This window comes from Chryseobacterium viscerum (assembly GCF_025949665.1).
GTDB classification, from domain to species: Bacteria; Bacteroidota; Bacteroidia; order Flavobacteriales; family Weeksellaceae; genus Chryseobacterium; species Chryseobacterium viscerum_A.
In genome coordinates this window covers 1,211,102-1,326,444 of sequence record NZ_JAPDFT010000001.1, presented here as the reverse complement: position 1 = coordinate 1,326,444, position 115,343 = coordinate 1,211,102, and the positions used below count along the sequence as shown (strand labels likewise).

The window sequence follows — 115,343 nt, the reverse complement described above, 5'->3', positions numbered from 1 at the left end:
AATCTTTTGGTTTTACTTTAATAAATTTAAAATATTTTTCTTATAATTCAATTTTTCTTTTATTCATCGATATTTTTATCTCTCAAATTATCGCCAAATTATTCATTACTTATTAATCATTGCTTATTTTTTTAAGGAAGCTTTTTCCCGCTATCCGCTCATACTCCTCACACCAAACGATCCCACGCTCTTACCCTCCGACGCTCCCACTCATGTTCCGGGGTAACCGCTGCTATCGGGGCTAAAATGATAAATAACAAATGAAATATTGATGAATGATAAAAACCTTTTTATCCATTCTCAATTTCTAACTTCATCTTAGATTCCTACGGAATAACACAATTGTAATGATAGTTTATCCATACAGCTTGTCATTCCGTAGGAATCTAAACACCTAGTCATAATAACAAAAAAAAGAAACGGAAGACCTTAGCCCTCCGTTTCCACATTATAAAATTATTAGTTACTTATTAAAATTTTCTGCAAAGAATCCTAACATGGATTTATAAAGTTCAATTCTGTTCGGTTCTTTTCCAAATCCGTGCCCTTCATCATATTTTACCAGATAAGGAACTTCAAAACCTTTAGCACGCATTGCTTTTACAATCTGATCAGATTCATTGATGTTTACTCTTGGATCATTAGCTCCCTGCACCACAAATAATGGTTTCTTGATTTTATCAATCTGGAACACGGGAGAAACTTCCTTAGCAATTTTAGCTTCTTCTGGATTATCCAGATCATACCAGATTTGTTTTACCATTTCTTTATAAGGTTTCCAGTATTCCGGGAAAGAAGCAAAGAAGGTAAAAATATTGGATACTCCTACGTAATCCACTCCACAGGTATACAAATCCGGAGTTTTGATCAATCCCATTAATGTTGCATACCCTCCATGGCTTCCTCCGTAAATAGCTACTTTATCTTTATCTACCCATCCCTGTTCAATGGCGTATTTTACACCATCTTCCACATCATCCATGGCTTTTCTTCCGATTTGTTTGTATCCGGCTTTCTGGAATGATTTTCCATATCCTCCTGAAATTCTGAAGTTCACCTGAAGAGTAGCATATCCTCTGCTTGCAAACAATTGTGTTTCCGGATTGAATCCCCAGCTGTCTCTGATTCCCTGCGGGCCGCCATGAGGATTTACAATCAAAGGAACTTTTTTACCTTCCAGTGCTGCTTTAGGCAATGTAATATATCCATGAATGGTCATTCCATCTCTGCTTTTAAATTCGATAGGTCTCATTTCAGCCATATCTTCTTCCTTCAGCTGAGGCATCAGGTTGTAGAGAAGTTTGGTCTGCTTGGTTTTGGTGTCATATTCATAATAGGTTCCGTAGAGCTTATCACTTCCTACCACAACCAGAAGTTTATCATTATTATCATCTGAAGAAGCAATCCCAAATTCCTTATCTCCAAACTGAGCTTTTAATTTGTCATGTATTTCTTTATAAAATTTACTTACCGGAACTGTTTCTCCTTTAGTTCCTTCATAGCTTATAAAATCAAGTTCGTAATTTCTGTTTTTACCGGCAGTGCTTATGGAGCTTACATCATATACAGGATTAGAATAAATCTCTTTTATCACAGCATTTTTTTTCAGATCATACAGCACAATTCTCGCTTTATCGCTATCCAGATTCGTTACTACATACGCTTCATCTTTATTTTTAGAATTTTCATTAAATTCTATAATGCTGAAAGTATCAGACCAATCTGCAGATTTAATCAGATTGAATTTTCCTGTCTGCAGATCTTTATAATAGGTTTTTGTGGTTAATCCGTTTTCAAGAACACTATAACCTCTCAAATTTCCATCTTTATCAAAAAGATAGTCGTCAATAGGACTGTTGACATCTTTATTTTCATATAGCTGGGTCATTTCTCCGGTAACGAAATTGATTTTAAAAGGCTCAAAAATCTGTTTATTATTTTTATTGAGGGTAACTACAACAAAATCCGTATCTTTTATAGGAATAATTGATTGTACTTTTACTCCGTCAAATGGTGTCAAGTCCTTCTGATTTCCACCATCTGCATCTGCAGCATACAAATGAATGTTCTCATTTCCTCCTCTATCCTGAGTGTAGTAAAGGCGTTTTTTGTTCAGCCAGCCATAGCCTCTGATCAGATCATCTTTTTCCACGATGGCTTTGGTAATTTTTCCTGAACTCAGGTCTTTTACATACACGTGGTTCTTTTTATCCTGGTCTTTTTCTTTATAGGAAAGGTATTTTCCGTCAGGAGAAATTTTAAATGCTGAAGCTTTTGGTCTTGCAAAATAGTCTTCCACTTTGTATTTAAAGTTTCCTTTGTCATAAGAAATCAGCTTCTCAAGATTGGCTTTGGAAGATGGCAAAGTAGGATCTCCCGGCAGTTTGGCAGTAGAGCTCTGTGCGTTGGTCATAATGGTAGATAGTACAATAAGGGCTGTACCGAAAATGTTGTGATTTAGGTTCATAACTTCTGTTTTAAAGGTTAAAGTTATAGAAGGCACTCATTTTTAAAACAATAGAAAATAAATGCATTTATATAATAAGACATATTATACCCACAAAACGTTACACTGTTTTTATCAATTAATGAAAAAAATATCAATTATATGAAAAAGACAGCCTTAGTGACTGTCTTTTTTATTTAGTGTAAATATATTCCGAAATACCATGTCCAGACGATTAAGATAATCTGCATGGGAATCCTTTGAGTATAAAAGTACTTCATTCCAGGACCTGTGTAATCGGCTTTAAAAATATTAATCTTTTTCCTGGAAGAATTGATATTGGCTATAAAAACCAGGACATAAAAAACAATGAGTAAAATTGCGGTTATCTCACGAATAGCCGGAATCATAAGCCCAATTCCCGCGGCAATTTCCAGTACTCCTGTACAATAGACCCAAAACATTTTTGCGGGCATAAAATCCGGGATCATCATTTCCATCCCTTTTTGAAACTTAAAATGAGAAAAACCTGTAAATATGATAAATACAGCCATTCCCAGGTTTCCAGAGAATATAAAATCCGGCTTCCCCTGAAACAAAAAAGTCCCTAGTAAAGCCAAAATACATGTTACGAAAAGTATTACGAGTAGTTTCATTTTTTAGTTGATAGATAATAGATAATAGATGATAGGTAGCAGGTGGCAGGGATTAGGGATGGATATCAAGACAACTGTCCTAAACTTTAAACCTTGAACTTTAAACTTTAAACTTTGAACTTCAATCACACAGAATCAAGGCTTACTCCTTCTGCAAGGCTTTTCACAACCGTCAATCCTTTTGTAAAGCCAGTGTTCATATGATCTTCCCATTGTTTTTCAACCTGAACTTCAGCATGAAGTTTTGTTTTCCCTCCAAAGTCTATTAAAAAATATTTTTCAAAGCTTCCGTTCCATTCCATTACTTCTTTGCTTTGAGTGTCTTCTACTCCATTTTTATCTACCATTCCCAGATGTTTAAAAACAATCTGATTGGGTTCTTCCATACTGTCTATAGTTGAAACCATTCCTTCTCCCTCAGCATTAAGAAAATAGGTCTTTCCACCTACCTTCCAATCGGACTTCATAACAGATCCTGCACCGAAAAACCGGGTCCATTCACTATAAGTTTCAGGGTTCCAAAGAATGTCCCATACTTTCTGTAGAGGAGCATCAATTACTGTTTCGTATGATAAGGTTTCCATTTTTTTATTTTTTAAAGTGATTTGGCTATGAATTACTTTCAATATCAGGTGTATTTCAACCTGAGATATTTACAGCTGATTTTCTGAAAGATGCTTAACGATGGTCATCGCTTTTGGAAATTTCTCTTCAAAAAATTCTTTAAATTCCGCAGGGGTCTGAATTTCTGTTTTCAATAGTGTTCCTTCTTCATTTTCTTCAAGAAAATAAGCTTCTGTTGCTTCTCCCCAATCCTGAGGAACTTCAATCCCTTCATAAATTTCTCCCAGGTGCAGAAATTTTATTTCTTCGTTGGGAATAACTTTTTCTACTCTGCTGTACATCCCATTATTTTTGGGATCAAGAAATTTAACAATATTATTCTCTTCGAGCGTTCCTTCATAGAAAGAACCATCTGTAAATGCTGTTGTCCATTGCCTGTATGTAATATCTCCCCAAAGGACACTCCATACTTTTTCAGGTTCAGCATTGATTTCTATTTCGTATGATAATTTTTCCATTATATTTTAGGTGTTTGGTTTTAGGTAATAGGTTGCAGGTGATTGTGTTTGAGGGTTTGAGGGTTAGAGAGTAAGAGTGTATTGAACTGCGATTTTCTAACTTCTAACTTCTGGTTTCCAGTTTCCAGCGTTTCATTCTATCCTCCGACGAAATCACCTCCGTTAATATGAATAATTTCTCCTGTAATATAGCTTGCATCTTTAGAAGCAAGAAATACATAAGCCGGAGCTACTTCCGACGGCTGTCCCGCACGCTTCAGCGGAGTATCTTTTCCAAACCTGGAAAGGTCATCAAAAGCTTCTTTCACAAGCGGAGTCCAAATAGGTCCGGGTGCAATTCCATTCACCAGAATTCCTTTTCCGGCAAGATTATCCGCCAATGAACGGATAAAAGACAACACCGCTCCTTTTGTAGCCGCATAGTCAAGTAAATGATCACTTCCGCGGTACGCTGTGACAGAGGTTGTACAGATAATTCTTCCTCCTTTTCCGATCAGCGGAAGAAAATTTCTGGTGAAAGAAATCATAGAAATGATATTGGTATCAAATGTTTCCTGAATCTGTTCATCAGAGATTTTTTCCAGACTGCTTTTAGAGGTATGAATTCCGGCATTATTAACCAGAATATCAAGTTTCTTCCATTCTTTTTTAATCTTGTCCGCACATTTGGTTCTGAATACTTTCCGGGTAAGATCACCTTTTATAAGTAAGCACTTCTGTCCCTCTTTTTCAACCAGTTTTTGGGTTTCTTTGGCATCATCATTACTTTCTTTATAGATAATAGCAACGTCTGCTCCTTCTCTGGCAAAATGAACGGCTACAGCCTGTCCTATGCCGCTGTCTCCCCCGGAAATAACTGCTTTTTTACCCTTCAGCTTCCGGCTTCCCTGATAATCGTTCCGGATAATTTCCGGAAACAGCCCTTCTTTAGGGACTTTTGACTTAGATTCTGATTTGTTCTGTGTCTTCATATGCAAATCTTTTCTCTAAAGTACATCAAACAATACGCCGAAACAGATTAAGAATTATATGCATCTTCCAGATCCTGGATGATAATTTTCTGCATTTTCATCATTGCCTGAACCACTTTATAAGCTTTTTCCTGATTGGAATCGTTCATTAGCTGAATAAGTCTTTTAGGCACTATCTGCCAGCTCAATCCATATTTATCTTTCAGCCAGCCGCACATACTTTCCCTGCCGCCGTCTGCTGTCAGCGTGTTCCAGTAGTTATCGGTCTGCTGCTGGTCATCTGTCATTACCACCAATGATATTCCTTCATTGAAGTCAAACTGGTGATCATAAGAATTATCCATGCAGAATAAGCTGTAATTGTCTATCATAAAATGAGCATGCTGAACATTTTCTGCCGGTTCCGGGATATCGTGGCCTTCACTTCCTGCTCCATAGGTCAATATGTTTCTTATGCTTGAATTGGGGAATGTTTTGGTGTAAAGTTCCATTGCCTCTTTTGCTTTTCCGTTGTTCTGATGGATGAACATCAAAGTAGGTATGATCTTTTGTTCACTTTCTTTTTCGCCCAAAAACAACTGCCACGTTACTCCATATTGATCCTGAACCCAGCCATATTTTTTACTCCATGAGTAAGATCCCAGCTCCATCAAAGCCAGCCCGCCATCCAACAGCGTATCCCAGTATTTTTGAACCTCATCTTCTGTTTCACAAATTACCATGAAAGAGATGGAAGGATTTTTTTTGAATTGCGGACCGCCGTTCAAAAGCATTACTCTTTGTCCAAACAAGTCAATATTCATTACCACGGGTGTATCTGCAGTGATTTCACCTCCAAAAACTTTACAATAAAATTCTGCAGACTGCTTGGCGTCTCCATCATACCAGAGACATGGGAAAATATCGTTATTCATACTTTTAAATTTTAACAGGGATAATGTATTTATATTTTTAAATTCTCTATACAACAGCAAAAGAAATCTTATGCCTTTGCATTTAAACGATATGATTCCGCTTTATTGCAATGACACTGCAAAATTTTCCAGTTGTATACTTATTATGCTTCTTTAAAACAGACCTGATTTTCTTTCATATAATTCTTCAGTTTCACCATCGTATTTTTCCCGAAACCATGCAGCTGCATAATTTCCTTCTCGGAATAATCTGAAAGTTTTTCCAAAGAATTTATTTTTTCTTTTTCTAAGGCTCTTCTCGCAGGTATTGCAATCACTCCGTGAAGGAACTGTTCTGCAGAGTCATAATTAAAAGCATAAATGGAGTTTAAACTCTTGGACATGATAACTAGATTGATCATGGCTACAAAAAATAGTGTTAATGATTCTCAACATACTTGTGGAAATTATTAAGAATAGCATACCAGCCATCCCGTTGCATTTCCACAGAATTTTGTTTTTCCGGATCGAAAATTTCAATAACTTTCGTTGTGTTTTCATCTATTTTATCGAAAACAACTTCTACTTTCCGTCCGTCCTCCATATGATATTTGATCACTTCGTGAGGAATAATTTCATCATAAACTCCTTCAAAATCAAATCCGAAACTTTTGTCTTTCGCTTCCATTCTGTTTTTGAATTTGCCTCCTACTGTAAGATTATTTTCAGAACTAGGGCACTGCCAGGTTTCATGGGCAAAATTCCATTTTGTGATGTGCTTTGGCTCATTGAAATAATTCCAGACTTTTTCAACGGGTGCTAAAATTGTAATGTCTATTTTAATTGGATCCATAGTTCTGTTTTTTATAGTTAGAATAAAGAGCTGCCCAAAAAAATGGGCACCTCTTTTTATAATTAGTTAAATATAGGATTATTTTGCGTATTCATCATTATAGTTCACCATCCAATGAACACCATATTTATCCTGAAAGCATCCGAAATAGTCTCCCCAAAACTGATCTTCAATTGGCATTTCTACATTTCCACCATCAGAAAGTTCTTTAAAAATTCTGTCAGCCTCATTTCTGGAGTCCGGGAAAATAGAAACATAATTGTTATTTCCTACCGTAAGCGTCTGCCCAAAACCGGGTACAATATCTGATGCCATTAAAAGGTCACCTCCAATAGGCAAAGCAATGTGCATTACCCTGTTTTTTTCTTCTTCTGAAAGGTTTTCTGTACCAGGAGCATTTCCCATTTTATGAATTCCTCCGACGAATTCACCACCGAAAACAGTTTTGTAAAAATTGAACGCTTCTTCAGCTGTTCCATCAAAATTCAGATACGGATTTAATTTAGCCATGATTTTTAATTTTAAAGTTATTATTATAAGATATAGTTTCTACTGATGATCCGTTAAGGATTAATTAATTTAATATGAATAAAACACTTAGTGGTTTATAAATTTTTCTACTTCTCTGACGGTAAAGTCTATTAAGTTGGTATCCATACTTCCGTCAAAGTCAGGCATCATATAGACACCGTGAGTTGCGGGAAGTATCATTAACCGGGAGCCTTTTACCAGGCGCCACATTGCTGCAGCATGTTCCGGTTTCATGACGTCCTGGTCACCGCTGATGAATAATGTTGGTGATTTGATAGAAGCCAGTACCTCATCATTCCAGTCTTGAAATGTCTGCATCCTTGTGCAGTCTTTCTCAAAAAGATTTTCCAGTTTTGAGAAATCTGGATTAAGATTTAAAAAATTAATTTTGAAAGGTTCCGGCATCGAATCAAAAGTGGCATCCTGCATTCCTTCAAAAAAACCGTCTATCATTCCGCTTCTTTTATAAAAAGCTGAGGCAACAACCAGTTTTTCAACGATTCCGGGATGGCGGTGCCCAATCTGCATTACGGTACTTCCTCCATTACTGAAGCCCCAGAAAGAAGCTTTTCCAATGTTAAGCTCTGCCAGTACTCCGGCTACATCGTCTGCATCTTGTTCAAAAGTTTCAGGAATATCGCGGTGTTCACTTCGTCCATGGTTTTGCAGGTCTATTCCTATGAGCTGAAACTTATCTTCCAGTCTTGCAATAACTTCTTTAAAATCATACAAAATGGAAGAACCTCCTCCATGAATTAAAACCAAAGGTTTTCCTGATCCATAGATCTCATAATACAATTGGATTCCGTTGACTTTCTTATAGCCTGTTTCTACTGGATTCATTATTAATATTTAAGATTTTCGTCCACATCGTATTTCATTCCCGGATAGTTCAGAATTCTGCGCATCAGGCCTATCTGTCCGCAGAGATAATCTTCGCGGCCAATACACATTCCTACAAAATTGAGTTTTGTTTCTTTAATGAAAGGAATATTCATTCCTATCTCAAATATTTCATCCAGTTCTTCATCAGTTACTTCATGAAGTCTTTGGAATACTTTAGAGGAAATTTTATGAAAGTTTTCTTTTAGTTCAACTAAAGTTGGATATTTAAAGCTTTCATCCAATGCTTTTCCCTGGAAAAACAAGTCACTGTAAGGGTCTTCTTCCTGTACCCCAAGTACCCATCCAAGGCCATAACGCATGTTGACAAAGTTTCCTGCCATCCACACAATATGATTGGTTTTATTTTCAATTCTTTTCAACGCGTCTTCTTCCGAAATGCCGTCTAATACATTCATAAAGCTTTGGGAATGCATTCTGTAAGCAGGAATAACGAGTTCCATTTTTTTTGATTTTGGTGTGTCCATTTTATTTTAAAGATTAGAAGTTAGAAATTAAAGGTTAGAATGTTAGAGAAACGTAAAGGCGCTAAGTTTTTACAAACTATATGCTTTTTAAGGCGCGAGGGTTTTTATCTTCGATAAAATTGTACTCATGTAAAAGATAATACCGATATTTAAACCGAACACTTGTCAGAACAAAGTGAGGAATCTAAATTTTAGGTTTTCTCGCAGATTTCGGAGATTGTGCAGATTGATTACAGGTAATTATTTTGCTTACTCTGTTTTTCGCATTTCTTACAATGTGAGAAATCTAAAAATAACCTTTTATTTTATGGCGCCCGGTTTTCCTAAAATCCTGCGGAGGTAACCTAGCTGCCCGCTGTGATAAATTTCATGAAGGCTCAGCGTTGAAATATCATTTACCATTTCAGATTTAAAGCTGTCAAGAGTCCCGAGTTTCGCTTCCAGTTTATCCTGAGATTGTTTCAGATAGGATTTTAAATCTTCAAAGCTGACCAATTCATCTTTCCGGTCCAAAGGAATTTCTCCTCTGTTATAAAAAGAAAACTTTTCACTGTCCCAGACAGATTCTTCTCCTAAAATATTCAGTAAAGGATTTCTGATGTAGATCAAATGTCCAAGAATCCAGTTCATACAATTGGCTTCACCATTAGGAAAAATCATAGATTCTTCGTGGGTAATGCCGTCTATATTCAAAGTAATCACATAATAGTTACTGGTTATCTGATTTTTGATGATTTCTATATCATTAGACTTCGTTTCCATTTGATGTATATTTTATGGTGTTAACGATTATTGAGCAGGCATCTGAGAGACGTCTCCATGCATTACTTCCCACTGATGGCCGTTGATATCTGCAAAACTGCTTTGATACATCCATCCATAATCTACGGGATCACTGTATTTTGAACCTCCGTTTTCAATAGCTGTTTTTACCATACCATCTACTTCATCCCGGCTGTTTACGCCAATGGCAAGAAGCACCTGCGTAGTATCTCCTTTGGCAAAAGGTCTGTTGGTAAAAGTTTGGAAGAACTCTTCTTTAAGAAACATTGTATAGATATGATTTTCTTTCATTACTACACATATTGCCTTCTCATCTGAAAACTGTTCATTGATAGAAAAGCCAAGCTTCGTCCAGAATTCTCTGGTTTTTTGTACGTCTTTTACGGGTAAATTGACGTAAATATCAGTAATATTCATTTTGTAAAATTTAGTGGTGATTGTTATCCAAAATTACCAGGATATGGTAAGAATGTGCTTGTCATAGGACAAGATTTAATTTTTACTTGGATTTAAATTATTCTGCCGGCATTTGAGACATATCGGCAAAAGTGATATTCCAGCCGTGTCCGTCCAGATCCCAGAAAGAATTCTGATACATCCAGCCGTAATCCTGAGGTTCTTCATGCTGCCGCGCTCCGTTTTCTACAGCGGTATTCACTATTTTATCTACTTCTTCACGACTATTCAAACCTACTGCTACAAGAACCTGACTGGTATTTTCTTTAGCAACAGGTTTATTGGTGAAGGTCATAAAATAATCTTCCTGCAGAAACATTACGTAGATCATATCATTCAAAGCAACGCAGGCTGCTTTATCATCAGAGAATTGTTCGTTAATCGAAAAACCTACCTTGGTCCAGAATTCTTTTGTTTTCTGTACATCTTTTACAGGAAGGTTCACATAAATTTGATTGACTTTCATTTTTTGTAATTTTAGTGTTAAACTGTAATCCAAAATTACCGAGGTGCAATGAAAATCTACTTGTCATAAGGCAAGATTTAATTTTTCTTAGGATGGGAAACTATTTCTTTGCGAATACGGCTTAAAGAAGTGTCTGTAACTCCCAGATAGGAAGCAATCTGCTTCAATGGTGCAAATTGTATGACTTTAGATTTTTGTTCCAGCAGATTAAGGTATCTTCTGGTTGCTGACAGCGTGAACATTTCTACGGAGCGTTGTTTGTAAGCAAAAAGCTCCTGAGACATCCATGATCTTCCCCATTCCCTGAGATTTGGGATTTTATGGAACAATTCCTGGAACGTGTCATAATCAAGCCTCCAGCAGTCACAATCTGTAATACAAACGATATTTTCCTGAGACGGAACTCTTTGAAACATTGACAAAACCTCAATAATCACTTCATTCTCTACAAAAAAATGAGTGGTTACTTCATTTCCGTTGAAATCATTGACATAGGAACGCGCCAATCCGCTTTCAAGAATATAATATTCATTGGCTGTTTTTCCTTCTTCAAGAATAAAATCACCTTTCTGAAATGACGTTTTTTCATGAGCCTGAAAGATTTCAGCAAGCTCTTCAGGGAAGAAGAATGGGAAATCATAGCAGGTTTCTAAGGCTTTATTGGTCATTGGTGTCAATTTTTTAAGTCTTTAAAATTAAAATTTTTAATTGAATTAAGAGCAAGAAATATTAAACAAAGAGTTTAATATTTTTATAAAAAAGCATCTATTACACTGAAATAAAAGCTACTTCTAAAACCAATAATTTTTAAACAGCTATTTAAAATACACTATCTCTTACCACCTCGTTAAAAATTCTCTGGATTTTTGAAACCCTTCCAAAGGATGGGTATAGTAAAACATTTATCTGACATTAATAGAACTGTCGAATCTTAAAAAAATAGTAAGCTTAGAACAGAGAAAGCTGTATCGATTTCTGAGAACTTGGCTTCTCGGCATCTCCAAAAACTGTTTTTCCGCCAAAGCGCCAGGAATTTTGTCTTTCTTCTTCAATTACCTGCTGGATATCAAAATCCGGAGTGAAGTCTTTTTCTGCTTCTGTTACGATCTGGTGAAGCTTATTTAAAGAGTTCAGCTTATCAGAATTTCCCAGTTTGGACTTTTCAATTCCTTTTCTGAGAATGCTGATACTTTCGTCATAGGTATTGATAGGAACAGGGAAAGGATGTCCATCTTTACCTCCATGAGCAAAGGAAAACCTTGCCGGATCAGCAAATCTTGACGGTGCTCCGTGAATCACTTCACTTACCAAAGCCAATGACTGCATGGTTCTTGGTCCTACTCCTTCCAGCATCAGCAAGTCTTCAAAATTCTGAGGCTGCTGTTCTCTGGTAACATACAGAAGTGCTCCCAGACGCTTCAGATCAACATCAGAAGCCTGAACATCATGATGGGCAGGAAGAATCAATCTTGCAAAATCTTTCATCACTTCTGCTGAATCGGTATGGGAAATATCGAGAATTCCCTTTCTGTTTTCTGAAGCTTCGGTATCAGTAAGATTAAGAATCTGCCCTCTTGAAATTCCATTGATTCCTGTGTGCGGTTTTTCTACAAATGAGGTGATATTTTCCGAGTGCCAGTGATATCTTCTCGCTGTTCCGTCGGATTCATGCATTCCCTGCTGGATAACACTCCAGTTTCCGTTGTCTGAAAGAATAAAATTGTGCAGATACAGCTGATATCCATCCTGAATGGCTGTATTGTCTACTTTTGCAGAAAGTTTACTGGCTCTCACAAGATCCGTTCCGTTGAGTCCGGTTTTATCTGCAATTCTGATCAGTTCTGATGGAGTTTCGCGTGAAAATTTCCCCTTTCCGCCACAGATATAAAGTCCCAAAGATTGGGAATTAGGATTAATAGAACGTTTCAAAGCTCCCATGACAGAAGTGGTAATTCCTGAAGAATGCCAGTCCATTCCCATCACCGCTCCAAAACTCTGAAACCAGAATGGATCTGCCAATCGGCGCACTACCTCATCTTTACCATAATCCATGAGAATGACTTCAATGATGGAAAGGCCCAGTACAGACATACGTTCATACAGCCATGGAGGTACTTTGCCATAGTGAAGGGGTAGATCTGCGGTTCCTGAACGTTTCATTCTGTTTTTAAAGTGTAAAGGTAAGTTTTATTCATCTTACTATTTAATGATCCGGATCATTAATTATTGGAAAAGGCTTGTAAAAGAGAATTTGAAATCCCGCATTTCCAGTTCATTTTTACTGGATTCGAGCTGAGCTTCTTTGGCGTAGATAAACATTTCTTTTTCGTAAGCATTAACGGCTTCGGATATCGTTTGGTATTTTCCTTCTGTCAGATTTTCTGATAAAATTAAAGCATCCAATAATCCGGTATTTACACCCTTTCCGGCAAAAGGAGGCATAAGATGTGCTGCATCACCAATCAGTGTAACGGGTAAATTACGATTGCTTTTCCAAGGTTTGTCTAATGGAATTCTCCTTGTTGGCAGCCCTACAAAAAAAGAAGTTGACAGGAATAACTGCTGATACAATTCATTCCATGAAGAAAATTTTTCGGAAAGAAACTGACGGACCTGTTCTGTATTCTTAAAATCTAATGTACATCCATCTTCCCATTCTTCAGGCTTTTTGAATATAACTCCATAACTCAAAGCACCGTTATTAAATGGATTGGCTACCAATAAATTACCTTCAAAAGCTGCCATTGGTCTTTTATCTTCACACCATTCAAAAAATTCAGGACATATTTTTTCAGGCTGCGGAATATCTCCCTGAATGATAAAAGTTCCGGTTTCTTCTACTTCTGCATCCGTCACGTACTTTCTTACTCTGGACATACCTCCGTTGGCACCAATAACGAGATCGGCGGTCACATCAGATTTGTCTTTAAAATGAAGCAGCCACTTACCGTCATTTTCTTCCATTCCGGTAAAATTCATATCCCAGATTACCGTATCATCTGCCAGACTGCCAAGAAGCATTTCTCTCAGATGATTTCTGTTGATTTCAGGATTGTCATATTGATTTTCGGGGGTGATTTCCTTTGTAAATAAAATATTGCAATGTTCATCAGCGATTTTGATCCCCATAGGCCGTGCCATCTCGTAGTATTTATCAAGTAAACCTGCTTTTTTCATGGCTTTCTGTCCTGATTCTTTATGAAGATCCAAGGTTCCGCCCCAGACTCTTGTCTGTGCATTCACATCTCTTTCATAGATATTTACTTCAACATCTTTCTGCTGTAATAAAACAGCCATGGTTAAACCTACAGGTCCTGCGCCAATGATAGCGACTCTTTTATGATTCAGTACCATAATTTTTTAATGTATTTATTATGGTACAAAATTCCAGAATGTAGTTGTATCATGCTTGTACAAATGCGACAAAATCATTGCTTAAGATTTGCTTTCTTTTTCTTGCTTCCCGTGCGAAAACAGCAGGTGTTGTACCGCTGTAGCGTTTAAATTCTCTGCTTAAATGGGATTGGTCTGCATATCCGAATTCCTGGGCAAGTTCAGCAATAGAAGCTTCCGGAGCATGCCACAGACGGTTTCTTATCTGTTCAAAACGCATAATTCCGGAGACATCTTTTACGGTATGACCAGAAGATTGTTTAAACTTTCTTTCCAGTGTCCGAACTGTTGTATGAGCAGAATCAGCTATCTGATTTACAGGAATTGCTCCATTATTTTTTCTCATGGCAGCTCCTGCTTTGAAAAGGAGACTGTTTACTGTAATGTGCTTGTGTAATTTCAAAAAATACTGTTCTACCAGTACAATAGCTTCCTCTATTTTCTTCTGACTGATGAGATCATTCAATCCGGTTTGAAGCGTTGCAACAGGATGTTCAAAAGTATGAACTCCGTTTTCTGTTTTTTCTGATGAAAGCCCCAATAAGTCAAAAACAGCCCATGGAAAACATCTTATCCCGATAATTTCCAGCTGATTCTGAGCATGAAAGAGAGCAGGCTGATTGAGCAACCCCATGATAAAAGGAGAAGGCAAAGCCTGTAGAATTCCCTGATGAGAAATACTGCATCTACTCCCAAAATGAAAGATGATTTCGGCATAACCATCCGGAAGTACTGAAAATTCGGACACGTTTTCTCCATAATCTCTTCTGTTATACCAGAAGCATTTAATGGTATCCTTTAATTCTTCCGGGGCTTCAAACTCCTGATGTATATTGGAAAACATAGTGTAATAATGACTATTTTTTATGCTGTTCGTGCAGAATCAATCGTGAGAATAAAGCTTCAGATCTTTATGCTTTTCTTCATTATATTCTTCTTCAAAGGTAATTTTATTCCCAAAAGGATCAATTACGGTAAAAGATACGGCTCCGTAAAACGTTTTTTCAAGTCCGGGACGGTTGTATTTGTATTTTTTGTCGATCAGTTCTTTGTGATATTCAGGAACGCCTTCTCCCCAGACTGAAACCCTTGTTCCTGGCGTCCCGTCTCCATGGTGTTCGCTTAAATGGAAAATGATATTTTCTCTTTTCACTTCCATATAAACAGGGGTATTCTCATCAAAATAATGTTCCCAGACGATCTCAAATCCCAGCCAGTCTACATAAAATTCTTTTGTTTTCTGATAATCGAAGATTCTTAGTATAGGAATAATACGTTCTGCTTTCATAGTAAATTTTTATTGGTGAGACAGTATATTGATCAGTTTCTGAAAAGGATCTTTAACGAAAAACCTTCGGACACCCCAGTCTTCATTGGTAAGTTCGTAAGTGATTTCAAAACCGGCATGTTTCATTTTGTTGTAAACTTCATCCACATTATCTACTTCAATGGAAAGATCGGGAACTTCCGTATCGTTTCCTCCCTGTTCAGCAAAGCTGATCTGAACTTTTGCTTCTTCATCATTCCCCAGCGTTTTGATCCAGCCATGATCCATCAAAACATCCAGCTCAAGAATATCCTGATAAAACTGATTGGCTCTGGAAAGATCATTCGTTTTAATATTTGCTACGATTCTTTTTACCATTTTGTACTAGTTTTTCATTAAAAAAGCCTTGTGAAATTACGTAAAATTTCACAAGGCTTAATCAATTATTGTGTTGTATCTTTTATTAAACGGAAGCAGCTGCTTCTAAAATCAGCTGGGTAACTTCTTCAGGATGTGATGCCAATGAAGCATGTCCCGCATCCAAAGAGATTATTTTCTTAGGCTCAAGACGTTCCGCCATTTCTTTTTCTGTTTCTGCAGGGATCATACGGTCCTGCAATGAGATCTGATACCAACTTGGGCGGGTTTTCCAGGCAGGTTCTCCCGCTACATCCCCAAAACACTGACCGTGAATTGGCTTTTGTGATAAGGACATCACCAATGCTTTTTCATCATCCAAATCCTGACAGAAAGCAGATTTAAATTCATCGTATTTGATCCATAAAAAACCTTTGTTATCAGGATAAATACTCGCTCCACCCGGCGATTCTCTTCTTCCTAACAGAGATCCAAGGCTGTCTCCTGCATCAGGTGCAAAAGCAGCAATATAAACCAGTCCGGCTACTTTATCATGATGCCCGGCTCCTGAAATAACAGCTCCTCCATAAGAATGTCCTACTAAAAGTACTTTCCCTTCCTGGGCATCAATAAGATCTTTAGTCTTATTAATATCGTCCTGAAGTGATGTTAATGGATTCTGAACACTTCTTACTTTATATCCTGCTTTTGTAAGTGAAGGAATAACGTATTGCCAGTGTGATCCGTCTCCCCATGCTCCGTGTACCAAAATAATGGTTAAATCTCTTTGTTCCATAATGATTGTGTTAAAATTTGATGATGATAAAGCTACGGTTTAAAATATCAGTGGACGTTAACTTAAGTTAATTAACGATGCGGCTTCTTATTCGGCTGAGTGACTGCTCTGTTACGCCGAGGTAACTGGCAATGTGTTTCTGGGCTATTTTCTGAAAGAGTGCAGGCTGTTTTTTGACAAGATTGAGATATCTTTTTTCTGGAGAAAAGCACAACAGATCATCAATCCGTTTTTTGGCATCAAGATAAATTTTTTCACTCATCACTCTCCCGAATTGCTGCCAGTATGCTTCTCTTTTATATAAATCCTGGAGATGATCTTTACTCAGCAGTAGAATTTCACAGTTTTCCAACGCCTGGATGTTCATATTGGATACGGTATCACACAGAATGCTTTCGTAATCTGTAAAAAATTCATTTTCAAAATAGAATCCAAAATTGATTTCGCGGCCCTGATCATTGATATAGAAAGACCTGATAGTACCTTTTTTGATAAAGCCCAAATATTTGCATTTTTCTCCCTGCTTGAGAAAAAAATCAGATTTTAATAGCTTGGTATCATGAAGTAAAGCATAGAACTCTTCAAAATGATCCGAGTCTACCTGGAAAAGTTCTCCATATTTCTTATAATTATTTGACGTCATTTGGTGTGATTTGATTAGATTTTATATTCAAAAAAAGCCTTGCAAAATGATTCACAAGGCTTTTCTACAAAAATTATTTATATTATTTGTTCAATGCAGCAAGAGCAGCATCATAATTAGGCTCATCAGCAATTTCAGGAACCTGCTCAGTATATACTACTTTATTGTTTTCGTCTGTAACGATCACGGCACGGCTCAATAGTCCTTTCAAAGGAGAGTCTGCAATAGTCACTTCATAATCATCTCCGAAGCTGCTTCTGAAATCTGAAAGTGTTTCTACGTTATTCAAACCTTCAGCAGCACAGAATCTTCCTAATGCGAATGGAAGGTCTTTAGAAACGTTGATTACCACTGTATTGTCAAGTTTTGAAGCCTCTTCATTGAATTTTCTGGAAGAAGCAGCACAAGTAGGTGTATCAATGCTTGGGAAAATATTGAATACTTTTTTCTTTCCTGCAAAAGTTTCAAGAGTTTTTACCGCTAATCCTGAGTCTACCAAAGCAAAGTCTTTTACAGTGGTTCCTACAGATGGCAATGTTCCTATTGTGTGTACTTCGTTTCCTTTTAAAGTGATTGTCGTTGACATAATATTTATTTTTTTAGTTTTTCAAATTTAATCAAAAAAGAAAATTTTTCCAGTCTTATTATGGTTAAATTAATCTTAAAGTAAAAATAAAAACCACCCATCTGATAATCAGACTTAAAATATAATTCCTTATAAGTCTGCAGCCTGAAAAAAAATAATGATGCAACCTGGAACTATACAATTACACAGATATAAAGTTAAAGAGTCAAAAGCCTCTTTTTTTTATGGAAATATCTCAAATAAAACAATGATATTTACTAAATTTGTGGGACTTAAAATTTCAAATAAAAAATTACAGTATAATGTCAGAAAAATCAAAAATCTATTACACACTTACTGATGAAGCTCCAATGCTGGCTACTCACTCGTTTTTACCTATTGTAAAAGCTTTTACTAAATCAGCAAATATCGAAATCGCGGTTCCAGATATTTCTTTGGCAGGAAGAATTCTAGCAAACTTCCCTGAGTTTTTAAAAGACGACCAAAAAATCAGTGATGCTCTGGCTCAACTAGGAGAATTGGCGACTCAACCTGACGCTAATATCATTAAGTTACCTAACATTTCTGCTTCTGTACCTCAATTGGATGCAGCTATTGCTGAACTGCAAGGTAAAGGTTTCGCGGTTCCAAACTATCCTGCAGAGCCTAAAAATGACGAAGAAAAAGCAATCAAAGCTAAATATGCGAAAGTATTAGGAAGTGCTGTAAACCCTGTATTAAGAGAAGGAAACTCTGACAGACGTGCTCCAAAAGCTGTTAAAAACTATGCAAAAGCCAACCCTCACAGAATGGGTGACTGGGCGTCTGACAGCAAAACTGACGTAGCTCACATGAGCAATGGTGATTTCTACGGTACAGAAAATTCTACCACATTAGAAAATGCAACAAAATACAGAATCGTATTCAAAGGAAACGATGGTTCTGAATCTGTATTAAAAGACTTCGCAGGTCTTCAGGCTGGTGAAGTCATTGATTCTTCTGTAATGAACTTAAATGCATTAAAAGCATTCGTTCAGGAGGCTATTGAGGAAGCTAAGAAAAGAAATGTACTTCTTTCTGCCCACCTTAAAGCAACCATGATGAAAATCTCTGACCCAATTATTTTCGGGGCTATCGTTGAGACTTTCTTCAAAGAAGTATTCACTAAATATGCTGAGACTTTCAAGTCTTTAGACATCAATCCTAATAATGGTCTTGCTGATCTTTTCGATAAAATCAAAGGAAATGCTCAGGAAGCTGACATCAAAGCTGATATCGAAACTGCTTTGACAAACGGACCTAGAGTGGCAATGGTAAATTCTGACAAAGGAATTACTAACTTCCACGTACCTTCTGACATCATCGTTGATGCCTCTATGGCTGCTCTTGTAAGAGGTGGAGGTAAAATGTGGAACAAAGACGGAAACGAAGAAGATACAGTTTGTATTATTCCAGACCGTTCTTATGCAGGTTTCTATCAGTCTGTAATTGACGATATGAAAGCGCACGGAAAATTAGATCCTACAACAATGGGATCTGTTCCAAACGTTGGATTAATGGCTCAGAAAGCTGAAGAATATGGTTCTCACGACAAAACTTTCCAGTTATCTGCTGACGGAACTGTAGAAGTTCAGGATGAAGCAGGAAATGTTCTTCTTTCTCAGAAAGTTGAAAAAGATGATATCTTCAGAATGTGCCAGACTAAAGATGCTCCTATCCAGGACTGGGTAAAACTAGCGGTAAACAGATCAAGATTATCTGATACTCCGGCCATCTTCTGGTTAGACAAAGGAAGAGCTCACGACAGAGAAATTATCAAGAAAGTAGAAAAATATCTTGCTGATCATGATACAACAGGTCTTGACATCAGAATCCTTGATGTAAAAGATGCAATGACTGAAACACTTAAGAGAGCAAGAGAAGGAAAAGACACCATCTCTGTTTCAGGAAACGTATTAAGAGATTATTTAACAGACCTTTTCCCAATCCTTGAGCTTGGTACTTCTGCAAAAATGCTTTCTATTGTTCCATTAATGAATGGTGGTGGTTTATTTGAAACAGGTGCCGGAGGTTCTGCTCCAAAACACGTTGAGCAGTTCTTAGAGGAAGGATATTTAAGATGGGATTCTCTTGGTGAATTCTTAGCACTTCAGGCTTCTTTAGAGCACCTGGCACAAACTCAGGGAAATACAAAATCTCAGATTTTAGCTGATGCACTGGATGAAGCAAATGCTAAATTCTTAGCAACAGACAAGTCTCCTGCAAGAAAAGTAGGTCAGATTGACAACAGAGGTTCTCACTTCTATTTAGCAATGTATTGGGCTGAAGCGTTAGCTAACCAGACTGCTGATGCTGAATTGGCTGCTCAGTTTGCTCCTGTTGCTCAGGCAATGCAGGAAAACGAAGAAGTAATCAATGCTGAATTAATTGGTGCTCAGGGTAAACCTCAGAACATTGAAGGATACTACAAAACTGATACATATAAAACGTATGCAGCAATGAGACCTAGCACAGTTTTAAATGAAATCATTGACGGAATTTAATTGTTCGTTTTGATATAGATTAAAAGCTCCTTTTTTAAAGGGGCTTTTTTTGTTTAACCACCCCGTCAAAAATTCTTTGAATTTTTGCCATCCCTCCAAGGGAGGGGAATACTAAGTACATATTTACTCATCAAGGTCGGCACATCCCTAATCCCTAATCCCTAATCCCTAATCCCTACCCTGCAACCTAACACCTTCTATCTGCTACCTATCCTCCACAATCACTCTCCTATGTTCTCTTCCCCAATTAATCATCTCCTGAATGATGTTTCCAAAGGTTCTGCAGTATTCTGTGGGTTCATATTCTATTAAAACAGGAGTTTCCGGGTAAACGGTACGTTTTAAGAGTTTATTCAGCTCCATGTCTTTCAGTTCTTTTGAAAGCATTCTGGTAGTAATCCCGGGAATACTGCGTTCAATTTCCCTGAAGCGTCTGTTACCATTACAAAGTGAGTTAATCACCGGAATCCGCCATTTCCCTCCGATAAAATAAAGCGTGTCCTGCAGGGCTCTAAGTTCTTCTGTCTGATCTCTTTCCATAGTTGCAAAGTTAAGTGATATCATTCATGATATTGGTATACTCTGTGATACTGATTACAAAAGTATACCATTTTGAAATAACTTTGTCAAAAAAATTTTACAATGAAAAAATTCAGTAACAAACTGGCTATCGTAACAGGAGGAAACAGCGGAATAGGATTCGCTGCAGCAAAAGAACTTATTTCAGAAGGAGCAACCGTAATTATTACCGGAAGACGAAAAGAGGTGGTGGAAAAGGCAGCTCAGGAAATCGGTGCTGTTCCGTTCATTGCAGATCAGGCTAATCTTGAAGACATAGATCTGTTGAAGAAACAAGTAGAGGAAAAATTTGGTAAAGCAGATATTCTGTTTATTAATGCAGGCATTACAGGAACTCTGACACCTATTGAAAATATGGATGTAGAAAATTTTGATCAGGTGATGAATATTAATTTCAGAGGTGCTTATTTTACATTAAGCAAATTTATTCCTTTATTGAATGACGGAGCTTCTGTCATCTTTTTATCTTCTATTGTTGCTTCTACCTACAAGCCCAACAGTTCGGCATATCAGGCAAGCAAGGCAGCATTAAACTCAATTGCCAAAACGGCAGCGGCAGAATTAGCTCCAAGAAAAATCAGAGTGAACATGATAAGCCCGGGACCTATAAAAACCGAAATCATGAGTAAGGCCGGACTGGATGAAGAGACATTGAAGAATATCAACAGCCAGCTTGTAGATCAGATTCCAATGAAGAAAATGGGAACCGCTGAAGAAGTCGCTCAACTGGTTACTTATTTATCAGATAATCAGCTTTCAGGATTTATCACAGGTACTGAAATTGTGATAGATGGTGGCATTACTTTATAAATGATAGATTCCATCGAATCCCGGTAAAACAATTGCCGGGATTTTTCATGTGTATTTTCAGGGTTAAAAATTCCGGATTCACCTTTTGATTTGTCCAACTCGGCCTGTTTTCCGTTTCACAGCACGCACTACCCGCCTACTTTTGAATCAGAAAATAAAAACAATACTCATATGGATACCACAAAGAAAAAAAGAAATCCCATTGCCATCATATTTCTGGCTATGCTAGGAGTTTTCGGAGGCCTGCAGTTATTCAGCCAACCTTTGGAAGGAAAACCGGTTACAGGAAAAATTGAAGCACCGAGGGAAGTCATTAGTATTCTTGAAAACTCATGTTTCAACTGTCATTCCAATCAGCAGAATCTAAGCTGGTATGATAAAATTGCTCCTGTTTCCTGGGCTGTCAATAAAGATATTAAAAGAGCCAGAGAAGTCCTGAATTTCTCAGAATGGGAAAAGTTGTCTCCGGCTGAACATCAGGGAAAAATGTATGCTATTCTCAATATGATGCAAAGTGGAAAAATGCCTCTTCATGAATACACTCTTCTGCATCCTGCAGCAAAAATTACAGCAGGAGATATTGAAACGATTAAAAAATATACACTTTCATTATCCTCAGCAAACCCATCAGCTCAAAAAAAGATTGAAACACCTCAGGCCTCATCCATTGTACCTATTCCGGCATCAACAAAATTTCCGGTTTCCCCCAATGGAGTTCAATACACCCCTGATTTCAAAAACTGGAAAGTCATCAGTATGAGTACTCTTTTTGACAATTCCATCCGTGTGATCTATGGAAATGACATCGCTGTAAAAGCTGTGGAAACAGAGAACTTTCACCCGTGGCCAGACGGAAGCATTGTGGTAAAATCTGTATGGAAACAACAGGAATTATCCAACGGAGAAATCAGGCCCGGAAAATTTATCAATGCACAGTTTATGGTAAAAGATTCCAGACAATATAAAGAAACTGAAGGTTGGGGATTTGCAAAATTCTCCGGCGATGATCTCCATCCAACCGGAAAAACAGCTTCTTTCGCCAAAGAATCATGTATTGCCTGCCACAGACAGCTGGCAGAGAAAACAGGGTATCTGTTTGATGTTCCAATGAAAGTAAATACTCAAAGATTAATCCAAAATTTACAGAAAAAATGAAAAATACAATTCTGATCTTATTGGTAAGCCTGGTTTCTCTTACCGCTTGCAGCAAAGAAAATAATGATACAAATAATGGGCTTTCAAGGGTTGTTTTTGACCCGGGTCATCTCAAATTTATTTCCAATTCTTTAAACCCTAAGAGAGAAACGATGTCCGCTTTATACGGAAATGAAAAAGCATTGGAATCTTTATCAAAGGAAAGCCAGACACCGGAAGCAGGTGCTGTTATGAAACTGGTAACCTGGAAGTATCATGATAATCCTCAATATATTGGCGGAACAATCACCGGAGAACTGGTAAGTATTGAAACTGTTCAGGCTGATCATCTTGGAAATATATCTTATGATCTAAAAAATGATCTGCCACAAAACAGCTCTCCTGATAAAGAAGAAAGAATACAATATTTTATGAGCTACCAACCTGTAAACAGGCCGTAATAAAAAACTCCGATTTCACTATTTATCATAATATTTTCAATAAAAAACATTAATTTAACTTTTTCAAATCAGCGGATTTCATGCAACAGCAAAAAATAAAAATCTCACCAGCCATTATCTGGATAAGCTCTATTTTCCTGGGAGTTTTATCTTCTGTACCTCAGCTGGCTTCTCATGCATTCAACTGGAAAGAAGCAGTAGTCAATTCAGCGATTACAGCAGCTTTCTCCGTCATCATGTGGTATCTCAATATTTATATGCTGAACCGTACTGGAAAACGCAGACAGCATATTTCCTACTCAAGATTGATGGTGGTACTGGCTTTCGGAATGGTGATTATGTTTGCGCTTGCCTGGATTCAGCAGCTTATTTTATCTCATATCAATTTTGGTCCGGTAATGCTGATGGTCGAAGTAAGAGGAATTTTAATCAACCTGGTATGCTATATGTTTCTGACACTGCTTCAAAATAACTATACAGGCCAGCAGATACAGCTTGAACTGGAAAAGGTAAAAAGTGACAATCTTGGGGCTCAGTATGAATTATTGAAACAACAGATCAATCCACATTTTCTCTTCAATAGCCTGAATACATTAAAATTAATGGCAGAAACGCATGACGAAGAAACAGTTGATTTCATTGTAAAACTTTCTGACTTTTACCGATTTACTCTCGAAAGCAGAAAACTGGACCTCATCAGTGTACAGGAAGAAATGAAAATCGTAGATTCTTATCTTTTTCTTCAGAAAGCCCGTTTTGGAGTAGGAATTAAATTTACCAACGAGCTTGGAAAGGAATCAGCTCAAACCCTTATTCCTCCCTTCACTCTTCAGCTTTTGGTGGAGAACTGCATCAAGCACAATATTGTTTCACAAAGTAAACCTTTACATATTAAAATCTATACCGCTGGCGCTCAAATTGTAATTGAAAATCCTATACAGCGAAAGATAAATACAGAAGACTCTCTGGGAGTGGGGCTTGACAATATTAAAATGCGTTACAAACACTTACTGGAAAAGGAAATTACAATTAACTCAGACGAAAAAATCTTTCAGATAAAACTACCATTAATTCATGAATATCATCATTATTGAAGACGAATTCAGGGCCGCAAAATCCCTTCAGAATTTAATTTCAGATTTAAAACCGGACTCAAAGATACTGGGAGTTTATGACAGTATCGAAACAAGTATTGAAGGCTTAAAGGAGCTCAAGCCTGATCTTATTTTTATGGATATCCATCTTTCGGACGGACTTTCATTTGAGATTTTTAAATCAGTAGACATCACATGCCCTGTGGTTTTCTGTACCGCCTTTGATCAGTATATGCTGGATGCTTTTAAGAGCAAGGGTGTTGATTATGTTTTAAAACCATTTTCCAAAGAAGATATTGCTGAAGCTCTGAGAAAAGTTGATGAACTGAAAAAATTCTTTCAGAAGAATGATCTGCCGGATTTAGAATCCATTATACAAAAAATCGCTCAGCCTTCCGGTAAAAGCAGTTTTCTGGTTTTTAAAAATCAGAAATATACAACGATTCCTACGGATGATATTGCTTATTTCTATATCCATAATGAAATAACCCATTTGGTAACCTTCGGCAAAGAGCAGTTTTCCCTTAGTCAGCCTTTGGGACAAATCGCGGAACAGGTCTCTGATAAACAATTCTTCAGGGTCAACAGGCAATATCTTGTTAATTTTAAAGCCATTAAAGAGATGGAGCATTATTTTCAGCGTAAAATACTGGTAAAACTCACCATTGAAACTCCCGAAAAGCTTCTCATTAATAAAGAAAAAACGCATAGTTTCTTTACTTGGCTGGAAGACAGGTAAATGAGTAAGGAAGTTTGGGGCTGGGAGCTGTTCTAATCTATAGAAGTTTAAAAAAAATAAATGATAACCCTGATTGAAATAATCAGGGTTTTTCTATTTGATTCTGATACTTTATGAGAAAACGCTATTCCTATCAAAGACCTGGAGTACTTCCAGCCTCCCTCTTCCCCTATAAAAAATCCTCTTCACAATTTCCGGGTTTACCTTTCAATTTGTCCGGTTAACCTTTTTTTGTATTCTTCTGCCTTTCCAGAGTATCTACTTTTGAATCAAATTAAAAGACATGATACTAAAAAACTTAATCACGGTAAGCGCTTTTACCACATTATTATTTGCTACTTCAGCATTTATTCACCAAGATAAAATCCAAAAGACAGTACAGCATCCAACCACAGAAAACGGTTTTGCTGTTTTGGAACTCTTCACTTCAGAAGGCTGCTCCAGTTGCCCACCAGCAGATGAACTGATGGGAAAAATTGAAAAAGAATATAAGGACGAACCTGTTTACCTTCTCTCCTACCATGTGGATTACTGGAACCGCCTCGGATGGAAAGACAGATTCAGCACTGCTGAGAACTCACAACGGCAACAGCAGTACAGCCGTATCTTAAATTCACAGGTTTATACTCCACAGTTGGTTGTCAATGGAAAAGCGGAATTTGTAGGGTCTGATGAAAACAATATCAAAAATGCAATCCGGAAAGCCTTATTTAATTCTAAAAAAACAAATATAGAACTATCGGCAACTCTTTCTCAACAGGAAATCAAGGTACAGTATAAAACCTCTGACACTGATCCTAAGAATATGCTTCTCATTAATCTGGTTGAAAAACATTCTTCCACTCAGGTAGGTAAAGGTGAAAATGAAGGCCGCCATCTGCACCACTGGCAGATTGTTCATAAGCAAAATCAGATCTCACTGAATAAACAGCCGGTAGGAACAACAACCTTTAAGCTTCCCGACGGCTTTTCTCCTGAAAACTGGGAGGTCATAGCTTTTATTCAAAATCCAAAAACAGGAAATACATCAGGATCAGCAAAAACAATCTTCAAATAACGTTTACACAAAACAGTAATAATAACAACTAAAAATAATACTACAATGAAAACAAAAACAACAAAAATCATCTATTGGGCAGGAGCTATTTTTATGTCATTATGGTTTGGAGCCAGCGGTTTCTTTGAACTGACAAAAAACCCTGTCGTTTGGGACATCACCCAACAGCTTGGCTATCCTCCTCATTTCATTTATATACTGGGTGTTTTTAAAATTTCAGGTATTCTTGTTCTTCTGCTTCCCAACAGATTACTGAGGCTGAAAGAATGGGTATTTGCAGGAATGTTTTTCGATATCCTCTTTGCTTTCTTCTCAAAAATAGCAGTACTGGGTTTTTCATCTACAATAGATGCAATGGTTGCTTTTTCTGTACTTACAATTACTTATCTGATGTTCAGAAAACTGTATTCTCCCGAGTTGATATTTGGAGAGGCTTGATAATGATAAAACTCTAATTTTTTCTTATGTTGAAACAGATCCTCCCATTGTCCGGGAGGATCTGTTGTTTTAGTTGAATGATGAATAAGTTTTGACTGAAGCCGGATGAATGAGTACTGTTTTTAAAAGCGGACTAAAGTCCGCTGCTATTGATTGTATTGCGTATATGATTTATTTGACCACCCCGTCAAAAATTCTTTGAATTTTTGCCACCCCTCCGGAGGAGGGGAATACTGAGCGCATATTTATTAATCCTGGTCAGAGCATCCCTAATTCTTAATCCCTAATCCCTGCAACCTATTATCTGAACCCTATTACCTAATTCATAAAACTTTCCGGAAACCATTCAAATGCACCAGATTTTGTTTTTGTAAAGCCCAGACCCGGCCATGGCAAATGACAGGCAATTGCTCTGGTTTTAGTATCTGCCAATTGTCTCAGCAGTTTTTTCCTTGAAGTTGTTGCAATATCCAGATCGGTGTCTCCAAAGTAGCCCCACTCAGGATGTGGAAAAAGGATTATATCGGAATGAATCAAATCGGCAATGTAGATCAGCTTTTCATTCCCTGAGGAGATAGTTGTTACTGTTAAACCCGGAGTATGACCGGGAGCTAGCTGAAAACTGAAAGAATCGTACAGTGGATTGTTTAGATCATAAAATTTCAGTTTCGGCTGAATGGTCTTCAGAATGTTTTGAACAGCAGGGATAATCTGATTAAGCAGTTCAGGCTGTTTTTTCAAAGCACTATTATCAAAATCCTTTATAGTAGCTTTCATCCAAAAATCATGTTCAATTTTTGAAATGAAAATATTGGCGTTCGGAAAAACCAGATTTTGTTTCTTATCAACGACACCGCCAATATGATCGGGGTGGGCATGGGAAATAAAAACATCAGTAATATCTTTTGCCGAGAAGCCTGCTTTTTGGAGGCTTTTTAATAAAAACCCGGTCCTCTCATCAGCAAAAATGCCCATTCCGGTATCAAACAAGATGAGTTTATTCTTTGTTTTAACCAATAGAATATTCATGGCCATATCAATATAATTCTCCGGTCTGAAATTATCTTTAAGAATTGATTTCAGCTCAGCAACAGTTCCTCTGGGAGCAAATGCATTGAGATTTTCTTCATGAATATATCCGTCTGTAAGAACAAAAAGTTCTAATTCTCCAAGCTTCAGTTTTTTAAAGCCGGAAAGATCATCACCTGTCTTTTCAGATGTTTTTGGAGTTTCTGCCAGTACACTGGAAAAAGGAATCATACTTAATGTTCCTGCCAATAAACCATTCTTTAACAGTTCTCTTCTGTTCATAATTTAGTTTTTTTCATATTATACATTCCTCCTTGAGAATAATAACAAAAAACTGAGCTCCATCATAAGCAGGAACTCAGTTTTTTTTTATAATAGTCTTTAATTGTTTACCAGTTTCATTGAACCTTCAGTATATCTTTCTCCCACATTCGGATATTTTTTCAGAATGGCATCAATAGTATCCAGATCTGATTGGGAAAGTTCAATATTGACGGCTGCAATATTTTCTTCCAGGTATTTAATTCGTTTGGTACCCGGAATCGGGATGATATCATCTCCCTGATTCAATACCCAGGCCAGGGCAAGTTGAGTTCCTTTTACTCCTTTGGAAGCAGCAAATTCATTAATCTCGTTGGCTAGTTTGGTATTATTTTCAAGATACTCCTGCTGATAGCGCGGTAAAGATTTTCTGAAGTCATCATCCCCCAGGTTCTGTACATCATAAATATTGGTAAAAAGACCTCTTGCCAACGGTGAATAAGGTACTAAAGAAATTCCCAGTTCTCTGATAGTTGGTAAAATTTCTTTTTCAACATCCTTTGTAAGGATAGAATATTCTGACTGTAACGCCGCAATCGGATGAATTTTATTAGCTTTTCTGATAGATTCTGCTGAAGCTTCGGATAATCCGATATACTTCACTTTGCCCGCTTTTACCAGCTCTGCCATTGCACCTACTGTTTCCTCTACCGGAACATTGGGATCTACTCTGTGAGCATAGTACAGGTCAATAGTATCTATTTTTAATCTTTGAAGACTTAAATCTACTGCCTTTCTGATCCATTCCGGAGAACCGTCAAAATAAGTTCCGGGAGCTCCGCTGTGGCTTGCTTTACCATCTTTAAACCTGAAACCGAATTTGGTTGCAATAAAAATCTTATCCCTGTTCGGAACCAAAACTTTAGAGATTAGTTTTTCGTTTTCTCCATTGGCATACATATCTGCCGTATCCCAGAAGTTAACGCCTAAATCCAAAGCTCGGTGTAAAGTATTGATACTTTCCTGTTCATCTGTAGGACCATAAGCAAAGCTCATTCCCATACATCCTAAACCAATTGCTGATAACTGTTCGTCTGTGTTTCCTAATTTTTTAAATTTCATGATAGGTATGATTTAATTTTATAAGACAAAATTAGAACATGAAAGGACTAATTCTGATATAGAATTCAAACCAAGAATTATAAAATTCAAACAATGTCCATTCTTAGGGCATTAGGAGTAATTCCGGTTTGTTTTTTAAAGTAATTGGTAAAATAAGCGGGTTCTTCAAAGCCTAATCCGTAGGCGATTTCAGCAACATTCCAGTCTGTATGTTTCAGTAAAGCATTGGCTTCCTGAATAATTCTTCCTGTAATCTGCTGGCTGGTTGTTTTTCCTGTGATTTCTTTTACAGAACGGTTTAAAGAATTCACATGTATGGAAAGACTCTGAGCATAGTCATTGGGGGTTTTTAATTTTAAAAAGGCTTCAGGGCTGTCAATTGGAAATTGTCTTTCCAGAAGTTCCATAAATAAGGAAGCAACCCGCTGTGAAGCATTCTGATAAGGCTCAAAACTTTCTGCCGGCTGCATTCTCATGGTTTCGTGAATCATCAGGTGAAGGTAAGCTCTCAGCATATCATATTTGTGAATATAATCCGACTGAATTTCCGTCATCATTTTCGTATAAATATTAGAAAGTATCCTCTGCTGTTCTTCGTCCACAAAGAAAACCGGAGTTCCACCAATCTTGAACAGCGGGGAATCCTGAAGGTTTCCCATTCGGCTTCCATTATGTAAAAACTGATCGGTAAACAGACAAAACCAGCCTTTCTGGTCTTCATCATCTGCTTCCCAGGAATAAGGAATAATAGGGTTTGAAAACAATAAAGCAGGTCGGTCTACTTTAATCCATTTATCAGCATAATGCAATTTTCCTTTTCCTATGATCAGTGAAATCTTATAATAATCTCTTCTGCTATAGGGAGTCAACGGAGAACAATATTCCCGTGAAAATACATTGAAATGCCCCATCCTGCTGACTCCGATACACTGTGATGCCAGATTGGGAGCATTCCTTTCATAAAAACCTTTAAGTGACTCGTGTGATTCCATAGATCAAAGTTATAAAATTCAAACAAATTAAATAACAATAATATTTGAGGCCGGAAAAATAAAATGACTGACAAGATGCCAGCCATTTAAAAGTGAATATATAGTTGATAATGCTTTAATCCCAATCATCATCGTGGCCGTGTCCACGACCGTGGTGTTTAGATTGCTTTTTATAGTATTTTTCCTGATTTTTATAATATTTCTCCTGTTGTTTACGATATTTTTTATAATCGTTCTTATTTCTGCCGTAAACAATCACAGGGTTTTGACCTCTATAATATTTCTTTTTAAAAATGATATATTTTTCTCTACCCAGAATTCTTTCCAACTCCGAATAACGGTCGTTTCTCCATCTTCCCGGTTCTACCACATACACCCTGTTCCATGTGTCATAGTCACGATATCGGTCATTGAGTACATAAATCTGGTTTGCCTGTGTTGTAGACAGCAACAGATCAGCAACAACTCTTTGCCAGTTAACATCTGAAATACTCCTTCTGTAATCATTGTAATAATCTGACTGGGCATAACTCAAACTAAATGTCCCAACCAGAAATGCTGTTAAAAGTAACTTTTTCATTTCATTCCCCTTTTAAATTAAACATGATGATATAGTCAATTAAAGTGCCAAATCTTAATTGTAAATCCTAATATTTATTTAAAAAAAGCATAAACAACTGATTATCTTCCAAATACCTTATAATTTTTCATGAAATTATTACATGTTAATCATCCTGAAATTATCATCAGAATACAATTCATTTCGTTAAACAGAGGTTTATGACAATCAGTAAATTAGAATTAAATTCGGGATTTTAAAGAGTAATATTGTAAGTCTTGGCTAAAGCCAATGGATGCTTTTTAAAATCTGGCTGGGCTAAACACCCCTATTGAATTTTATTAACAACATCTTTTATCTTTTATCTTTTATCTTTTATCTTTTATCTTTTATCTTTTATCTTTTATCTTTTATCTTTTAATCATTATGTTATAAATTTCGTTAAGATTCCCGAAAACTATTATTTCATATTATTTAATTTCGTAATTTTAGTGGAGAGAATGTTTTTTGGAAATTCTCCGAATTATTTTTTATCAACCAAATCTTACATTATCATGGAAAATATAAAGTTTCAGGTATCTCCATATCAGGATGAATTGCAGCTCTTTATTGATGGAAAAAAGGCAGGTTATATGTCTATAGAGGTTGACGGAAGATTGCTTATTGTGTATTATACGAAACTTGATGAAGAGCGTGAAGGAAAAGGATACGCCAAACTATTGCTGGATGAGCTGGTACGCTACGCAGAGGAAAAAGATTTGCTTGTAGATCCGGAATGTGATTTTGTGCGACAACAGTTTGAAAATCATCCTGTGAGATATAAAGACATCTGGCATGCCTGATCAGTCTTCCCACCAGGCTGTAAATTGCTGTTCATGCTGATTCAGATCTACTACCTCTCCGATCATCGGAGTGAGGATATTCAATCCTTTTTCTTTTCCTAGAGCAGTTATCTTTTGTAAAGGTTCATTCCATGGGTGAAGTGCGAGTGCAAATTTTGCTGCGTGAACAGGAATGATACGTTCTGTATTGAGATCAATACCAGCCTGAATAACATCTTCCGGCAGTGTATGAATGTATTTCCATGCTTCCCCATATTGTCCGTTCTCAAGAATTGCATAATCAAAAGGACCATATTGTTCACCAATTGTTTTAAAGTGAGTATCATAACCACTGTCTCCTCCTAAGAAAATCTTCTTTGTAGGTGTTATCAGAACATAGGAGCTCCACAGGGTATCATTCTTCCTGGTTCTTCTGCCCGAAAAATGTCTGGCAGGGGTAAAAACAATTTTTATATCATTTTTCAGATTCACCTCAGTTCCCCATTCTTCTTCAATCATCGAGTTTTCAGCATATCCCCATCTTTCCAGATGCGCTCCCACTCCCAAAGGTAAGATAGCCATCCCCGTTCTGTCTCTGATAGATTTTACAGTCGGGTAATCCAGATGGTCAAAATGATCATGGGTTATTACCAGATAGTCCACATTGGGAATATCTTCAGGTTTAAAGATATCTGATCCTTTAAAAGCTTTGTTAAAGTATTTGAAAGGCGACCCATATAAACTCAATACAGGATCAATCAGGAACGAAATACCATCTGTCTGCAGATAATAAGATGAATGTCCCAGCCAGATAAACATATCCTGATTTTTGTCTCTGTTTTTTAAATCAGTATGAAGAGATGGAATTTTTTTCAAGGGCTTCAAAAGTGGATCTTTTTTTCCTAAAAAGAAATCATAAATCACTTTCGACATTTTGTAGCCTTCTGTAATGGAAGGAGTATGGCTGATATTCTGGAATTGCTTCCTTTTATAGAGTTTTGACTGCCTGATGCGTTTCAGCCTCTTTCCTTTTGGCACCCCGCCAAATGCCTTCATATTGATCACTATAAAAAAAGTAACTGTCAAAACAGCGATAGTCGTAATAATCCAGTAAATCATCTGTACAAAATAAACATCAAATGTATTGACTTTTGCCTTTAAATGAAAATTCATTCAGTTTCAGTGCATTTTTTAACTAAATTTATCATGTATTTTGGAAAATTTATTAGTCATTTAAGTCATGATTAATTTTAAACTTTCTATTTTAGCACCCTAAAAAACTCAGATCTATTGAAAAATTATTCGGTAATATTTCTTCTCGCAATACTTTCGTCTTGTGCCTCTATAAGGAAACACAACGAACAGCGGGCTTCATGTATTCCACCGGAGCAACTCAAAGAGGATGTGGACTTTGCATATTCAAAATTACAGCAAATGCATCCTCAATTATATTGGTATATTCCCAAGAAGGAATTGGACCATAAATTTGACAGTCTTAAACAGACTCTTACTGAATCTCTTACTCCTCTTCAGTTTTATTTTAAACTTCAGCCGGTTATTGCAGGAATCCGTGAAGGGCATCTTTCATTGAGAATTCCCAGAAAGAAGTTTACCAAAAGGGAGTTTAAAAGACTGGAACATCAGAAAGGAATGTTCAGCCGTTTTGAATATTATATATCAGGTGATCAGATGTATATCATTCAAAACAGAGATTCTATTGAGCATATACAACCCGGAACTGAAATTCTATCAATCAACAATATTCCTGTTTCGGATTATATAAAGAAATACAGAAGTCTGATCAGCAGTGATGGTGATAATACGACTTTTCATCCTTATTTTTTAAAAGATCTTTTCTTTAATTTTTATACTGCAGAGAACGGTTTTGGAAGTAAAGCAATTCTTGAAACACTTTATCAGGGTGAAAAAAGATCCTATACATTAAGCAGAGAAATAAAATCTGACTCTGATCTTGAGAAGGATAAGGAAATGAAGAAAAAAACACTGGAAAAGAAACTGAACGATTATGTAGCTTCAAGTAATTCTTATAACAGAAGTTTTAAATTCCTGGATAAAGACAGCACTATTGCTTATATAAAGGTACAAAGTTTCTCCAGAGATTATTCTGATGAATTTTATAAAAAGACCTTTGCCAAGATCAATGAGGCCAAAGCTCCCTACCTCATCATAGATGTCCGAAATAACTATGGAGGCTCTCTCTATGAGATCAATAACCTGTATTCCTATTTAGCGGACGCTCCTTTTACCCTGATCAAACCTTCTCAGGTCACATCAAGAGATACTCCACTGCGCACAAATTATTTCAGAAAAAGTAATCCTTTAGAATACGCTCTTAAAAGTATTGCCTATCCAAGTTATTTCTTCGCACAGGCTTTCAGTACGTATAAAAAAGACGGAAAGGTTTTCTATAAAATGAAAGCTGATAAACCTACAAAGCCTAATAAACAAGCTTTCCACGGAAAAGTTTTTGTATTGATCAACGGAGGAAGCTTCTCTGCATCTTCTATTATTACCGCCAAGCTTAAGAATGATAAAAGGGCAACTCTTGTAGGTGAAGAAACTGGTGGTGCCAATGACGGAACAGTTGCAGGTTTCTATTCTTATCAGAAACTGCCTAATTCTGAGATCAGGTTCCCTATCGGATTACTTCTGGTACAGCCCAATATCAAGTTTTCAGACTCACGGAAAGGTGTTATTCCTGATGTAGTGGTTACTGAAAGCATGCAGGATATCATTGACAGAAAAGACCCGCAGCTGGATTGGATAAAAAATGAAATTGCTAAAGAAAAAGACCATAAAGGACAATAATTTATAAAGATTTTGGCGGGCTTTCGGCCCGCCAAAATCTTATCTATCTTTTCAACTCTTCCAAAAGATTTTCAATATGCTGCACGTATCTTCCGTAATAACGATGAAACCAGAATTTCCCTGCCAGGTAGAGTAAAAACAATCCTCCAATTACAGAACCGATTAAGATCACTGCAATTTTTAGTTCACTCAAAGGCTTTGGCCATGGGATAAATTCCAGGACAATCAATATTTCACATACCAGAAAGGGAGCAAAACTGATGTAATATGAAAGATAATACTGTTTATTCAGATTCAGCTGCATCACCAGATCTTTCAGAGAATCGTAGGTCTTAGGTGCAGTATTACTGATTTCGTTATAGAGTTTAAAGAATTTACTGAAGAAGAAAACGGTAACAATAAGCATGGAGGCAATTAAAACCGTTATATACAATTGCAATTTAAATGGCCTGCAGACTGAGCAAACCAAAAATGCAAAAACAAAAATTCCTATCACCCACCAAAATTCCACACGCATGTTTTTACGTATTTTTTCAAGGGGAAGATTCAGTTTATTTCTTTGCTCTATACTTATTTCCGGAGTTTCCTCCATAATATCTTCATTCCAGGTATTTTTCAATTCATCGATATTCATTGGATTACTGATTTTAATGTTTGTTGGTTTTTATTTGGCTTAAGATATCTTTAAGTTTATTTTTTGCGCGGTTCATTTTCACCCTTGCATTTCCTTCAGAAATTCCCATCTGTTCTGCAATTTGCTTTCCGGAAAAATCTTCCAGATAGTAAAATATAAAGGCTTTATCAATGGGATTGAGCTGATGAATAGCCTTATACATTTCAGCCAGGCGTTCTTCTTTGTGATAATCATAGTCTTCCTGCACAATGATATGATTGGAAAAATCTTCACGGGCAATAAAGCTTCTTCTTTTTTCTGATTTAAGGAAAATAATGGCCGTGTTCAAAGCAATTCTGTATAGCCATGTTGAAAATTCGCTTTCACCTCTGAAACCAGGAAATGCTTTCCAGAGCTGATAGGTAATCTCCTGAAAAAGATCATCCCGGTCATCTTTTTCAGTCATGTACATTTTAGAAATCTTAAATAGGATTCCTTTATGCTGTTCAATTTGACTTATAAACTCTTGTTCTAATGAGATCATGATTTGTTACTCTGTAGAGTTAGTTTTCATTTAAAAAAATTGTTACAGTATTTTACAAAAGAAATAAAAAAACCCGACAGAAAAATACTGCCAGGCTCTCATTGTGTGTTTTTATAGGTTTACTATTTTGAGAATAGTATTGTATTATAAATCAATTATTTAATATTTTTTCACAGTTAGTAGAATAAAACAAGAAATGTTACATTTCTTAATAAAAAAAACCTGACAGGTTATCTGTCAGGTTCTTCTGTATTTAAATTAAACTTCTAGTTCAGTTTATTTAAGGCTCTTTGTAAGGATCCTATATCAAGAAGGTTCAGCTTGGCACCGGCTATGATGACAATCAAAAAAACGAGTGTCAAAAATAAAATGATAAAAATATACATTGAAACAAACCATATAACGGTATTCAGAATATTTCCTTTGATGCCCATTTTATTCATGAAAAATTTCTGTGAACGCTCAAACCATGTTTTTTTCTTTTCGGGTCTGGGGCTTATTTCAATCTCGTTAAGTTCATCTACCAAACGTACTACATCATCAATATACCTTCCGTACATATAATAGATCCAGTATTTTATGATAAAAGCAATCAAGAGCAGGGTAATCAGAAGGCTGATCCCGAAGATGGCCAGGTTATATTCCATCTCAAAATGGAAATTAATTCTGATCAGAGAGAGAAGAAACCCAAGAGGGATATAGGAAACATAATAAGCTATATAGATTTCTTTTGATATGAGCAGCTGGCTTTTAAGATTAAACAAATCATAATTTGTATTGATACTATTCTTTTGAAGCAGCTTATACAATTTCAGAAAACGTGAATAAAAATAGACGATAATAACAATGGTCAGGATTGTGACAAATGCGGATATAATTTTAATATTAGAATCGGCAGAAGCAAACGGGAAATTGGTCAAAAGTAAAGGCAGCGTTACAATCATCAGCCAAAACTCAGTTTCCATATTCACTTTCAGCATTTGCAACGGGGAATGTATTTCCTTCTGTTTTTCAAGAGAAATTTCAGGAGATTCCTGTCCTGTATCTTTATTCCAAAGTTCTTTAAAGTTTTCTAACTCCATCATTTTATCTTTTAATAAGAACCTGCTCTTTGTTTGGTAATGATCTCTTTCAGCTTTTCTTTTGCCCTTTTCAGCTTTACCCTTGTATTGACTTCAGTAATTCCCAGCTGAATGGCAATTTCTTTTCCCGAAAACCCTTCCAAAAAGAAAAATATAAGAGCTTTATCAATAGGACTCAGCTGGTGAATTGCTTCATACATCAGCTTCATATTTACATCATCCGTATCATTATAAGGTTCCTGGCGGGCACTCAGCCCATCTACATTCTGATTCTGTATAAAACTACGTTTTTTTTCACTTCGCAGGAAAACAATTGCTGTGTTTAGCGCAGTTCTGTACAGCCATGTGGAGAAATCACTCCTCCTTTGAAAATCACCGTATGATTTCCAGGCCTGGTAGATGATCTCCTGATAGAGATCATTCTGATCGTCCTTATTATCCATATACATTTTAGAGATCTTGAAAACAACACCTTTGTGCTTTTCTATTTTCTCTAAAAACTCTTTTTCCGGTGAAGACATGATTTACACACTGATCCTTAGATGATATTTCCAAAAACATCATCTTATTATAACACAAAACTCTAATTCCCGGCATTAAGTTAAAAAAATCCTCAATAAACAAAGAGATTTATTGAGGATTTTTATTTATGTTAAATACAAAATGATCAGAAAATATAATCTGTGCTTAAAAAATTGGAATCGTGTTCTCTGACAATAGTATTGAGTAATTCTTTATTGGACTCTGTAAGTTTTGCGGCTACCAATGACCGGATTGAGAATGAACGGAGTGCATCAAAAACAGAAAGCGTTCCTTCTGCACTGTCTTTTCTTCCGGTAAAAGGGAAAACATCCGGCCCTCTTTGTGCCTGGCAGTTGATATTAACACGGCTTACAAGATTCACGAATGGGTCGATCAGCTTTGCTACTTCCTGCGGATCTTCACTGAAAATACTTACCTGCATCCCGTGTGAAGCATTCACCTGATACTCTATAGGTTCTTCTATGTCTTCAAATGGAACAACAGGAATTACCGGACCAAACTGTTCCTCATGATAAAGTTTCATATCACTGTTTACAGGATAAACTACCGCCGGAAAAACAAAAGATTCATCCGTATAGCCTCCGTCTTTGTTCAAAACGGCTGCTCCTTTCTGCAAAGCATCATCAATACATTCTTTCAAGTAAGGAGGTTTGTTGGCTTCCGGAAGCGGAGTTACTTTTACATCTTTCTCCCATGGAAGTCCCGGTTTCAGAGCAGAAACCGCTTCACTCAATTTTTTTGTAAATTCTTCAGCTATTTCTTTCTGAACAAATATCAGTTTCAATGCTGTGCATCGCTGTCCGTTGAAGGAAAGCGCCCCTAAAATACATTCGCTCACCGCTACATCCAGATTTGCATTTTTGGTAACAATAGCTGCATTTTTCGCATCTAAGCTAAGAATTGCCCTTAAGCGGTTTACTTTCGGGTGTAGTTTTTTCAGTCCGTTAGCCACCTTGCTGGAGCCAATGAAGGCAAGAACATTCACTTTTCCGCTTTCCATGATTGGGGTGATAATTTCTGATCCTTTTCCATATAAAGTATTCACCGTTCCTTTCGGGAATGCTTCTTTGAAAGCTTCTAATAATGGATAGTGAGCCAACACCCCATGTTTCGGCAGTTTAAACAGAATCGTATTTCCCATAATCAAAGCGGGAATCAGGGTGGTAAAAATTTCGTTCAGAGGATAATTGAATGGTCCCATACTTAAAACCACCCCAAGCGGTGCTCTTCTGATCTGCGCAATGGTTCCTTCTGCCTGTTGAAAGCGGGAAGATTCTCTGTCCAGATCTTTCAGTGCATCAATGGTCTGATTGATATAATCTACAGTACGGTCAAATTCTTTGGTAGAATCAGCCAGCGTTTTCCCGATTTCCCACATCAGTAACCTAATGATAAGATCTCTTTGCTTGATCATCAGGTATACAAATTTCTGCATACATTTAATGCGTCCTTCTACAGACATTGTAGGCCATTCGCCCAATCCGTTATCATAAGCTTTTACACAGGCTTCAAGAACTTCCATAGCCTCATTTGGGCCAATGTTAGGAATACTTCCCAAAAGTTTTCTTTCTAATCCGTTTTCTGTAGGAATACACACCGGGGAATAGATTTCGGTGACATCTCCGTTCCACTCTACCAGTTCGCCATTCAAAAGATAAGTTCTCTGATGAATGACCGGAACTTTATATTCTTCCGGGATTTCATTTTCACCCTTAAAAATGTGATGGAATGATGCTGTATTTTCTGAACTCATAAATCTTTCTATTTTTTATGTGATAGGATTCTCCTTCTAAGGAGGTTTTGTTATATAAAGGTAAAAGTAAAATGTTTTGAAAAAAACAATCTGCTCATAGATTTAATCTATTTGAATTAAAATTAATCTCAGCTCCTGAAAAAAGAATAATTTAGCCTAAAAATAAATTTCATGTTTTCAAAATTAGTTTTCAGTACACTATTATTCTTCTCTGCAGTGGGCTTTGCACAAAAATCTAAAGCAATCAATACCGTTTTAATGGGAGGAAAAGAAGTACATACCTATGCAAAATTGCCGGCTCTGAACAAACCAGCTCCTAAATTTACCCTTACAGATGTGAATATGAATGATCAGACGTTGGATTCCTACAAAGGGAAGAATGTGATCTTAAATATCTTTCCTAGTGTAGACACTGGTGTTTGTTCGGCTTCTGTACACCATTTCAACGAAGAGGCAGGAAATCTTCCTAATACAGTAGTGCTGTGTATTTCCAAAGATCTTCCGTTTGCACAGAAAAGATTCTGTGGTGCCGAAGGAATTAAAAATGTAGTAATGCTTTCGGATTTCCGTTCAGATTTTGGATGGAACTATGGCGTGGAACTGATAGATTCTGCCATGAAAGGTCTTCTGAGCAGAGCGGTTGTGGTAATAGATCCTTCCGGAAAGATCATCTATGAAGAGCAGGTTGCAGATATTTCTCACGAACCGAATTATGAAGCGGCTATTGCAGCTGTAAAATAATATATATTATTTTAATAAAGCTCCGGCGATCTTCGATCGCCGGAGCTTTATTTCCTTATCTTCTTTTCTTTTTAGTAGTAATCACTACTACTCCGTCTTTGGCTTTTTCACCATATTTTACAGAAGCAGAAGCTCCCTTGAGAATATTCATAGTTTTTATGAGATTTGGATCCAGCTCTTTTACTTTCTCATACTCACATATTTTTCCGTTTACTACATACAGCGGTTTATATGCAGCTCCACTTGAAGGAGCTCCTCCAATTCTAAGTGTTTGGAAATGATCTGCATTTTGAAGCACCGGAGGAGAACTGATTACCTTTCCCATTGGCATTCCATTCTGTAGATTGATGACATTACTTTTAGTCGCGCATTCCTGTGCATTCACACTTACAATTCCTCCCGTTGTCAGCATGACACCAACCGCAAATTTCATCAACAAAGAATTGATATAGGAATAATTTAAATCTCTGTTGAGCTGTGATGGATTAAAATTTCCACAGATCTCTTCCGAAGTCCTCGAAAAAACATCTATAATTTCATCATCATCAGCTCTTCTAAAATCTCTAACTGTTTTGGAACAAACAGAACAGAACCTCCCTTTTTCATCTGGTGACATCGCATTCCAGTTTTCATGACAAGGTTTTGGTATCGTAATTTTCATAGTAAGCTTTTTATTATAAAGATGAGCTAATGGCAGAAAAGGTTGGAAAGAGTTGTGAAATTTTCTAATATTTTAAATTTTGCTGAAAAATGACAAAGTATTTCAGACTTTTTATCTCTATTGAGATTCCTGTGGAATGACAAAAAGAGTGAAGAATTTTACGCTGATTGTGTGAATTAAATATACGCAATGTTTGTCATTCAGAGCGAAACGAAGTGGAGCGTGGAATCTAGAATTTTCAAGTGAAGTTTACATTCTATGAAATAACAATTGAAGTTCGTTTTTAATAAATGAAGAAAGATCATTAATAGCATTGGGCTTTAGCCAAAATTTAAAATTAAGTTTTGGCTAAAGCCAATCATATTACACACAAAAGAAAACGGGCTAAAGCCCGTTCCTATTGATGTTAAGATTCTACCAACACCACTCCATCCTTCAAAACCATATACTCCTGTTCTACTTCTTCCGAAACGTTTTTCAAATCCTGATCATCAAAAACCTGAGGAATATAGCATTTCTCATGAGCAAACAATCCGTAATGAATGGGTACCAGCTTTCCGGCGTGCAGAAGATGCGCTGCTGCAAAGGCCTCTTTCAGATTAAGGGAAGCGGGAACGGGACTGTATTGTAAGCCGATAATCTCAAAGTTAACCACTACTCCGTTTACGGGTAAAAATGCATAATCTATGTTTGGGTTTTCTTTTCCAAGCTTCCAGAACTGGTTGTGCCAGATGGTATCTCCACCATGAAAAATTTTGGTAGTTCCGTCATCCACAATCCAGGAAGACTGTATTTCTCCCACTCCATCCATGGCAAATACCGGTTTGAAGGTGATATTGTTTTCTGTAAAAGTTTCATTAAGATTCAGAACAATGATTTCTACATCATCTATTATTTTTTTCACAACAGCTTCCAGTCCTTCATAGACGATCAGTTTTCCGTCATTTTTTAAACATTTCCTGATGACTCCTTTATCAAAATGATCAAGATGTAGATGCGTAAACAGAATGTAATCTGCCTGTACACGATCCGAAAACTCTATAAGATTCTCTACGGCATCACCTAAAACGGGTTTATAGTAAGAGAAATCTTCTACTGCGTCTACCAGGATAGTTTTGTTATGTGAAATAAGTTTTACACCTGCCCAGTTTAATTTTTGTATTTCCATATTCTTTTTTCAGCAAAGGAAGAGAGTTACGGAAGGCCAGTCAATAAACAAAAGATAATTAATGAGAACGTTTTGAGGGTGGGAGCTGGAGGATGGAAGGTGATTATTTCTCTACAGTTCTATTGTCTTTTCTTTGAATTAATAGTAAGGATTTATAAACGCAAAGTTTTTATTTATTAACTGCAGATTCTAAGGTGGCAAAGCCGTTGTCTAAGCTAATGGTAAGAGCACACTTCATCAAATCGATTGAAAATCGATTCATTCTTTGCTTACTTAAAATAATGTGGATTTAAAATTGAAGCTTTGCGTTAAAAAAAACTCAGCAAGATAATATAGTCTTAATAACTTCTTTTATTATCTTCAAATTTCCAGCTTCTTACAAAATTCTTTTTCTAATTCTGCTTAAAGAAATAGGCGTAATCCCGATATAAGAGGCCAGGTATTTTAAAGGAATATTCTGAATGTAATGAGGTTTATTCTTCAGCAGGTATTCATAGAGGTCCTGCGGAGTATTTTTCAGTAAAAGCATTTCCCTTTTCATCGCTGCATTGAGTTTTCTGCTCAGATAGTAGTTCTGCACGAAACGGCAGTGCGGATTTACAGCGAACAGATTTTTCACCTCATCCAGAGTGATTTCCCACGCCAACCCTTTGTTGATAGACTCGTAAACGGCATCGGAACTTTTTTCTTCCACAGTAAAAATATCACCAGGAAAATAAAATTCTGAACAGATTTCAGTATCAATATCGGATGTGCTGTTGATATAATATTTACGGACAAGCCCATCTTCTACAAGATAGGCTTTGTTGTCAGTAAATATGTTTTTCTTTGAAAATTCAACCTCAGCAAATTTCTCCCATACAGGATCACCATCCTCTACGTTCAGGTGTGAAAACAGTTTTTTGTTGATGGCTGCCAATGCTGAATTTTATGAATTATAATAAGTTTTCGTCTACAAGGTTTGGAAGTGTTACTTTCAGGTTCGGTTCTACTTCCATAGCTCTTTTAATGGCGAAAATAGCGCCTTCGTTTCTTGCCCAGCTTCTTCTTGAGATTCCGTTGTTTACGTCCCAGAAAAGCATAGACTTTAGTCTTCTGTCGGCATCATCGCTTCCGTCAAGAAGCATTCCGAAACCTCCATTGATTACTTCTCCCCAGCCTACACCACCACCATTGTGAATAGAAACCCAGGTGGCCCCGCGGAAACTGTCACCAATCACATTGTGAATAGCCATATCCGCAGTAAATCTTGACCCGTCATAAATATTGGAAGTCTCTCTGTAAGGAGAATCTGTTCCTGAAACATCGTGATGGTCTCTACCTAATACCACAGGTCCTATTTCTCCGTTTTTAATGGCTTTATTAAAGGCTTCTGCAATCTTCATTCTTCCTTCTGCGTCTGCATAAAGGATTCTCGCCTGCGAACCTACTACCAGTTTGTTTTCCTGTGCTCCTTTGATCCATTGAATGTTGTCTTTCATCTGCTGCTGGATCTCTTCAGGAGAGTTTTTTACCATTTCTTCCAATACTGCACACGCAATATCATCCGTTTTCTGCAGATCTTCCGGGTTTCCACTGGAACATACCCAACGGAACGGCCCGAAACCATAATCAAAACACATAGGTCCCATAATATCCTGTACATAACTCGGATATTTGAATTCTCTTCCCAATGTCGGATTTTCTGCCATTACATCTGCTCCCGCTCTTGAAGCTTCCAATAAAAAGGCATTTCCGTAATCAAAGAAATAAGTTCCTTTCGCCGTATGTTTATTGATGGCTGCTGCGTGTCTTCTCAACGTTTCCTGAACTTTCTCTTTGAATAATTCAGGGTTTTCAGCCATCATTGTATTAGATTCTTCAAAGCTTTGTCCTACCGGATAATAACCACCAGCCCAAGGATTGTGAAGCGAAGTCTGATCTGATCCGATATCAATTCTTAAATCTTCCTGATCGAATTTCTCCCAAACATCAACAATATTCCCAAGATAAGCCAGAGAAACAGTTTCTTTGTTAGCCTGTGCTTCTCTTACTCTTTTCACCAATGAATCAAGATCTTCATGAATTTCATTCACCCATTTCTGATCATGACGGATCTTTGTAATCTTCGGATTTACTTCCGCACATACAGTTACACAACCTGCAATATTACCAGCTTTGGGCTGCGCACCACTCATCCCTCCTAATCCTGAAGTAACAAAAAGTCCTCCTTTTGGTTCTTTTTTGATCTTTCTGAAAGCATTCAAAGCAGTAATTGTTGTCCCGTGAACAATCCCCTGAGGGCCAATATACATATAACTTCCAGCCGTCATTTGCCCGTACTGGGTTACTCCTAATGCATTGAACTTCTCCCAATCATCCGGTTTAGAATAGTTCGGGATCATCATTCCATTCGTTACAACTACTCTTGGTGCATCTTTATGAGACGGGAACAATCCCATCGGATGTCCGGAATACATTACCAATGTCTGCTCATTACTCATTTCTGACAGATATTTCATCGTCAGCAGATATTGGGCCCAGTTTGAAAATACAGCTCCATTTCCACCGTAAGTAATCAATTCGTGAGGGTGCTGTGCTACTGCATAATCCAGATTATTCTGAATCATCAGCATAATGGCTTTTGCCTGCTCAGATTTTCCGGGATAATCTGTGATAGGTCTTGCCTTCATTTCATAATCCGGACGGAAACGGTACATATAAATCCTTCCATAATCTTCCAGCTCCTGCTTAAATTCAGGAATCAGTTCTGCATGAAACTGAGGATCGAAATAACGTAATGAATTCTTCAACGCCAGTTTTTTCTCTTCTTCTCCTAAAATTTCTTTACGTTTTGGAGCATGGTTGATATTGATCTCGTATGGTTTTGTTTGTGGCAGCTGATTAGGAATCCCCTGCTGTATCTGTTCTTGAAATGTCATATTGCTATTTAAAGGTCTATGTTTTAAACAATGTTTGAAGTTTTAAAGATATTCAAATTAGGAAATATAGGCAAGTGAAAGGATGAAAATGGCTTAAGGTTTAAGGTTTAAGGTTTAAGGTTTAAGGTTTAAGGTTTAAGGTTTAAGCAAAATTATTGAATCAGGATATCTCACAATTTGATATTAATACTATATTTGAATAAACACACCTCAATTCCCCTCCTCCGGAGGAGGGGAATTACCCTTACTAAGAGAAGTCGTTATTCAACATAAAAAAAACCTTACTGAAATATCAATAAGGCTGGTTCGTATAACGTAAAAATTTAAGTTAAAACATCATCGTTTTCTTCCTCATGATCATCTTCATTATCGCTGAGACTCCAGTAGTTGTTCTCTTCATCTTCTTCTCCTATTTCTTCCATTTCATCATCGTTATCGGCTCCTGGAATATCTAAGCCTTTATCTATTTTATCCTCGTCAAAATCTTCATCTAAAATAGGATTTCCGTCTCCATCGAGCGAAATGTGTTTTTCTCTCTTAAATATATCTTCATTTGGGTTATAATCCATCTGTTCTAACCTCTTGTTTTGTTGATTAATATTTTTCTCTGGTGCCATGATATTTAAGATTTTAGGTTTATATAATCAGAACAAAAATAATTCCAAGTTATAATGAATGAGCAGAATAAACATCAGGATTTGCACAATTCGGCATTTTTTCATTTTTTGAAAAAGCGATGATATTTCCTGCTGCCAGTCTTGCCATCCCGTTCCTGGCTTCAATAGTAGCAGAACCAATATGTGGCAAGATGCAAACACTTGAAAGTTCAAGAATAGGATCGTCTGCAGACATAGGTTCCGGGTTGGTAACATCCAGACCTGCTCCCCAGATTTTCTTATCAACCAATGCATGATACAAATCTTTCTGATTGTGAAACCCTCCTCTGGCGGTATTGATGAAAATAGCATCCGGTTTCATCTGTTCAAATATGGACTCATTGAATAATTCTTTATGGTCAGGGGTAAAATTGGCATGAACGCTTAATACATCTGAGTTTTTGATCAGCTCTTCAAAAGAAACATAAACTGCTCCCAATTCCTGTTCTGCTTCTTTGTTATGATGGCGGTTGTGGTAGATGATATTCATTCCAAAAGCCTTTTTTGATTTTTCAGCCATTTCATACCCGATACGTCCCAGTCCGAAAATCCCCAATGTTTTTCCATAAAGCTCCTGTCCCAAAGCATCCAAAGGATCAAATGCACCCCAGCTTCCGTCTTTTACTTTCCGGAAATTGTAACTTGCTCTTCTTGCCACCGACTGCATAAGTAAAAAAGCAACATCTGAAGTTGCTTTGCTCAAAACATCAGGAGTATTGCCCACCGGAATATTCCTTTGGGTAGCTTCTTTGATATCTACATGATCAACCCCCACAGAATATAAAGCAATGGCTTTAACATTCGGACAGGATTCAAAGAAGTTTCTGTCATATTTAAATTCTGCTCCAATACTTAAAATAGTATCGGTACTTTTACAGTAACTCAGCCATTCTTCATAAGAAAGGTTTTCTTTTTCGGGAAGGGTAACTTCCAATCCTGCTTCTTCCAGCATTTTAATTCCTGTTTCGGGAATTCTTTTATTGATAAAGACTTTCATTGTTATGGATTAATGATTCTAAATAAAAAACCTCACTTGCAAAAAGTAAGGTTCCTGAACTTTAATATTAAAAATTATTTCTTTTCATCTGAATGGTCTTTGTTCTTCCCCCAGGCTTCAGAAGCAATTTCCTGAATTTCTGTCCAAACTTCCTTCGCAGATTTTTGAGCCTGTGTCATAAATCCCTGTTGGGTTGCTTCCTGATTCCTGCTTTTCATGTCATGAATGTAATCTTTTACCTGCTGGGAATAACTTTCTGCGCTATATCCCGGATTATTATTCAGGTTTTTCTGAAGATTACTAAAATCATGTGATGCTTTGAATCTGTTTGTATCCATAATAATAGACTTTAGTGATTGGGTTATTATATGAGTCCAATTTTCATTCCGAAATGAGTTAAAATATTTTAAATTTTGGCTAAAGCCAATTGAATATCTATTGATAAAAAAAACGGACTAAAGCCCGTTCCTATTTATAAAATTGGTATTCAACAGAACTGGTGTTTGAGACCAGCAGGTCTATCAGTTCCGTTAAATCCTGATAATTATTGATTGGTTTTTCCAAGCATCGGAACAAATTTATAAGCTCCGAATTCTTCTTTTTCAAATTCTGTAGGACCTATTTTGGTAAATCTGTATAAAACCTGTTCATCGGTAGGCCCCAACGGAATCACCATTATTCCACCGACGTTCAGTTGTTTTAAAAGCTCTGTTGGTAAGGTGGAAGCACCACAGGTTACAATGATTTTATCAAAGGGAGCAAAAGTAGGAAGCCCGGCAAAGCCATCTCCAAAGCTCTGAAATTTTGGAAACAGATGAAGTTCTCTGAGTTTCTTTTTGGAAAAATCAAACAGATCTTTCTGCCTTTCTACAGTATATACATGAGCTTTCATAGCCAATAAAACGGCAGTCTGATATCCGCATCCGGTGCCAATCTCCAGAACTTTCTCGCCTGGTTTTACCTGCAGAAGCTCAGACTGTTCTGCGACCGTTGAAGGATGGGAAATGGTCTGATGTGCCAGAATGGGAAATGCTCTGTCTTCATAGGCAAAGTCTTCAAAAATACTTTCGATAAAAAGATGTCTTGGAACTTCACTCATTGCCGAAAGTACATTTTCGTCTGAAATTCCAATTCTGTGCCGAAGGTAATCTACTAAAATCTTTCTTTTTCCTTTATGTACAAACGAATCCTGCATTTGACAAAAGTAAGAAATTAGAAATTAGATTTCAGAAATCGTATGAAAGAATTATCCACAAAAAATAAAGCGGTCTAAAAATGACTGACTTATTCTTATTTTTTAATTCCATTTTATGGGGTAAGGTCCGTAAAAATCGCTGAAGGTATTATCAGCACATCTTTTTCTCACAAAAAAGTTATAGTTCACTGTTTTAGTTAATCCTATATAAATTGCTTTTTGACCTGAAATCACTAATTCTCCACTCGCAGGTGGTACAGAACTGGTTGTCAAAACAGTTTCATACGCAGAAATGCCATCATTTTCCCAGGTTACTGTAGCATCAAAAGTGGAGGAATAAACGGAAGAAGTTGTTTTTGAATACGTTGCATATCCGGGTTTTATACAGGTTGTTGTATTACCGGCTAAAACGGTAACAGGTCCCGCCCAGTTGCTCCGTCCATTGGCTGTTCCGCAATTTTTTCTTACGTAAAGGTCATATTTATTATCCTTATACAATGGAAGATTATAGGAATTCTTACTGGTTACAATTGTGGTTCCTTTTCCTAAAGAAAAACCAGGCTCTCCGTACTGTATTTCATAATATCCTTCGCCCTGGCTAATAAGGTTCCAGGAAAGCTGGTTACTTCCTTTTTCAAATATCAAATTTTCCGGTGTTCCACATTTAGCCTGCGGGTCATATGGACTGTCTCCTATACATCCGGCAGTACATAATCCTAAGATGAGTAATATCGAAATTATCCTTTTCATAGTTATTTTTCAGACCGTGAATTTACTGTAATTTCTTTAATTTCTGAATGTGTTCAAACTTACATATCTTCAAGTGAAAAGTCATGTATTTTATAAATGTACATTCACTATCTTTACAAAAATTTAATACAGCTATGTTAAAAGCAGGTTTGGTAGGTGCCGGACACTTGGGAAAAATACATTTAAAACTTCTTAATCAATCAGATAGATATGAATTTGTAGGTTTCCATGATAAAGATGTTGAAAACGGAAAGAAATTAGAGGCCGAATTCGGATATAAATATTTTGAAAATTTTGATGAGTTGCTTGAGCAGATTGACATGCTTGATATTGTCACTCCTACAGTTTATCATTATGATTATGCTCTAAAAGCTATCGAAAAAGGTCTTCATTTCTTTATTGAAAAACCGGTAACACAGACTCTTGAGCAGGCAGAAGAAATTTTACGTTTATGCCAGGAAAAAGGGATCAAAGCACAGGTAGGACACGTTGAAAGATACAATCCGGCTTTTATTGCCACTAAGGAATATATCAGCAATCCTATGTTCATTGAAATACACAGACTGGCAGAATTTAATCCCCGCGGGACAGATGTTTCTGTAGTACTTGACCTTATGATCCATGATCTGGATATTCTGTTGAGCATGGCTAAATCTAAGGTTAAAAATATCCATGCAAGCGGTGTTTGTGTGGTAAGCAAGACTCCGGATATTGCCAATGCAAGAATAGAGTTTGAAAACGGATGTGTGGCCAACCTTACCACTTCCAGAATTTCTATGAAAGCCATGAGAAAAAGCAGATTCTTCCAGAAAGATGCTTATATCTCTGTAGATTTCCTTGAGAAAAAGGCTGAAGTGATCAGAATGAAGGATGCTCCTGAAAACCCTACTCCATTTGATATGATCATTGAAAATGCGGATGGAGAAAAGAATCAGATTCTGTTTGAATACCCAAATATTCAGTCCAACAATGCTATTCTGGATGAATTGAATTCTTTTGCGGATGCCATTACAGGCGGTAAAAATGTAGAGGTTTCTCTTGAAGACGGAACTGAAGCATTGAAAGTTGCTTTGGAAATCATGAGGCTGATCAGCTAAGAATAAAAATATGCTGTTTTTATGGCAGCCATACATACAATGCTATCTTATAATCAAAAGAATGATTATGAGGTAGCATTTTTAATTTCTAATGTTATTATTAGTTTTAAAACGCAAAGGTTTCAATTTTAGTTACACATTATTTTAAGTAAGCAAAGGTTAAATCGATTTTTAATCGATTTGATGAAGCTGTAGAATTATTTAGCTAATTCCTGCTTTACTTATTTAATGAAATAAAAATTTTTCATTAATAATTACTGATTTATCAATAAAAAAAACCTTTTCAAAACAAAAAAATAATATATTTGAAGAATAATTCAATAAAGTATTGAAAGATTTTGTTTTACATATATGGATATCCGACACACTCAATGATCTGAATACAGTTTCATTTTATGATGTCATCGTTCATTATAATTTCTAATATTCTCCTATTATTTTAAACCATTGAAACTACTATGAAAAGAGCCATTCTATTATCCGCAGTTTTATTGTCTCAATTTGGGACATCACAATTACTAAAGACTTCCGGGCAAAAAATCGTTAATGATAAAGGTGAAAATATCCAATTGAGAGGTCTTGGCCCGGGCGGCTGGATGCTTCAGGAAGGTTATATGCTGAAAACGGCTGACTTTGCCGGTCCTCAATATAAAATTAAGGAGAAAATTGCTGAGTTAATTGGTGAAGACGGAATGAATGAGTTTTACAAAGCTTATCTGAAAAACGGAATCACCAGACAGGATATTGATTTTCTGGCAAAATCAGGATTCAATTCGATACGACTTCCTATGCATTATAATCTTTACACGCTTCCGATTGAAAAAGAATCAGTAAAAGGAAAAGATACATGGCTGGAAGAAGGATTTAAAATGACCGATGATCTGCTTCAATGGTGTACTGATAATAAAATCTACCTCATCCTTGATCTTCACGCGGCTCCAGGCGGTCAGGGAAATGATGTGAATATTTCTGATAATGATAAGTCCAAACCTTCGCTTTGGGCCAATGAAGAGAATCAGAGAAAAACCATAGCTCTTTGGAAAAAACTGGCTGAACGATATAAAGACAGTCCATGGATTGGAGGCTACGACCTGATTAATGAGCCTAATATCAATTTCACAGGCAAAAATCCGAACGGTACTGATGAAATGTCTAATGCCCCGCTTTGGAAGCTCCAGAAGGATATCACAGCTGCCATCAGGGAGGTGGATAAAAAACATATTATTTTTATTGAAGGAAACGGCTGGGGAAACAATTATAACGGGCTGCCGGCCATCTGGGACAACAATATGGCTTTCAGTTTTCATAAGTACTGGAATTACAATGATGACCAGACACTGAAATTTGCCCTGGACCTTCGGGAGAAATATAATATTCCGATCTGGCTTGGTGAAACTGGTGAAAACTCTAATGTCTGGTTTACTGAACTTATTCAGCTTTTGGATCAACATAGTATAGGATATGCATTCTGGCCGATGAAGAAAATTGATAATATTGCCGGAATCACCAATGTCAAGATCACACCTGAATATGAAAAGCTATTGGACTACTGGAAAAACGGAGGTCAAAAACCTTCTAAGGAATATGCAAAAAAAGCTTTAATGCAGATTGCTGACCACTACAAACTGAGCAATACGGAAATCAAAAAAGATGTTATTGATGCGATGTTCAGACAGACAAAGGATGCTTCTACAAAACCATTTAAAAATCATCAGGTTCCGGGAAGAATATTCGCTTCAGAATATGATTTGGGGAGAATGGGTTCTGCTTATCTGGACAAGGATTTCATTAATCTATGGGTAAGTGATCCGGCAAAAAGATCAGAGTGGAACTCCGGGCAGCAAATGAGAAATGATGGTGTAGATATTTATAAGTGTAATGATAAAATCACCAATCAGTATTATGTGGGAAAAACAGAATCCGGGGAATGGCTTCAGTATACTGTTCAGTCAAAAGGAGATAAAAATTATACATTTGACATCCGGTATGCCGCCGCCAATGATTCAAAAATAAGAATTGAAACGGCTTCAGGAAAAGTTTTAGCTGCAGTATCATTAGCTTCCAGTGGAGGAAATGAGAACTGGAAAACGGTTTCCGTAAAAAATATCAGCCTTCAGAAAGGGGAAAACAGCATCAGAATATTCTTTGAAAATGATGGGGTCAATCTGAATTATTTTGAAGTAAAATAGTAATAAATATCTTAAATTGCAGCTCTCTTTTGGTTAACAAAGGAGAGCTTTTTAATTTTCGGTATTATGAAAAAAACAGCATTTCTTTTTCTTCTGATTTCTGCATTCACATTTGCTCAGACTTCACTATTGGAACAAAAAATACATTCAATTCTTAAGAACAAAAAAGCAAGAGTGGGAGTTTCTGTTCTGGGTTTTGAAAATGGTTTTACTTATCATAAAAATGCGGATAAAAAGCTTCCGATGCAAAGTGTCTTCAAATTCCATATTGCAGCTGCAGTTCTGAATGCTGTAGATCATGGAAAGCTTTCTCTGGATCAGAAAATTAAACTGGATAAATCAAATTTACTTGAAAATACATGGTCTCCGCTTCGTGATAAGTATCCGGGAGGAAATGTTGAAGTTCCGTTAAGCGAAGTAATTGAATATACTGTTGCCAAAAGTGATAATAATGGCTGTGACATCCTTCTTACGCTATTGGGAGGAACCCAGCCTGTACAGAAATTCATGGATTCCAAAGGGGTAAAGGGTTTTCAGATCAAATATAATGAAGAGGCAATGCATAAAGACTGGAAGGTTCAATATGAAAATTACAGCACCACAAAATCGGCAGTTGATGTTCTGAAAAAGTTTTATGACGGAAAATTATTATCAAAAAAATCAACAGATTATCTGATGCAGGTAATGCTGTCTACTTCAACAGGATTAAACAAAATGGTAGAACAACTTCCCAAAAATACTCCTGTCGCCAGAAAAACGGGAGCTTCCGGGAAAAATAGTGCAGGTTTAACGGGGGCAGAAAATGAAACTGGCATCGTTACTCTTCCTAATGGTAAACATTATGCATTAGCTGTATTTGTCAGTAATTCAACGGAAACCGATGCGGTAAACTGCAGGATGATTTCTGATATTTCTAAGGAGGTTTGGGAATATTTTAATAAATAGAATTTTAAGCTTATTTTTAAAGCGATTTTTAACATGAAAAAAATAATAGTAACAACGGCTCTGCTGGCTTTCACATTCTTTTACTCACAGAAGAATCAGAATTATTTAGAGATCAGCTATGGAAGCGTATGCTGTGGTCCGCCATCTGATAAGCCCGTCATGAGTTTTCTGAAAGAATTCAGGAATAAAAGCCAGATAAAAAGCCTGGAAGTACTGATACAAAAAGGAAGAGGAAGAGAAGGTGAATACGCGTTATACATTGGCACAGACTTTCTTACAAAGAATCAAAAAAAACGACTTATAAGAGGATTAACAGCTACTGTTTCCAATCAGAATAACAGTAAGAAAACTCAAAGTACAGGAAACGTTTTCTTTGATTCTACAGCTGTTGTCACACAATCGGATCTTACAGACGTAAAAAATTTAACTATCTATAAAAAATAAAGGAAAAATGATCAAAAACATTGTAGTTATCGGAGCGGGAACCATGGGAAATGGTATTGCACATACTTTCGCACAAAGCGGTTTTAAAGTAAATCTTGTAGATGTATCTCAGGAAGCTCTGGACAGAGGTTTAAAAACCATTACTACCAATCTTGACAGAATCATTGCAAAAGGAAATCTTACAGAGGAGCAAAAAGCTGAAACTTTAGGCAACATCACTACTTTTACAGCACTTAACGATGCTGCAGGTGCTGCCGACCTTATTGTAGAAGCTGCTACAGAAAATATTGATCTTAAACTGAAGATCTTTGGTCAGATGGATGAACTGGCTCCTGCAAACTGTATTCTTGCAACCAATACTTCATCTATATCTATCACAAAAATTGCAGCAGCTACCAAAAGAGCTGACAAAGTAATCGGGATGCACTTCATGAACCCGGTTCCGATTATGAAACTGGTAGAAATCATTAAAGGATATTCTACTTCCAAGGAGACTTTTGATGCAGTTTATGAAATGAGCAAAACTTTGGGTAAAGTTCCTGTAGAAGTGAATGACTATCCAGGTTTTGTGGCTAACAGAATTTTGATGCCAATGATCAATGAATCTATCGAAACGCTTTATAACGGAGTGGCTGGTGTAGAAGAAATTGATACGGTAATGAAATTGGGAATGGCACATCCGATGGGGCCGCTTCAGCTGGCAGATTTTATTGGTCTTGATGTATGCCTTGCCATCCTGAACGTAATGTATGATGGTTTCAAAAACCCGAAATATGCACCTAACCCATTGCTGGTAAATATGGTAACAGCGGGGAAACTTGGAGTAAAATCAGGTGAAGGATTCTACGATTATTCTGAAAGTAAAAAAGCTGAAAAAGTTTCAAAAATGTTTTTGAAGTAATTTTAAAGTCAATAATTTTATTTATCTTTGAGAAAGTTAAAACATTAAAAAAATGAAATTACCAAAGTTTTTATTAGCAGATAATTCGGAGTTTCCAGAAGATCTATTCGTAGTTCATACAGAATACCCAAGATTTATCTTAAACGTTGAGGAAGAAGAAGTTGAGTGGTTAGATGATCTTGAAGGTGATGATGAAGAAACTATGGCAGACGAAGCTACTAAAGTAGTAGAAGCAGCGTTTAAATGGTGCGACGAAGAGTTGGCTAAGTACGACGAAGAAGAGGAAGATTAATAACACTCTAAACATAAAAAAGGAACTCAATTGAGTTCCTTTTGTTTTTTATTCTGATTTATTGAACTTCAATAATAAAAGATTGTCTTTATACAATTCTAAAGTATTTCCGGAAATTACATATTTATTTGCTTTTCCCATCATATCCATAAAATTCTGCTCTACTCCGATGTTATTACACATCATTTTTGTAGATCCCATTTGTCCTGCTGTAAAACCACCTGTAGAAGGATCTATTGAAGCCGTTCCGAAATAGTTGTTACATCCGGCATTTCCTGTGATCTTCTCTCCTTCAATATTCAATGTCGGGATTTTACCTTTTACATTGTCAGCCAATGTCCATTTTGTATTGGCAAGAGCAGGCTGAGCCTTTCCTACTTTAGAAGCAGAAGGGCTCGTCATGGATCCACATGAAGCCAAAACTGCAGCTGTACATATACTTAAAAAAAGATTTTTCATTTTTTTCTTTTTGAATTCATCCAAATTTACGGAAATTATATTATCTAAACGGGTTGACGTGAATTTTATTATTCTTTAACACTTGATATTTTGAATATTTTTCAGAATTATTTTTACGCTCTTGATAATCAAAAAAAGGGTTGAAAGCGTTAAGACATAAGAACTTTATCTGCACTAAAGTTGTAGCGTTGCCTTTGTCATTCCGAAGGAATCTATACTATAATTGGTTTATAAAATATATTGAGGCTCCTACGGAGTAACAAAGACTGTGGATAGATTGTTTTTATACAAGATTTCTATTTTAACACTAATGACACTAATATTTTCACTAATATCACTAATGCAATTCAATAGGAACGGGCTTTAGCCCGTTTACATAAAAAAGCCAACATTCAAATGGCTTTAGCCGAAACATAACATTACAACCGGCATTATTAAAACAAAGAAACGGACTTTAAAAAGTCCGTTTCTTTTATCGTGAAGTATATTTTCAAGTATTAAGATCTCAACTCTGCATTGAATTCTTTCTGGAAAGCTTTGATCAGAGAATCCATTACTTCTGTAATCTCTTTTTCTTCCAGTGTTTTTTCTTCGTTCAACAGTTCAAAGCTCATTGCATAAGACTTCTTGCCTTCAGGAAGATTTTTACCTTCATACACGTCGAATAGGTTAATATTTTTAATGAATGGAGATTTATTCTTTTTAGCCGTCTGATATAAATCCTGATAGTTTACATTTTTATCAATCAATAAAGCTAAGTCTCTTCTGATTTTGTTGAATTTCGGAATGTCTTTGAATTTCAATTCGTTTTTAGAACGTAATTCCTGAGCATATTCCAGTTCGATTTCTGCATAGAAACAATCCTGGTCAATATCAAAATCTTTTAATAAAGCAGGAGCTACTTTTCCAATTCTCACCAAAGCTTTACCATCTGCTTCATATACCAATGCATCAGAAAATCTTTCATCAGACAGAGCAGTTTCTTTATAATCTACAGCCAATCTTTCCAATAAAACTTTTACATAAGCCTTAAGGTTATAGAAGCTTACTGCAGATTTTGGCTGAAGCCAGTTTTCGGCAACATCTCTACCGGAAACCAACAAAGCCAATTGTTTTCTTTCTTCATATTTATCTTTTTTGTGATAAATTTTTCCTAATTCAAAGAATTTAATGTCCTGATTCTTTCTGTTGATATTATATACAGCATTCTGAAGAAGTCCTTCCAATAAAGATTTTCTCATGAATGCTAAATCCCCGCTTAAAGGATTTAACAACTTTACGGCATCAGTTTCATCTTTTACAGAAGTCAATGAGTTGTTCATTACTTCGTTGAAACCAATACTTTGTAAAGCTCTTGCCCAGCTGTTTTCCAGTTCATCCTGATCGTTAGCACTTAGCTTAACAGGGGTAAACGAAATTTTCTGTGGAGCGTCAATTTTATTGTATCCGTAGATTCTTAAGATCTCTTCAATTACATCAATTTCTCTTGTTACATCTGCTCTGTAAGCAGGAACAGAGATTTCAAAACCATTAGGAATTTCATTTAAAACCTGAATTTCCAATGCTTTTAAGATTTCTTTTACTTTTTCTCTGTGAATTTTTGTTCCTAAAATCTGCTCAATTTTAGAGAATCTCAGGATCACATAATTGTCTTCTATTTTCTTAGGATATTCTTCCAATAACTCTCCTACTAATTTTCCTTCAGCAATTTCCTGAATCATCTTAATAGCATGAGTGATAGCCGTTCTTGTAAGATTTGGGTCTACTCCTCTTTCAAATCTGAAAGAAGCATCCGTATTCAAACTGTGGGCTTTTGCTCCTTTTCTTACCGCAATCGGGTTGAAGTAAGCACTTTCAAGGAATATTGTTTTTGTAGTTTCTGATACTCCTGAATTCTCTCCACCAAATACCCCGGCAATACACATTGGGTTATCTTTACCGTCTTTGATCATAATCTCAGAACCGTTCAATGTTCTTTCAACCCCGTCTAAAGTTGTAAATTTTGTTCCCGGTTTTACAACTCCTACTTTCACTTTCTTATCTGCAATTTTGTCTGCATCAAATGCGTGAAGCGGCTGTCCGTACCCGTGAAGAATATAATTTGTAATATCTACAACATTGTTAATTGGGCTTAGGCCGATTGCTTTCAGCCTGTCTTTTAACCAAGATGGGGATTCTGCTACTTTTATGTCTTCAATAACAGCTCCGATATATCTTGGACACAATTCTGCATCTTCGATTTCCAGGGTGAAATCATGAGTTCCTTCATTATTCAAAGCTTCAGAAGCTACTTTGTTAAATTGAGATTTCAGCTGGTTTGTAGAAAGATACGCATGAAGATCTCTTGCAACCCCATAGTGAGACATTGCATCTGTTCTGTTCGGCGTTAGTCCGATTTCAAACACCTCATCATTGGTAAGCTCAAAATAATCAGCAAAGTTTTTTCCTACTTCATATTTTGTTTCGTCCAGCACCATGATTCCTCCGTGATCTTCGCTAAGACCTAATTCGTCTTCTGCACAGATCATTCCCTGAGAAACCTCACCTCTGATTTTTGCTTCTTTAATTTCAAAAAAGTTTCCGGTTTTGTCATAGATTTTTGTTCCGACAACTGCTACAGGAACTGTCTGCCCAGCTTCTACGTTAGGAGCTCCACAAACAATATTCAATACTTTTCCGTTTCCTACGTCTACTGTTGTCTTATTCAGTTTGTCAGCATTCGGATGCTTTTCGCAGGTTAATACTTTACCTACAACAATTCCTTCCAGACTGCCTCTTACGCTTTCAAATTTATCTATCCCTTCAACCTCAAGACCTATATCTGTAAGGAATTCACCGATTCTTTCAGTTTTTGATTCCGTTTTTACAAAGTCCTTCAGCCAGTTGTTTGATATTTTCATTTGTTAATCTATCTACTTATTTAATTCGTCAGATGAGCTCTAAGGTTTCATCTGCTCTATTTTGAAACTTTTATTTGAAATCCCACACCCTTTCCGGTATGATTTTTCGAGCTACAAATGTCGTGTTTTTTTGAGAAATAGAGAAATTTAGAAGCGACTTTAAGAGAATTAATTTTCGTTAATAATTCTTCTTCTGATTGATGAATCTATTGAGCAGACGGTTTCAATACTTTCTTCAGACTATCAGAAAATACTACCAGCCCTCCGGCCATCATGATAATATCTTTCAAGACCAAACGCCCTGCTCCGGACAGATAAGGAAACCCAAACTGAGGCGTAGGATAATCTCCGCCCAGATTAGGCACGTAAACTTCAGGAGTGGTTATAAGAAATGACAGCGTAATGAGTGACATTAAAAATGTTAAAGCACCACCAACGGCTCCGATTTTAGGAAACCAAATTCCGAATAACACAAAAAATCCGATAACGAGAATCATTGTTCCCAAGCCATAGGAAAAAATATAGGTTCCGTTTTTTGTATGCCAATCAATATTTTTCTGAATAACTTTTCCTTCCGGGGTTTTATATAAGGTATATTCTGCAACAGGTTTTTTGTCTTCATTAAGAACTTTATTCCCGGCATTTTTGTAGAAGAAACTCATGAAAGGACTATTGGCTACAAAGGGCACAATTCCTTCTGCTTCGTAATGGAAAGCCTTCAAGCCTCCAATCCAGGCCATAACAATGAAGATTGAAATTCTGAGAAAATTGAAAAACCAGGTATCCAACTCTAATAAACGGTGGTAAAGTCTGTTGTCTTGCATGTGATTTATTTTTTTAACAAAGGTATTCACATGCCTACAGCGCCAACATAGATATTTGAGGACATTACATGGACATTTTCGCCACCACAGAGATTCCTACCTGTTCTCTATATTTTTTTGGGGAACATCCTACCGACTTTTTAAAGTACCTGCTGAAGTAAAATTCATCGGCAAATCCCAGTTCTGAAGCAATTTCCTTTACAGATCTAAAGGTTAAATGCAGCAGTTTTTTTGATTCCAGAATGATTCTTTCATTGACAAGCTGCGTGGGTGTTTTCGCAAATTCTTTTTTTACAGCCTTGCTTAATGTATTATTGGTTATATTCAGCTTGTCACTGTAAAATGACAGTTCTTTTTCATTTTTAAAATAAATTTCCAGCAGTTTCTGAAATTCAAAAGCGTTCTTATTAGGAATTTTTTCACTAGAAATCACACTGTTTTCAATACTGCTTTTCTGTTTACTGCCAATGGCAAGAATAAGCTGAATATAAGTTTTGATAATGGATTCTGAAAACTGATGTTTTTCAGATTCTTCTTTTTTGATGTGATTAAAAAGTTCGAGAATATAGTTATAGTTTTTCTTCTGACAGCTCAACGCCAGGATTCAGATAAATATTATTGAAAAGAAGCCCGTTACAGGCCACTTCTTCTTTATGATATTCGATACAGTAATAGTCACCATGGAAGAAAAGCATGTGGATATTTTCATCAGATTCCGAAGCCAGTTTCAGTTTTTGATAAGGGGAAAGAAACAGTATGTTGTATCCACTGTAAGAATAATTAATATCATCCACAGAGAAAACACCGGAACCTTTCCATAGAACAACACTGTAATTTTCAGTAGTGAGTTCTGAAGGAAAATCTGAGGTGTGGTATAACTGTATTTTTATTTTCATAATTAGTATCTTTTAAACACTAATACCTCTAATGATTCACAAATAACACGATCTGTTTAATACTCTTTTGAATATGTTTTTTTCTCTGCCAGATATTCATTTTTGCTTCCATTACCGGTTCTGAACAGGGTTTTGAGAGTATTTTTTTGCTTTGGTTTTGAAGGATCGGGAAGAAAGCATTGGAAATGTAAATGAGGACCATTTGTCCAGCCTGTGTTGCCGCTTAATCCTATTAAATCACCTTTTTTAACCTCATCTCCTATGTTAACTTTAACCCCATTTTGTTTCAGGTGAAAATATTGCGCAATGGTTCCATCTGAATGTAAAATTGAAATATAATTGGCCTGATTAGCACAACTTGATGTAGGACATCCTGTATTATTACTCTGAACAGCATCAATCACTTTGCCTTCTCTTGCTGCCGTAATTTCTGTTCCTTCAGGCATTACGAAATCTAAAGAGTTTTCGTTCTGGTGAGAAAATATTCCATTGTACCCCTGATAAACATTGAAGGATTTCCCTTTTTGAAAAGGAAGATCATATATATAGTCCGCATCATAGGTCTTTATCGTTGCATCTCCAGCCAATGTATAATAAGCAGGCATTTTCTTAATTTTCCAACCTTTTTTATTATCATTGACAACAAAATAAGCAATTTTGTTTTTTGTTGATTTAGGAGGCAGTACTCTGATCATTTTAAATGCTTCCGGACTCTTCAAATTTTCTGTTTCCGGCTGCTCTGAGAATGTTATTGAAATGGGATAGATTTCAATATTATCAGCATAGTAAGTAATAATATCTTTCGTATGCTCATAATACATTTTTGCACTCTTCTGAGAGAAAGCCCATAGAGAGCAGATAAGTGATCCGAGAATTGTTATTTTTTTCATGTTTATTAAAATGTTTTTCTTACTATACTTTTACTTTGACGCTCATAATTCCTAAGTCAATTCCACATCATTACAACTATGAGCCGGAATGCAGGATTACAAAAAAAGCCGGAAAAATTCCAGCTTTCTTTTATTTATATACGTTAATGTTATAATCCGATTACCGGCATTGACAGCATTAAGATATTTTCGTTTTCTTCAAGACCGTCAAGAGGTTCAATGATCCCTGGTCTGTTAGGTTGAGACATTTTCATGGTGATATCGTCAGATCCTAAGATCGTCAGCATTTCAGTTAAAAATTTAGAACTGAATCCGATATTGATATCTTCTCCATTGTAGTCACAAGGAATCTGCATATCTGCTTTATTTGCATATTCAGTATCTTCTGCATGAAGGTGAAGAATATTTCCGGAAAGCTTGAATCTTACCTGATTGGTAGATTTATTAGACATGATAGATGCTCTTTTGATAGCTCCTAACAGAAGATTTCTGTTGATTGTCAATACATTTGGATTTTCCTTTGGAATTACCGCTGTATAGTTTGGATATTTTCCATCAATCAGTCTACAGATCCAGATATGCTTACCAAAAGTAAACTTGGCCATATTCTCATTGAAATCGATAGTAACGTCTTCATTGGAACTTGCCAGGATATTTTTGAAAATGTTCAGAGGCTTTTTAGGCATGATAAACTCCATCGGTTCAGCATTCATAAGGTCTGCTCTTTTGTACACCACCAATCTGTGGGAGTCTGTAGAAACGAAATTGGTTTCGTTTTCTCCAAACTGGAAAAGAACCCCTGTCATTACTGGGCGAAGGGAATCATTACTTGTAGCGAATAGTGTGTTTGTCAAAGCTTCAGACAGAACTCCTGCCGGCATCGTAACACTTTGTGAAGCGTCGAATTCCGGTAATTCGGGATAGTCATCAGCATTGTCTAATGCTACTGCGAAATTATCTTTTTCATCTAAAATCTCAAGCTGGCTTCCAGTACCTTCGGCATTGTCTTTTACAACAAATGTCAGAGGCTGTTCACCATATGTCTTGATAAAATCCTGAAAAATTTTAGCAGGAACAGCAAATTTACCTGTATCATCAGACTTTACTTCCAGAGAAGTAACAAGAGTTGTCTCTCCGTCAGATGCTGTAATGGTAACATTATTTCCGTCTAATTCAAAAAGATAGTTTTCTAAAATCGGTCTCGATTGAGAGCTTGATATTACGCCACTTACAGTTTGCAAAGCCTTCTGCAGTTCACCACTTGAAATAATAAATTTCATAGATTTATAAAATAAGTTTCTACAAATATAATAAATAGATACAATAAAGAAAAGAATAATATGGAGGAGTTTTTAACAAAGAGCCTTAATTTGTTTTGAGCCTTGATATTATGCTTAAATTTCTTTTGATCCTGAAATTTTCATCAAAACATTCACTTTATTCCAATTTGTATTTATTCTTTTCTCCTTCAAAACTCATTAAAATATCAGTATTGGAGGCAAAAGAGGATAAACGTTGATCGTTTTCTTTTATAATATCCTACTTCAAATATAAAAGATAACTCACAACAATCAAAATACAAAGACTATATTTGTCTGAAAAGTTCAGAATTATGCAAAAACCTCCCATTCATAAAAGTTTTCTCAATGCTTTCCGGGGTGTTTTCATGATGATAAAAACGGAAAGAAATTTCCAGATTGAGCTGCTGGCATTCTTTGTCAATCTCTTTCTTATTTTTTATTTTAAACTAAACAACACAGACACAGCTTTGGTTATCATCGCCTCATTTGCTGTTTTAAGTGCTGAAATTTTCAATACTGCCATTGAAAAGATCTGTGATATCATTCAACCCAATTTCGACAAAAGAATCGGCTTTATTAAAGATATTGCTGCCGGTGCTGTAGTATTGACGGCCATTGCATCGGTGATTGTTGGGGTTTTGGTGTATGGAAAATATGTTGTAAGATTGATGAAGACTATAAAACTGTTGTTCCTGTAGGTTCTGACCACCCCGTCAAAAATTCAAAGAATTTTTGCCACCCTTCCGAGGGAGGAAAATTTCACGTCTTCAGTTCAAAAGTCTGTGAAGGCAAACTATTTTTTTATCTTATTTCACTGCAATCAAGATATCCACTTCCGCATCTGACGGATCTTGTGCTTTTTCTCCATAGATTTCAAAATCGGCGGTAAATTTTCTTCCCAGATCCATTTCCCAAATTTTCAACCATTCATTGATCACCAAACCTTTTGAAAGGTCTCCTTTTGTGGTAAATCTCACGTAGTCTCCACCATCAAAAGAATAACCGATCATCCCTTCAGGAATATTATCTAGGTTTTGCACTTTACAGCCAAGAACTGTTGTATAAGGTTTTGTATGGTCTTTTTCGTAATCTGTATAGATGGAATAAATGGTATTGTCTATCTTATTTGGAATTGAATTGAGAATATCCCCGTTAATCAATTTTTCCCATAACACAGGAATATCTTTTGCAGCCTGCCCATCTTCATTGGTTGTTCTTACTGAGATCCCGATAACCTTAAAAGGTTCTATTTTCACGTTATTCATTTCTTGATTTTTTGTTATGTGACAAAGATAAAGACAGCTTGTGACAAGAGTATGTCAGTAGTTTTTTAATGGGTTTTAAAATCTTTTTTTAAGTTTTGGCTAAAGCCAATGGAGTTCTGCTTATTGTTTAAATGGGCTAAAGCCCATTCCTATTGAATATTCATTTGTGGTATTAGTGAAATCATTTGTGTTATTTGTGTTTAAGCTGTAATGTATATGCATTAAAGCCTCTTACCACAATTTATCTAAGGTATCTTTGTCCATTCCGCCAGGAATCTAAATACCTATTTAAGTTTAGATTCCTTGCTTCGCTCGGAATGACAAAGAGAACGGTGATGCTTACCAAAGAAAAATTACCTGAGTTCAGTATTTCTAATTCTTATTGAGATTGCTTCGCTTTGCTCGCAATGACAGTATGGGTATGTTTTAAAGATAAGGAACTACTTCCCGACATAGATAAACCCTTTTTTCCCGGATTTAAAAACAGTTTCAATTCTTTTGTAGTCATCCACTTCATATTCATCTGCCTGAAGGATTTCCGCTTCTGTTACTTCAAAAAGCACTCCTTCTATCAGGTCTTCATCATTCCCCGAAAACTGAAGTACAGGATGGTATTTCTGACCGCTTTTCCGCAGTACTTCAGGATCTGTAATTTCAATACTGTTTAGTTTATATCCTGATAAGACATCTTTTTCACCTTGTAAAAGTCTTCCAAAGGTTTCCATTTGAACCTGCTCTTTCTGTAAGGTTCCGTAAGAAAATAAATTGGGCATTATAAATATTTTTCGATAATTGGTATAGCTACCTCAGCCATCATTCCATAGCCTTTTTCGTTGGGGTGCACTCCGTCTGCAGATAATAGAATCTCTTTATCTTCAAGGAAAGCAGAATAAAAATCAATATACCCCAGTGAATGTTCTGAGGCAAGATCTTTAAGGATCTGGTTATAGATAACAACTTCCCCATTTGTTCTTAATTTGCCTGAGCTTACCACTACTCCATCTATTTTTTGAGAAAAAGGGAGAATGCTCACAAGATAAATTTCGTTGGAAAATTCTTTGGCGTGCGCGATGGCAGTAGTCATGTTGTTTTTAAATTTTTCAGAATCTACAATCTGTATCCCGTCTTTTATCGCAAGGTCGTTGGCTCCGTAACTTAAAAAAACAAGGTTTCCATCAGCAGAATTTCTGGCACTGAGTTCGTGGGGAATTCTTTTCAGTAATCCTTCGGTAGTCTCTCCTCCGATTCCCAAATTGAATAAGATCAGTTCATCTCCATTTCCTTCGTGAAATTGCTGCAAGGCATATCTTTTCAAAATATCTACCCAGCCTCCAAAAACACCGTCATATTCTCCATAAGTAATGCTGTCACCGAAGAACAGCCCATAAATAATTTTCTTCATTCAATTCTTATTGTTTCCTGTTTTGTTAAAGTAAAAATAGTGAGAAAAATTATTAATATCTTTCAACTTGCGTAGTTTTTAACACAAAAGGCGCTAAGTATTTATATTTAATTCTTATGTTTTCGTTCGCAAAGTCGTTTCACTCAGCAATAGACGTATTTTTACCCTTGTTGCACGAAGTGATTTGAACCATTATGATTTGTGAAGAGGTGAAGAATTATGAATGTAATAGTTGAAGCTATTATTAAGCAGACTGCTTTATTCATCGTTAATGAATCTTAACTTTCCTTAAAATCTTTATTATTCATAATGGTTTAAGATTCTAATTACTCATTGCTCATTACTTATCATTCCAGCTTCAATGCAATATTGCTATGTGACTGTATAATTTCCACCAGAATTTCAAAAAGAGTCTGCCCTTTTCCTTCGGTCAAATCATCTAATTTCTGCTGAATCAATTCTATGTTGAATGATTTTCCCTGTCTGATTTTATTGTTGTAGAATTCACGAGTGGCATCAAAACCAAGGTCTTGTTTTGATTTCTCTGATTCTTTCCAGATGATTTCAATTTCTTCTTTTCCTTCTATTACTCCGAAACCTCCGTAGAGAATATCATCAAAACCGTCAAGAGTTCCCACTTTCCAATCTGCATCTTTCATCAGAACATTGGAAACTTCTTCGTAGAAACCGGCTAAAGACGAAAAATGACCGCCATGGATGACGATCATTTTTCTTGTATTGTTATTTGAAGTATTCAACACCGTTTTTGAATATGTTGTGATAATTCGCGGTTGGTATATTTTTCATGAGACCTTCAGCAAATCGTTCCGGGTGTCCCATTCTTCCGTAGATCTTTCCGCATGGGCTGGTAACTCCTTCAATTCCGAATAATGAATTATTCGGGTTGAATGGCATTCCGTGAGCAATGTTTCCATCAAGATCAATATATTGAGTTGCAATCTGTCCGTTTTCATACAGCTTTTTGATTTCTTCTTCTGAAGCCATGAAACGTCCTTCTCCATGGGAAATCGGAATGGTGAAAGTCTGACCTTTCATTCCTTTTAACCAAGGGCTTTCGTCATTCACTACTTGTACTGTTACCATCTGAGAGATATGTCTTCTGATCGCGTTGTGAGCTAGCGTTGGAGAGTTTTCATCCAAGTCTTTGATTCTTCCGTATGGCAGCAGTCCTGACTTCACAAGTGCCTGGAATCCGTTACAGATCCCGATGATCATCCCGTCTCTGTCTAATAATTCATGAACTGCATTTTTCATTTTCTCGTTTTTCAGAACGTTAACGATGAATTTTGCAGAACCATCCGGCTCATCTCCTGCAGAGAAACCTCCTGAGAATGCCAGAATCTGAGATGTTCTGATCTCTTCTACCCATGCATCAATGCTTTCATCCAATAACTGGTGATTGATATTGATCAAAGGTAAACTGCTTACTATAGCGCCTTCTTTCTGGAATGCATTCAGCGTATCATACTCACAGTTTGTTCCAGGGAATACCGGAGCGAAAACTTTAGGCTGTGCAATTCCGTGTTTTTTAATGATGATATTTCTTGGATGGATTGAATTTGATTTTTCATCAATTTCAACAGTGATCTTTTCTTTTTCTACAGTCGGGAAAAGGTTCTCGAATGTATTGGTATTAGCAGCTACAAGGTCTGTAATGTTTGATTCAAGACCATTGATTTTTACAATACCTGAATCTTTCACTTCTCCGATAAGCTGAAGAGCAACCGAGTGTAATTCTTCTTTTGCTTCGATGATTAAGCTACCGATATTTTTAGCCAATAAAACAGTTTCATCAGCATTGATTTCAGCCCCTAATCTGTTTCCGAAACTCATTTTTGCTAAAGCTACTGCAAGACCTCCTTCTTTTACTGTTTTCACAGAAACAATTTTTCCTGCTTTGATGTTTTCAAAAATGAATTCAAAAACTTCTTTTAAAGCATTATAGTTTGGAAGTCCACTTTCCTGAGCGATATGATTGAAGAAATACAGTTTGTTTCCTGCATTTTTCAATTCAGGAGAAATGATATTTTCTTTATCTCCGTTAGCGCATGCAAAAGAAATCAAGGTTGGTGGAACATTCAGATCCTGATACGTTCCACTCATGGAATCTTTACCTCCGATGGCAGCAAGACCTAAATTGATCTGAGCATCATAGGCTCCTAAAAGTGAAGCTAAAGGTTTACCCCATTTTTCCGGGTTTTGACCTAATTTCTCGAAGTATTCCTGGAAGCTTAGTCTGATGTTTTTATAATCACCTCCCATCGCTACAATCTTCGCAACACTCTCCACTACCGCGTAAGATGATCCTAACAGTGAGTTTTGTTTTGAGATTTCAGCATCGAATCCCCAGCTTGCCAAAGAAACGGTTTTAATATCTTTTGCTCCTAATATCGGTAGTGTCTGTACACTTCCTTCCATCAGGGTTTGCTGGTACTTTCCACCTAAAGGCATTGCTACTGTAGTTGCTCCAATTGAAGAGTCAAACATTTCAAGCAGTCCTTTTTGAGAAGCTACGTTTTTATCTTTTAAGATATTCAGGAAGTTTTCTGCTGTGAACTCTTTTGTTTCTTCTTTTACTTCTTCAAGGTGAGTGATTTTCACTTCCTGAGATTTTGAACATCCGTTGGTGTCTAAGAAAGCTCTTGAAAGGTCTACAATCTTGTCTCCTTTCCAGAACATCTGCATTCTTCCGGAATCTGTCACTTTTGCTACTTCTACGGCAACAATATTTTCAGCTTCACAGAATTTGATGAATTTTTCTTTATCCTGAGTATCTACTACCACCGCCATTCTTTCCTGAGATTCAGAAATAGCCAGTTCGGTTCCGTTTAATCCTTCATATTTTAAAGGTAATACGTCAAGGTTTACTTCTAAAGAGTCTGCAATTTCGCCAATCGCTACAGAAACACCTCCTGCTCCGAAGTCGTTTGATTTTTTGATCAGCTTCGTTACTTCAGGGTTTCTGAACAATCTCTGGATTTTACGCTCTTCTACAGCATTTCCTTTCTGAACTTCAGAACTCATGGTGTGGATAGAAGTTTCGTCCTGCTCTTTTGAACTTCCGCTTGCTCCTCCTACTCCGTCACGACCTGTTGCACCTCCTAAAATGATGATTGAATCACCGTTTTCAGGTTTCTCACGTCTTACCCAATCTACAGGAACAGCTCCGGTAACGAAACCTACTTCCATTCTCTTGGCTTTGTATCCTTCGTCATAGATTTCAGAAACCATTGTAGTGGCAAGACCGATCTGGTTACCGTAAGACGAATATCCGTTAGCAGCCTGCTTTGTAATGGTTTTCTGAGGTAATTTCCCTGGTAATGTTTTGTCAACAGATTCTAAAACGTCTGCAGCACCTGTTAATCTCATAGCCTGGAAAACAAAAGATCTTCCGGATAATGGGTCTCTGATAGCACCTCCCAAACAAGTGGATGCTCCTCCAAAAGGTTCAATTTCTGTAGGGTGATTGTGTGTTTCGTTTTTGAATAATAAATACCAAGGTTCTTTTTTACCGTCGTATTCTGCTTCAATCTGAATGGTACATGCATTAATCTCGTCTGAAATAACAAGATTATCCAGATTTCCTGTTTTATGGAAATATTTACCGCATACTGTTGCCAGATCCATTAAAGAAATTGGCTTCAGCTCACGGCCTAAGAATTTTCTTTTTTCGATATAATCATTGAAAATAGTTTCCAATGTGTGTTTGAACTGACCTTCAAACTGAATGTCTGACAACTGTGTTTCGAAAGTCGTGTGACGACAGTGGTCGCTCCAATACGTGTCTAATACTTTTAATTCTGTTTCTGTAGGATTTCTTTCTTCAGTTTTGAAGTATTCCTGAATGAATTTCAAGTCGTCTAATCCTAATGCAAAACCGTGGTTGTTATAGAAATTCTCCAGTTCCGCATCATTGAAATTGATGAAGTTTTCGTGAATGATTACTTTTGACGGTGTTTCGTCAGCAGGAATATCCAGAATTGACAAGTCTTTTTCCTGAGATTCCACTTTGTTGATCAGAAGGTCTTTGATTTTAGCCAAATCTGCTTCAGAAACTCCTTCAAATTCGATCAGTTTTCCACTTCTTACTTTTGATTTTTCATTTTCTGTAAGCAATGCAATACACTGCTGTGCAGAATCTGCTCTCTGATCATACTGTCCCGGCAAAAACTCCATTCCGAAATGAATAGCTTTTGCAGGGTTTTCTGTGTGTAAAATATCAGTAACAGGGTCTACGAAAGTGTTGTTCACCACTTTTTCAAATTCTCCGTCATTCAGATTGAAAATATCGTACACATTGTATACTTTCACGCTTTGAACAGCCGGAACCACCGCTTTTACTTCATCAAAAATTTTTGGACTTTCAACATCGAAAATTCCTCTTTTTTCTACGAAAATTCTTTTGTTATTAGACATTAGATGTCAGATTTTTAATATTAGATTTATTTTTTATTTTCAAATTTATTTCTTGCTATCTCTATTGAACGATGCAATTTTTCAAGCAAAACTTTTTCTGAAGGTAAGATAAGTAAATATTCTGCAACTTTTATATTATCACTTTCCAGATTCATAAGTTCAATATGTTCGGAATTTTTTCCTGAACATAGGATTAAACCAATGGGTGCATTTTCACCTTCTACTTTTTCATATTTATTAAGGTATGAGAGATAGAGTTCCATCTGACCTTTATGGCTGGCTTCAAACTCACCCAATTTCAGTTCGATAACGACTAAAGATTTTAGTTTCCTATGATAAAAAAGTAAATCCAGATAGTAATCCCTATTATCTATTGTGATTCTTTTTTGTCTTGAAAGAAAGGCAAAATCAGTTCCCAATTCAGAAATAAATTTTTGAAGCTCAACAATAATTGCTTCTTCTAAGTCTTTTTCAGAAAAGGTATCTTTCAATTCTAAAAAGTCAAGAAAATATGGATCTTTAAAAACCAAATCAGGATTTAGAATATTATTTTCAGACCAGTTTTTCAGTTCTTTATCAATTATTTCTTCAGGTCTTTTGCTGATGGCAGTACGCTCAAAAAGCAAAGAATTAATTTTGTCTCTTAAAGTTCTCACACTCCAGTTTTCTATCTTACAGACTTCAAGATAAAAGTTTCTTTTAGTATCTTCAGCAATGGGAACAAGGAGCAAAAAATGAGTCCATGATAATTGTCGCATCGCTGATGTGACAATTTCAAAATCATTAAAAACAGACGCAAACTGCATCATTTTTCGGATATTCTTTTCAGAAAAAGAGTTTCCAAATTCTAATGTAAGCTGTTGAGAAATCTGTACAATGACTTCTTTGCCATATTCTGCTCTTTTATTTTCTAAAACATCTTCATTTATTCTTCTTCCAATTTTCCAATACAAAACCACCATCGCCGAGTTTACCTGAACTGCAACCTGACCTCTTGTCTTGTCTACCAGCTCTTTAAGATCGGTCATTAATTGTTGATGATTCTGGTTCTGTAACATTATTAAAATTTAGATGTCAGATTTTTTACTATTAGATTTATTTTTCTTTTATTGAATTTAAAATTTCATACTTTAAATCCTTTTGTATTGGAAATTTTTGAAAGAGATTTTTCTACAATTACTATTCTGTGCAAATTTAAAGGAATAAGTCATATCTTCTTCAAATTTACCTCGCGGAATTTCCAACTTTCTCTTATTTGTTTATAAACTTATTCGGGTTATCCTTACGTTCTTTCTGAAAATCCTCTGCATTTTTTATTTCTTCTTTTAACCAGTTTTCAAAAGGAACTTTTTTCTCATTGTAATCATCCAGAGCATAAAATGTTTTTCCATCTTCTGAAACCAGAAACTTGAAACGATAAAGCATATCCAGGTCTTTCTTTCTGTGATTATAGGTATTTACCTGATAATACGGAAAATTTTCTTTTGGTCTTTCTACAATTTCAAAAAACAGATTCTTTTCATTTTCAGACAATTTATTGTAAAAATTCACATAATAAAGATCTGAAAGCTTTTTCTTCTGCTTTTCAAAAAACTGAAGGACATTTTTCTCTTTTTCATTGTATTGAAATGGGTTCGGATAATATTTCCCATCTATTTCAACATTTTTCGCTGTTGGTTTTGTAAGTGACTGAACGGTTTGTCCTTTGACATTCATCACCCCCCATTTACCGCCTACAATGGATCTGTGCTCGTCATTTGTTTTTTCCCAGTCACAGCCGTCACAAAACGCAGCGTATCCGTAATTAAAAGGTGATACAAAATCATGCTCTGCTTCAATAACGATCTTACCGTTGCGGTCTGCAAATCCTACTTTACCATTTTTAACCAATCTTCTCAGCCCTTCAGAGAAATAATCCGGGCCATTATCATAAAGGAAAGGTTTGTAAAGAAATGTACCACTTCTGTCATATACATTTCCCCAGGCATTTTTCTCTGGTTTTTCGCCTTCTTTATCTCCGTCAAAAAGAATAGTTTCTCCTTCTACAGGATCTCCATCTTTAAGGTATGAAAAGACTTTGAACTGTGCAGGAACAATTATTTTCCCTGCTTTATTTTTTACTCCAACCAGTGAATCTTTGGATTTAAAATAATATAAATCCTTTGTACCCTGAGAAAAGGATATGATTGGCGTCAATAAAATGGTTACCAGCAGTTTTTTCATATTGATCGGGGTTGGAAATAAAATATGCAGCCGAAAAGACTGCATATTGTTTTATACTTTAAGATCAGCTTCCAATCCTATTAAGTCTTTGTTTTGGTCTATAATCGGCTGTACCTCATTCTTGACGAATTCTTCCGTCTGGATAGGCGCGAAACCAATAAAGTTCTTAGGATCCAAAACTTCTTTCAGTTTTGATTTGTCCAGTTTTAAAGAATCATCATTTAAGATTCTTTCGATAAGGTCATTTTCTTTTCCTTCTTCTTTCACTTTCTTAGAAGCTTCCATAGAATGAACTCGGATCACCTCGTGGATTTCCTGACGGTCTCCACCTGCTTTCACTTCTTCCATGATAATGTATTCTGTCGCCATGAAAGGAAGTTCTTCCATAATATGCTTGTTGATTCTGTTCGGATATACAACGATTCCGTTCATGATATTATTCCAGATCAATAGAATAGCATCAACAGCTAAAAATGCCTGAGGAATTGTTAATCTCTTGTTCGCTGAGTCATCCAATGTTCTTTCAAACCATTGTGTAGAAGCTACCATTGCTGAACTTGTTGTCAGAGACATTACATATTTTGCCAATGCTCCGATTCTTTCACTTCTCATCGGGTTACGTTTGTAAGCCATTGCAGATGAACCGATCTGGTTTTTCTCGAATGGTTCTTCAATCTCCTTAAGGTTCTGAAGTAAACGTAAATCGTTTGTGAATTTGTGTGCAGATTGTGCAATATTTCCTAATAGAGCAACTACTTTCGCATCAATTTTTCTATCATAAGTCTGTCCGGAAACTCCGAAAACTTTATCAAAACCGAATCTTTTTGAAAGTTCTTTATCTAAATGTTTTACTTTAGAATAATCACCGTTGAAAAGTTCAAGGAAACTTGCAGCAGTTCCTGTAGTTCCTTTTACTCCTCTGAAACGAAGCGTTTCAAGGAAGAAATCCAATTCTTCGATGTCAAGAACCAGACTCTGTAACCAAAGTGTAGCTCTTTTTCCAACTGTTGTTAACTGAGCTGGCTGGAAGTGTGTAAATCCTAAAGTCGGAAGGTCTTTGTACTGAATAGCAAAGTCTGCTAAGTTCTTCATTACGTTCACCAACTTTTTCTTTAAGATTAAAAGTCCGTCACGAATCTGAATTAAGTCTGTATTGTCTCCTACAAAAGCTGAAGTAGCTCCCAGGTGGATAATTCCTTTTGCTGAAGGCGCCACATCACCATAAGCGTGAACGTGAGCCATTACATCATGACGGAATTTTTTTTCGTACTCTGCTGCTTTCTCATAATCGATATTTTCAGCATTAGCTTTTAACTCAGCGATCTGCTCGTCTGTAATTTCAAGTCCAAGGTCTTTTTCGATTTCAGCAAGAGCTATCCAAAGCTTTCTCCAATTCTGGAATTTGTTATTGTGTGAGAAGTTAAATAACATTTCTTCACTGGAGTAGCGCTCTTCCAATGGATTTTTGTAGGAATTCATTCGTTCTTTTACTTTTTAGATGTACAAAAATACGGTTTTTCAGTGAGAGATGAAAATCCTGCTTTTATGATTTTTCAACCCTATTGCGAATCAGATAAAGATTTCATTTATACTTTTGTCTTGAAACAAAAGTATACAAAAGTTCAAGACGGGAATCATCCGCTAAAAATTTGAATGTACTCCTAAAATTTCCAAACTCGCATGGATCACTTGGTTCTGCTTCGGTTCTAAATACATCCCATGCTCAGACAGTGGAAATTTTTTAACGGATTACATTCAAATTTTCTTAACGCTCCTGATTCCTAAGTCGATTGGAAACAGTACATCATATTCAATCTCGTTTTTTTCTCAACTTAACATTGGATTGTCATCATCATATAGGCTAGAAAAGCTCCTAAAACAGACATAATAAAACCTAATATGTTCAATATTAAAATTATAGGATTATTTTTTATCTTTTTAAAACATGTTGCTACTGCAGGAATTATAGAAAGGTTTGAAATCATGAGCATTATTGAAAAATTAAATCCTCCTTCAAAGGGACGAAAACCATTTCTTATTATGTATATATTTACAAGTAATATTATGACATTCAGAAAAATAATACCAACAGCAAGAATATAATTTATTCGGGATCGCACGAGAGTTCTATAATTAAGACTGCAAAATAACATTTTTTCAATTATACTTTTGCCTTGAAATCGAAGATTCGACGTAGTCAAACAAAAGTATGCAAAAGTTCAAGACGGGAATCATCCGCTAAAAATTTGAACGTACTCCTAAAATTTCCAAACTCGCATGGATCACTTGGCTCTGCTTCGGTTCTAAATACATCCCATGCTCAGACAGTGGAAATTTTTTAACGGATTACATTCAAATTTTCTTAACGCTCCTGATTTCTAAGTCGATTAGTGGGGAAGACATAAAATAGGCTATCCCGTTTCTGAGACAGCCATTCTTTACATTATTTTCTTGAATCAAGTTAATCAATAAGTCCGCATGATGATCCCACAGGAATACATTTTTTTACAAATGAACACCAGAAGTATCCTGGCAGACACATAGGGATACCTCCCTGAACTGTTTTTAATTCTCTTTTTGAAAGTTTTCTTAGGTTTTTCATAGTCTTAATTTTGATTTTTTTCCTACTCTATATGCTTTTCGGATTACGCTTTAATTTGGTAGTTCCAATATACATATTTTTTGGACAAAAAAAACATAACAAATTAATTTTATACGACTTACAACTTACACCATATTTATGTGCTTTCAATAATCATCAGCACTATTTTATTCATTTAAAACTGGAATTTTTACATAACTATCATTGTACCATTTGATCTGTAGTGGAATGGAAGCATCTTTTATGCTTTCTGTGCTTACGTCTTTTCCTGTTCCGTAATTCAATTGTGAAAACGGGTTTTTATTAACATCAATTTTCATGACGATTCGACTTCCTTTCTGAAGTTTTTTGCTTACAAAATGGCTATTGGTGAATTCTATCCATGTTTTGTCTCCAGGCTTCAGAAGATGTCTTTTGGTAATGTCTTTTGCATAGCTGGCTCTTCCAATATAGTACGACAAATGGAAATATTTTCCTTCGGGAGTCAATTCATATAAAGTCACTCCCAAATCCACATCTTTTTTATTAACAGAAATATGAAGCCCTCCAACAAAAGAACCGTTCACAATCATTGATTTTTCTACCGGACTGCTGGTAAAAATGAAACCTGAGCTTTGATCCAGCTCATTTTTCTCTATTGGAGAGGGATAATAATCGCTGTTGCCACTCAATTTTCGATCTTTAAAGTCAACCGTTTGAGAAAGAAATGTATTTTTATTGGAAGTTTTTGGATCAAGATAATACGTTCCATCCTTTTTTTGATTGGAAAGGTAAAACTTCAGAACATCATTGTTCATTTTTTCAAAAGATGGGGCACTGCGCCATTCATTTGCTCCCATTACTTCATAATTGATTTTGTCTTTAAGAGCTGATGGTTTGGGTCCGTTTTTCAGGATATAATCAAACCATTCATAAGTGATTTTATTGATATCAAAAAGGGCAACCTCATCTACTTTGTATTCGTTCACTTCTTTCTCACCTCCCTGCTGTGTACCAAAGTGACCGTATGGACCAATGATCAGATAAAATGGAGTATTTGGGCTATACTTCTGCAATTCTTTAAGATAATAAATACTGGAATTCTGGGAATCATTATAATAGCCGTCAAAAGCCAGAACCGGAATATTGATTTGTTTGAAATCTTCTTTATAAGGAGTCATTTTTTGCCAGTATTCATCAAAATCCGGATGGCTGATCCATCGTTGAAACCATCTGTTTGGAGTACCATCAATGCTGTCCATTTTATGATATGCTTCTCCTTTATCCCACCAGTTAAACATCATTGCTCTGAAACGCTTTCTATCATTTCCTGTTTCATTGTCCAGATATTTGTTGTTTCCTACATAAAACGCCCATTCGTAATTGGGATTAATGAAGATATTATTTTCCATAGGAAGTCCCATTCCAGGACGGTTTGCTACATAAGGAACAATTGTTTTCAATGCCGGATGAAGTGTTTTGCAGGCTGCCCACTGGCTGAAACCATTGTAACTGCCTCCATACATTCCTATACTTCCATTACACCATTTCTGCTGACTGATCCAATCTATCACATCATACGTATCATTGGCTTCAAATTCATAAGGATTTATATCATCCGGGCTCAGTCTTTTACCACGGGCATATGCAATAACACCAATATATCCTTTATCAGCAGCATTCTTCAAACTCTGAAGATCCCGCCCTGTATCCCTTACATAAATAGTAAACTGGAAAACCACCGGAAGAGCTGTTTTCTCTCCCTTTTTTCTTACTACCATCGCAGAAATTATAGCTCCATCCCTTGTTTTGACCATCACACTATCCTGAATATCATAAGAACTATCCTGAGTTTTAGCAGTTGCTGATATGCTTTGCTGCCCCTGAACAGAAACAATTGCACACAGAAAAAGAATGAACAGGTATTTTATCATTTTTTTATTTTCTAAGATATAAAAAAACCTCCGCTGTTGCAGTGGTTTTTATTTTATCAACTCAAAGTCATAGACTTTGTGTAGAGGGTTTTATATTTGTGGACACGAGCGAGACGCTCGCGCTAACAGGGCGATTTTTTATTTTATAACCTTTTTATAACAATTCTCCCCATCATGGTAGCCAAAGCAAAGTACAATATTCTTATCTTTTTTCTCAAAAAAAGTAGTATAGGTCATATCAGTATCATTCACATCTTCTGGAAAGGCAACTAAATCTTTATCAAAATTTAAATAAAAATCATTAAACTTTATTGTTTTACCTTCTAATTTGTATTTCGAATTGTAATTCAACAATTTCTTCCCTTTTATATTGTAAATTACTCTGTTATAAACCCCATCCTTGTTAATCGTTAAAGTGTCGTATGTATTCTTGTATGATATGGGTGAATATTTTCCATATATATCTTCATTACTAATATTTTGGCACGAAAATAAAAAAGGTAATAAAATTAAAGTTATACTTTTTTTCATATTTATTAAATTTAAGATGTTCTATTTAAAATCTAGGTCTTGTTAATATAGATGGTGGTGTTATAGCTTGTTTAAAAACGTTCTTTGAGGTTGGATTAACTACTTTTTGTTGAACTTCGGAATTGCCCCATTCTGGCGCGAGTGTCTCGCTTGTGTCCATACATATCTCATTAAGTTTACATACATTTCTAGTATTTCGGACTATCATCACCCTAATTTTCCAATACTATATAATATCAATGAATTAAATTAAATTTCTGTCATAAAAATAATAAAACTTATATTATTAAAGTGTTCTCAATACGAACAATCCCTGTAAACATGCAAGGTTCGTATAAAAGCAAGCTAAAAAGAAAAGAATGAAGTAATGAGCAGACTGAAAAATTGCTTGATAAATAAGGGACTTAATAAATTATAACCCTCTAGCGTAAGTTTTTCTCTATACTGGAAATGAATAAAACCACTGCGATTGCAGTGGCTTTTATTTTATCAACTCAAAATCATAGACTTTGTAGCGGGTTTTATATTTGTGGACACGAGCGAGACGCTAGCGCCAGCGGGGACTCTTTTAAGAGGAGATTATATAAATAATTCTCCCAGAAATAGCCAGGAGCTGGAATAGAATCTAATTTTCTTTTTACGAAAACATTTTTATCAATTTTTTCTTTCAGTGTTTTCTCATTATCACTAGAATTTACTGGTATAGAAACATATAATCTATTATTATGTACATTACTATTTAAATATATTACTAAAAATTTTTTATCCATATATTTACTATATTCATCTACAGATAAGTTTCCTGTACTACATACAGATTTATATTTTTTACCTCTAGTATAAACAAAATCATGTCCAGATCTTCCAAATGCTTTTATATCCTTCATTGTACCTATCGCATAATTCCCTTCTTTTTTATACAAATTTTTATAATTATTTATGAAATAATTATTAACTACGTATAGTCCTATGAAGAAAATAAGAAATATTAAAAAAGTATATTTTCTAAAAAAATTCATCGTTAAATTTAATTTCTGCCATAAAAAATAATAAAACTTATATTATTAAAGCGTTGTCAATACGAACAATCTCTGTAAACATGCAAGGTTCGTATAAAAGCAAGCTAAAAGAAAAGAATAAAGTGGTAGCAGACTGAAAAATTGCTTGATAAATAAGAGACTTAATAAGTTATAACTCTCTAGCCTAAGTTTTCCTCTATACTGGAAATGAATAAAACCACTGCGATTGCAGTGGCTTTTATTTTATCAACTCAAAATCATAGACTTTGTAGCGGGTTTTATATTTGTGGACACGGGCGAGACGCTCGCGCCAGCGGAGGACAGCCTCTTCTTTATTATCTGCCACACGATACAATCGTGCGGGAGCGGGGGGAAAACATTCCCTCCTGATCATCAATAATATGAAATGTAAAATTATTAGCCGGGCATTTGCTGTAATATCGCGCAATACTCCTTTTGTGAATACTTGTAAGTTTGCTTCTTAAAATTTTAACATTTTTCACTTGCTTTTTCTCATAGAATGCGCCAGCGGGGGGGGGCGAGGTTATTCTCCTTTTTATTATAAAAATACCTTTTTAGCCCTATTAAAAGATTATAAGTAAGAGCTTAAAATATAATATTTTCATCAGATGTCGAGATTTATCCCAAGATACTACAACAAAGCCTCGCAATCGCGAGGCTTTGTTACTATAATTGTAACAGATTACAGTATTAAATTACTGAAAGGATGAAGTTTTAATCGATGAATTGTGTATTTTTAATATATTCAATTCATTGATACACTCTGTAAATTCTTTCTTCTTATTTTCCTTAAAATAAGGCAATTCTTCTATACCATTTTTAATATCACTATACTTTATTGGTAAATTATAAGTTTGCACTTTTTCTCCTGTAAAGTAATGGTTTCGAGCATAAACAATTGATTTTGGGGTATATTGATCAATTGCTAAACACTTTTCAAAAGCATTGACTTTATTTTGCCTAACCAATTCGTACCTAAAATATTCATCAGGATATTTATTCTTAAAATCTTCAATAGAAAGTTTTTTAGTGTAGAAAACCATTTCATCATATGAAATATCTTTTTCCTTGACTTTAGTATAGGAAAGACTGTCTTGATGTAATTTATAAGGACTTGTGGTAACCTCACAAACATTTTTATTATTTATTATAAAAATCCCATTGTAAAAACCTTGTTCATCGTGGAAACCGTCTTCTATATAAATCTGAGAATATTTTTTGTCAGGATTTATATCACAAGACTTTACCCCCAACAATCTAAAAACCTTATATGCTTCTGTAAGCATTTTTATTGTCTTGGGATCACTATAGGTAATAGAATTTTTATCTTTTAATAAATTTTCATTCATTTGTCTCAGAGTTATCTTTCCTTGGGAATTACACGAAGAAAATAACATAATACTTAATAATAAAAAAAAATTTTTCATTTTCAAAAGTTTATTGTTTATCTAGGGCGATTTTTGAATTTTTGCAATTTATAATATCCAGCAGCTCCAATATAATTATATCTGTTTTGCAATATTGTGCTGTTAACATTAAGAACGCTTTGAACACTAGGAGTAGGAGATATTTGACCTCCATTTGAATTGTAATAAATACTACTTCCCGCATTATCTATTAACCTTCCTTCATTATTAGGAATACAAGTAGAGCCTAAACAAATACTACCATAATTTGTTCGCAATGGTAGACCCGACTCAGCTCTTACAATATTTTCTACGTGTGTACCATATATTTCCGCTGTTGTGCTGTTAGGTCCAAATCTTGTATCGGATTGAGAAGTTACTCCTAAAGCATAGTTTTCATAAATATGCCCCATTTCATGTGCTATTGTTGTGTATAAAGGAGAATATTTAGAGTCATTACCCGAAGTAGTCCAAACTCCTTTGGTTGAAGATGTATTTAAGTCAATTATATTGCTGATACCATATTTTATTTGTGAATCACCATTAGTAGAATTAAAATAAATATCTCTCGTTTTTCCATCTTTTCCTTGTGCCTGATCAAAATATCCAATCATTGTTTTTCCTATTGAAGTATTTTTGTCTAAATGATTTAATCCTGCTATAGTCTGAACAACATAATCTGATAATTGAGTACTTGCATCAATATTGGTCCATTTACCATCTACTTGATGTTGTGTCGCGCCATTATGGTATCTGTATTGTGTTCCATTTTGATCATTAATATATATCCACTCCCCGTTTATATCAATAAATTTAGTTGGATTATTTGCTACATAACTATAAGGGGAAGTAGGAAAATAATTCTCACTGTAATTATCTAATACTCCCCAACGTCCGATATCTGTCATATAAAACCTTGCACCATAATCATACATCCCCGTCTCCTGAAGTTCTTTACCATTATATTTGTAATTCTTATAACTTCCAGATCCGAAGAAAGCATTTCCTGTTTTTAAGTGGTTCATTCCAAAAGGGTAATAATCATTAGCGTCTGTAATTTCAAGAGAACCTACGCTGTTTCTTGCATAACTTATCCTGACATTCCCCAAATGATCTTTATATTGGTAAATATACTGATCTTTCCCGTAATCATAAAAACCTTCTGCTGTAGGAAAGAACATGAGTTGAGGAGTCTTAATAGTAGTTATTCCTAAAGGAGCTGCCGGTGCTATTGCAATCCCACTTTCAGTACTGTAAGCCTGTTGTTCGTATGCATATTTTAATTTTTCAGTGATCATGCTGAGTTCTTCGATACCGCCTCCCCCATTATTGTCTGATTCGTTGCGATAATATTGAAATCCATCAAGATAATCAGTAATCTCAGTTACAGTATAACAATTGATGATTCCACACTCACTTTTGGGAAGCTTTTTCTGAAGACGAACTCCGTCTGCTCTGTACAGGTAATTATGAAGGCCAGAGAGCCCTAGGTTTCCATATTCAATCTTATTGGGAAGATTCAGATGATTATATGTAATCTTGGTTATATTTTTATCCGGCATCTGCCACATATTTCCATTGCTGTCATACTGAATCGTTCCTCCTCCACCTTCATATCCTGATGGATTATTTTTGTGGTCTTTAATGATGGATACCTGATTGGTCAGATTATTGGATCCGTAAATATATTCCAATTCATCAATGACTGTAGCGGTTGTATTATTTCCTTCCAAAGCAGCAGTACGGTAAAGGCTTTTTATATTCCCATTCAGGTCATACGCTAAGGATTCTGTATGTTCTTTGCTGTAAGGGTTCACAGGATTTTGATAATACCCTGCTGACAGTCTGTTCAACGCATCATAGGCATAACCGTATCTCTTAGGTTGTATAGGAGGATTGGCTCCTATAGATTCTACGGCTCTCCAGTCTACTTCTGCTATATTACCATTGTATTTCGCCTTTACATTTTTCCCGGAAAATAATGCCGGATCAGGATTCTCTATTCCATTCATCTGATTGTATTTGATTTCGTAGGAAAATAGCTTTCCTCCTAAATCAGGAACTGTCATCTGACCTTTATTAATATGGGTCAGCCAGCCTCTGATATTATAATTATAATCAATACTTTGAAGATTATTGCCTACTTTTTTGTTTGTAAGCTGTGAGATCTCGTTATAGCTGTTTTGTGTCAGGATTTGTTCCGGTTTATCATCTACCTGATGCTTATGAGCCAGTAATCTGTTCTGATTATCATAGTCAAAACGTTCTGTGATGGTAACTCCAGGTTCATTCGCTAATCTCTTATGAAGAGTAATCGTTTTCTTTGGTATTCCGGTAAAATCCAACTCAGATTCTGTTCTGGTATAGCCTCCTAAATGATTGATGGAATGAGTTCCAATAACCCTCCCCTTTTGATCGTAATAAGTATACTTCTTTGTCCAGTTATCATCTTCAATATTTTTTACAAAACTCATCACAGGTAAGCCTTTGGTACTTCTACCGTCAGGGGTAGGAGTTTCCGTTAAGACGGTCATATCAGGTGTATTCGCTGGCAGTGCAGGATTAAAACTATATACAGGATAGGTATCATAATAATTAACGCTTAAGACCTGGGTAACACCGGTAGGAGTCGAAAGATTAGTATAATATACCGGCATGCCGTTTAAGGTCAACCCCGCTGTAGCAGTCCTGGTTTCATATAAATTAGCATTGGCATTAACACTGTTTTGCATTGATGTCCTGTTGGCAGCATTATTTGTGATTCCGGTATAAACAGTTCTTCCAAACTGATCATATTTGGTAAAAAGCCATTGTCCTTTTCCTTTAAGAACTGTATCCTGGGTCAGGATAAGCTGATCAGCTTTATTATACACCATATATTCCCACCCTTTACCAGGTAGTTTCTTTTCTACCAGACGGCTTCTCCCGTCATATTTATACTGATAACATAAATCATTAAGGACCGTATTGGGATCTGCTTCTACAGAAGCTTTGGGAGGAATCACATAAGCCAGTTGGTTATAATCATTGTAAACATAATAGGTATCTGCATTTTCTGTAGCACTGATCACCTTTCTTACTAATACAACCTGGCCCTGTCCGTTTTTAAACTCAATGGTCAGGTTGCCGTCTTCATCGGTAATCGTATTTTTGTATAACTGTCCTATTCCATAAGAACCAGATAACGTAAGACTTGCTGTAAAAGTGGTATAGTTAAAAGTGGCTGTATATTTTTTAACCTCGCCATCTGCATTGGCATCATATCCAAATTGTACAGGTTTGTTATCCCATGCAGTTCCAACTTGTTTTTGCCCTAAAATACGGTCTAATGGTGAGTTTTCAAGAATCTTCTCTGAATAAATTTTCTCTGAACCATAAGGCGTACTGCTCACATTTGATAATGGATCAGGAATAATAGCTCCGTTAAGAGTTCCTGCCTGGGGAACAGGAAGATACTCCTGAACCTGTCTTCCGAACGCATCGTATTTAATGGGAGTGACTACATCTTTTCCCAATGGGGAAGATTTTACGTTGACGATTTGTTTAGGTCTTCCCAAGCCGTCAAAATACTGAACCGTTTCGGAGGTCTTGACATTGGCAAGTGTAGGATCTGATAAATAGGTCTTTGAATACACATAGTTTTCTGTATTGGTAAGCTGCGCCTGGGCAGTTCCCATGATAAGAATTCCTATAGGAATTATAAGTTTTTTCATGATTGTGTTTAGTTTTTATAATTGTATTTCATCTCCTTAAGCACTTTGCCATTCACATCAATCACTTTTTCAAGCCTGTTAGCTGAGTCATAAACATAGCTTTCTCTGATTCCGGATGGCGGAGTAATACTTCTAACTCCAATTAGTGGATCATAAGTATAGGTTGTGATCTGAAAGTTTGGCAAACTATTTCTGAATGTATTCAATACAGATAAAAGTGAAGTTTCATCATTATTAGCTGCTATAGAAGCATCAGTATTGGATGCATTAACAATGGAATCAATTAACGACTGTTGAATATCTGTTAATTTCGCACCTTCTATTTTAGCAATAGGCTGAGTTAGATTATACCCCCAGATGATTGCTGTGGAAACTCCATCTTTTGTTGTATATTGGATTAAATTGCCCTTAGTATCATATTTATCAAAAGTTGCTTCTGTTATCGAATTATTACTTTGAATATCGTAAGACAGTACAGAACTTGGGAATAAATTGGCAGGGTTATCATATCTTGTTTCATTCTTAGAAATAATTTTTCCTGTATCTGTTAAATTTTGTTTTTTTCTTACGATCGTTTCCAATGGAATCCCAATTATATGAGCATCTATTAGTTTTTGGTTATTCTTTTCGTAAGCGTAGTTATAGCTCGTCTCACTTATTATATCATCAGGAGAGGTTACTATTTCTTTTGTTAACTGATAGTGAGATGGATTGGCATATTCATATCTAATTACTGTTGTTGGTTCTGCTACATTTCCATTGTTGTATAAGTATTGCTTTATTGTTTTTGTATCTAGTACTCTTTTTCCAACAGAAACATAATCATTAAAATACAAAAACCTATTTGGGTTATTATCTAAGTATCCAGACACTTGTCCTTGCGCACATACGGGACTCTGATATTCGGAATCTTTTTCAAAAATATTAAAATTCCTAATTCTATTTTCTATAAGATCTATATACTTATTTTCTTCAGAATAAGTTGGCAGAAATTGAATATTTTCCTTTTTATAATCTATTTTTTTTAATAAGTTACCTTTTTTCCATTTTGGATATATAAAAGTGTTATATGTTTTATAATAATTAGCTGATGGTAGAAAATCAACTCCTTGCGAAGAATAAAAATATTCAGTTTTCCCTAAACTATTCCCTATATTATTCTGATCTTCAACATACTCTGTTACTTTATCGTAATAAACGGGTGCCCCATTATTATATCCTAATTCTACTAATGGATTCGTATTTAACCAAACCTTTTCTTTATGTTCATATCCCGCACAAATTCCCGTTAATTTATTGATTGCCTCAAGTTCTAAAGATTTGTAATAATTTTCTAATTCATACGGATTGGATATAATTTTACCTATTCCAATACTATTAGATCCAGATTTCTTCGAACCATACTCATAGGCTTTTCGCAAAACCAATGAATTATTATTATCATAACTTAAAATTGACTTTACTCTTAATCCTCCTGCTTGTTTAGGTTCAATCTGTTGTGTTGGTACTGAAGCATAATATTTATAATTACCTTGTACTGAAATAAACGGACTATTACATGGTGAAGACATGGAAGGGGGAAACGCATTATTTGTATAAAGTTCTATTCTTATTACGGAACCTTTGTGAACAGGGAAGGAAAAGGATTCAGTTTTTGGCGTGTTTGATCCTGTTGGTCCGTGTGTTATTATTTTCTGCCAACCATCAACTTTTACAATTGCTTTAGGAGCTATGAAATTTCCACCAACATTTTGTGGATAAAAGTCGGAAAAAAATACTCCGAAGTTTATAACAACATTTGCAATATCTTCTGTTACTATAAATTCTTTGATTATTTGCGGTTGTGAAATTAATTCTTGCCCTTCTGTACAATTAGCATTACTTTTGAGAGCATAATAAGTAAAACTTTTATCATAAATACCTAAACCTTGCTCCTGCTTTGATGTGAGGAAGTAATTTGGTTCATATTCATAAGATGTAGATCCACCCGTTGGATATGTAATCTTGGTTAAAATTCCAGCTTTCATATAATTGAAATTTGTTTCTCGACTATCATAATTCATTGATTCTGGAGTATATACAAGATCAGATGCTAGAGTTGGTAACAAAGTTGTGTTATTCTTTCCATTATAATATCCCCAAAAGTCGATAGATGCTGAATTTTTCGTTGGTAATTGAGTAGAATCATAATCAAAATGATATTTATTTATTAGATTATCATTCTTATCTAAAAACTTCACTCCACTAAGTTTTAAACTTTTAAGGAAAAAAGATGGTAAAGGTTGAAGATAATGATTATAATAAAGACTTGAAGAAAAACGATCAAAATAACTATTATTTTCAAGAATAATCTTTTTAATAGCAACATTATTCTTATCATAAATCGTTAGACCAGAAATTCTAGGAATATTAATTGAAGCATCAGGGTTTGTGGGTCTGTCCTGTCTATCATAAGCATAATCAAACTTTATAACAGCATCTTTGGATATTATCTTATCAATCGTATATTCTGAACTTATTTGATGATAAGCCCCATTTTTTCTTTCGGATTGTGGAGACATAATTCCTTGAGTATATGTATAAGAACGTTTCTCTATTAATGAGGCTATCCCATAATCAGAATTTTTCCTATATTTTATTTGTATTACATCTAATCCATCAGCTGAAATAATCTCAGTTAAGTGCCATGCAGAATTATAAGGTAAATAATTACTTGGCATATTTAGGCCGGGGTTTGCATTTGGATCATCTGATGGATCTGGAGTATAAGAACTTGTTATTTTATCATAAGCATTTTCATTTTGAAGACTCTTCCCGAAACGATAAATATTTCCACTTTCATCTTTTAATTCTATTGTATTAAGCGGTAAATTAGCATTAATATTTATTGGATCAATTTCAGCACTTACAAATTGTAAATTATTATTAATATAAAATTCACCTGATATTCCTGCATTTGTGTTAATAGTATAAGAATCTGTCTGTGTATCTCTATGAAGTGGAGAATAATTTAAAAATCCATAATAGCTTTTTAAAAGATCATTATTTCCTGTAGTACCAACAGGTCCCTGAAAATCAGCTATATCATTAACAACAGGGATACTTCCCCCAGTAAATAAAAACCCAAAACTACTATAATCATCAGGAACATCTTTAATATTTCTGATAATTGAACCCCCTGCATTTAAATTCCACCCCAATCCTACATTAGATTCCTCTTGATTTACCTTAATACCACTTGCATGATATGACAAACTTATGGGTAATTTAAGCTTACCACTAATGACTTCATATAATGGTACTTCAATTTTTGGAACTCCTGTTGATATGTCTACAGGATAATCTAAATATTTTCCTAAATTTGAAACTTCAGGAGCATGAACATTAGGAGTATAAGGTGTTTTATTGTTTTGTTGCGCAAAAACGCTGAACGACAATAATAATGATAGTGATAAATATACTTTTTTCATTTTCCTATTTGTATTATTATATTTTTATTAATTTAGCACTTATTCTTTTATTGTTATCAGTTCTTATAGTCACCAGATAAGCTCCCTGAACCAAAGCCTGTGTATTGATCTTAGTCACTCTGTTCTTGGTTTTTATACTTTGAAGCTGTCTTCCGCTCATATCATACAACAGAATATCAGCATCTTTAAATTCAAAGCCGATTTCTACGTAAGCATAATCTGAAACAGGATTCGGATAGATTTTGATATCATATTTTTCAATCAACTGATCAACCTGTTTATCTCCCAGTTTCACAATTTTCCAGTTTTCTTTACCCAGTTCTTCTGCGCTGGTTCCTGCCAGAACAATAGAACCGTCTCTGTTCAGCTTTAAATCTGAAAGTCTCTCTTCTTTTTGTCTGGATTCTCCTTTCACATGTTTTCTCCACTGTTCATTGCCATTCTGATCCAAATACAGCATCCAAAAAGTTTCATCATCTGTCTGTATTCTTCCTTCAGCCTGAGTATAGCCTCCTAATAGAATACCTTTGGAAGATTTGTCATCCGCAGAATGAAGAACGCTCATTCCCATCAGGATATCACGGTTCTTGAAATTGTAGGATTTCTGCCACTGCTCTTCTCCTCTTTCATTTAAAGAAATCAGCCAAAGATCTGTTCCTTCTTCCAGACCTACCGTTTTATTGCCTGATCTTTCTGATCTGGATTCTCCACCGATAACAAAGCCATTTGAAGTTAATGCTAGCGTTCTGATATGATCATCACCTTTGCCTCCAAAGTTTTTTTCCCATTCTACTTTTCCGTTTTTGTCTAACTTGACGATCCAGTAGTCTCCTTCACCGAAGTTTTCGCTTTGTTTTTGTACAGTTGTCAGTTGTCGGGTGTCGGATGTATTTTGAGGACTTTGTACATTATACATTTTACTTTGTACAGCTAAACTCCTGGAATAAATTCCCAATAAAGCTCCTCCATCTCTCGTTGGAATCATTTTCTCCACTTCGTCTAAGCCTTTTCCGCCTAAGATTAATTGGGAAAGTTCTTTTCCGTTTTTATCGATTCTGGTAATTAAGACGTCTTTAGAGCCATAAACTTTTGAAGAATTTTGAACATTGCCTGCAACAAAGAATCCTAAGTCTGTAGTTTGGATTACAGCTCTGGCTTCTTCATCTGAAGAGCTTCCTAAAGTCTTTTGCCACAATTCATCTCCGAATTCATTGATTCTGATCAGCCAGATATCTGATCCTCCTTTGGAATCCTCTTTTTTATCCAATCCTTTTCCTGAATAAGAGGTTCCGGCTAATAGAAATCCACCATCTTGTGTGGTAACGGTTGCTGATAAATAATCATGGTTTTGTCCGGAAAAGTATTTTTCCCAGGCTTCTTCACCCTGCTGGTTGAGTTTGATAAGATGAAAATCATACCCATTATTCTGCTTACTTCCAGCCTCCATCTTCCCGCTTCCTGACTGTATAGAACTTCCTGTAATCAAATATTGCTGATCAATGGTTGTGGTAATCTGGCTAAGAAAATCCTGGGTAGAGGATTTGATGTCTTTCTGCCACACCACTTCCTGAGCTAATCCCAGGACAGTGCATAAGGTAAATGCACCGATATAGATTTTTTTCATTCCAATGTTGTTTTCTGAGTTAGTAATTAGTTTATTAAAACTTCGCAAATTTAACACTTTTTAAGATGTGAAAATCACAAAGATGCGATTTAACATATATCTTACTATTTATTATTAAATTATTATCATAAAGGTATTTAATTGGTTTTATTCTGATGTAAAATTATCTACACAAGGCGACAAAACGTGACGTATTAAAATATATATTTATCCGAAAAATTAAGTTCCGGAAATAGATCGATCCTATTTCAAACATTCCAATTTATAACAACGAAAAAGCCACCCTTCCGGGTGGCTTTTTATTTTTTTGAATTTTATTTTACTGATAGATTATTTCATCATTCTTCTTGATTTGGTAGCTTTTTTTATATGGAGTTAAAACATAGCTGTCTTTAATATAAGTTCCGCTTTTCCAGATCTTTCCTTTTCCCTCTTTATTCAGAATAATGCTTTTCGCAGCTCCATCCGGAATAAAAACTTCAGCTTTTTTCATGTCTTTCGAGAAAATTATTGCCGTCATTGAGGTATAACTTTTATCTGAGTTTACTTCTTTCAGTTTTATTTTCTGATTGAAAGTCTGTATACAATTATTTTTTAATTGTGAATAGGTGTATCCTGCAGAACCAATACAACCGTGAACATCTCTGTCACCTCCTAAAACAGGAGCTTGTTTTTGTGCAAATAGTAAGGATCCAAGGAACATTGCGCTGAATAAAATTGTTTTTTTCATATGTAAAATTTTTGTTTTCTGGCTGTAGAACTAAATCCCGAAACAGGGTATTAGTTCATTCCTCGAAGGTACAAAAAAAACCACTCTTCCGAGTGGTTTTTTACTTTGAAATCTGATCTTATTGATAGATTACAATATTATCCTTTTTAAGCTGATATCCGCTTTTTTTATAAGGAACCAATACATATCCGTCTTTTTTCCATGCTTTGGCTTTACCGCCTGCTCTGGTAAGAATAATACTTCCTGTATCAGCATCTTTAATGAAAACCTCAGCTCTTTTCATGTCTTTACTGAAAATCACGGCAGCTATTGAAGTATAACTTTCTTTTGGAGCTACCTCAGTCAGCTTAATTTTCTGTTCAAAAGTTCTTACACAGTCTTTCTTGATTTGAGAGTAAGTATACCCTGCCGAACCAATACAACCGTGTGCATCCCTGTCACCACCTTTTATTTGAGTTGTTTGTGCGAATGCCAAAGAACCCAGAAACATTGTACTTAATAAAATTGTTTTTTTCATGTCGATTTGCATATAATAGTAATTACCGAGGTATTATTAAAAATCATGCCAAAAAAGACATAATACACATTTCTGTGAAAACTTTTTTCTTTATTATTTAGTCCAATTGATTTTTGAGTGTTTCACCTCAGCAGAGCTGGTTCCGATCATAATATCAAACTCACCTGATTCCCAGTCGTATTTCAAATCTCCGTTGTAAAATTTAAGCGTTTCAGGAGTAATATCAAAAGTAACTTTTTTGGATTCTCCTTTTTTCAAAAATACTTTCTGGAAACCTTTCAGTTCTTTTACCGGTCTTGTAATGCTGCCTACCATATCTCTGATATACAACTGAACCACTTCTGCTCCGTCATAATTACCATTGTTGGTTACAGTAACAGATGCCTGAACGGTCTGATCTCCTTTTGGATTGGCATTAGACACTGCAACATCAGAATATCCGAATTTTGTATAGCTTAAACCAAATCCAAACGGATACAACGGTGTATTACATTCATCCATATAGTTGGAACGGAATCTTTGATACTCACATTTATCAGTCAGTTCCTGGCTTAAAGGGCGACCTGTATTTTTAGCATTATAATAGATTGGAACCTGTCCAAGACTTCTTGGGAAAGTCATCGGAAGTTTTCCTGATGGATTTACTTTTCCGAAAAGAACGTCTGAAATTGCATTTCCTGCTTCAGATCCTGCAAACCAAGCATTAAGAATAGCATCCGGTGTATCTTTTACATTGGTTAAAGCTAATGGACGTCCCGTAAAAAGAACCATAGCAATTGGTTTTCCGGTTTTCTTTAATTCGTTTAAAAGATCAACCTGAGATTGAGGAATTGTAATCTCCGTTCTTGAAGATGATTCACCACTCATTTCCGCAGATTCTCCGATTGCAAGAACAATAACATCCGCTTTGTTTGCTACATCTACAGCTTCTTTTAATAATTCTTCTTTTGAACGGTTGTCTCTGTCTGTTTTCTTACCGTGGGCAGCATAGATGTCTTCTAACTTAGCATCATAATCAATATTGGCACCTTTAGCGGAAAGGAATTTTACTTCTTTACCATAGTTGGCCTGAAGCCCCTGCATCAGGTTTACTGCTTTATCATGTTTTGCAGCAACACTCCATGTTCCGGCCATGTTTAATGAATTGTTCACCAATGGCCCTATTACTGCAACAGTTCCTGACTTTTTCAAAGGAAGTACCTGATTTTCATTTTTCATTAAAACCATAGACTGAGCTGCAGCACTTCTTGCAATATTTCTGTTTTCCATACTGAAAACTTCTTTTGCTGCCAGTTTTGCATCTCCGTGTTTGTACGGATTATCAAATAAACCTAGGTCATATTTTGCTTCAAGAATCCTTCTTGTCGCCATATCAATTTCAGCTTGTGTTATTTTCCCTTCAGATAAAGATTTTTTTAATGTGGTTAAAAAACCTTCTCCTACCATATCCATATCAACCCCTGCTTTCAGAGCAAGCGCAGAAACCTGCTGAAGATCTCCCATACCATGGTCTACCATTTCATTGATTCCCGTGTAATCAGTTACCACAAAGCCTTTAAATTTCCATTGATTTCTTAAAACTTCAGTCTGAAGCCATCTGTTTCCGGTTGCAGGAACTCCGTCCACTTCATTGAAAGAAGCCATCACGGAAGCTACTCCTGCATCAACAGCCGCTTTGTAAGGTGGGAAATATTCGTTAAACATTCTCACATGGCTCATATCAACCGTATTGTAATCTCTTCCTGATTCACCTGCTCCGTACAATGCAAAATGCTTTACACAAGCCAAAATGGTATTTCCAATTGATAAATCTTTTCCCTGATAGCCATACACCATATTTTTTGCAATTTCACTTCCCAGATAAGGATCTTCACCGGAACCTTCGGAAACTCTGCCCCATCTTGGCTCGCGGGAAATGTCTACCATTGGAGAGAACGTCCAGTTGATACCATCAGAAGAAGCTTCTTTTGCTGCTACTCTCGCCGACTGCTGAACCAGATTCATATCCCATGAGGCTGCTAAACCTAATGGAATTGGGAATGTTGTTTCGTAACCATGAATAACGTCCATTCCGAAGATCAAAGGAATTTTCAGACGGCTGTTTTCTACAGCTACTTTCTGAACAGCTCTGATTTTTTCTGTTCCTTTTATATTGAATAGTCCACCTACTAAACCCTGTTCAACTTTTTTACCAATATCTGAGCTTTTAGCCAGACCTGTAGTAAAATCGCCGGAACTTGGTAAATTCAGCTGACCGATCTTTTCATCCAATGTCATTTTAGATAAAAGATTATCCACAAATGCTTTCTTTTTAGCCTGATATTGAGCCGTCTGATAAGACTGAACGGGCTTCGTTACCATTTCCTGTGCGGAGAACACAGGAGCCAATGCTAAAGTGGCAATTACAATTAACTTTTTCATAAATCTATCTTCTTAAATTATTGTTTTTATATTTTTATTTTTAATTCGATGAGTTTATCTTTCGATCATTGTGTGACAGGTTATTTTCCTTTCTTTTTGGACAGCATCCATTCATAAAACTGCGGGTTTGAATAGGCCGAATCCCATGAGTTGTGATTATCATTCGGGAAGATAACCAATTCTGCAGATGGATTTACCGGATGTAGTTTTTGATAAAAATTAAAAGCATTGGCAGGCAATACAATATCATCCATGCCGCCATGAAATATTTTCATATTCAAATCCTTAAATTGGTGAATATTGGCCGTCATTACCTGATCTGTAGGAGCACAAACCGAGGCTACTGCTGCAAACATTTCAGGATGCTCCATGGCAAGCTTCAAAGTTCCCCATCCTCCCATAGAAAGTCCGGTAAGATAAATGCGGGATGCATCAATTTTATATTTTTTCTGAATTTCTTTAATCAGATTGTATACCGTAACGGTATCCCACCATGTTCCTTCCGGACATTGAGGTGCCAGAATAGCTACTGGTTCTTTGATCAGGTTCTTATAGGTAAACGGGCTGTGTGCTTTGACTAAATCAAGGTTAGTTCCACGCTCTCCTGAACCGTGAAGAAAGACTATTAATGGTACATTTCCTTTTGCATTCTGCGGGTAATCCAGAATGTAAGATATCTTTTCCGGTCTTTTAATTTCTTTATTAAGTTCTGCTTTTATTTCCTGCGCATTCATTTGTAGTGAAAACGGAAGAAGTAAAAGTAGAATATGCTTTAATTTTAGGTTCATATTGTTATTTAGGTTTTGGCTAAAGCCAATGGATTTTATCTTTTTTATTTAAACGGACTAAAGTACGTTTCTATTGAATTATTTTATTCCATATTTGGCTGACTGGAAGCTTAATTTCTTCAATCCCTGTTGAATTTCCGGAGCATTCATAAACAGTTTCCAAAGGAATCCAGACCTGTAGTTTTCAATCATTGGTGCTATTGTTCCCTGATCTATTGCCAGATACCTTGGTGTAAACCAATTGTTGTAATTGATAGAAGTAGCATCATAAGGACCTGCAGATCCTATAAATTCAGGAGTTTGGGTATAAATAAATCTCAGGAAAGCCATTGATTCTTTCGGAGTGTAAGGAAAACTGCTCAAAGCAGCAGTAGGTGTTATCACACCGTTGTCATTACTTGGCATATGGGCAGTATATCCTGTGCTTCCATCCTCGTTTCTGGTATAGCCGGCTGTTAATCCCCAATAGTTGGGTCCGTAACCTTTCCATTGTTTTGGATTTTCAACACAATATTTGTAGTCTATAAGCGTTTGATTTTTATTGATATCAAAATAGTTTTTCACGAGCTTATCAGATAAATCTGTAGGATCCAGTCCGATGTATGAATATTGTGCCCAGAAAAGCGGTCCGCCATATTCTTCTGCATAATTATGTTTTACGTACAAAGGCAATCCGTATTTTGTCTTGTCTGTAAGGTAGGTTCCGTTTCTCGTCCAGCCTTTGTAGTACGTTTCAGCATCAATGGAATAGGTAGGTGAAGACGCTGCCAGAATATAAGTAATAAGGCATTCATTATATCCTTCCAGAGGAAAATTCATTTCCCATTGGTATTCCGGTGACCAATGCCAGTAAAGAACTTTTTCGCCTCCTTTTGTATACCAGTTCCACTGAATTCCTTTCCATAGCTCGTCACATTTTGCTGCCAGTGCTTTTTCTTCTGCATTTCCGTTTTTAAAGTACTCACGGACCATCAGTATTCCTGAAGTAAGGAATGCGGTTTCTACAAGATCCCCGCCATTATCTTTTTTACCAAAAGGAACCGTCTTTCCGGTTTCCCCATTGATCCAGTGCGACCAGGCCCCTTTGTGACGGTCTGCCTTAGCCAGGAAATCCATAATATGAGTAAGCCTTTTTACGGCTTCTTTTCTCGGAACAAATCCTCTTTCTGTTCCCACCAGAATGGTCGCCAGTCCAAAACCTGAACCTCCTGTAGTGATAACGTGTTTATCATTATCCGGGTAGATATTATCTTCATGGTAACGCTCTCTTCCTAGCATTGAATGAGGTTCTGCATAATCCCAGAAATACTTTAGAGCATCTTTCTGTACTCTGTCCATCAACTGTTCATCAGTAATATTATTTTTTACAGTTTCAATTTTTCCCGCTTCCTGTTTGGCCACAGGAGCATTTTTACAGGAATATACAAAGAATAAAGAGGTGATAGCAATTGATAATATGTTCCTTTTCATGAGATCTCTTATTATAGGGTTCTAAAAGAAGAGGAGAACTTTCATTCTCCTCTAAAGTTTATGGTTTATTTAGTATCCAGGATTCTGGGTAAATAGTCCTGTACTTTCATTCATCGCATCCAATGGAATCGGGAATAATTCGTTCTTCCCAGCTTTGAATCCATAAGGAGCAAGCACTGTAGCCGCTTGTCCTGTTCTTACAAGATCTACGAAACGATCACCTTCCAAAGCAAGCTCTACTCTACGTTCGTGCCAGATTGCTGTTCTAAGTGCAGATTGCGTTGCAGCTGTAGTTCCCGCTAATTGAGCTCTTGTCCTTACCTTATTAAGGTTAGTTGTTGCTGTGGAAGTATTCCCTAATTCGTTAGCAGCTTCTGCATTAATTAAAAGAATCTCAGCAAATCTTAATATTCTGATATTCTGTCTTGAACCATAGGCACAAGCGCTATTGTTCAGAGCTTTTGGAACATATACTTTTTGGTTAAATGTTGTTACAGAGTTTGGGTCTCCCATTGCAATAAGGTCACCTTCCGGAGTAGTTTCCCCATTTCTAAGAATAGTAAGTTCTTTTCTGATATCTCCCGGTTCAAATGCATTTTCCAATGCCTGAGAAGGTGTAAAGAATCCCCATCCGAACTGGTTTCTCACTCCCTGTACTTCTGCATATTGGCTTCCTCCGAATTGAGTAGAACATTCACAGTTTACTTCAAATACAGATTCTTTTCCAAATTCACCTCCAATTCTGAATACATGGTTGAAGTCAGGATCTAAATCATATCCCATAGACATCACCTGATTAGAGGTATCATATGCTTTCTGCCAATCTTTTTTATACAGATATACTTTTGAAAGCAATCCTAAGGCAGCTCCTTTGGTTACTCTTCCAAGATCTCCCGCAGCATAAGTTTGAGGAAGAACATTTGCAGCACTTGTAAGATCTGAAATAATAAAGTTATAAACTTCTTCTGCAGAATTTCTTGGGATCTTATAAGTAGAAGGAATTCCGTCAAAGATTGGAACCCCTCCATAGATTCTTAATAAGTTAAAATAGAAATAGGCTCTCAGCATTTTTGCCTCTGCAACCAATCTTGTTTTTAGAGTAGCATCCATTTCAATTTTCGGAACATTTGTAATCACCTGGTTACATCTGTTTACCGCCTGCCATTGTCCAATCCAGTATCCTCTTACTCCGTCATCACTTACTGTATAAGTAAATTGATCATAAGCATTGATAAATGATGCATCTCCAGGGTTAGAGCCTTTCACAACATCATCTGCAGGCACTCCAAATATAAATTGATATGGGAATGCCGAATTTTCCCAACTTCTTAAAAACACATAGATAGCATTCGTTGCCTGCATTGCATCATCCTGAGTTTTGAAAAAGGAATCCGCTTCTGTTACTCCTTCCTGTTTTATATCCAGATAATCGTCTTTACAACTTATCACAAGTGAAAATAAAGCGATGGATAAAAATATTTTTTTCATGTTCTTCTAATTAAAATGTTAAGTTCATACCGATTGTATAAATGGCTGAAATTGGATAAATATTATTATCAACCCCCATTTGCACTCTGTCCGTATTCATGATCTCCGGAGAGAATCCAGTGTATTTAAAACTTGTCCAAGGGTTCTGAGCACTTAGATACAATCTAAATTTGGTAAGCAATAAAGATTTTGCGAAATCTTTAGGTAAGTTATACCCCACAGTAATATTTCTGATTCTGAAATAGCTTCCATCTTCTACAAAGAAACTACTTGGAAGAATAACAGACTGGTTGTTGGTAGTCATTGGATATGCATTAGATGTTCCTGCACCATGCCATCTGTTGTTATAGAAATCAAGATCCCAGTTTTCATTTCCATAACGCTGTTCACGGTTGTAGTTATAAATTTTGTTACCGAATACCCCCTGGAAGTCTACAGCAATATCAAAATCATGAACACTTAAATTAACTCCGAATCCATAAGTTCCTTTTGGAATTGGGCTTCCTAAGAACGTTTTATCTCTGGTATCAATAACTCCGTTTCCATCCATATCTGCAAATTTAAGCCATCCTGCTTTTGCTCCGGTTTGGCCAGATGCGGCTGCTTCTGCGTCCGTTTGGAATACACCTGTTACCTCATATCCATAATATGCTCCTACTGGCTGTCCGTTTTGCAGTCTTACAATAGAGTTTCCAAATAAACTTGCTCCTGTCTCAAGGTATGAACCTTCATATACTGATGTGATTTTATTTTTAAGAGTGGTAAGGTTACCATATACTCCTAACTTTACCTTATCTGAAATTTTAGTATCATAATTTACAGAAACTTCAAAACCTCTGTTATTGAATGAATACGCATTGGTAATAAAGTTTTTCCAGTTGCTTGCACCTGAAACCGTTCCTTGTACAACACCATAAACTACGTCTTTAGTATCTTTATCAAAATAGGTTGCATCAATTTTCAATTTATTATTGAATAAACCCATTTCTAAACCAATATCTCTACCCGTTGTAGTTTCCCAGCCAATGTTTGGATCAATTACTCTGTCAATAGTCTGTGCAGGAGCTCCTGAATTTCCATAGTAGGCACCTTCTTTAAGGATTGTAGTTCTTAAGGTATAAGCTCTTGTTACATCCGGATTACCCAGTTTTCCCCAGCTTGCTCTTAACTTCAAAAGACTGAATACATTCTGATTGTTCATAAAGTCTTCTTTGGAAATCACCCATCCGGCACTTACCGCAGGGAATACTCTATGCCTGTCTCCTGATGAATATTTTGAAGTACCATCCCTACGAACAGATCCGTTTATCAGATATTTTCCTTTATAATCATAGTTAACTCTTGCAAACATAGATTCAATTCTGTCCTGATAAGGTACTACATCATATCCTTCTACGTCCTTATCAATCATAATGATATTAGTCCCATTGAAAATATTCATAGAAGCATTAGTCCCGTCATAATTAACGTTAAGTGCTTCTAAATAAGTCTGAGAATAGGAATTTCTTGTTCTGGAGAAACCAGCAAGAATTTCAAGATTATGATCTCCTAATGATTTTTTCCAGCTTAATGTATTATCCCAAATATAATTTCTGTTTCTTGAATCTCTTGTAATCAGTTTATTAGGCTTCTGATCAGAAACAGGAACATAATTAAATGTAGGTGTATATTCGTAAAGATTTGTATTATAGTTATCTGTTGTATAACTTACTCTTAAAGTAAAATCTTGTAGGAATTTATATTCAGCCCAGACATTGTTCAATAATCTTTCCTGTCTGTTCTGAGAACGGTATAAATCTAATACAGCACGTGGGTTTGGAATAGAATACCCGTTAAAGAACTGATAATCTCCTGTACCAGGGTTCATCACAGAGAAAATAGGAGGTGCATTATAGGCGTTCAATAAAGGATTTTTTGCCTGATCGGTACGCATTTTAGAGAATGTGAAATTATTCCCGATGGTAAGATTGTCAGTGATCTTATAACTAAGGTTTAACTTAGTGTTAAGTCTGTTAAATCCTGATCCGGAATTGATACCTTGTCCTGCAGCAATATTTCCTTCATCCTGAAGATTTCCTATGCTTGCATAATAATTAAGTTTACCTAAACTTCCTGAAGCTGAAAAGTCATTAGAGTTAATGATACTTGTTCTGAAAATTTCTTTAAACCAATCTGTATCTGCAGGAAAATTTGCCCTGGAAAGTGCACCATTAAGATTCCCATTATCATTCATCAGCTTTTCATTATAAAGCTCAATGTATTGATCAGAATTGGTCATTTTTGGAACATTGGTAACCTTCTTGATTCCAAGATAAGAATTGAAATTAAATATTGGTTTACCTCTTCCTGTTTTTGTTTTAATAATCACAGCTCCGTTAGCAGCTCTTGCACCAAAGATTGCTAAACTGGAAGGATCTTTCAATACACTCATAGATTCGATATCCTGAGGACCAAGGAAAGAGATGTCATCAGTGATCATTCCATCAACGATGAATACTGTTTTACCAGTCAAGGAACCTACCCCTCTGATATCTACTCTCGGTGAACTTCCCGGAGTCCCGGAATTCAAAATCTGTACACCAGATAATTTACCCTGTATTGAACTTATTGGGTTAGCGTTCGGTTTATCAGCAAGGTCCTTTGCAGAAACCATTCCGATACTTCCCGTAACGTTTTCTTTTTTCTGAGATCCATATCCGATCAAAACTACCTCCTCGATCTTCTGCTCTTTAGCAGTAGTATCTTTTGGAGTAGTCTGAGCATTGACGTTCATACCGAAGTACAAAACAGCAATGAGACATGAATACTTTAAATTACTTTGTTTCATATAGTTTCAATTTTATTCAAATAAATTCAATTTTGTACCTGTCTCTAAATAGTGGAGTTATTTAAAATCTCAAAAAAAGACATTAGCCAAAAATAGAAAAAATATTGTACAATGTTAAACTATCTTAAATATTTAAAAATTACAGCATTTTATTATATGAAAATTGACAAATGTTTAAATTTTATAATTTTATAACTAAAATTATTATCAATTATCTAACATTTTATTAATCATAAATTAACATTTTTAACGTAAAAAATCACCAAATCCGGGTCTGAATTTAATATTTTGTTAAATAGAGAATAGTAATTACCTTTGGTGCAGTTTTTGAGAAAAAAGCATTTAGAAATAAACAATAAAAATCAATGAAAAAATATATCATTGCAGCCGCTCTTATTATAGGAACCGGTGCTGTTATTACCACCAGCGTACAATCATGTACAACATTGGCCACATCAGACATGGGGCTTTCTATTATTAAAAGAATTCTGCTTAATGGTATTGATAAAGGAATGGGTATCTACGGAAACAAGGAGGCCTTTCTGCAGAATAATATGGTAGACAAAGCGCTTCCCAAAGAGCTAAGAGACATCAACTCTATGCTGGAAAAGGTTGCTCCGTCGCTGGTTGCTAAAGAAAGAGATTATATTGCACAGGCAGCAGCATATACGGTAAATACTTCAAAACCTATTCTGGAAGGAGCTGTCAATAGTCTGAATGCTCAGGATGTAACTAGAATTATGCAGGGCACTACTGCAACACAGGTTCTGAAAGAAAAAACATCTCAACAGCTTATTTCAGCCATCGCTCCCAAAGTAGATGAGAAACTGAATGAATACGGGATTGTAAAAACCATCAACACCGCATTATCGGGAAGCAATCTTCTGGGCAGTCTTTTAGGCGGAAATAAAAACACGGTCAATTCAGGTGGATTGAGCCAGCTGGCTTCTGAACAATTGGTAAACGGGTTATTCAATATCATTGAAGATTACGAGCATCAGAACTCCAAATCTCTTCTGGGACCATTTGGAAAATAGGAGAAATTTCGTTATATTTATATTATATTAATAATTGCAGATGGATATATTACAAGGAAATCAACACGCAAATCCTGAAGATTTTTACAAGTCTTTAAAGGATAAACTGGAAGGTCATCATGATTTTCCGGAAGATTATTTATTTAAATTTATTATTCCTACAGACCAGTCAAAACTTACTGAAATATACAGAGTTTTTGACGGCATTAAATTTACACTGGGAAACCGCGAAAGTAAAAATGGAAAATACACTGCCTGCAACATCAATGCATTTGTTTTGGATGCAGATCAGGTTGTGAATATTTATAAAGAAGTAGCAAAAATAGAAGGCGTTATTCTATTGTAAAAAACAGAAACCGTTTCATAGTAATGAAGCGGTTTTTTATTATTTAAAACATAAATAAAAACACTATGAAAATCCAATTGATCCTGTTTAATATTATTTTAATCACATCTGCAACAAGCTGTGTTCATAAAAATAATAGTGAAAATACAATAACGAATATCAACACAGCAGTGCAGCAACAAAAAATTGAGCAGATTCAGTTAGCGGAAAGAACAAGAGGGTTCAGTAAGAGCATTCTTTTTACTCCTTCATCAAAGACAACAAATACAAACGAAGAGATCGCTAATGCTAAGATATCTTCTGCTGAATGGAAAGCTGTTTCCCGGCTTGCACAAACTCTTGACTTGTCTAAGATATCAGATCTTAAGTCCCCTACCACAGGCAGACATTCTGACCGTGCAATGGCCGCTTCCATTATTATTACTTCCAATGGAAAAGAGTACACTTCTTCAAGTTTTGATTCCGGCCACCCACCAAAAGAACTCAAAGCTTTATATAATGCAATCAATGGAACTGAGAAAACAAAAAACCAATAAAATAAAAATCCGCTCTTTTACAGAACGGATTTTTTATTGATGTATTTATTATTTTTCAATAAAGAATTTTACATTTTCAATTGGCCTTCCCAACATGGCAACTGAGCCTTTTACCAGGATTGGCCTTTGTATCAGAGATGGATTTTCAGAGAGAATCTTCAGCCATTCTTCTTCTGAATAATTTTTATCTGCATAATTCTCAATATACAGCTTATCTGTTTTGCGGATGATATGAAAAACACTTTGGTTAAGCTTTTTCAATACGGTTCTGATTTCAAGAATACTTAGCGGATCTTCAATGATATTAATGATCTCAAAAGGCACTCCATTTTCGTCAAGATACTCGAGTACGGCATTTGATTTTGAACAATTCCCGTTATGTAAAACTTTAACTACCATGATATAATTATTCAAAAAATTTAATTCTCTTCAACAAATTTAGGAAGAATTCAACTGAGTCTGTCTTAATATTCTGATAAAAGTATGTTAAAACAATCCGTGAAGTTCTGCTTCAATTTTCTCCAGAATAAATCCGAAATCTTCCGGTTTTTCTACAAAATCAAGATCATCCACTTCTACAATCAGAAGTTTTCCTTCTGTATAATTGGAAATCCATTTTTCATATTTCTGGTTCAGCTTTGAAAGGTATTCAATACTGATAGAGGCTTCATATTCACGTCCTCTTTTATAGATTTTTTTAACCAGATTGGGAACATCAGATTTCAGATAGATCAGTAAATCCGGAGCTGATACAAAAGACTTCATCAGATCAAAAACCGAGGAGTAATTATTGAAATCTCTGTCTGAAAGAAGATTCATATCATTTAAATTTTCCGCAAAAATATGGGCATCTTCGTAAATAGTACGATCCTGAATAATGTTTTTACCACTTTCTCTGATCTCCTTTACCTGACGGAACCTGCTTCCCAGAAAATAAACCTGCAATGCGAAACTCCACTTACTCATATCTGAATAAAAATCTTCCAGATAAGGATTATGATCTACGTCTTCAAATTGTGCATCCCATCCGTAATGCTTGGAAAGCATCGTTGTCAAAGTTGTTTTTCCTGCTCCGATGTTTCCTGTAACTGCAATATGCATAATATTCTTTTTCCTTGTATTTACTGATTAGTTGATAAGTTTTTCGATTGCTTCAGTCTGAACTTTAGAAGTATCTTCAATCAATTTCTGTAAGGTATTGTCTGAAGGCTTCTCTACTGTATTCTCATCAGGTTTTTCTTCAGTCTTTTCTACTGGTTTTTCTGTAGACTGCTGCAGAGACTCCGGCTGAGCTTCGAGCTGTTTTTGCTGTTTGGCTTTCTTTACTTTTTCAAGGCTGTAAAGATAGAGTTTGTTCCCTTTGATTGCAAAATAAGAGAGGATGTTTTTATCCACAATTTGTGCTTCCTGATCTTCAAAAATGGTGGTCATTCCTTTTTCCGGAACATATTGTGAAATGAAATTACCGGCAACAACAAGGATTGCATCATTCTCTCTTCTAAAGCGTTTTCCGTTTTCTAAAGGGGCTTCAAAAAGTTTTTCAAATTTCAGGCTGTAAATCCTGATATGTTTTCTTGTTAAAATATAGACCTTATTTTCATAGATCAGCATATCCATCATATCTTCAAAACTGATATCAAAAGGATATGAGTTAATCGTGGTATCATTTCTGAAATTGTACTGTATCAACCGTTTTGTACTGTCATCCAAAAGCCACAGCTGCTGCAGATCTTCGGCATAGGCCATTCTGATGAAACCAAATTTCTGCTTAAAATCAAGCTTTTGAATTTCATTCATATTCTGATCTACAAACTTCATTTCCTGAGCGTTTTCAGAGAATAAAGGTACATTCAGGGGATTTTGTACGTTCTGTACTTTATAGGGAACAGTAAGCATCATTTTTCCAATCTGCTTTCCTAAAGAATCATATTTGGTAAAACTAAAATCTTTGTTTTTATAGATATACAGATTTCCGTAGTCATCGGCAAGCATATCTTTAGCTTCCTTCAATTTTAAAGTATCTAAAGGAATGATATTCTGCGCAGAAAATGTGCAGAAAGCAAAAGTCAATATCAGATATAGTAATCTCAAAATTCTTTTTTACTAAAGATAGCGTTCCTCATGGAACGCTACCAATTTACATACTTTATTTTATTCAGATAGAAATTGTTATTAAACTTTTTCTTATTTAATTACAACTTCATAAATTTTCGGCCAGTTCTTTCCTGTTACCAGCATATTATCGCCTTTGAAAGCAATTCCGTTCAATACATCATCACTTCCTTTCGTGTTCTGTTTGGCAATTTCCGTGAAATCAAAAGTTCCCACTACTTCACCATTGGCTGGATTAATTTTTAAAATAATAGGTTTCTGCCATACATTGGCATAGATAAATCCGTTATGGTATTCCAGCTCGTTCAATTGATCATAAGCCTGAGCACTACCGGCAACAGCGATATATTTAATCAGTTTTGAGGGGTTATTGACATCAAGGAAATATAAAAGTTTACTTCCGTCAGAAGCAATCAGGTTTTTGCCGTCATACGTCAGTCCCCAGCCTTCACCCAACACATTGGGATAAGCAAATTCTGAAAGCAGTTTCAAAGAGCTTTTATCATAGACATACCCCTTTTTGCTCTGCCATGTCAGCTGATATACTTTATCCCCTACAATGGTACTTCCTTCAGAGAAGTCTTCCTTGGCCTGTTTGGTAGAAGCAAGCGGAGTTGTAGTTCCCAATGTATATTTTAGAATCTGGGAAGATCCGTTCTGACCGTCACTTTCATAAATGGTATTTCCTTCTACCTGGAAACCCTGTACAAAGTTTTTAGGATCGTGGGGATATTCTGCTACAATCTGGTAGGGAATATTTTTTTCAGGATTTTTTGCAAATACATTGATGGTTGCATCCTGATTCAGTACTTCTCCTCCTTTTGTTTTAACGTTGAAGGTAACAGCATTATCACCTAATGTAAAAAATTTAGGATCAACGGTTAAATCTGTTGTTTCTTTATCTCCGAAGCTGATGGTTACACTTTCTGCATTCTCCGTTACCTCTTTCGGAAGCTCAAGCTTATCTCCAAAATGGTATCCTTTCGCCTCCATTGAATTATTATAAGTGTTCAGTGTATCAAGAATTTCTTTATTCTTGTTACAAGATGCCAGTAATAAAATCGCTGCGAAACCCGCTATTATATTTTTTTTCATTGAATTTCTAAATATTTCCCCAAAAATAGCAAATTTTATTCCGTATTGCCAATATTATCTATGGGTTCACCAAATTGTAGTATATAACCGTTGTTGTCATAGATCGCAAATTCCCTCATTCCCCACTCAAAAGATTCAATCTCATAGCAGACTTTGGCCTTTGTTTTAAGGTCTTCCCAAAGCTCATCCACCTTATTTACATTAAAATACAATGAACCGGAAAAACCGATTGAAATATTTTTTTCATATTGGTTAGGCCGAGAAAGCATGATGTATATTTCATCTTTACGAAGCGAGGCCCATTGCCAATCATCATTCCTGTCCATTAGGGTAAACCCGAGAATATGCATATAAAACCCTATGGTCTCATCAAAATTTTCTGTCCAGAGAATAGGACGAAGTGCAGTAAACTGTATCATGACTCCTGTAATTCAAAGGTATTTTTATGGATTTTCATATTAAGGGAAGTCCAGGTTTCTGTATCAATCTTCGCTTCACTCTTCACTTCAGGATCAAAGGCAAAACCTACTTTCCGGTAACATTCAATAGCTCCGGTATTCCAGTCATAAACGTTCAATTCTGCAGTTTCTTTATCAAAATGAGTGAAACCATATTTCAGAAGTTCCTGCATTACTTTTTTACCATAGCCTTTTCCTCTGTTGTTTTCATCCCAGATCAGAATTCTTCCCAGCAGAAATGTCTTTTCTTTTAAAAAAATCTGAGCATGGCCAATAGTAGTTCCATTGTGATCCGTAATCGAAAACAAGGTTCTGTTTTCATCAGACAAATCGGTTTCCAGCTGTTCTGCTGTAAGCGGAAAACGATATACGGGTCCGGCAAACTGAAGAAGCATTCTTTCATCTTCTATTTTTGAAATCAACAAAGGTGCATCTTGAATGGTAAAGGGTTTTAATGTAATCATGGTCTACTTTTCTACATATTCTTTTAAACTTTGTCCTAAAATAGTATTCCAGCCTTGGGTAAAATTATCTCTTGAAAAACCTTCTCCTAAGTCTTTGAAGTTTTCAATTCCTTCATGAGTAAGTTTTACAAGAGTCTGTCCGTCCTCGGGAAATAATTCCCAGGTTACAACGGTTTTTAACGCTGAAAAATCAGGATATGACCATGTGTGTTTTAGTTTTTGATTGGGTATTATTTCTAAAATTTCACCCTGATGATGGTATTTATTTTCCCCTCCAGGTTCGTAGAAATTAAATTCTTTTCCTATTTCTAATACAAAATCCCGGATATCAAAATACCAGGATTTCATTTCATTTTTATTGGTCAATGCTTTCCATATTTTTTCAGCCGGCGCATTTATTTTGTACTGAACAGTGATTGGTGTGCTCATATGATTGGTTTAGCATGTTTAAATTTAAACATTTTGTCTGAGATATTTTAACTACAAAAGTCACAAAAGAATTTAGACTAAGATGAGCCTGCATCTGTAAAAACTTTTGTGACTTTTGTGGTTTATTTTTAAAATTTTAATTATCCATGTGAAAATCCGGTGATCTTCGCTTCATCAAAATCCAGCTGCATTTCAATGGTTCTCATCACATGGTCGTCAAATATCTTTTCTCTTTTCATTCTGTGCAGCTCGTTTCTTTGTGCCTGAATGATCTGGCGCAATACATCTTTGTTTTCATTGATTGCCGATACATAGTCTCCTGTAGAGGCCATACACTGGGCTTTGTCTGCCATCAGCATCATTTCATTTTCCAGCTTATGCTTTTGATGACGTACCAAGCTGTTTGTAACTGCCAGTTCAGAAAAGTCATTATCCAGTTTGTGTAACGCTGTTTCTTTTAATTTTCGCATCAGGATCACTTCCTGTTTTTCTTCCGGCAATTCACTTCCTGCGTCCTGAATATTCAATAATTTCAGGATTGGGCTCAGCAATAATCCTTGCCCAACCAGCGTAATCAATATAATAACGAAAGTTACAAATAAAATGATATTTCTGTGTGGAAATGCCTCTCCGTTTGGTAAAAATGCAGGAATTGATAATGCCGCAGCCAGTGAAACAACTCCTCTCATAGCCGCAAAACTGATGATAAATGGTTCCCGCCAATCCGGTTTCGGAACTTTTAACCTTAATTCTTTAGAGCAGACTCTTGGGAAATACATCAACGCATAGCTGTACAGAATTCTTGTACCGATGATAGCTCCACCAATTACTACACTGTAGAAAATACCTTCTGAAATAGTGTATTCTTTCATTCCTTCCACTACGATAGGAAGTTCAAGGCCTATCAGAATGAAAATAATTGTATTCATCAGGAATATCAAGACACTCCACACATTTCCGGACTGTATCCTTGAGGTATGGCTCAAATAACAGTGTGAATTATAAGACATCAGTAATCCTCCGGCCACTACTGCCAGTACTCCCGAAAAATGGAAATGCTCCGCTCCCACATACATAATATACGGCACAATAAGGGTAATAATGGTATCGATATTAGAATTGGTAGGAATAATTCTAAGCAATGCACCAAATAAAAAACCTACCGCCACTCCCACAGCAATTCCTCCGATAGCCATCGTAAAGAAATCCTGAACAGCATCTCTCCAGATAAACTGTCCTGAAATAACCGCTGCAAGGGCAAACTTAAACACAATTAAACTGGATGCATCATTGATAAGACTCTCCCCTTCCAGAATATTGGTGATTTTTTTAGGAATTTTCATATGCTTCAGCACCGAAGTGGCCGCTACAGCATCCGGTGGAGAATTGACACCTCCCAGCAAGAATCCCATTGCTACCGTAAGCCCCGGAATAATTGAAGAAGAAAGATAAGCCACAACGATGGATGTTAAAAACACCAATCCAAAAGCCATCGAAAAAATCTGTTTTCTCCATTTATGAAAGTCCTGCCATGAAGTAAACCAGGCGGCTTCAAACAAAATAGGCGGCAGGAAAATAAGGAAAACAAGATCAGGTTCTATTTCTATACGTGGCATTCCCGGCACAAAGCTTATGAGCAATCCTGCAATCACAAGAAAAATCGGGTAAGCGACTTTTAATTTCTGGCCGATCATTACCAATATCATCACAGACAGCAGTACTGCAATGGATATTATAACATAGCTGTGAATCATTTTAAGTAAGTTTTTTTAAGTGTTATTTTTTATTTAAAAATCATATCCAAACCTATAAGGTTTCATTTATACTCTAAGTCTAAATCCTTTTTGCTTTACAATTCTACTGATAGATCATAGAATTAAAGCACAATATTATTCTTTGGAGTAATGGCTGGCGGAAGATCAGATTCATCCAGCATATCTCTCATATCAATTTCTATAGTACGGCTGATCTGAGTGATTGGAACATCATTGGGACTTCCCTCAAATGGATTTACAGAAGCCTCCCCTACACTATCTAAGGTATGAAAACACCAGGTCACCAGTAAAGAAAATGGAATATTAAACCATAATGTCCACCCTTCTACTATGGTTCCGTCTCCTAATTTATCAAGCTCTTTCAGTAATCCGAAAGGCACGAAAACAATGAATAAAAGCAAAAGATAAGTCGTGATTGAAGAGAAGTTTCTTGGATACGGAAAGTTTTTAATTCTTTCAGCTTTTCCCTGATTATCTGTAAACTTTACCAATTGCTGATTGATTTGTGTCCATTGAAAATCATTGAGATCTCCTTTTTCATAGGCTTCAGACAGCGCTTTGCTCTGTTTTGCCATCAATTGCGTTGCTCTGTTCTTTTTGCTTAAAATATACCGAAGCTCAGGTTCAGAAAGGTATTTTTTCAATTCTTCATCCAGTTTGGAAAGTCTCTCCGGAATATCATACTTTTTAGCATATTCATCAAACTGATCTGTCCCCATGTTTTCCCATGCTCTTGGTTCACGTAGCTGAAATCTCAAAGCCGTAAGCCATGCATAATGACGAAGAAACATTTCTTTTACCTTACCCGAATCTTTGGAAAGCAGTGCATCTCTCAGAATATATCCAAAGCTACGGCTGTCATTGATAATGGCTCCATAGATCTGCCTTGCTTCCCAGAGTCTGCTGTAGCTGGCATTATTTTTAAATCCAACAATAAAGGCTACAGCTGTTCCCATAATAGCAATCGGCTGCCACGGAACTGAGAGAAATTTCCAGCCCAGAAAGTACAGAACTGTAGGAATAGCTGATAATACAACCAGAGCATAAATACTGCGTCTGGTCCAGATAATGAACTCACGGGCTCCAAATCTTTTTCCTGAATGCATAGGTGTTTATTTTTTGTGTTTATTATTGTTATTTTCCAAATAATGGCTTTCATCAAGCATTCAGCATCGGTTACGATCAGTTTTTGGTAAATGGAATATTATTATAAAAACCAATCTGAATCTGCCCGCGGTTTCTGTTCTCCTGAATCTGGTTCATATAACCTGCTTCAATCCTCATATTTTTATTAATGACATATCCTAAAGCTCCATACACTCTGTTTCTGTCGAAAACCGGACTGTCGAAGTGCAGAAATATCTCGTTATATACAGATGCATAAAGGGTTTTTGGCAACATCTCTTTTTGAGTAATCGGAATATTTACCCCAAGCATATAGCGAAACCTCATCCTGAAATCATCTTCCAGAAAACGTTCTTCCAAACGGTAACGGTGCTGAAGATAAAAACGTCCAAATTTCTGCTTGGTAATATACTGCTGGAAAATTCTATGTTCTATATTTTCTTTTTTCTCTCCGTTTACATAAGGCTGACTCAGAATAAAACCATATCCTAATAAAACATTGTTATTATTTTCTGTAAGATCATATCCAATTCCTGTACGGATAAGTAATTGTTCCAGATCTCCAACCGCATCAAAATTACGGTACTGAATTTCATTATGCCAGTTCAGCTTCTTACTGATTTTATTATTTCCAAAATACATATACCATGCTCCCAGATCATTTTTTTGAGCAAATGTCAATATGGACCCAAAACCTAATACTGTGAATGCCAACTTCGTAAAAACCTTTCTCATGCTTACTAATTACTATTATCTATCGTTTTTAACAAAATTAATAATTTAAATCAATAATAGCAAATACTATTTCACAACATGACTTACAGAAAACCGAATGCAAAAATTTCTATCCGGCATTTTCTAAAAGATTATTCTGGAACCTTTTCTGTCAGTACATTAGTTTCATTTCGGTCAAAATAAGTACAGGTCATTGCATGAAGATCCATCTTCCAGCCATTGACGCCGTTTTCTGCACAGTCATTACAGAAAGTCATATAATCTGTTCCTCCCTGCTGGTGAAGTTTAAGCCTCAGTTTAAAGTTTTCAAGATTTAATTTTCCTGAAACAGTAAGTAGACGATACTTGCTTCCCGTCTGGACAGATTGATTTTCCTGATTAAAATATTCTGTATTTCCGTCAGAGACGTATGTTGTATAATGAGAAACTCCTAACTTTTTTATAGTCTGAATATAGGCAGGAAAATCAGCGCCGCTTTTCACTTTCTGATGCTCGGTTTTAATGTCCTCAATTGTAAATTTCATCATTTTATATTTTTTGTGTTAAATGTAAAATCTTCTATCATTTTATTATTCTGATATACTCTTTCCATCAAATTTAAAAATTTTTGGGATGCAAATGGATATCAAATAAAAAAACCGACAATGCAATTGCCGGTAAGTTCTAACTATATTTTAAATACAAAATATTAATTTTATGGATGCTGCTGCATTTTAGCAGGATCATCATAGTTTACCATCCAGTTGATCCCGAATTTATCACTAAACATTCCGAAATAAGCTCCCCAGAAAGTATCTGCCATTGGCATTGTTACCTGCCCTCCTGCAGAAAGACCACCGAATAATTTATCAGCTTCTTCTTTAGATTCTGCATTTACAGAAATAGAGAAATTGTTCCCTGCTTTGAAATTGGAAGACCACTCTCCTCCTGTATCGCTTCCCATCAATATTGTTTCTTTAGAGATCGGAAGTGAAACATGCATGATTTTGTTTTTGTCTTCTTCAGGAGTTTCTTTTCCTTCCATTGGAGGCATTTCTCCAAATGTTCCGATGTAAGGGTATTCTCCTCCGAAAACAGATTTATAGAAATCAAATGCTTCTTTGCAATTTCCATTGAATGTCAGGTAAACGTTTACTGTTGCCATAATTGTTTTGTTTTTTTAAGTTTAGTTTGTATTTTTATTAAGGTTTTTCAGATAGAGCTTTTAATCTTGAAAGTCCTTTCTGATAGTCTTTTCCGATAGCATCTTCCATGTTCATAAATAGTTTCATCAAAGTAAACGGATAAGGAATCTGTGATGTAAATCCCCATGTTGCTTTGCTTCCGTTTCCTTCCGGGACTACTATTACATAAGCGTTTGCTTCACTTTCATATGGAGTAAGAAATTGGATTTCCGTATCAATTCTTTTACCTGCTTCATCTACTTTTTTCACTTCCTGACAACCTTTTCCTGCATTTTCATTTTTACTGTCCCAGCAAACTTTTTCTCCTTGCTGCCCCGTTGTGCCTGTCCAGTCTTTTTTCATATTAGGATCAAGGTCATTCCATGGGCTCCATTGATCCATTGCTTTAAGGGTATTGGTATTTTGCCATACTTTTTCTACCGGTGCGTTAATAGAAATCGTTTTTTCATATTTGCAATATCCTGAAACAAAAGCCGCCACCACTAACAAAATGATTAATAATGCAACTAAGAATAATATAATTCTTTTAAATATTCTCATCATGAATGCTTTTAATTATTATCTGTGCTGATCTATAAGAATCATATTTCCATCGGGATCTTTCAGGTAAATATGTTCAGGTCCTGAAGTTGTTTCATCAGCTTCTTTTCCGATTTCGACTCCGCTTTCTTTTAATCTTTTCTGAATTTCACGTACATCTTCAAAAGATTCAAGGTTCTGTGCATTTTCGTCCCATCCCGGATTGAAAGTAAGCATATTTCCGTCAAACATTGCCTGAAAAAGTCCTATCAGTGTAGACCCGTTTTTCATGATCAGGTAGTTACTTTCTGTAGTTCCTGCCATGGTTGTAAAGCCAAGTTTCTCATAAAAGTCCCTGGATTTCTGAAGGTCTTTTACACTTAAGCTGATTGAAAATGCTCCTAATTTCATATTTTCTTTGTTTTTAAAGCGAGTTTATGTCCTATGAAAACCAATCCCCAAACGAAGATTCCTAAAATCCAGAACCACATTGGAGTAGGTAAAGATGCCATCATGTAAATGGTCATCAGTAAAAAAATGCTTCCACAGATTACAGCTGCTGTAGATTTTCCGTTATTAGAAATTTTTGAGGCTGTAAATCCGGAAACAATCGCTGCTAAGGCATAAGCCAGAATGATAAAAAAAAGTGCCATAAAAGGAGCATCATTAATATACACCTGCAGAGCCTTCATATCTCCGGCAGCCGCTGCTGCCGGAGGAGGATACAGATAATGTCCTATTTTTTCTACCACTGTAATGCAGATGGAACCCACAATAATTCCAACCACCACAGCTAATATTCTTCTCAGCATGATTATTGGTTTTTTAAATGGGTCTTAAATTCTAGGGTTCCGTCATAGCTTTTCCAGTCTCCTATAAGTTCAATATATTGCCCTTCAATTTTTTCTGTTTTCTTATTCCACTTAAAATTATAGACAAATCTTCCCTTAAAAAGCCCCGAATGTTTTCCTTTATTCTCTTCTGCCAACTCATATTCTCCAAACACGGTTCCCTGTTTTCTGGAATCTTTATATTTTGAAATGGTAATTTTACCTTCAAATTTTGTGTAGTTGGTATCCACAAGAGAATATCCTGAAACAAAATACTCCTGATCATTCTTTTTATTCTGTTCAGAAATATTGATCTTAAGTTTCAGTTCCTGGCCTTTGTTTCCGATAGTTCCCAGATAAGGTTTACTGTTGTTCAGCCACGTATTTGAAATATCCGGCATCTGCCCCAATGCAAAATTGGCCGCCAGAAGGAAGAGTAATAAAAGTTTTTTCATGCAGTGAGTTTTAAACGCCAAATTGTGACAGATGGTGGTTCAGGTGTTTAGCAAACATATTGTTCCACTCCTGAGCTTTTAGTTTTCCGAAAGAAAAAGATTCTTTCCCATCAAAAGCTTCTGCCCCCAATTGCTGTGTCTTTTGAATAAAACCAATCAGTCTTGTTTTTTCTTCGTGAAAGTTTTTTCTGGTTGTCACCAAAAACTGTGGAGCCGTAGGAGAATCTCTTGGATATGCTTTTTCTCCCACTACTTTAGGTTTCACAAAGGTTTTTAATATAAATTTTGCAATAGATCCCGGTTTTTTATGTTTTTCCGGCTCATAAATCATTTCATAGGTGATACAACAGTGTGCCAGCATCTGATCTACCGTCATTTTCCCCCATAAACCATGGGTATCTTCTACCAATTTATTTATCCTATCAATATAATTTTGAGCATCTTTTGCATCAAATACATTTTCCATATAATTTCTATTTTACTATGGACAAATATATCAGTTTTTTTGTTTGATTTTATCGTTGGGTGAAAAAATTGAGTGTTGTTGGTTGCGGGATTCGGGGTGCGAGGTTACGAGTTGATAGTTGGTCTGTTGCTGGTTGCTGGTTTGTGATTAAGTGTAGGGATAAAGGTTGAGGGTATTACATGGGGTAAGTTACGGGATGCGGGGTTATGGGGTGTGGGTGCTTGTTTCAAGGGTACAGGATTTCGGGGTGTAAGAATCTGGAGTTTGGGTGGTGCGGATTGTTTTGTTTTTTGACTTATTTCTTGATGTTATTATTTTGAATTGTTTAATGTAAAGACTAATAACCACTGAACTCATACAAGCCATAATCAATACCTAATCAACTAGAAACTAGAAACCAACAACAAATTAACTAGAAACAAGCAACCAGCAACCAAACTACTCAATCTCCTCAGAAGCATTCTCAACCGCAATTTCCTGTGGCACGGCTTTTCTGAAAATAAACCAGAGTTTGATCTTTAAAGCAATCCAGCCTATAACAGCGTATACTACTAAAAGAATACTTAAATGTTTCAGGTAAGGGAATGTAAGTTCTACGGAACCTTTCTGAATCAATAAGATTTTGAAGGCCTGTAAAAAGGGAGTTAACGGGATAATATTGGCGATAAACTGAACAAAAGCAGGCATCGCACTCAATGGCCATGTAAAACCACTGATGATGAAGGCCGGAGAAGCAATAACCATAAGGATCTGTGTAGCTTTCAACGCATCAGGAATCAGAATGCTGATGAATACTCCCAAAAATGAAACTGATCCTACAAAAACTGCTGTCAGAAGAATAAAGTTGAGTATTCCTTCCGGCATTGGGACCCTAAAAATCATATGCATAAAGTAATAAATACCTACAATGAGAATAGAAAACACCCAGATAGGAATGACTTTAATAAGCATGGTTGGGAAGGCCCATTTTTTCATTTTGAGGTATTCTTTCACAAAAGATCCTCTTTCAAATTCAGCAGCAAAACTCACAGCCATAGCCAACAAGATTACTTGTTGTAATACTACCGCCAGCATTGCCGGCCACATGAAGATCAGATAGTTTCCGGTAGTATTGAAAAGGGTTATATAATTGGCTTTGAAAGGTTCATATTGGGTAGCAGCTTTTGCAGTGGGCATTCCTGCTTTCTGGAGTGCTTTGATAGATGCTCCGGCAGAGAATGTCCCTATGGTGAGCTGAAGTGCTTTAGAAGCAAAATTTGCCGTTAAGACATTCCCTGTATTGATGTAAACATTCAGTTCGGGATATTTTTTCTGAAGCATATCTCCTTCAAATCTTGAGGGAATAATTACTACAGCAGCCGCTTCATGCCTGATCACCTCATCTTTGATGCTCAGAGGTTCCTGCAGATATCTGATAATCTTGATGCTTTTATTATCATCCAGCATTTCCGTCAATTGGTTAGACAAAGGAGTATTATCTCTGTCCACTACCAATACGGGAGTATTTTCAACTTTTCCGCTTTTGTAGACAAACCCCAGCAAGGTTGCATAAAACACCGGTGCCAAAAAGAACACTGTTCTTAAGGTAGAATTGCCGATAAAAAGTTTGAACTCACGTTTTAAAAGACGGAAAAATTCTTTCATCTGTAGATTTTTATAGGTGGAAGAGCAAAATGAAATTCAATAGAAGTTTCATCTGCTCTTTTCAATTTATTTCAGGATGACATTGGCATTGACTAAAATACTTTTAGCTTTGTTCATGTCTTTAGGTTTTACTTTGATCTCATAAATAGCATCCTGCAACTGGTAATCAGGGTAGGCCGTTGTAATGTCTGCATACTTTGTAAGCTGTTTGATGTATACAATATTTCCTGTCAAGTTTTCTTTGTTATAAACTACCTGCATGGTCACCTCCTGCCCTTTTTTGTATTTTGAAATAGCACTTTCCGGGATGGTAAATCTGAAATAGGTACTTTCCGGAATATATCCGTTGAACAGAGCGAAACCAGCTGTTGCAAGTTCTCCGGTGTTTAAGCTGATGGTTTCTATTTCCATATCGTTGGTGGCAATGATATATCTTTCGGAGTATGCCACGTTAGCTTCCTGTAAAGCTCCTTTGGCCTGTGAAGCCTGCCCTGCCGCCATTTCTATTTTTTCAAAACGGGTTCCTCTGTTTACATCATCCAGTTCAGCCACTACAGCATCATATTGTGCTTTTGCGCCTTGTAGTTTTGCATAGATTTCGTCATGAGCCTGTGGAGACATTAAGCTGTCACGGAACATATTATTTGCTCTTTTGTAAGATTTCTGGGCAAATTCATATTGTTCTTTGAGCCCTTTATATTTGGCCTGAAGCTGTCTCAGCTGATCGGCTGTAGCTCCGTTTTTGGCCATTTGTTCCTGAGCTGAAGCTGCACTTACTGCTCCTTGTGCCTGTGCAATTTTTGCTGAAACCTCCGGTACATCAAGCTGAGCCAAAGTATCTCCTTTTTTCACAGTTTGCCCTTCGGAAACATATATTTTTAAAATTCTTCCGGTAACTTTTGGGGCAAAAGAGATCACATCTTTTTTAGTCTTTCCTTCAGGATCTTTGATTTTTTCATTTTTTTTGTCACAGCTCCCCAACAAAAACAGAGCAGCGAAGAGTATAGATATATTTTTATGCATCATTTAAATTTTTAAGGGATTAAATAAAATTTGGTGATATCCAGTTCCTGGGTAGACCTCATCAGTTCTATTCCCGCTCTCCTCTGGTTGAAAATGGCATTCTGATATTCAAGTTCTGAAGCTTCAAGATCGTTTTCGGCATCAATAAGCTGTGAAGATTTGCTCATTCCGTATCTGAATTCTTTTTCTGCCTGTACAAGTGCATTTTTTGCCAGTTCTTTTTCTTTGGCTTTTAAGGTAATCTGTGCGGACGCAATATCATAATTGGTTTGATTATTCGCCAGATTCAATGTCAGTTTTTTCAAAGCGTCTTCTTTCTGGTTCTGTAGTACTTCTTTTCCTACTTTAGCTGTTTCTTCAGCATGCTTTCCTTCTTTACCGTCAAAAATCTCCCATTTAAAACCTACTCCTGCCGTAATCAATGGAAATACGTTGATATTATTAGGTCGCCAGTCCAGTTTTTTTCCTTCATATCCAAGTATGGGAACTGCAGGAATGATATTTTCCGAGGACTTGATTCTATTTCCGTACAGACCAATATAGTAAGCGGAAGCCATCAATTGTACTTTAGGAATCATCCATGTTCTTTCAGCCTTTATTTTATAGTCTGCTGCACTTATACCATGTTCCAGTGCACGAATTTCAGCTCTCTGTTCTATTCCTTTTTCTGCAGCCAGCAATTCTACAGGAGATAATATGGGATCAATCATTCTGAGCCTTTCTCTGTCAATTCCTGTTAAAATATAAAGCTGGGTAAGAAGCAGTTCTTTCTTCCCTTCATATTCTACCATTTTGGCATTTAAAGTAGCTTGAGCCAGTTCGATTTTCTTATGATCGTAAGGCGTAATCAACCCGTAACCGAGCGCTTTATCTGCTGTTTTTCTATTGATATCAAGTCTTTTTTTACTTTCATCCAGCACTTTTTTAGACTGATGAATCAAGGCCAGCTGATCATACGCTCTGGAAATACCGGCTATAACTTCATCTTTTGTTTTCTCCAGCAGAATATCTTCAGATTTCTTCTTTTCTTCAACAGCTTTCTTCATGTACTTCACCTTCCCTCCTGAATACAGAAGCATTTTGGCATCTGCCTTGGCAATACCTGAAAATCCTGATACATTGAAGTTATTGTTAAAAGCTCCTTCCGGAATATTGATAAAGGGAGCGAGATTGATTTCCGGTGACGTAAGTCTTGCTGTTCCGTTGAGATAGCCGGCTTTACCACTCAATTCCAGGGTTGGAAGAAAGATATCTTTGAGTTTGTGTTCGTCAAGATCGGTAAGCTTGTTTTGGGTAACCTGCATTTTGAGGTTCGAATCCCGAACCATAGCACTATCCAAAAGTTCTTTAAAATCCGGCGCAGACTGTGCCCAGCCAAAAACGGGGAAAGCAAAAAAACTAAACGTAAAAATCAATAAATTGTTTTTCATGGTTTATGTTTATAACAAATATAATGCAAAAAAAAGTAAAATCATTAAAGATAATTCTACAATATGGTGAATTTAAAGTAAGTTTAAAATATGTTTAAGTTCAAAAGCTTATAAAATAAAGTTTTGCCCAATGCGTTTAAATATTAATTAAAAACTAAAAAATGTTGAAAAAATATTTAACTCTACTTTTAGCATTGAACCTTTAGTGTATTTTTATGAGGAAATAAAGGGATAGAAGTATATTCAATTGAAAAAATATCCATGACTTTTATTCTGATTTTGATTTGAGAGTTGGATTCTTCGGAATAAAAAACTGAATAAACTTTTAGAAATAACAAAAACAGTGCTTCATCTTAAATTCACACCAACCTATTTAATAAAAAAATTATCTTTTGAAACACATTCTCACCATATTCTTCTTTTTACTATACATCTTTTCAACTGCACAAGATCAGAATATCTGCAAGTGTGAAGCTTTAGAAAAAGCCAAAGACAGTTCAAGAAAAACCTATTCTTACAATTATAAAATAACAAGAAAACAAGCACTTACTCCTCCTTTTAAATTCATATCTATCCAATATTTAAAAAGGTTTTCAAGATCTGAAAACATAATAGATTCTTTAGAAATGAAAATGGCTTCTGCAGAAAGCAAAGTCGCATCGGACAGTCTATTGGGATATTATAAAGTAAGAGAATCCATTAAAAAAATAGAATTTGCAAAACAATATGGAGACATTCCCTTGCCTTTAATTGTTAAGATAGGCAAGCTTAATAACACTATTGCTATCCTTTATCAGACAGAGTCTTTTTTTAATGCGAAATACTATCTAAGAATTTCTATGGACAATGGAGAAACCTGGAAGAATTATTATACTGGCATGGAAAAGAATAATAATTATTTTTTTAAAAAAAATTCTCAATTCCCATTGTGGAAAGATAGTCGCCACCTACAGATTGAAGCAGATATTGTGAGAATGACCAGACCATTAACCTTCCCAAGTGGTGAATCTGAATATGAGACATTAAGAAACAATGCGCTAGTAGTTATATATTGA

Annotated in this window: 115 protein-coding genes; 22 read left to right on the top strand and 93 right to left on the bottom strand. The window is 36.0% G+C overall.

The features are described 5' to 3' along the window. Positions 1–463: 463 nt before the first annotated feature. From OL225_RS05985 to tpx (OL225_RS05875), 23 genes are all read right to left on the bottom strand, one after another. Complete coding sequence (locus OL225_RS05985) at positions 464–2,467, bottom strand: S9 family peptidase (RefSeq protein ID WP_264517628.1); 2,004 nt, start codon at positions 2,465–2,467, stop codon at positions 464–466. Positions 2,468–2,643: 176 nt separating this feature from the next. Further along, positions 2,644–3,102 carry a DoxX family protein gene (locus tag OL225_RS05980; RefSeq protein WP_264517627.1) on the bottom strand — a complete coding sequence of 153 codons (459 nt, stop codon included), beginning with the start codon at positions 3,100–3,102 and terminating at the stop codon, positions 2,644–2,646. A 125-nt stretch (positions 3,103–3,227) separates the two neighbouring features. After that, entirely contained in the window at positions 3,228–3,686 is a 459-nt protein-coding gene (locus OL225_RS05975; protein WP_047377583.1) for an SRPBCC family protein, read from the bottom strand. A gap of 69 nt (positions 3,687–3,755) precedes the next feature. Further along, complete coding sequence (locus OL225_RS05970; RefSeq protein ID WP_047377584.1) at positions 3,756–4,184, bottom strand: ATPase; 429 nt, start codon at positions 4,182–4,184, stop codon at positions 3,756–3,758. Positions 4,185–4,321: 137 nt separating this feature from the next. Beyond that, positions 4,322–5,155: an SDR family oxidoreductase gene (locus tag OL225_RS05965; RefSeq protein WP_264517626.1), complete on the bottom strand. Its 834-nt coding sequence runs from the start codon at positions 5,153–5,155 to the stop codon at positions 4,322–4,324. A 47-nt stretch (positions 5,156–5,202) separates the two neighbouring features. Continuing rightward, positions 5,203–6,069, bottom strand: a complete 867-nt coding sequence (locus tag OL225_RS05960; protein WP_264517625.1) for a VOC family protein — start codon at positions 6,067–6,069, stop codon at positions 5,203–5,205. 143 nt (positions 6,070–6,212) lie between these two features. Further along, complete coding sequence (locus OL225_RS05955) at positions 6,213–6,452, bottom strand: hypothetical protein (protein WP_264517624.1); 240 nt, start codon at positions 6,450–6,452, stop codon at positions 6,213–6,215. 35 nt (positions 6,453–6,487) lie between these two features. Next, positions 6,488–6,901 (bottom strand): SRPBCC family protein, encoded by a 414-nt coding sequence (locus tag OL225_RS05950; protein ID WP_047377587.1) that lies wholly within the window; start codon positions 6,899–6,901, stop codon positions 6,488–6,490. A gap of 78 nt (positions 6,902–6,979) precedes the next feature. Then, positions 6,980–7,411 (bottom strand): VOC family protein, encoded by a 432-nt coding sequence (locus tag OL225_RS05945; protein ID WP_047377588.1) that lies wholly within the window; start codon positions 7,409–7,411, stop codon positions 6,980–6,982. A gap of 87 nt (positions 7,412–7,498) precedes the next feature. After that, positions 7,499–8,275: an alpha/beta fold hydrolase gene (locus OL225_RS05940; RefSeq protein ID WP_264517623.1), complete on the bottom strand. Its 777-nt coding sequence runs from the start codon at positions 8,273–8,275 to the stop codon at positions 7,499–7,501. Positions 8,276–8,277: 2 nt separating this feature from the next. Next, complete coding sequence (locus OL225_RS05935) at positions 8,278–8,778, bottom strand: DinB family protein (RefSeq protein ID WP_264517622.1); 501 nt, start codon at positions 8,776–8,778, stop codon at positions 8,278–8,280. Between the two features lie 324 nt (positions 8,779–9,102). After that, the gene (locus OL225_RS05930) at positions 9,103–9,564 is read right to left on the bottom strand and encodes a hypothetical protein (RefSeq protein ID WP_264517621.1); all 462 of its coding nucleotides are present in this window, start codon (positions 9,562–9,564) and stop codon (positions 9,103–9,105) included. Positions 9,565–9,591: 27 nt separating this feature from the next. Next, positions 9,592–10,002, bottom strand: a complete 411-nt coding sequence (locus OL225_RS05925) for a VOC family protein (RefSeq protein WP_047377592.1) — start codon at positions 10,000–10,002, stop codon at positions 9,592–9,594. A 97-nt stretch (positions 10,003–10,099) separates the two neighbouring features. Further along, positions 10,100–10,507 (bottom strand): VOC family protein, encoded by a 408-nt coding sequence (locus OL225_RS05920; RefSeq protein WP_047377593.1) that lies wholly within the window; start codon positions 10,505–10,507, stop codon positions 10,100–10,102. Positions 10,508–10,584: 77 nt separating this feature from the next. Continuing rightward, positions 10,585–11,175 (bottom strand): Crp/Fnr family transcriptional regulator, encoded by a 591-nt coding sequence (locus OL225_RS05915; protein WP_047377594.1) that lies wholly within the window; start codon positions 11,173–11,175, stop codon positions 10,585–10,587. Between the two features lie 280 nt (positions 11,176–11,455). Next, a complete protein-coding gene (locus OL225_RS05910) occupies positions 11,456–12,667 on the bottom strand; it encodes a DUF763 domain-containing protein (protein ID WP_264517620.1) in 1,212 nt (403 codons plus the stop codon). A 63-nt stretch (positions 12,668–12,730) separates the two neighbouring features. Then, a complete protein-coding gene (locus tag OL225_RS05905; RefSeq protein ID WP_264517619.1) occupies positions 12,731–13,861 on the bottom strand; it encodes an FAD-dependent oxidoreductase in 1,131 nt (376 codons plus the stop codon). Between the two features lie 49 nt (positions 13,862–13,910). Beyond that, entirely contained in the window at positions 13,911–14,744 is an 834-nt protein-coding gene (locus OL225_RS05900; protein WP_264517618.1) for an AraC family transcriptional regulator, read from the bottom strand. Positions 14,745–14,783: 39 nt separating this feature from the next. Next, entirely contained in the window at positions 14,784–15,188 is a 405-nt protein-coding gene (locus OL225_RS05895; protein ID WP_264517617.1) for a glyoxalase superfamily protein, read from the bottom strand. 9 nt (positions 15,189–15,197) lie between these two features. Continuing rightward, on the bottom strand, positions 15,198–15,545 hold the full coding sequence (locus OL225_RS05890) for a VOC family protein (RefSeq protein ID WP_264517616.1): 348 nt from the start codon (positions 15,543–15,545) through the stop codon (positions 15,198–15,200). 85 nt (positions 15,546–15,630) lie between these two features. Next, complete coding sequence (locus OL225_RS05885) at positions 15,631–16,320, bottom strand: alpha/beta hydrolase (protein ID WP_264517615.1); 690 nt, start codon at positions 16,318–16,320, stop codon at positions 15,631–15,633. 67 nt (positions 16,321–16,387) lie between these two features. Further along, on the bottom strand, positions 16,388–16,963 hold the full coding sequence (locus OL225_RS05880) for a Crp/Fnr family transcriptional regulator (RefSeq protein WP_264517614.1): 576 nt from the start codon (positions 16,961–16,963) through the stop codon (positions 16,388–16,390). A gap of 82 nt (positions 16,964–17,045) precedes the next feature. Further along, entirely contained in the window at positions 17,046–17,549 is a 504-nt protein-coding gene (gene tpx / locus OL225_RS05875; protein ID WP_047377602.1) for a thiol peroxidase, read from the bottom strand. Positions 17,550–17,851: 302 nt separating this feature from the next. On the opposite strand from tpx (OL225_RS05875), the gene OL225_RS05870 reads away from it, so the two are divergent. Continuing rightward, positions 17,852–20,071, top strand: coding sequence for an NADP-dependent isocitrate dehydrogenase (locus OL225_RS05870; RefSeq protein ID WP_264517613.1), 2,220 nt, complete (start codon positions 17,852–17,854; stop codon positions 20,069–20,071). A gap of 204 nt (positions 20,072–20,275) precedes the next feature. On the opposite strand, the gene OL225_RS05865 is transcribed toward OL225_RS05870, so the two are convergent. Beyond that, complete coding sequence (locus tag OL225_RS05865; protein ID WP_047377604.1) at positions 20,276–20,611, bottom strand: winged helix-turn-helix transcriptional regulator; 336 nt, start codon at positions 20,609–20,611, stop codon at positions 20,276–20,278. A 102-nt stretch (positions 20,612–20,713) separates the two neighbouring features. Between OL225_RS05865 and OL225_RS05860 the strand changes: the two genes are divergently transcribed. The 7 genes from OL225_RS05860 (at position 20,714) to OL225_RS05830 (ending at position 26,383) form a co-directional block, all read left to right on the top strand. Beyond that, positions 20,714–21,460: an SDR family oxidoreductase gene (locus tag OL225_RS05860; RefSeq protein WP_264517612.1), complete on the top strand. Its 747-nt coding sequence runs from the start codon at positions 20,714–20,716 to the stop codon at positions 21,458–21,460. Positions 21,461–21,631: 171 nt separating this feature from the next. Next, positions 21,632–22,615, top strand: coding sequence for a heme-binding domain-containing protein (locus tag OL225_RS05855; RefSeq protein ID WP_264517611.1), 984 nt, complete (start codon positions 21,632–21,634; stop codon positions 22,613–22,615). Next, positions 22,612–23,055 carry a cytochrome P460 family protein gene (locus tag OL225_RS05850; protein ID WP_264517610.1) on the top strand — a complete coding sequence of 148 codons (444 nt, stop codon included), beginning with the start codon at positions 22,612–22,614 and terminating at the stop codon, positions 23,053–23,055. The genes OL225_RS05855 and OL225_RS05850 overlap by 4 nt, the downstream gene beginning before the upstream one ends. Positions 23,056–23,135: 80 nt before the next feature. After that, a complete protein-coding gene (locus tag OL225_RS05845) occupies positions 23,136–24,149 on the top strand; it encodes a sensor histidine kinase (RefSeq protein WP_264517609.1) in 1,014 nt (337 codons plus the stop codon). Further along, a complete protein-coding gene (locus OL225_RS05840; RefSeq protein ID WP_264517608.1) occupies positions 24,130–24,888 on the top strand; it encodes a LytR/AlgR family response regulator transcription factor in 759 nt (252 codons plus the stop codon). The genes OL225_RS05845 and OL225_RS05840 overlap by 20 nt, the downstream gene beginning before the upstream one ends. 283 nt (positions 24,889–25,171) lie before the next feature. Next, the gene (locus OL225_RS05835; RefSeq protein WP_264517607.1) at positions 25,172–25,945 is read left to right on the top strand and encodes a DUF1223 domain-containing protein; all 774 of its coding nucleotides are present in this window, start codon (positions 25,172–25,174) and stop codon (positions 25,943–25,945) included. 45 nt (positions 25,946–25,990) lie between these two features. Then, positions 25,991–26,383, top strand: a complete 393-nt coding sequence (locus OL225_RS05830) for a DoxX family protein (protein WP_264517606.1) — start codon at positions 25,991–25,993, stop codon at positions 26,381–26,383. Positions 26,384–26,701: 318 nt separating this feature from the next. On the opposite strand, the gene OL225_RS05825 is transcribed toward OL225_RS05830, so the two are convergent. The 4 genes from OL225_RS05825 to OL225_RS05810 form a co-directional block, all read right to left on the bottom strand. Further along, positions 26,702–27,694: an MBL fold metallo-hydrolase gene (locus OL225_RS05825; protein ID WP_047377612.1), complete on the bottom strand. Its 993-nt coding sequence runs from the start codon at positions 27,692–27,694 to the stop codon at positions 26,702–26,704. A gap of 99 nt (positions 27,695–27,793) precedes the next feature. Further along, a complete protein-coding gene (locus tag OL225_RS05820; protein WP_264517605.1) occupies positions 27,794–28,795 on the bottom strand; it encodes an aldo/keto reductase in 1,002 nt (333 codons plus the stop codon). A gap of 86 nt (positions 28,796–28,881) precedes the next feature. Then, positions 28,882–29,787, bottom strand: a complete 906-nt coding sequence (locus OL225_RS05815) for a helix-turn-helix domain-containing protein (RefSeq protein WP_264517604.1) — start codon at positions 29,785–29,787, stop codon at positions 28,882–28,884. A gap of 115 nt (positions 29,788–29,902) precedes the next feature. After that, positions 29,903–30,367 carry a hypothetical protein gene (locus OL225_RS05810; RefSeq protein ID WP_264517603.1) on the bottom strand — a complete coding sequence of 155 codons (465 nt, stop codon included), beginning with the start codon at positions 30,365–30,367 and terminating at the stop codon, positions 29,903–29,905. Between the two features lie 533 nt (positions 30,368–30,900). On the opposite strand from OL225_RS05810, the gene OL225_RS05805 reads away from it, so the two are divergent. Then, positions 30,901–31,188 (top strand): GNAT family N-acetyltransferase, encoded by a 288-nt coding sequence (locus tag OL225_RS05805; RefSeq protein WP_047377616.1) that lies wholly within the window; start codon positions 30,901–30,903, stop codon positions 31,186–31,188. Here the strand turns inward: OL225_RS05805 and OL225_RS05800 are convergent, their stop codons facing one another. Further along, positions 31,189–32,340, bottom strand: a complete 1,152-nt coding sequence (locus OL225_RS05800) for an MBL fold metallo-hydrolase (protein ID WP_264517602.1) — start codon at positions 32,338–32,340, stop codon at positions 31,189–31,191. 261 nt (positions 32,341–32,601) lie between these two features. Between OL225_RS05800 and OL225_RS05795 the strand changes: the two genes are divergently transcribed. Then, positions 32,602–33,996: a S41 family peptidase gene (locus tag OL225_RS05795; protein WP_264517601.1), complete on the top strand. Its 1,395-nt coding sequence runs from the start codon at positions 32,602–32,604 to the stop codon at positions 33,994–33,996. A 43-nt stretch (positions 33,997–34,039) separates the two neighbouring features. Here the strand turns inward: OL225_RS05795 and OL225_RS05790 are convergent, their stop codons facing one another. The 5 genes from OL225_RS05790 to OL225_RS05770 form a co-directional block, all read right to left on the bottom strand. Next, positions 34,040–34,630: a hypothetical protein gene (locus OL225_RS05790; protein WP_264517600.1), complete on the bottom strand. Its 591-nt coding sequence runs from the start codon at positions 34,628–34,630 to the stop codon at positions 34,040–34,042. Positions 34,631–34,643: 13 nt separating this feature from the next. Continuing rightward, a complete protein-coding gene (locus OL225_RS05785) occupies positions 34,644–35,153 on the bottom strand; it encodes an RNA polymerase sigma factor (RefSeq protein ID WP_185097840.1) in 510 nt (169 codons plus the stop codon). A 266-nt stretch (positions 35,154–35,419) separates the two neighbouring features. Then, positions 35,420–36,238 carry a hypothetical protein gene (locus OL225_RS05780; protein WP_264517599.1) on the bottom strand — a complete coding sequence of 273 codons (819 nt, stop codon included), beginning with the start codon at positions 36,236–36,238 and terminating at the stop codon, positions 35,420–35,422. An 8-nt stretch (positions 36,239–36,246) separates the two neighbouring features. Further along, positions 36,247–36,756: an RNA polymerase sigma factor gene (locus OL225_RS05775; protein ID WP_047377619.1), complete on the bottom strand. Its 510-nt coding sequence runs from the start codon at positions 36,754–36,756 to the stop codon at positions 36,247–36,249. Between the two features lie 146 nt (positions 36,757–36,902). Further along, positions 36,903–38,531, bottom strand: coding sequence for an NADP-dependent glyceraldehyde-3-phosphate dehydrogenase (locus tag OL225_RS05770; RefSeq protein WP_264517598.1), 1,629 nt, complete (start codon positions 38,529–38,531; stop codon positions 36,903–36,905). A 171-nt stretch (positions 38,532–38,702) separates the two neighbouring features. Between OL225_RS05770 and tpx (OL225_RS05765) the strand changes: the two genes are divergently transcribed. Then, positions 38,703–39,272 carry a thiol peroxidase gene (gene tpx / locus OL225_RS05765; RefSeq protein ID WP_264517597.1) on the top strand — a complete coding sequence of 190 codons (570 nt, stop codon included), beginning with the start codon at positions 38,703–38,705 and terminating at the stop codon, positions 39,270–39,272. Between the two features lie 55 nt (positions 39,273–39,327). Here the strand turns inward: tpx (OL225_RS05765) and OL225_RS05760 are convergent, their stop codons facing one another. From OL225_RS05760 to OL225_RS05720, 9 genes are all read right to left on the bottom strand, one after another. Continuing rightward, the gene (locus OL225_RS05760) at positions 39,328–39,933 is read right to left on the bottom strand and encodes a TonB-dependent receptor plug domain-containing protein (RefSeq protein ID WP_264517596.1); all 606 of its coding nucleotides are present in this window, start codon (positions 39,931–39,933) and stop codon (positions 39,328–39,330) included. A gap of 406 nt (positions 39,934–40,339) precedes the next feature. Then, positions 40,340–41,101, bottom strand: a complete 762-nt coding sequence (locus OL225_RS05755; RefSeq protein WP_264517595.1) for an MBL fold metallo-hydrolase — start codon at positions 41,099–41,101, stop codon at positions 40,340–40,342. Positions 41,102–41,477: 376 nt separating this feature from the next. Next, complete coding sequence (locus OL225_RS05750) at positions 41,478–42,020, bottom strand: Crp/Fnr family transcriptional regulator (protein ID WP_047377624.1); 543 nt, start codon at positions 42,018–42,020, stop codon at positions 41,478–41,480. Positions 42,021–42,036: 16 nt separating this feature from the next. After that, the gene (locus tag OL225_RS05745; RefSeq protein ID WP_264517594.1) at positions 42,037–44,022 is read right to left on the bottom strand and encodes a urocanate hydratase; all 1,986 of its coding nucleotides are present in this window, start codon (positions 44,020–44,022) and stop codon (positions 42,037–42,039) included. Between the two features lie 323 nt (positions 44,023–44,345). Next, positions 44,346–44,639 (bottom strand): hypothetical protein, encoded by a 294-nt coding sequence (locus OL225_RS05740; RefSeq protein WP_047377627.1) that lies wholly within the window; start codon positions 44,637–44,639, stop codon positions 44,346–44,348. Between the two features lie 49 nt (positions 44,640–44,688). Beyond that, positions 44,689–45,675, bottom strand: a complete 987-nt coding sequence (locus OL225_RS05735) for a 2-hydroxyacid dehydrogenase (RefSeq protein ID WP_264517593.1) — start codon at positions 45,673–45,675, stop codon at positions 44,689–44,691. A 74-nt stretch (positions 45,676–45,749) separates the two neighbouring features. After that, the gene (locus OL225_RS05730; RefSeq protein WP_047377629.1) at positions 45,750–46,013 is read right to left on the bottom strand and encodes a hypothetical protein; all 264 of its coding nucleotides are present in this window, start codon (positions 46,011–46,013) and stop codon (positions 45,750–45,752) included. 206 nt (positions 46,014–46,219) lie between these two features. Then, positions 46,220–46,870, bottom strand: a complete 651-nt coding sequence (locus OL225_RS05725; protein WP_047377630.1) for a protein-L-isoaspartate(D-aspartate) O-methyltransferase — start codon at positions 46,868–46,870, stop codon at positions 46,220–46,222. Positions 46,871–46,972: 102 nt separating this feature from the next. Continuing rightward, entirely contained in the window at positions 46,973–47,620 is a 648-nt protein-coding gene (locus OL225_RS05720; protein WP_264517592.1) for a hypothetical protein, read from the bottom strand. A 134-nt stretch (positions 47,621–47,754) separates the two neighbouring features. On the opposite strand from OL225_RS05720, the gene OL225_RS05715 reads away from it, so the two are divergent. From OL225_RS05715 to OL225_RS05690, 6 genes are all read left to right on the top strand, one after another. Further along, the gene (locus OL225_RS05715) at positions 47,755–48,717 is read left to right on the top strand and encodes a Gfo/Idh/MocA family protein (RefSeq protein WP_264517591.1); all 963 of its coding nucleotides are present in this window, start codon (positions 47,755–47,757) and stop codon (positions 48,715–48,717) included. A 458-nt stretch (positions 48,718–49,175) separates the two neighbouring features. Next, positions 49,176–50,906, top strand: a complete 1,731-nt coding sequence (locus OL225_RS05710) for a cellulase family glycosylhydrolase (RefSeq protein WP_264517590.1) — start codon at positions 49,176–49,178, stop codon at positions 50,904–50,906. A 66-nt stretch (positions 50,907–50,972) separates the two neighbouring features. After that, on the top strand, positions 50,973–51,851 hold the full coding sequence (bla-A, locus tag OL225_RS05705) for a CGA/CIA family class A beta-lactamase (protein ID WP_264517589.1): 879 nt from the start codon (positions 50,973–50,975) through the stop codon (positions 51,849–51,851). Between the two features lie 33 nt (positions 51,852–51,884). Continuing rightward, a complete protein-coding gene (locus tag OL225_RS05700) occupies positions 51,885–52,295 on the top strand; it encodes a hypothetical protein (protein ID WP_264517588.1) in 411 nt (136 codons plus the stop codon). A 10-nt stretch (positions 52,296–52,305) separates the two neighbouring features. Then, the gene (locus tag OL225_RS05695; protein WP_185097842.1) at positions 52,306–53,196 is read left to right on the top strand and encodes a 3-hydroxybutyryl-CoA dehydrogenase; all 891 of its coding nucleotides are present in this window, start codon (positions 52,306–52,308) and stop codon (positions 53,194–53,196) included. Between the two features lie 52 nt (positions 53,197–53,248). Then, positions 53,249–53,488: a hypothetical protein gene (locus tag OL225_RS05690; RefSeq protein ID WP_002977986.1), complete on the top strand. Its 240-nt coding sequence runs from the start codon at positions 53,249–53,251 to the stop codon at positions 53,486–53,488. 48 nt (positions 53,489–53,536) lie between these two features. Here the strand turns inward: OL225_RS05690 and OL225_RS05685 are convergent, their stop codons facing one another. From OL225_RS05685 to dnaN, 7 genes are all read right to left on the bottom strand, one after another. Continuing rightward, positions 53,537–53,947, bottom strand: coding sequence for an META domain-containing protein (locus OL225_RS05685; RefSeq protein ID WP_047377637.1), 411 nt, complete (start codon positions 53,945–53,947; stop codon positions 53,537–53,539). Between the two features lie 497 nt (positions 53,948–54,444). Then, complete coding sequence (gene pheT / locus OL225_RS05680; RefSeq protein WP_264517587.1) at positions 54,445–56,847, bottom strand: phenylalanine--tRNA ligase subunit beta; 2,403 nt, start codon at positions 56,845–56,847, stop codon at positions 54,445–54,447. A gap of 206 nt (positions 56,848–57,053) precedes the next feature. Beyond that, positions 57,054–57,671, bottom strand: coding sequence for a YkgB family protein (locus tag OL225_RS05675; protein WP_264517586.1), 618 nt, complete (start codon positions 57,669–57,671; stop codon positions 57,054–57,056). A gap of 64 nt (positions 57,672–57,735) precedes the next feature. Further along, positions 57,736–58,266, bottom strand: coding sequence for a helix-turn-helix domain-containing protein (locus OL225_RS22020; protein WP_319800569.1), 531 nt, complete (start codon positions 58,264–58,266; stop codon positions 57,736–57,738). Further along, the gene (locus OL225_RS22015) at positions 58,241–58,567 is read right to left on the bottom strand and encodes a hypothetical protein (protein ID WP_319800568.1); all 327 of its coding nucleotides are present in this window, start codon (positions 58,565–58,567) and stop codon (positions 58,241–58,243) included. Before OL225_RS22015 ends, OL225_RS22020 begins: the two co-directional genes overlap by 26 nt. Before the next feature lie 56 nt (positions 58,568–58,623). Further along, on the bottom strand, positions 58,624–59,457 hold the full coding sequence (locus tag OL225_RS05665) for a M23 family metallopeptidase (RefSeq protein WP_047377640.1): 834 nt from the start codon (positions 59,455–59,457) through the stop codon (positions 58,624–58,626). A gap of 149 nt (positions 59,458–59,606) precedes the next feature. Continuing rightward, positions 59,607–60,737, bottom strand: a complete 1,131-nt coding sequence (dnaN, locus tag OL225_RS05660) for a DNA polymerase III subunit beta (RefSeq protein ID WP_034699704.1) — start codon at positions 60,735–60,737, stop codon at positions 59,607–59,609. Positions 60,738–61,069: 332 nt separating this feature from the next. On the opposite strand from dnaN, the gene OL225_RS05655 reads away from it, so the two are divergent. Continuing rightward, positions 61,070–61,456, top strand: a complete 387-nt coding sequence (locus tag OL225_RS05655; RefSeq protein ID WP_264517585.1) for a diacylglycerol kinase family protein — start codon at positions 61,070–61,072, stop codon at positions 61,454–61,456. A 108-nt stretch (positions 61,457–61,564) separates the two neighbouring features. Here OL225_RS05655 and OL225_RS05650 read toward each other — a convergent pair whose 3' ends face one another. From OL225_RS05650 to OL225_RS05540, 23 genes are all read right to left on the bottom strand, one after another. Further along, on the bottom strand, positions 61,565–62,023 hold the full coding sequence (locus tag OL225_RS05650; RefSeq protein WP_264517584.1) for a GyrI-like domain-containing protein: 459 nt from the start codon (positions 62,021–62,023) through the stop codon (positions 61,565–61,567). A gap of 440 nt (positions 62,024–62,463) precedes the next feature. Beyond that, positions 62,464–62,796, bottom strand: a complete 333-nt coding sequence (locus OL225_RS05645) for a gamma-glutamylcyclotransferase family protein (RefSeq protein WP_264517583.1) — start codon at positions 62,794–62,796, stop codon at positions 62,464–62,466. Beyond that, complete coding sequence (locus OL225_RS05640; protein ID WP_264517582.1) at positions 62,796–63,425, bottom strand: SGNH/GDSL hydrolase family protein; 630 nt, start codon at positions 63,423–63,425, stop codon at positions 62,796–62,798. Before OL225_RS05640 ends, OL225_RS05645 begins: the two co-directional genes overlap by 1 nt. Before the next feature lie 347 nt (positions 63,426–63,772). After that, positions 63,773–64,186, bottom strand: a complete 414-nt coding sequence (locus OL225_RS05635; protein WP_264517581.1) for a ribonuclease inhibitor — start codon at positions 64,184–64,186, stop codon at positions 63,773–63,775. Beyond that, the gene (locus OL225_RS05630; RefSeq protein ID WP_264517580.1) at positions 64,167–67,862 is read right to left on the bottom strand and encodes a phosphoribosylformylglycinamidine synthase; all 3,696 of its coding nucleotides are present in this window, start codon (positions 67,860–67,862) and stop codon (positions 64,167–64,169) included. The genes OL225_RS05635 and OL225_RS05630 overlap by 20 nt, the downstream gene beginning before the upstream one ends. Before the next feature lie 26 nt (positions 67,863–67,888). Next, on the bottom strand, positions 67,889–68,920 hold the full coding sequence (locus OL225_RS05625; RefSeq protein ID WP_264517579.1) for a PDDEXK nuclease domain-containing protein: 1,032 nt from the start codon (positions 68,918–68,920) through the stop codon (positions 67,889–67,891). A gap of 193 nt (positions 68,921–69,113) precedes the next feature. Next, positions 69,114–70,085 (bottom strand): WG repeat-containing protein, encoded by a 972-nt coding sequence (locus OL225_RS05620; protein ID WP_264517578.1) that lies wholly within the window; start codon positions 70,083–70,085, stop codon positions 69,114–69,116. Positions 70,086–70,136: 51 nt separating this feature from the next. Next, the gene (gene purB, locus OL225_RS05615) at positions 70,137–71,564 is read right to left on the bottom strand and encodes an adenylosuccinate lyase (RefSeq protein ID WP_047377647.1); all 1,428 of its coding nucleotides are present in this window, start codon (positions 71,562–71,564) and stop codon (positions 70,137–70,139) included. 982 nt (positions 71,565–72,546) lie between these two features. Beyond that, on the bottom strand, positions 72,547–72,687 hold the full coding sequence (locus OL225_RS05610; protein WP_156118435.1) for a bacteriocin-like protein: 141 nt from the start codon (positions 72,685–72,687) through the stop codon (positions 72,547–72,549). Between the two features lie 167 nt (positions 72,688–72,854). Next, positions 72,855–74,600: a CocE/NonD family hydrolase gene (locus OL225_RS05605; protein WP_264517577.1), complete on the bottom strand. Its 1,746-nt coding sequence runs from the start codon at positions 74,598–74,600 to the stop codon at positions 72,855–72,857. A gap of 138 nt (positions 74,601–74,738) precedes the next feature. Further along, the gene (locus OL225_RS05600; RefSeq protein WP_264517576.1) at positions 74,739–75,131 is read right to left on the bottom strand and encodes a hypothetical protein; all 393 of its coding nucleotides are present in this window, start codon (positions 75,129–75,131) and stop codon (positions 74,739–74,741) included. Between the two features lie 521 nt (positions 75,132–75,652). Next, positions 75,653–76,054, bottom strand: a complete 402-nt coding sequence (locus tag OL225_RS05595; protein ID WP_264517575.1) for a hypothetical protein — start codon at positions 76,052–76,054, stop codon at positions 75,653–75,655. Between the two features lie 812 nt (positions 76,055–76,866). Next, a complete protein-coding gene (locus OL225_RS05590) occupies positions 76,867–77,598 on the bottom strand; it encodes a hypothetical protein (protein ID WP_264517574.1) in 732 nt (243 codons plus the stop codon). A gap of 17 nt (positions 77,599–77,615) precedes the next feature. Next, positions 77,616–81,290: a DUF6443 domain-containing protein gene (locus OL225_RS05585; protein ID WP_264517573.1), complete on the bottom strand. Its 3,675-nt coding sequence runs from the start codon at positions 81,288–81,290 to the stop codon at positions 77,616–77,618. An 8-nt stretch (positions 81,291–81,298) separates the two neighbouring features. Then, a complete protein-coding gene (locus tag OL225_RS05580) occupies positions 81,299–84,760 on the bottom strand; it encodes a hypothetical protein (RefSeq protein ID WP_264517572.1) in 3,462 nt (1,153 codons plus the stop codon). 16 nt (positions 84,761–84,776) lie between these two features. After that, positions 84,777–86,384, bottom strand: a complete 1,608-nt coding sequence (locus tag OL225_RS05575; protein ID WP_264517571.1) for a T9SS type A sorting domain-containing protein — start codon at positions 86,382–86,384, stop codon at positions 84,777–84,779. A gap of 319 nt (positions 86,385–86,703) precedes the next feature. Continuing rightward, a complete protein-coding gene (locus tag OL225_RS05570; protein WP_264517570.1) occupies positions 86,704–87,114 on the bottom strand; it encodes a hypothetical protein in 411 nt (136 codons plus the stop codon). A gap of 118 nt (positions 87,115–87,232) precedes the next feature. Continuing rightward, positions 87,233–87,631, bottom strand: coding sequence for a hypothetical protein (locus tag OL225_RS05565; RefSeq protein ID WP_264517569.1), 399 nt, complete (start codon positions 87,629–87,631; stop codon positions 87,233–87,235). Positions 87,632–87,724: 93 nt separating this feature from the next. After that, positions 87,725–90,052, bottom strand: a complete 2,328-nt coding sequence (gene bglX, locus OL225_RS05560) for a beta-glucosidase BglX (protein WP_264517568.1) — start codon at positions 90,050–90,052, stop codon at positions 87,725–87,727. An 80-nt stretch (positions 90,053–90,132) separates the two neighbouring features. Further along, positions 90,133–90,840: a prolyl oligopeptidase family serine peptidase gene (locus tag OL225_RS05555; protein WP_264517567.1), complete on the bottom strand. Its 708-nt coding sequence runs from the start codon at positions 90,838–90,840 to the stop codon at positions 90,133–90,135. A gap of 78 nt (positions 90,841–90,918) precedes the next feature. Further along, the gene (locus tag OL225_RS05550; RefSeq protein WP_264517566.1) at positions 90,919–92,310 is read right to left on the bottom strand and encodes a glucoamylase family protein; all 1,392 of its coding nucleotides are present in this window, start codon (positions 92,308–92,310) and stop codon (positions 90,919–90,921) included. Positions 92,311–92,379: 69 nt separating this feature from the next. Next, on the bottom strand, positions 92,380–93,798 hold the full coding sequence (locus OL225_RS05545) for a RagB/SusD family nutrient uptake outer membrane protein (RefSeq protein ID WP_264517565.1): 1,419 nt from the start codon (positions 93,796–93,798) through the stop codon (positions 92,380–92,382). A 10-nt stretch (positions 93,799–93,808) separates the two neighbouring features. Then, positions 93,809–96,625: a SusC/RagA family TonB-linked outer membrane protein gene (locus OL225_RS05540; RefSeq protein ID WP_264517564.1), complete on the bottom strand. Its 2,817-nt coding sequence runs from the start codon at positions 96,623–96,625 to the stop codon at positions 93,809–93,811. Positions 96,626–96,990: 365 nt separating this feature from the next. Between OL225_RS05540 and OL225_RS05535 the strand changes: the two genes are divergently transcribed. From OL225_RS05535 to OL225_RS05525, 3 genes are all read left to right on the top strand, one after another. Beyond that, positions 96,991–97,662, top strand: a complete 672-nt coding sequence (locus tag OL225_RS05535; RefSeq protein ID WP_264517563.1) for a DUF4197 family protein — start codon at positions 96,991–96,993, stop codon at positions 97,660–97,662. Positions 97,663–97,702: 40 nt separating this feature from the next. After that, complete coding sequence (locus tag OL225_RS05530) at positions 97,703–98,008, top strand: DUF493 family protein (protein WP_047378055.1); 306 nt, start codon at positions 97,703–97,705, stop codon at positions 98,006–98,008. 65 nt (positions 98,009–98,073) lie between these two features. After that, the gene (locus tag OL225_RS05525; protein WP_264517562.1) at positions 98,074–98,544 is read left to right on the top strand and encodes a hypothetical protein; all 471 of its coding nucleotides are present in this window, start codon (positions 98,074–98,076) and stop codon (positions 98,542–98,544) included. A gap of 48 nt (positions 98,545–98,592) precedes the next feature. On the opposite strand, the gene OL225_RS05520 is transcribed toward OL225_RS05525, so the two are convergent. The 20 genes from OL225_RS05520 to OL225_RS05425 form a co-directional block, all read right to left on the bottom strand. Next, a complete protein-coding gene (locus tag OL225_RS05520) occupies positions 98,593–98,943 on the bottom strand; it encodes an ArsC/Spx/MgsR family protein (RefSeq protein ID WP_047378056.1) in 351 nt (116 codons plus the stop codon). A gap of 87 nt (positions 98,944–99,030) precedes the next feature. Next, on the bottom strand, positions 99,031–99,645 hold the full coding sequence (locus OL225_RS05515; protein WP_002977952.1) for a deoxynucleoside kinase: 615 nt from the start codon (positions 99,643–99,645) through the stop codon (positions 99,031–99,033). Positions 99,646–99,672: 27 nt separating this feature from the next. Next, the gene (locus OL225_RS05510; protein ID WP_264517561.1) at positions 99,673–100,635 is read right to left on the bottom strand and encodes a hypothetical protein; all 963 of its coding nucleotides are present in this window, start codon (positions 100,633–100,635) and stop codon (positions 99,673–99,675) included. A gap of 93 nt (positions 100,636–100,728) precedes the next feature. Then, the gene (locus tag OL225_RS05505; protein ID WP_047378058.1) at positions 100,729–101,751 is read right to left on the bottom strand and encodes a glutaminyl-peptide cyclotransferase; all 1,023 of its coding nucleotides are present in this window, start codon (positions 101,749–101,751) and stop codon (positions 100,729–100,731) included. Positions 101,752–101,786: 35 nt separating this feature from the next. Then, complete coding sequence (locus tag OL225_RS05500) at positions 101,787–102,170, bottom strand: VOC family protein (protein ID WP_264517560.1); 384 nt, start codon at positions 102,168–102,170, stop codon at positions 101,787–101,789. After that, on the bottom strand, positions 102,167–102,673 hold the full coding sequence (locus tag OL225_RS05495) for a GNAT family N-acetyltransferase (protein WP_047378060.1): 507 nt from the start codon (positions 102,671–102,673) through the stop codon (positions 102,167–102,169). The genes OL225_RS05500 and OL225_RS05495 overlap by 4 nt, the downstream gene beginning before the upstream one ends. Positions 102,674–102,676: 3 nt before the next feature. Next, entirely contained in the window at positions 102,677–103,102 is a 426-nt protein-coding gene (locus tag OL225_RS05490; protein WP_264517559.1) for an SRPBCC family protein, read from the bottom strand. 140 nt (positions 103,103–103,242) lie between these two features. Continuing rightward, on the bottom strand, positions 103,243–104,856 hold the full coding sequence (locus OL225_RS05485) for a Na+/H+ antiporter (protein ID WP_047378062.1): 1,614 nt from the start codon (positions 104,854–104,856) through the stop codon (positions 103,243–103,245). Positions 104,857–104,978: 122 nt separating this feature from the next. Beyond that, positions 104,979–105,983: a bestrophin family protein gene (locus OL225_RS05480; protein ID WP_264517558.1), complete on the bottom strand. Its 1,005-nt coding sequence runs from the start codon at positions 105,981–105,983 to the stop codon at positions 104,979–104,981. Between the two features lie 76 nt (positions 105,984–106,059). After that, entirely contained in the window at positions 106,060–106,737 is a 678-nt protein-coding gene (locus OL225_RS05475) for a DUF2490 domain-containing protein (protein ID WP_052184772.1), read from the bottom strand. 131 nt (positions 106,738–106,868) lie between these two features. Beyond that, on the bottom strand, positions 106,869–107,264 hold the full coding sequence (locus OL225_RS05470) for a DUF1398 domain-containing protein (protein ID WP_264517557.1): 396 nt from the start codon (positions 107,262–107,264) through the stop codon (positions 106,869–106,871). A 167-nt stretch (positions 107,265–107,431) separates the two neighbouring features. Next, positions 107,432–107,881, bottom strand: coding sequence for a VOC family protein (locus OL225_RS05465; protein WP_047378064.1), 450 nt, complete (start codon positions 107,879–107,881; stop codon positions 107,432–107,434). Positions 107,882–107,918: 37 nt separating this feature from the next. Further along, positions 107,919–108,464, bottom strand: a complete 546-nt coding sequence (locus OL225_RS05460; protein WP_264517556.1) for an SRPBCC family protein — start codon at positions 108,462–108,464, stop codon at positions 107,919–107,921. Positions 108,465–108,479: 15 nt separating this feature from the next. Next, the gene (locus tag OL225_RS05455) at positions 108,480–108,851 is read right to left on the bottom strand and encodes a VOC family protein (protein ID WP_047378065.1); all 372 of its coding nucleotides are present in this window, start codon (positions 108,849–108,851) and stop codon (positions 108,480–108,482) included. After that, on the bottom strand, positions 108,848–109,252 hold the full coding sequence (locus OL225_RS05450; RefSeq protein WP_264517555.1) for a hypothetical protein: 405 nt from the start codon (positions 109,250–109,252) through the stop codon (positions 108,848–108,850). The genes OL225_RS05455 and OL225_RS05450 overlap by 4 nt, the downstream gene beginning before the upstream one ends. A gap of 2 nt (positions 109,253–109,254) precedes the next feature. Beyond that, positions 109,255–109,725, bottom strand: coding sequence for a hypothetical protein (locus OL225_RS05445; protein WP_264517554.1), 471 nt, complete (start codon positions 109,723–109,725; stop codon positions 109,255–109,257). Positions 109,726–109,735: 10 nt separating this feature from the next. Further along, entirely contained in the window at positions 109,736–110,191 is a 456-nt protein-coding gene (locus OL225_RS05440; protein WP_047378067.1) for a DUF1569 domain-containing protein, read from the bottom strand. A 438-nt stretch (positions 110,192–110,629) separates the two neighbouring features. After that, positions 110,630–111,835, bottom strand: coding sequence for an ABC transporter permease (locus OL225_RS05435; protein ID WP_264517553.1), 1,206 nt, complete (start codon positions 111,833–111,835; stop codon positions 110,630–110,632). A 66-nt stretch (positions 111,836–111,901) separates the two neighbouring features. Continuing rightward, the gene (locus OL225_RS05430; RefSeq protein ID WP_264517552.1) at positions 111,902–112,858 is read right to left on the bottom strand and encodes an HlyD family secretion protein; all 957 of its coding nucleotides are present in this window, start codon (positions 112,856–112,858) and stop codon (positions 111,902–111,904) included. Positions 112,859–112,869: 11 nt separating this feature from the next. Beyond that, positions 112,870–114,288 (bottom strand): TolC family protein, encoded by a 1,419-nt coding sequence (locus tag OL225_RS05425; RefSeq protein ID WP_264517551.1) that lies wholly within the window; start codon positions 114,286–114,288, stop codon positions 112,870–112,872. A 392-nt stretch (positions 114,289–114,680) separates the two neighbouring features. Here OL225_RS05425 and OL225_RS05420 point away from each other — a divergent pair, with 392 nt between their 5' ends. Next, positions 114,681–115,343, top strand: coding sequence for a hypothetical protein (locus OL225_RS05420; RefSeq protein WP_264517550.1), 663 nt, complete (start codon positions 114,681–114,683; stop codon positions 115,341–115,343).

Coding starts and splice junctions, on each gene's coding strand:
- OL225_RS05795 (WP_264517601.1), top strand. CDS start 32,602: ATGCATCCTCAATTATATTGGTATATTCCCAAGAAGGAATTGGACCAT.
- OL225_RS05970 (WP_047377584.1), bottom strand. CDS start 4,184: ATGGAAAAATTATCATACGAAATAGAAATCAATGCTGAACCTGAAAAA.
- OL225_RS05505 (WP_047378058.1), bottom strand. CDS start 101,751: ATGAAAAAAAATATAATAGCGGGTTTCGCAGCGATTTTATTACTGGCA.
- OL225_RS05850 (WP_264517610.1), top strand. CDS start 22,612: ATGAAAAATACAATTCTGATCTTATTGGTAAGCCTGGTTTCTCTTACC.
- OL225_RS05445 (WP_264517554.1), bottom strand. CDS start 109,725: ATGAAAAAACTTTTATTACTCTTCCTTCTGGCGGCCAATTTTGCATTG.
- OL225_RS05480 (WP_264517558.1), bottom strand. CDS start 105,983: ATGCATTCAGGAAAAAGATTTGGAGCCCGTGAGTTCATTATCTGGACC.
- OL225_RS05880 (WP_264517614.1), bottom strand. CDS start 16,963: ATGACGTCAAATAATTATAAGAAATATGGAGAACTTTTCCAGGTAGAC.
- OL225_RS05965 (WP_264517626.1), bottom strand. CDS start 5,155: ATGAAGACACAGAACAAATCAGAATCTAAGTCAAAAGTCCCTAAAGAA.
- OL225_RS05620 (WP_264517578.1), bottom strand. CDS start 70,085: ATGAAAAAACTGCTGGTAACCATTTTATTGACGCCAATCATATCCTTT.
- OL225_RS05475 (WP_052184772.1), bottom strand. CDS start 106,737: ATGAGAAAGGTTTTTACGAAGTTGGCATTCACAGTATTAGGTTTTGGG.
- OL225_RS05575 (WP_264517571.1), bottom strand. CDS start 86,384: ATGAAAAAAATCTATATCGGTGCATTTACCTTATGCACTGTCCTGGGA.
- OL225_RS05860 (WP_264517612.1), top strand. CDS start 20,714: ATGAAAAAATTCAGTAACAAACTGGCTATCGTAACAGGAGGAAACAGC.
- OL225_RS05650 (WP_264517584.1), bottom strand. CDS start 62,023: ATGAATAACGTGAAAATAGAACCTTTTAAGGTTATCGGGATCTCAGTA.
- OL225_RS05845 (WP_264517609.1), top strand. CDS start 23,136: ATGCAACAGCAAAAAATAAAAATCTCACCAGCCATTATCTGGATAAGC.
- OL225_RS05425 (WP_264517551.1), bottom strand. CDS start 114,288: ATGAAAAACAATTTATTGATTTTTACGTTTAGTTTTTTTGCTTTCCCC.
- OL225_RS05570 (WP_264517570.1), bottom strand. CDS start 87,114: ATGAAAAAAACAATTTTATTCAGCGCAATGTTCCTTGGATCCTTACTA.
- OL225_RS05715 (WP_264517591.1), top strand. CDS start 47,755: ATGTTAAAAGCAGGTTTGGTAGGTGCCGGACACTTGGGAAAAATACAT.
- OL225_RS05455 (WP_047378065.1), bottom strand. CDS start 108,851: ATGAAATTAGGAGCATTTTCAATCAGCTTAAGTGTAAAAGACCTTCAG.
- OL225_RS05555 (WP_264517567.1), bottom strand. CDS start 90,840: ATGAACCTAAAATTAAAGCATATTCTACTTTTACTTCTTCCGTTTTCA.
- OL225_RS05690 (WP_002977986.1), top strand. CDS start 53,249: ATGAAATTACCAAAGTTTTTATTAGCAGATAATTCGGAGTTTCCAGAA.
- OL225_RS05830 (WP_264517606.1), top strand. CDS start 25,991: ATGAAAACAAAAACAACAAAAATCATCTATTGGGCAGGAGCTATTTTT.
- OL225_RS05735 (WP_264517593.1), bottom strand. CDS start 45,675: ATGAAAGTCTTTATCAATAAAAGAATTCCCGAAACAGGAATTAAAATG.
- OL225_RS05805 (WP_047377616.1), top strand. CDS start 30,901: ATGGAAAATATAAAGTTTCAGGTATCTCCATATCAGGATGAATTGCAG.
- OL225_RS05490 (WP_264517559.1), bottom strand. CDS start 103,102: ATGAGCACACCAATCACTGTTCAGTACAAAATAAATGCGCCGGCTGAA.
- OL225_RS05530 (WP_047378055.1), top strand. CDS start 97,703: ATGGATATATTACAAGGAAATCAACACGCAAATCCTGAAGATTTTTAC.
- OL225_RS05700 (WP_264517588.1), top strand. CDS start 51,885: ATGAAAAAAATAATAGTAACAACGGCTCTGCTGGCTTTCACATTCTTT.
- OL225_RS05890 (WP_264517616.1), bottom strand. CDS start 15,545: ATGGTAAAAAGAATCGTAGCAAATATTAAAACGAATGATCTTTCCAGA.
- OL225_RS05815 (WP_264517604.1), bottom strand. CDS start 29,787: ATGGAATCACACGAGTCACTTAAAGGTTTTTATGAAAGGAATGCTCCC.
- OL225_RS05755 (WP_264517595.1), bottom strand. CDS start 41,101: ATGGAAATACAAAAATTAAACTGGGCAGGTGTAAAACTTATTTCACAT.
- OL225_RS05645 (WP_264517583.1), bottom strand. CDS start 62,796: ATGCCCAATTTATTTTCTTACGGAACCTTACAGAAAGAGCAGGTTCAA.
- OL225_RS05915 (WP_047377594.1), bottom strand. CDS start 11,175: ATGACCAATAAAGCCTTAGAAACCTGCTATGATTTCCCATTCTTCTTC.
- OL225_RS05545 (WP_264517565.1), bottom strand. CDS start 93,798: ATGAAAAAAATATTTTTATCCATCGCTTTATTTTCACTTGTGATAAGT.
- OL225_RS05655 (WP_264517585.1), top strand. CDS start 61,070: ATGCAAAAACCTCCCATTCATAAAAGTTTTCTCAATGCTTTCCGGGGT.
- tpx (WP_264517597.1), top strand. CDS start 38,703: ATGTTTTCAAAATTAGTTTTCAGTACACTATTATTCTTCTCTGCAGTG.
- OL225_RS05945 (WP_047377588.1), bottom strand. CDS start 7,411: ATGGCTAAATTAAATCCGTATCTGAATTTTGATGGAACAGCTGAAGAA.
- OL225_RS05640 (WP_264517582.1), bottom strand. CDS start 63,425: ATGAAGAAAATTATTTATGGGCTGTTCTTCGGTGACAGCATTACTTAT.
- OL225_RS05835 (WP_264517607.1), top strand. CDS start 25,172: ATGATACTAAAAAACTTAATCACGGTAAGCGCTTTTACCACATTATTA.
- OL225_RS05625 (WP_264517579.1), bottom strand. CDS start 68,920: ATGTTACAGAACCAGAATCATCAACAATTAATGACCGATCTTAAAGAG.
- OL225_RS05605 (WP_264517577.1), bottom strand. CDS start 74,600: ATGATAAAATACCTGTTCATTCTTTTTCTGTGTGCAATTGTTTCTGTT.
- OL225_RS05590 (WP_264517574.1), bottom strand. CDS start 77,598: ATGAAAAATTTTTTTTTATTATTAAGTATTATGTTATTTTCTTCGTGT.
- OL225_RS05495 (WP_047378060.1), bottom strand. CDS start 102,673: ATGATTACATTAAAACCCTTTACCATTCAAGATGCACCTTTGTTGATT.
- OL225_RS05565 (WP_264517569.1), bottom strand. CDS start 87,631: ATGAAAAAAACAATTTTATTAAGTACAATGTTTCTGGGTTCTTTGGCA.
- OL225_RS05745 (WP_264517594.1), bottom strand. CDS start 44,022: ATGACATTTCAAGAACAGATACAGCAGGGGATTCCTAATCAGCTGCCA.
- OL225_RS05515 (WP_002977952.1), bottom strand. CDS start 99,645: ATGCATATTGCAGTTACAGGAAACATCGGAGCAGGAAAAACAACTTTG.
- OL225_RS05925 (WP_047377592.1), bottom strand. CDS start 10,002: ATGAATATTACTGATATTTACGTCAATTTACCCGTAAAAGACGTACAA.
- OL225_RS05885 (WP_264517615.1), bottom strand. CDS start 16,320: ATGGAACAAAGAGATTTAACCATTATTTTGGTACACGGAGCATGGGGA.
- tpx (WP_047377602.1), bottom strand. CDS start 17,549: ATGTCAACGACAATCACTTTAAAAGGAAACGAAGTACACACAATAGGA.
- pheT (WP_264517587.1), bottom strand. CDS start 56,847: ATGAAAATATCAAACAACTGGCTGAAGGACTTTGTAAAAACGGAATCA.
- bla-A (WP_264517589.1), top strand. CDS start 50,973: ATGAAAAAAACAGCATTTCTTTTTCTTCTGATTTCTGCATTCACATTT.
- OL225_RS05810 (WP_264517603.1), bottom strand. CDS start 30,367: ATGAAAAAGTTACTTTTAACAGCATTTCTGGTTGGGACATTTAGTTTG.
- OL225_RS05870 (WP_264517613.1), top strand. CDS start 17,852: ATGTCAGAAAAATCAAAAATCTATTACACACTTACTGATGAAGCTCCA.
- dnaN (WP_034699704.1), bottom strand. CDS start 60,737: ATGAAATTTATTATTTCAAGTGGTGAACTGCAGAAGGCTTTGCAAACT.
- OL225_RS05520 (WP_047378056.1), bottom strand. CDS start 98,943: ATGGTAGTTAAAGTTTTACATAACGGGAATTGTTCAAAATCAAATGCC.
- OL225_RS05950 (WP_047377587.1), bottom strand. CDS start 6,901: ATGGATCCAATTAAAATAGACATTACAATTTTAGCACCCGTTGAAAAA.
- OL225_RS05900 (WP_264517618.1), bottom strand. CDS start 14,744: ATGTTTTCCAATATACATCAGGAGTTTGAAGCCCCGGAAGAATTAAAG.
- OL225_RS05460 (WP_264517556.1), bottom strand. CDS start 108,464: ATGATGAGAATATTTAAAAGAATTATATTATTCTTAGTTGCATTATTA.
- OL225_RS05920 (WP_047377593.1), bottom strand. CDS start 10,507: ATGAAAGTCAATCAAATTTATGTGAACCTTCCTGTAAAAGATGTACAG.
- OL225_RS05775 (WP_047377619.1), bottom strand. CDS start 36,756: ATGTCTTCACCGGAAAAAGAGTTTTTAGAGAAAATAGAAAAGCACAAA.
- OL225_RS05585 (WP_264517573.1), bottom strand. CDS start 81,290: ATGAAAAAACTTATAATTCCTATAGGAATTCTTATCATGGGAACTGCC.
- OL225_RS05730 (WP_047377629.1), bottom strand. CDS start 46,013: ATGGATACAAACAGATTCAAAGCATCACATGATTTTAGTAATCTTCAG.
- OL225_RS05800 (WP_264517602.1), bottom strand. CDS start 32,340: ATGAATTTTCATTTAAAGGCAAAAGTCAATACATTTGATGTTTATTTT.
- OL225_RS05685 (WP_047377637.1), bottom strand. CDS start 53,947: ATGAAAAATCTTTTTTTAAGTATATGTACAGCTGCAGTTTTGGCTTCA.
- OL225_RS05440 (WP_047378067.1), bottom strand. CDS start 110,191: ATGGAAAATGTATTTGATGCAAAAGATGCTCAAAATTATATTGATAGG.
- OL225_RS05780 (WP_264517599.1), bottom strand. CDS start 36,238: ATGATGGAGTTAGAAAACTTTAAAGAACTTTGGAATAAAGATACAGGA.
- OL225_RS05470 (WP_264517557.1), bottom strand. CDS start 107,264: ATGATGAAATTTACAATTGAGGACATTAAAACCGAGCATCAGAAAGTG.
- OL225_RS05910 (WP_264517620.1), bottom strand. CDS start 12,667: ATGAAACGTTCAGGAACCGCAGATCTACCCCTTCACTATGGCAAAGTA.
- OL225_RS05935 (WP_264517622.1), bottom strand. CDS start 8,778: ATGGAACTCGTTATTCCTGCTTACAGAATGCATTCCCAAAGCTTTATG.
- OL225_RS05770 (WP_264517598.1), bottom strand. CDS start 38,531: ATGAGTTCAGAAAATACAGCATCATTCCATCACATTTTTAAGGGTGAA.
- OL225_RS05825 (WP_047377612.1), bottom strand. CDS start 27,694: ATGAACAGAAGAGAACTGTTAAAGAATGGTTTATTGGCAGGAACATTA.
- OL225_RS05450 (WP_264517555.1), bottom strand. CDS start 109,252: ATGCTGAGAAGAATATTAGCTGTGGTGGTTGGAATTATTGTGGGTTCC.
- OL225_RS05985 (WP_264517628.1), bottom strand. CDS start 2,467: ATGAACCTAAATCACAACATTTTCGGTACAGCCCTTATTGTACTATCT.
- OL225_RS05675 (WP_264517586.1), bottom strand. CDS start 57,671: ATGCAAGACAACAGACTTTACCACCGTTTATTAGAGTTGGATACCTGG.
- OL225_RS05580 (WP_264517572.1), bottom strand. CDS start 84,760: ATGAAAAAAGTATATTTATCACTATCATTATTATTGTCGTTCAGCGTT.
- OL225_RS22015 (WP_319800568.1), bottom strand. CDS start 58,567: ATGAAAATAAAAATACAGTTATACCACACCTCAGATTTTCCTTCAGAA.
- OL225_RS05960 (WP_264517625.1), bottom strand. CDS start 6,069: ATGAATAACGATATTTTCCCATGTCTCTGGTATGATGGAGACGCCAAG.
- OL225_RS05540 (WP_264517564.1), bottom strand. CDS start 96,625: ATGAAACAAAGTAATTTAAAGTATTCATGTCTCATTGCTGTTTTGTAC.
- OL225_RS05465 (WP_047378064.1), bottom strand. CDS start 107,881: ATGGCAACAGTAAACGTTTACCTGACATTCAATGGAAATTGCAAAGAA.
- OL225_RS05940 (WP_264517623.1), bottom strand. CDS start 8,275: ATGAATCCAGTAGAAACAGGCTATAAGAAAGTCAACGGAATCCAATTG.
- OL225_RS05610 (WP_156118435.1), bottom strand. CDS start 72,687: ATGAAAAACCTAAGAAAACTTTCAAAAAGAGAATTAAAAACAGTTCAG.
- OL225_RS05525 (WP_264517562.1), top strand. CDS start 98,074: ATGAAAATCCAATTGATCCTGTTTAATATTATTTTAATCACATCTGCA.
- OL225_RS05630 (WP_264517580.1), bottom strand. CDS start 67,862: ATGTCTAATAACAAAAGAATTTTCGTAGAAAAAAGAGGAATTTTCGAT.
- OL225_RS05895 (WP_264517617.1), bottom strand. CDS start 15,188: ATGAAAGCAGAACGTATTATTCCTATACTAAGAATCTTCGATTATCAG.
- OL225_RS05980 (WP_264517627.1), bottom strand. CDS start 3,102: ATGAAACTACTCGTAATACTTTTCGTAACATGTATTTTGGCTTTACTA.
- OL225_RS05790 (WP_264517600.1), bottom strand. CDS start 34,630: ATGAATATCGATGAATTGAAAAATACCTGGAATGAAGATATTATGGAG.
- OL225_RS05820 (WP_264517605.1), bottom strand. CDS start 28,795: ATGAAATTTAAAAAATTAGGAAACACAGACGAACAGTTATCAGCAATT.
- purB (WP_047377647.1), bottom strand. CDS start 71,564: ATGAATTCCTACAAAAATCCATTGGAAGAGCGCTACTCCAGTGAAGAA.
- OL225_RS05865 (WP_047377604.1), bottom strand. CDS start 20,611: ATGGAAAGAGATCAGACAGAAGAACTTAGAGCCCTGCAGGACACGCTT.
- OL225_RS05550 (WP_264517566.1), bottom strand. CDS start 92,310: ATGAAAAGGAACATATTATCAATTGCTATCACCTCTTTATTCTTTGTA.
- OL225_RS05500 (WP_264517560.1), bottom strand. CDS start 102,170: ATGATACAGTTTACTGCACTTCGTCCTATTCTCTGGACAGAAAATTTT.
- bglX (WP_264517568.1), bottom strand. CDS start 90,052: ATGAAAAAGTTAATTGTAATTGCCACTTTAGCATTGGCTCCTGTGTTC.
- OL225_RS05665 (WP_047377640.1), bottom strand. CDS start 59,457: ATGAAAAAAATAACAATTCTCGGATCACTTATCTGCTCTCTATGGGCT.
- OL225_RS05435 (WP_264517553.1), bottom strand. CDS start 111,835: ATGAAAGAATTTTTCCGTCTTTTAAAACGTGAGTTCAAACTTTTTATC.
- OL225_RS05725 (WP_047377630.1), bottom strand. CDS start 46,870: ATGCAGGATTCGTTTGTACATAAAGGAAAAAGAAAGATTTTAGTAGAT.
- OL225_RS05975 (WP_047377583.1), bottom strand. CDS start 3,686: ATGGAAACCTTATCATACGAAACAGTAATTGATGCTCCTCTACAGAAA.
- OL225_RS05485 (WP_047378062.1), bottom strand. CDS start 104,856: ATGATTCACAGCTATGTTATAATATCCATTGCAGTACTGCTGTCTGTG.
- OL225_RS05720 (WP_264517592.1), bottom strand. CDS start 47,620: ATGAAAAGGATAATTTCGATATTACTCATCTTAGGATTATGTACTGCC.
- OL225_RS05930 (WP_264517621.1), bottom strand. CDS start 9,564: ATGGAAACGAAGTCTAATGATATAGAAATCATCAAAAATCAGATAACC.
- OL225_RS05840 (WP_264517608.1), top strand. CDS start 24,130: ATGAATATCATCATTATTGAAGACGAATTCAGGGCCGCAAAATCCCTT.
- OL225_RS05855 (WP_264517611.1), top strand. CDS start 21,632: ATGGATACCACAAAGAAAAAAAGAAATCCCATTGCCATCATATTTCTG.
- OL225_RS05710 (WP_264517590.1), top strand. CDS start 49,176: ATGAAAAGAGCCATTCTATTATCCGCAGTTTTATTGTCTCAATTTGGG.
- OL225_RS05905 (WP_264517619.1), bottom strand. CDS start 13,861: ATGGTACTGAATCATAAAAGAGTCGCTATCATTGGCGCAGGACCTGTA.
- OL225_RS05740 (WP_047377627.1), bottom strand. CDS start 44,639: ATGGCACCAGAGAAAAATATTAATCAACAAAACAAGAGGTTAGAACAG.
- OL225_RS05785 (WP_185097840.1), bottom strand. CDS start 35,153: ATGATCTCATTAGAACAAGAGTTTATAAGTCAAATTGAACAGCATAAA.
- OL225_RS05760 (WP_264517596.1), bottom strand. CDS start 39,933: ATGAAAATTACGATACCAAAACCTTGTCATGAAAACTGGAATGCGATG.
- OL225_RS05955 (WP_264517624.1), bottom strand. CDS start 6,452: ATGTCCAAGAGTTTAAACTCCATTTATGCTTTTAATTATGACTCTGCA.
- OL225_RS05535 (WP_264517563.1), top strand. CDS start 96,991: ATGAAAAAATATATCATTGCAGCCGCTCTTATTATAGGAACCGGTGCT.
- OL225_RS05600 (WP_264517576.1), bottom strand. CDS start 75,131: ATGAAAAAAAGTATAACTTTAATTTTATTACCTTTTTTATTTTCGTGC.
- OL225_RS05430 (WP_264517552.1), bottom strand. CDS start 112,858: ATGCATAAAAATATATCTATACTCTTCGCTGCTCTGTTTTTGTTGGGG.